The organism is Bacteroides sp. AM54-2NS (genome assembly GCF_003602935.1).
Classification (GTDB): domain Bacteria; phylum Bacteroidota; class Bacteroidia; order Bacteroidales; family Bacteroidaceae; genus Bacteroides; species Bacteroides xylanisolvens.
The window spans coordinates 1-115,343 of sequence record NZ_QTMZ01000015.1; the positions used below are offsets into that span (position 1 = coordinate 1).

At 49.7% G+C, this 115,343-nt stretch carries 105 protein-coding genes and 20 pseudogenes (1 of these 125 running past the window's edge); 73 read left to right on the forward strand and 52 right to left on the reverse strand.

All coding sequences use genetic code 11. The features are described from left to right. Nucleotides 1-186 precede the first annotated feature (186 nt). From DXA05_RS11010 to recJ, 4 genes and pseudogenes are all read right to left on the reverse strand, one after another. Nucleotides 187-633 (reverse strand): transposase, encoded by a 447-nt coding sequence (locus DXA05_RS11010; RefSeq protein WP_004307855.1) that lies wholly within the window; start codon nt 631-633, stop codon nt 187-189. A 233-nt stretch (nt 634-866) separates the two neighbouring features. Further along, on the reverse strand, nt 867-1,829 hold the full coding sequence (locus DXA05_RS11015; RefSeq protein ID WP_004314619.1) for a tetratricopeptide repeat protein: 963 nt from the start codon (nt 1,827-1,829) through the stop codon (nt 867-869). Nucleotides 1,830-1,868: 39 nt separating this feature from the next. Next, on the reverse strand, nt 1,869-3,773 hold the full coding sequence (locus tag DXA05_RS11020; protein ID WP_004314618.1) for an ATP-dependent DNA helicase RecQ: 1,905 nt from the start codon (nt 3,771-3,773) through the stop codon (nt 1,869-1,871). Continuing rightward, nucleotides 3,766-5,483, reverse strand: a pseudogene (gene recJ, locus DXA05_RS11025) (single-stranded-DNA-specific exonuclease RecJ). Before recJ ends, DXA05_RS11020 begins: the two are co-directional and overlap by 8 nt. Nucleotides 5,484-5,763: 280 nt before the next feature. Between recJ and DXA05_RS11030 the strand changes: the two are divergent. The 9 genes from DXA05_RS11030 to DXA05_RS11085 all read left to right on the forward strand — a co-directional run bounded on the left by DXA05_RS11030 (nt 5,764) and on the right by DXA05_RS11085 (nt 11,036). After that, nucleotides 5,764-6,327, forward strand: a complete 564-nt coding sequence (locus DXA05_RS11030) for an RNA polymerase sigma-70 factor (RefSeq protein WP_004314616.1) — start codon at nt 5,764-5,766, stop codon at nt 6,325-6,327. A gap of 178 nt (nt 6,328-6,505) precedes the next feature. After that, complete coding sequence (locus DXA05_RS11035; RefSeq protein ID WP_004314615.1) at nt 6,506-7,441, forward strand: FecR family protein; 936 nt, start codon at nt 6,506-6,508, stop codon at nt 7,439-7,441. A gap of 1,173 nt (nt 7,442-8,614) precedes the next feature. Further along, entirely contained in the window at nt 8,615-8,911 is a 297-nt protein-coding gene (locus DXA05_RS11050) for a hypothetical protein (RefSeq protein ID WP_007571905.1), read from the forward strand. 18 nt (nt 8,912-8,929) lie between these two features. Beyond that, entirely contained in the window at nt 8,930-9,106 is a 177-nt protein-coding gene (locus DXA05_RS11055; RefSeq protein WP_007571908.1) for a hypothetical protein, read from the forward strand. A gap of 14 nt (nt 9,107-9,120) precedes the next feature. Further along, complete coding sequence (locus DXA05_RS11060) at nt 9,121-9,453, forward strand: hypothetical protein (RefSeq protein ID WP_007571909.1); 333 nt, start codon at nt 9,121-9,123, stop codon at nt 9,451-9,453. A gap of 12 nt (nt 9,454-9,465) precedes the next feature. Next, nucleotides 9,466-9,762, forward strand: coding sequence for a hypothetical protein (locus tag DXA05_RS11065; RefSeq protein WP_007571910.1), 297 nt, complete (start codon nt 9,466-9,468; stop codon nt 9,760-9,762). A 4-nt stretch (nt 9,763-9,766) separates the two neighbouring features. Next, the gene (locus DXA05_RS11070; RefSeq protein ID WP_007571911.1) at nt 9,767-10,024 is read left to right on the forward strand and encodes a hypothetical protein; all 258 of its coding nucleotides are present in this window, start codon (nt 9,767-9,769) and stop codon (nt 10,022-10,024) included. Nucleotides 10,025-10,496: 472 nt separating this feature from the next. Then, nucleotides 10,497-10,784: an LPD11 domain-containing protein gene (locus tag DXA05_RS11080; protein ID WP_007571918.1), complete on the forward strand. Its 288-nt coding sequence runs from the start codon at nt 10,497-10,499 to the stop codon at nt 10,782-10,784. Between the two features lie 36 nt (nt 10,785-10,820). Next, the gene (locus DXA05_RS11085) at nt 10,821-11,036 is read left to right on the forward strand and encodes a hypothetical protein (RefSeq protein WP_007571920.1); all 216 of its coding nucleotides are present in this window, start codon (nt 10,821-10,823) and stop codon (nt 11,034-11,036) included. Between the two features lie 349 nt (nt 11,037-11,385). Here the strand turns inward: DXA05_RS11085 and DXA05_RS11090 are convergent, their stop codons facing one another. Next, the gene (locus tag DXA05_RS11090) at nt 11,386-11,580 is read right to left on the reverse strand and encodes a hypothetical protein (protein ID WP_080715528.1); all 195 of its coding nucleotides are present in this window, start codon (nt 11,578-11,580) and stop codon (nt 11,386-11,388) included. A gap of 213 nt (nt 11,581-11,793) precedes the next feature. Between DXA05_RS11090 and DXA05_RS11095 the strand changes: the two genes are divergently transcribed. From DXA05_RS11095 to DXA05_RS11115, 4 genes are all read left to right on the forward strand, one after another. Further along, complete coding sequence (locus tag DXA05_RS11095; protein ID WP_007571923.1) at nt 11,794-12,177, forward strand: single-stranded DNA-binding protein; 384 nt, start codon at nt 11,794-11,796, stop codon at nt 12,175-12,177. Between the two features lie 379 nt (nt 12,178-12,556). Next, complete coding sequence (locus DXA05_RS11100; protein WP_007571928.1) at nt 12,557-13,084, forward strand: hypothetical protein; 528 nt, start codon at nt 12,557-12,559, stop codon at nt 13,082-13,084. A 426-nt stretch (nt 13,085-13,510) separates the two neighbouring features. Then, nucleotides 13,511-14,200, forward strand: a complete 690-nt coding sequence (locus tag DXA05_RS11105) for a hypothetical protein (protein ID WP_007571930.1) — start codon at nt 13,511-13,513, stop codon at nt 14,198-14,200. A 469-nt stretch (nt 14,201-14,669) separates the two neighbouring features. Further along, on the forward strand, nt 14,670-14,984 hold the full coding sequence (locus DXA05_RS11115) for a hypothetical protein (RefSeq protein WP_007571936.1): 315 nt from the start codon (nt 14,670-14,672) through the stop codon (nt 14,982-14,984). Nucleotides 14,985-15,043: 59 nt separating this feature from the next. Here the strand turns inward: DXA05_RS11115 and DXA05_RS11120 are convergent, their stop codons facing one another. Together DXA05_RS11120 and DXA05_RS11125 are read right to left on the reverse strand one after the other, a co-directional pair. Then, a complete protein-coding gene (locus DXA05_RS11120; RefSeq protein WP_007571940.1) occupies nt 15,044-15,436 on the reverse strand; it encodes a hypothetical protein in 393 nt (130 codons plus the stop codon). 97 nt (nt 15,437-15,533) lie between these two features. Then, nucleotides 15,534-15,815 (reverse strand): HU family DNA-binding protein, encoded by a 282-nt coding sequence (locus DXA05_RS11125; protein ID WP_044301949.1) that lies wholly within the window; start codon nt 15,813-15,815, stop codon nt 15,534-15,536. A 217-nt stretch (nt 15,816-16,032) separates the two neighbouring features. On the opposite strand from DXA05_RS11125, the gene DXA05_RS11130 reads away from it, so the two are divergent. Both DXA05_RS11130 and DXA05_RS11135 read left to right on the forward strand, forming a co-directional pair. Beyond that, nucleotides 16,033-17,412 (forward strand): MATE family efflux transporter, encoded by a 1,380-nt coding sequence (locus DXA05_RS11130; RefSeq protein ID WP_044301948.1) that lies wholly within the window; start codon nt 16,033-16,035, stop codon nt 17,410-17,412. A 195-nt stretch (nt 17,413-17,607) separates the two neighbouring features. Continuing rightward, entirely contained in the window at nt 17,608-17,844 is a 237-nt protein-coding gene (locus tag DXA05_RS11135; RefSeq protein ID WP_007571944.1) for a winged helix-turn-helix domain-containing protein, read from the forward strand. 100 nt (nt 17,845-17,944) lie between these two features. On the opposite strand, the gene DXA05_RS11140 is transcribed toward DXA05_RS11135, so the two are convergent. Next, complete coding sequence (locus DXA05_RS11140) at nt 17,945-18,277, reverse strand: SMR family transporter (RefSeq protein WP_008654963.1); 333 nt, start codon at nt 18,275-18,277, stop codon at nt 17,945-17,947. 334 nt (nt 18,278-18,611) lie between these two features. Next, nucleotides 18,612-19,259, reverse strand: coding sequence for a recombinase family protein (locus tag DXA05_RS11145; protein ID WP_044301947.1), 648 nt, complete (start codon nt 19,257-19,259; stop codon nt 18,612-18,614). Nucleotides 19,260-19,494: 235 nt separating this feature from the next. On the opposite strand from DXA05_RS11145, the gene DXA05_RS11150 reads away from it, so the two are divergent. The 8 genes and pseudogenes from DXA05_RS11150 (at nt 19,495) to DXA05_RS11185 (ending at nt 27,296) form a co-directional block, all read left to right on the forward strand. Next, on the forward strand, nt 19,495-20,544 hold the full coding sequence (locus DXA05_RS11150; protein WP_044301945.1) for a hypothetical protein: 1,050 nt from the start codon (nt 19,495-19,497) through the stop codon (nt 20,542-20,544). A 26-nt stretch (nt 20,545-20,570) separates the two neighbouring features. Next, nucleotides 20,571-21,023, forward strand: coding sequence for a hypothetical protein (locus DXA05_RS11155; protein WP_007571948.1), 453 nt, complete (start codon nt 20,571-20,573; stop codon nt 21,021-21,023). A gap of 10 nt (nt 21,024-21,033) precedes the next feature. Further along, on the forward strand, nt 21,034-21,432 hold the full coding sequence (locus DXA05_RS11160) for a hypothetical protein (RefSeq protein ID WP_171059043.1): 399 nt from the start codon (nt 21,034-21,036) through the stop codon (nt 21,430-21,432). Beyond that, nucleotides 21,429-22,019, forward strand: a complete 591-nt coding sequence (locus tag DXA05_RS11165; RefSeq protein ID WP_007571950.1) for a hypothetical protein — start codon at nt 21,429-21,431, stop codon at nt 22,017-22,019. The genes DXA05_RS11160 and DXA05_RS11165 overlap by 4 nt, the downstream gene beginning before the upstream one ends. Continuing rightward, on the forward strand, nt 22,009-22,851 hold the full coding sequence (locus tag DXA05_RS11170) for a hypothetical protein (RefSeq protein ID WP_008654966.1): 843 nt from the start codon (nt 22,009-22,011) through the stop codon (nt 22,849-22,851). Before DXA05_RS11165 ends, DXA05_RS11170 begins: the two co-directional genes overlap by 11 nt. Before the next feature lie 221 nt (nt 22,852-23,072). Continuing rightward, nucleotides 23,073-24,530: a MobV family relaxase gene (gene mobV, locus DXA05_RS11175; RefSeq protein ID WP_007571955.1), complete on the forward strand. Its 1,458-nt coding sequence runs from the start codon at nt 23,073-23,075 to the stop codon at nt 24,528-24,530. Nucleotides 24,531-24,582: 52 nt separating this feature from the next. Next, nucleotides 24,583-25,988: pseudogene (locus tag DXA05_RS11180) on the forward strand (OmpA family protein). 177 nt (nt 25,989-26,165) lie between these two features. Beyond that, entirely contained in the window at nt 26,166-27,296 is a 1,131-nt protein-coding gene (locus DXA05_RS11185; protein WP_044301941.1) for an acyltransferase, read from the forward strand. A 389-nt stretch (nt 27,297-27,685) separates the two neighbouring features. On the opposite strand, the gene DXA05_RS11195 is transcribed toward DXA05_RS11185, so the two are convergent. From DXA05_RS11195 to DXA05_RS11225, 7 genes are all read right to left on the reverse strand, one after another. After that, a complete protein-coding gene (locus tag DXA05_RS11195) occupies nt 27,686-29,437 on the reverse strand; it encodes a DUF4906 domain-containing protein (RefSeq protein WP_234128301.1) in 1,752 nt (583 codons plus the stop codon). A 628-nt stretch (nt 29,438-30,065) separates the two neighbouring features. Further along, nucleotides 30,066-31,208, reverse strand: coding sequence for a fimbrillin family protein (locus tag DXA05_RS11200; protein WP_226790283.1), 1,143 nt, complete (start codon nt 31,206-31,208; stop codon nt 30,066-30,068). 46 nt (nt 31,209-31,254) lie between these two features. After that, nucleotides 31,255-31,986 carry a fimbrillin family protein gene (locus tag DXA05_RS11205; RefSeq protein ID WP_284515528.1) on the reverse strand — a complete coding sequence of 244 codons (732 nt, stop codon included), beginning with the start codon at nt 31,984-31,986 and terminating at the stop codon, nt 31,255-31,257. 381 nt (nt 31,987-32,367) lie between these two features. After that, nucleotides 32,368-33,396 carry a fimbrillin family protein gene (locus tag DXA05_RS11210; RefSeq protein ID WP_044301937.1) on the reverse strand — a complete coding sequence of 343 codons (1,029 nt, stop codon included), beginning with the start codon at nt 33,394-33,396 and terminating at the stop codon, nt 32,368-32,370. Nucleotides 33,397-33,454: 58 nt separating this feature from the next. Next, nucleotides 33,455-34,483, reverse strand: a complete 1,029-nt coding sequence (locus DXA05_RS11215) for a DUF5119 domain-containing protein (protein ID WP_007571970.1) — start codon at nt 34,481-34,483, stop codon at nt 33,455-33,457. Next, nucleotides 34,480-35,730: a DUF3575 domain-containing protein gene (locus DXA05_RS11220; protein ID WP_044301936.1), complete on the reverse strand. Its 1,251-nt coding sequence runs from the start codon at nt 35,728-35,730 to the stop codon at nt 34,480-34,482. Before DXA05_RS11220 ends, DXA05_RS11215 begins: the two co-directional genes overlap by 4 nt. A 322-nt stretch (nt 35,731-36,052) precedes the next feature. Beyond that, nucleotides 36,053-36,712, reverse strand: a complete 660-nt coding sequence (locus DXA05_RS11225) for a recombinase family protein (RefSeq protein WP_007571976.1) — start codon at nt 36,710-36,712, stop codon at nt 36,053-36,055. Between the two features lie 189 nt (nt 36,713-36,901). Here DXA05_RS11225 and DXA05_RS11230 point away from each other — a divergent pair, with 189 nt between their 5' ends. Further along, the gene (locus DXA05_RS11230; protein ID WP_225719305.1) at nt 36,902-37,171 is read left to right on the forward strand and encodes a hypothetical protein; all 270 of its coding nucleotides are present in this window, start codon (nt 36,902-36,904) and stop codon (nt 37,169-37,171) included. A gap of 11 nt (nt 37,172-37,182) precedes the next feature. Here the strand turns inward: DXA05_RS11230 and DXA05_RS27480 are convergent, their stop codons facing one another. Both DXA05_RS27480 and DXA05_RS27485 read right to left on the reverse strand, forming a co-directional pair. Continuing rightward, nucleotides 37,183-37,416 carry a hypothetical protein gene (locus DXA05_RS27480; RefSeq protein WP_284515537.1) on the reverse strand — a complete coding sequence of 78 codons (234 nt, stop codon included), beginning with the start codon at nt 37,414-37,416 and terminating at the stop codon, nt 37,183-37,185. Then, nucleotides 37,305-37,535, reverse strand: coding sequence for a hypothetical protein (locus DXA05_RS27485; RefSeq protein WP_284515536.1), 231 nt, complete (start codon nt 37,533-37,535; stop codon nt 37,305-37,307). Before DXA05_RS27485 ends, DXA05_RS27480 begins: the two co-directional genes overlap by 112 nt. Here DXA05_RS27485 and DXA05_RS27490 point away from each other — a divergent pair. Then, the gene (locus tag DXA05_RS27490) at nt 37,428-37,679 is read left to right on the forward strand and encodes a hypothetical protein (RefSeq protein WP_229120481.1); all 252 of its coding nucleotides are present in this window, start codon (nt 37,428-37,430) and stop codon (nt 37,677-37,679) included. The two genes, DXA05_RS27485 and DXA05_RS27490, sit on opposite strands and share 108 nt — an antisense overlap. Before the next feature lies 1 nt (nt 37,680). Here the strand turns inward: DXA05_RS27490 and DXA05_RS11240 are convergent, their stop codons facing one another. Together DXA05_RS11240 and DXA05_RS11245 are read right to left on the reverse strand one after the other, a co-directional pair. Further along, nucleotides 37,681-38,235, reverse strand: a complete 555-nt coding sequence (locus DXA05_RS11240) for a Crp/Fnr family transcriptional regulator (protein WP_007571982.1) — start codon at nt 38,233-38,235, stop codon at nt 37,681-37,683. Between the two features lie 56 nt (nt 38,236-38,291). Then, nucleotides 38,292-39,100: pseudogene (locus DXA05_RS11245) on the reverse strand (KilA-N domain-containing protein). Nucleotides 39,101-39,350: 250 nt separating this feature from the next. Between DXA05_RS11245 and DXA05_RS11250 the strand changes: the two are divergent. The 6 genes and pseudogenes from DXA05_RS11250 to DXA05_RS11275 all read left to right on the forward strand — a co-directional run bounded on the left by DXA05_RS11250 (nt 39,351) and on the right by DXA05_RS11275 (nt 45,850). Beyond that, nucleotides 39,351-39,962 (forward strand): TetR/AcrR family transcriptional regulator, encoded by a 612-nt coding sequence (locus DXA05_RS11250; protein WP_007571984.1) that lies wholly within the window; start codon nt 39,351-39,353, stop codon nt 39,960-39,962. Between the two features lie 132 nt (nt 39,963-40,094). After that, nucleotides 40,095-40,949 (forward strand): class I SAM-dependent methyltransferase, encoded by an 855-nt coding sequence (locus DXA05_RS11255; protein WP_007571986.1) that lies wholly within the window; start codon nt 40,095-40,097, stop codon nt 40,947-40,949. Further along, nucleotides 40,946-41,647, forward strand: a complete 702-nt coding sequence (locus DXA05_RS11260; RefSeq protein WP_007571988.1) for an L-2-amino-thiazoline-4-carboxylic acid hydrolase — start codon at nt 40,946-40,948, stop codon at nt 41,645-41,647. The genes DXA05_RS11255 and DXA05_RS11260 overlap by 4 nt, the downstream gene beginning before the upstream one ends. Before the next feature lie 24 nt (nt 41,648-41,671). Beyond that, a pseudogene (locus DXA05_RS11265) lies at nt 41,672-43,476 on the forward strand (ABC transporter ATP-binding protein). A gap of 10 nt (nt 43,477-43,486) precedes the next feature. Beyond that, nucleotides 43,487-44,107 (forward strand): class I SAM-dependent methyltransferase, encoded by a 621-nt coding sequence (locus DXA05_RS11270; RefSeq protein WP_007571993.1) that lies wholly within the window; start codon nt 43,487-43,489, stop codon nt 44,105-44,107. 12 nt (nt 44,108-44,119) lie between these two features. Next, complete coding sequence (locus DXA05_RS11275) at nt 44,120-45,850, forward strand: ABC transporter ATP-binding protein (protein WP_007571994.1); 1,731 nt, start codon at nt 44,120-44,122, stop codon at nt 45,848-45,850. Between the two features lie 297 nt (nt 45,851-46,147). On the opposite strand, the gene DXA05_RS11280 is transcribed toward DXA05_RS11275, so the two are convergent. After that, nucleotides 46,148-46,396, reverse strand: a complete 249-nt coding sequence (locus DXA05_RS11280; protein WP_007571995.1) for a hypothetical protein — start codon at nt 46,394-46,396, stop codon at nt 46,148-46,150. Between the two features lie 81 nt (nt 46,397-46,477). On the opposite strand from DXA05_RS11280, the gene DXA05_RS11285 reads away from it, so the two are divergent. From DXA05_RS11285 to DXA05_RS11355, 11 genes and pseudogenes are all read left to right on the forward strand, one after another. Beyond that, nucleotides 46,478-47,059, forward strand: coding sequence for a hypothetical protein (locus DXA05_RS11285; protein WP_007571996.1), 582 nt, complete (start codon nt 46,478-46,480; stop codon nt 47,057-47,059). Nucleotides 47,060-47,074: 15 nt separating this feature from the next. Next, nucleotides 47,075-47,776: a hypothetical protein gene (locus DXA05_RS11290; RefSeq protein WP_225719306.1), complete on the forward strand. Its 702-nt coding sequence runs from the start codon at nt 47,075-47,077 to the stop codon at nt 47,774-47,776. A gap of 755 nt (nt 47,777-48,531) precedes the next feature. Beyond that, complete coding sequence (locus DXA05_RS11305) at nt 48,532-49,455, forward strand: hypothetical protein (RefSeq protein ID WP_284515529.1); 924 nt, start codon at nt 48,532-48,534, stop codon at nt 49,453-49,455. A 456-nt stretch (nt 49,456-49,911) separates the two neighbouring features. Then, nucleotides 49,912-50,400, forward strand: a complete 489-nt coding sequence (locus DXA05_RS11310) for a GNAT family N-acetyltransferase (protein WP_008654991.1) — start codon at nt 49,912-49,914, stop codon at nt 50,398-50,400. Nucleotides 50,401-50,902: 502 nt separating this feature from the next. After that, nucleotides 50,903-51,387, forward strand: a pseudogene (locus DXA05_RS11320) (hypothetical protein). Between the two features lie 17 nt (nt 51,388-51,404). Next, nucleotides 51,405-51,830 (forward strand): PcfK-like family protein, encoded by a 426-nt coding sequence (locus tag DXA05_RS11325; protein ID WP_008654998.1) that lies wholly within the window; start codon nt 51,405-51,407, stop codon nt 51,828-51,830. A gap of 2 nt (nt 51,831-51,832) precedes the next feature. After that, nucleotides 51,833-53,098: a PcfJ domain-containing protein gene (locus DXA05_RS11330; protein WP_008654999.1), complete on the forward strand. Its 1,266-nt coding sequence runs from the start codon at nt 51,833-51,835 to the stop codon at nt 53,096-53,098. Between the two features lie 516 nt (nt 53,099-53,614). Beyond that, nucleotides 53,615-53,968 (forward strand): hypothetical protein, encoded by a 354-nt coding sequence (locus tag DXA05_RS11340; RefSeq protein WP_008655002.1) that lies wholly within the window; start codon nt 53,615-53,617, stop codon nt 53,966-53,968. Continuing rightward, complete coding sequence (locus tag DXA05_RS11345; RefSeq protein ID WP_008655004.1) at nt 53,965-54,159, forward strand: hypothetical protein; 195 nt, start codon at nt 53,965-53,967, stop codon at nt 54,157-54,159. The genes DXA05_RS11340 and DXA05_RS11345 overlap by 4 nt, the downstream gene beginning before the upstream one ends. A 12-nt stretch (nt 54,160-54,171) precedes the next feature. Next, nucleotides 54,172-54,455, forward strand: a pseudogene (locus tag DXA05_RS11350) (hypothetical protein). Nucleotides 54,456-54,795: 340 nt separating this feature from the next. After that, nucleotides 54,796-55,164 (forward strand): hypothetical protein, encoded by a 369-nt coding sequence (locus DXA05_RS11355; protein ID WP_008655022.1) that lies wholly within the window; start codon nt 54,796-54,798, stop codon nt 55,162-55,164. A gap of 103 nt (nt 55,165-55,267) precedes the next feature. Here DXA05_RS11355 and DXA05_RS11360 read toward each other — a convergent pair whose 3' ends face one another. The 17 genes and pseudogenes from DXA05_RS11360 to DXA05_RS11435 form a co-directional block, all read right to left on the reverse strand. Then, nucleotides 55,268-56,953, reverse strand: a complete 1,686-nt coding sequence (locus DXA05_RS11360) for a zincin-like metallopeptidase domain-containing protein (RefSeq protein ID WP_008655024.1) — start codon at nt 56,951-56,953, stop codon at nt 55,268-55,270. Nucleotides 56,954-56,958: 5 nt separating this feature from the next. Then, complete coding sequence (locus DXA05_RS11365) at nt 56,959-57,567, reverse strand: hypothetical protein (protein ID WP_008655026.1); 609 nt, start codon at nt 57,565-57,567, stop codon at nt 56,959-56,961. A 78-nt stretch (nt 57,568-57,645) separates the two neighbouring features. Then, complete coding sequence (locus DXA05_RS26490) at nt 57,646-57,822, reverse strand: hypothetical protein (RefSeq protein ID WP_008655028.1); 177 nt, start codon at nt 57,820-57,822, stop codon at nt 57,646-57,648. Nucleotides 57,823-57,834: 12 nt separating this feature from the next. Further along, nucleotides 57,835-59,380, reverse strand: a pseudogene (locus DXA05_RS11370) (glucosaminidase domain-containing protein). A gap of 4 nt (nt 59,381-59,384) precedes the next feature. Next, nucleotides 59,385-61,723 (reverse strand): annotated as a pseudogene (locus tag DXA05_RS11375) (ArdC-like ssDNA-binding domain-containing protein). A gap of 27 nt (nt 61,724-61,750) precedes the next feature. Beyond that, a complete protein-coding gene (locus tag DXA05_RS11380; protein ID WP_044301931.1) occupies nt 61,751-63,559 on the reverse strand; it encodes a hypothetical protein in 1,809 nt (602 codons plus the stop codon). A 15-nt stretch (nt 63,560-63,574) separates the two neighbouring features. After that, the gene (locus DXA05_RS11385; protein ID WP_008655032.1) at nt 63,575-63,859 is read right to left on the reverse strand and encodes a hypothetical protein; all 285 of its coding nucleotides are present in this window, start codon (nt 63,857-63,859) and stop codon (nt 63,575-63,577) included. A 23-nt stretch (nt 63,860-63,882) separates the two neighbouring features. Further along, nucleotides 63,883-64,713, reverse strand: coding sequence for a M23 family metallopeptidase (locus DXA05_RS11390; protein WP_008655033.1), 831 nt, complete (start codon nt 64,711-64,713; stop codon nt 63,883-63,885). Between the two features lie 22 nt (nt 64,714-64,735). Beyond that, nucleotides 64,736-65,400: pseudogene (locus DXA05_RS11395) on the reverse strand (hypothetical protein). Between the two features lie 16 nt (nt 65,401-65,416). Beyond that, nucleotides 65,417-66,100, reverse strand: a complete 684-nt coding sequence (locus tag DXA05_RS11400; RefSeq protein ID WP_008655035.1) for a hypothetical protein — start codon at nt 66,098-66,100, stop codon at nt 65,417-65,419. A 27-nt stretch (nt 66,101-66,127) separates the two neighbouring features. Beyond that, a complete protein-coding gene (locus DXA05_RS11405) occupies nt 66,128-66,823 on the reverse strand; it encodes a hypothetical protein (protein WP_007567566.1) in 696 nt (231 codons plus the stop codon). Then, nucleotides 66,804-67,301 (reverse strand): PH domain-containing protein, encoded by a 498-nt coding sequence (locus DXA05_RS11410; RefSeq protein WP_007567564.1) that lies wholly within the window; start codon nt 67,299-67,301, stop codon nt 66,804-66,806. Before DXA05_RS11410 ends, DXA05_RS11405 begins: the two co-directional genes overlap by 20 nt. After that, nucleotides 67,298-68,689: a toprim domain-containing protein gene (locus DXA05_RS11415; RefSeq protein WP_007567560.1), complete on the reverse strand. Its 1,392-nt coding sequence runs from the start codon at nt 68,687-68,689 to the stop codon at nt 67,298-67,300. The genes DXA05_RS11410 and DXA05_RS11415 overlap by 4 nt, the downstream gene beginning before the upstream one ends. Nucleotides 68,690-68,735: 46 nt before the next feature. Beyond that, nucleotides 68,736-70,182 (reverse strand): annotated as a pseudogene (locus DXA05_RS11420) (toprim domain-containing protein). Nucleotides 70,183-70,190: 8 nt separating this feature from the next. Further along, nucleotides 70,191-71,764 (reverse strand): annotated as a pseudogene (locus DXA05_RS11425) (hypothetical protein). A gap of 25 nt (nt 71,765-71,789) precedes the next feature. Then, on the reverse strand, nt 71,790-72,014 hold the full coding sequence (locus tag DXA05_RS11430) for a hypothetical protein (RefSeq protein ID WP_007567552.1): 225 nt from the start codon (nt 72,012-72,014) through the stop codon (nt 71,790-71,792). Nucleotides 72,015-72,034: 20 nt separating this feature from the next. Beyond that, complete coding sequence (locus DXA05_RS11435) at nt 72,035-72,793, reverse strand: DUF4099 domain-containing protein (RefSeq protein WP_007567550.1); 759 nt, start codon at nt 72,791-72,793, stop codon at nt 72,035-72,037. 140 nt (nt 72,794-72,933) lie between these two features. Here DXA05_RS11435 and DXA05_RS11440 point away from each other — a divergent pair, with 140 nt between their 5' ends. The 16 genes and pseudogenes from DXA05_RS11440 to DXA05_RS26495 all read left to right on the forward strand — a co-directional run bounded on the left by DXA05_RS11440 (nt 72,934) and on the right by DXA05_RS26495 (nt 88,181). After that, nucleotides 72,934-73,728 (forward strand): M23 family metallopeptidase, encoded by a 795-nt coding sequence (locus tag DXA05_RS11440; RefSeq protein WP_044301929.1) that lies wholly within the window; start codon nt 72,934-72,936, stop codon nt 73,726-73,728. Nucleotides 73,729-73,851: 123 nt separating this feature from the next. Next, nucleotides 73,852-74,238 carry a hypothetical protein gene (locus DXA05_RS11445; protein ID WP_172681970.1) on the forward strand — a complete coding sequence of 129 codons (387 nt, stop codon included), beginning with the start codon at nt 73,852-73,854 and terminating at the stop codon, nt 74,236-74,238. Between the two features lie 120 nt (nt 74,239-74,358). Further along, entirely contained in the window at nt 74,359-74,898 is a 540-nt protein-coding gene (locus DXA05_RS11450; RefSeq protein WP_007567538.1) for a hypothetical protein, read from the forward strand. Nucleotides 74,899-75,284: 386 nt separating this feature from the next. After that, nucleotides 75,285-78,022 (forward strand): annotated as a pseudogene (locus tag DXA05_RS11460) (outer membrane beta-barrel protein). A gap of 147 nt (nt 78,023-78,169) precedes the next feature. Continuing rightward, nucleotides 78,170-79,612, forward strand: a complete 1,443-nt coding sequence (locus DXA05_RS11465) for a hypothetical protein (RefSeq protein ID WP_007569382.1) — start codon at nt 78,170-78,172, stop codon at nt 79,610-79,612. Nucleotides 79,613-79,652: 40 nt separating this feature from the next. Then, nucleotides 79,653-79,871: a hypothetical protein gene (locus tag DXA05_RS27505; protein WP_284515533.1), complete on the forward strand. Its 219-nt coding sequence runs from the start codon at nt 79,653-79,655 to the stop codon at nt 79,869-79,871. Continuing rightward, on the forward strand, nt 79,868-80,143 hold the full coding sequence (locus tag DXA05_RS27510; protein WP_284515534.1) for a hypothetical protein: 276 nt from the start codon (nt 79,868-79,870) through the stop codon (nt 80,141-80,143). The genes DXA05_RS27505 and DXA05_RS27510 overlap by 4 nt, the downstream gene beginning before the upstream one ends. Nucleotides 80,144-80,555: 412 nt before the next feature. Then, entirely contained in the window at nt 80,556-81,188 is a 633-nt protein-coding gene (locus DXA05_RS11480) for a DUF4903 family protein (RefSeq protein ID WP_044301994.1), read from the forward strand. Nucleotides 81,189-81,322: 134 nt separating this feature from the next. Then, nucleotides 81,323-81,895 (forward strand): annotated as a pseudogene (locus DXA05_RS28365) (TonB-dependent receptor plug domain-containing protein); the annotation flags it as partial. Between the two features lie 845 nt (nt 81,896-82,740). After that, a complete protein-coding gene (locus tag DXA05_RS28370) occupies nt 82,741-83,634 on the forward strand; it encodes a TonB-dependent receptor (protein WP_347812599.1) in 894 nt (297 codons plus the stop codon). Nucleotides 83,635-83,648: 14 nt separating this feature from the next. Further along, nucleotides 83,649-84,362 (forward strand): HmuY family protein, encoded by a 714-nt coding sequence (locus DXA05_RS11490; protein WP_008655044.1) that lies wholly within the window; start codon nt 83,649-83,651, stop codon nt 84,360-84,362. 8 nt (nt 84,363-84,370) lie between these two features. Continuing rightward, the gene (locus tag DXA05_RS11495; protein WP_225719307.1) at nt 84,371-84,625 is read left to right on the forward strand and encodes a hypothetical protein; all 255 of its coding nucleotides are present in this window, start codon (nt 84,371-84,373) and stop codon (nt 84,623-84,625) included. Then, complete coding sequence (locus DXA05_RS11500; protein WP_007569373.1) at nt 84,612-85,541, forward strand: hypothetical protein; 930 nt, start codon at nt 84,612-84,614, stop codon at nt 85,539-85,541. Before DXA05_RS11495 ends, DXA05_RS11500 begins: the two co-directional genes overlap by 14 nt. Before the next feature lie 12 nt (nt 85,542-85,553). Beyond that, on the forward strand, nt 85,554-86,447 hold the full coding sequence (locus DXA05_RS11505) for a hypothetical protein (protein ID WP_044301924.1): 894 nt from the start codon (nt 85,554-85,556) through the stop codon (nt 86,445-86,447). A gap of 10 nt (nt 86,448-86,457) precedes the next feature. Continuing rightward, entirely contained in the window at nt 86,458-87,936 is a 1,479-nt protein-coding gene (locus tag DXA05_RS11510; protein ID WP_044301922.1) for a PepSY domain-containing protein, read from the forward strand. Beyond that, nucleotides 87,936-88,181 carry a hypothetical protein gene (locus DXA05_RS26495; protein WP_044301920.1) on the forward strand — a complete coding sequence of 82 codons (246 nt, stop codon included), beginning with the start codon at nt 87,936-87,938 and terminating at the stop codon, nt 88,179-88,181. The genes DXA05_RS11510 and DXA05_RS26495 overlap by 1 nt, the downstream gene beginning before the upstream one ends. Nucleotides 88,182-88,222: 41 nt before the next feature. Here DXA05_RS26495 and DXA05_RS27515 read toward each other — a convergent pair whose 3' ends face one another. The 9 genes and pseudogenes from DXA05_RS27515 to DXA05_RS11550 form a co-directional block, all read right to left on the reverse strand. Continuing rightward, nucleotides 88,223-88,507, reverse strand: a complete 285-nt coding sequence (locus DXA05_RS27515; RefSeq protein WP_164932424.1) for a hypothetical protein — start codon at nt 88,505-88,507, stop codon at nt 88,223-88,225. A gap of 163 nt (nt 88,508-88,670) precedes the next feature. After that, the gene (locus DXA05_RS11520; RefSeq protein WP_007569366.1) at nt 88,671-89,117 is read right to left on the reverse strand and encodes a GNAT family N-acetyltransferase; all 447 of its coding nucleotides are present in this window, start codon (nt 89,115-89,117) and stop codon (nt 88,671-88,673) included. Between the two features lies 1 nt (nt 89,118). Further along, on the reverse strand, nt 89,119-89,244 hold the full coding sequence (locus DXA05_RS27520; RefSeq protein ID WP_007569364.1) for a hypothetical protein: 126 nt from the start codon (nt 89,242-89,244) through the stop codon (nt 89,119-89,121). Between the two features lie 4 nt (nt 89,245-89,248). Continuing rightward, complete coding sequence (locus tag DXA05_RS11525; protein ID WP_117941288.1) at nt 89,249-90,064, reverse strand: phosphoribosyltransferase family protein; 816 nt, start codon at nt 90,062-90,064, stop codon at nt 89,249-89,251. 185 nt (nt 90,065-90,249) lie between these two features. Further along, nucleotides 90,250-90,561: a helix-turn-helix domain-containing protein gene (locus tag DXA05_RS11530; protein ID WP_007569362.1), complete on the reverse strand. Its 312-nt coding sequence runs from the start codon at nt 90,559-90,561 to the stop codon at nt 90,250-90,252. A gap of 56 nt (nt 90,562-90,617) precedes the next feature. Beyond that, nucleotides 90,618-91,973, reverse strand: a complete 1,356-nt coding sequence (locus tag DXA05_RS11535) for a TolC family protein (RefSeq protein WP_044301917.1) — start codon at nt 91,971-91,973, stop codon at nt 90,618-90,620. Then, a pseudogene (locus DXA05_RS11540) lies at nt 91,974-95,077 on the reverse strand (efflux RND transporter permease subunit). Continuing rightward, a pseudogene (locus DXA05_RS11545) lies at nt 95,074-96,197 on the reverse strand (efflux RND transporter periplasmic adaptor subunit). The pseudogenes DXA05_RS11540 and DXA05_RS11545 overlap by 4 nt, the downstream one beginning before the upstream one ends. Further along, on the reverse strand, nt 96,194-96,733 hold the full coding sequence (locus tag DXA05_RS11550) for a GNAT family N-acetyltransferase (protein ID WP_171059046.1): 540 nt from the start codon (nt 96,731-96,733) through the stop codon (nt 96,194-96,196). Before DXA05_RS11550 ends, DXA05_RS11545 begins: the two are co-directional and overlap by 4 nt. A gap of 388 nt (nt 96,734-97,121) precedes the next feature. Here DXA05_RS11550 and DXA05_RS11555 point away from each other — a divergent pair, with 388 nt between their 5' ends. Both DXA05_RS11555 and DXA05_RS11560 read left to right on the forward strand, forming a co-directional pair. Beyond that, nucleotides 97,122-98,195 carry a sensor histidine kinase gene (locus DXA05_RS11555; protein WP_115483763.1) on the forward strand — a complete coding sequence of 358 codons (1,074 nt, stop codon included), beginning with the start codon at nt 97,122-97,124 and terminating at the stop codon, nt 98,193-98,195. Further along, nucleotides 98,192-98,946 (forward strand): annotated as a pseudogene (locus DXA05_RS11560) (LytTR family DNA-binding domain-containing protein). The gene DXA05_RS11555 and the pseudogene DXA05_RS11560 overlap by 4 nt, the downstream one beginning before the upstream one ends. 66 nt (nt 98,947-99,012) lie before the next feature. Here DXA05_RS11560 and DXA05_RS11565 read toward each other — a convergent pair. Together DXA05_RS11565 and DXA05_RS26500 are read right to left on the reverse strand one after the other, a co-directional pair. Then, nucleotides 99,013-99,651, reverse strand: a pseudogene (locus DXA05_RS11565) (DUF1016 N-terminal domain-containing protein); the annotation flags it as partial. A gap of 45 nt (nt 99,652-99,696) precedes the next feature. Next, nucleotides 99,697-99,951 (reverse strand): hypothetical protein, encoded by a 255-nt coding sequence (locus tag DXA05_RS26500; protein ID WP_032571897.1) that lies wholly within the window; start codon nt 99,949-99,951, stop codon nt 99,697-99,699. A gap of 136 nt (nt 99,952-100,087) precedes the next feature. Between DXA05_RS26500 and DXA05_RS27525 the strand changes: the two are divergent. From DXA05_RS27525 to DXA05_RS26505, 4 genes and pseudogenes are all read left to right on the forward strand, one after another. Beyond that, a pseudogene (locus DXA05_RS27525) lies at nt 100,088-105,062 on the forward strand (N-6 DNA methylase). A gap of 452 nt (nt 105,063-105,514) precedes the next feature. Further along, the gene (locus tag DXA05_RS11580; protein WP_007569350.1) at nt 105,515-106,039 is read left to right on the forward strand and encodes a hypothetical protein; all 525 of its coding nucleotides are present in this window, start codon (nt 105,515-105,517) and stop codon (nt 106,037-106,039) included. A gap of 29 nt (nt 106,040-106,068) precedes the next feature. After that, nucleotides 106,069-106,479, forward strand: coding sequence for a hypothetical protein (locus DXA05_RS11585; RefSeq protein WP_007569349.1), 411 nt, complete (start codon nt 106,069-106,071; stop codon nt 106,477-106,479). A gap of 137 nt (nt 106,480-106,616) precedes the next feature. Then, nucleotides 106,617-106,904 carry a hypothetical protein gene (locus DXA05_RS26505; protein ID WP_165861509.1) on the forward strand — a complete coding sequence of 96 codons (288 nt, stop codon included), beginning with the start codon at nt 106,617-106,619 and terminating at the stop codon, nt 106,902-106,904. A 64-nt stretch (nt 106,905-106,968) separates the two neighbouring features. Here DXA05_RS26505 and DXA05_RS11590 read toward each other — a convergent pair whose 3' ends face one another. Next, nucleotides 106,969-107,277, reverse strand: a complete 309-nt coding sequence (locus tag DXA05_RS11590; RefSeq protein ID WP_172681971.1) for a hypothetical protein — start codon at nt 107,275-107,277, stop codon at nt 106,969-106,971. Nucleotides 107,278-107,294: 17 nt separating this feature from the next. On the opposite strand from DXA05_RS11590, the gene DXA05_RS11595 reads away from it, so the two are divergent. From DXA05_RS11595 to DXA05_RS11630, 8 genes and pseudogenes are all read left to right on the forward strand, one after another. Next, the gene (locus tag DXA05_RS11595) at nt 107,295-107,741 is read left to right on the forward strand and encodes a hypothetical protein (protein ID WP_007569346.1); all 447 of its coding nucleotides are present in this window, start codon (nt 107,295-107,297) and stop codon (nt 107,739-107,741) included. A gap of 467 nt (nt 107,742-108,208) precedes the next feature. Beyond that, a complete protein-coding gene (locus DXA05_RS11600; protein ID WP_007569341.1) occupies nt 108,209-108,622 on the forward strand; it encodes a single-stranded DNA-binding protein in 414 nt (137 codons plus the stop codon). Between the two features lie 246 nt (nt 108,623-108,868). After that, complete coding sequence (locus tag DXA05_RS11605; RefSeq protein ID WP_007569340.1) at nt 108,869-109,624, forward strand: ParA family protein; 756 nt, start codon at nt 108,869-108,871, stop codon at nt 109,622-109,624. Between the two features lie 7 nt (nt 109,625-109,631). Further along, complete coding sequence (locus DXA05_RS11610; RefSeq protein ID WP_007569339.1) at nt 109,632-109,886, forward strand: plasmid partition protein ParG; 255 nt, start codon at nt 109,632-109,634, stop codon at nt 109,884-109,886. A gap of 464 nt (nt 109,887-110,350) precedes the next feature. Beyond that, nucleotides 110,351-110,600 (forward strand): annotated as a pseudogene (locus DXA05_RS11620) (hypothetical protein). Between the two features lie 53 nt (nt 110,601-110,653). Further along, complete coding sequence (locus DXA05_RS11625) at nt 110,654-112,408, forward strand: ParB/RepB/Spo0J family partition protein (protein ID WP_044301913.1); 1,755 nt, start codon at nt 110,654-110,656, stop codon at nt 112,406-112,408. A gap of 60 nt (nt 112,409-112,468) precedes the next feature. Further along, nucleotides 112,469-112,636, forward strand: coding sequence for a hypothetical protein (locus DXA05_RS26510; protein ID WP_007569330.1), 168 nt, complete (start codon nt 112,469-112,471; stop codon nt 112,634-112,636). Nucleotides 112,637-113,049: 413 nt separating this feature from the next. Beyond that, complete coding sequence (locus tag DXA05_RS11630; RefSeq protein ID WP_007569328.1) at nt 113,050-113,565, forward strand: DUF4313 domain-containing protein; 516 nt, start codon at nt 113,050-113,052, stop codon at nt 113,563-113,565. Nucleotides 113,566-113,689: 124 nt separating this feature from the next. Here the strand turns inward: DXA05_RS11630 and DXA05_RS27530 are convergent, their stop codons facing one another. Then, on the reverse strand, nt 113,690-114,025 hold the full coding sequence (locus DXA05_RS27530) for a hypothetical protein (protein ID WP_007569327.1): 336 nt from the start codon (nt 114,023-114,025) through the stop codon (nt 113,690-113,692). Here DXA05_RS27530 and DXA05_RS11645 point away from each other — a divergent pair. After that, a pseudogene (locus tag DXA05_RS11645) lies at nt 114,025-114,500 on the forward strand (hypothetical protein). The gene DXA05_RS27530 and the pseudogene DXA05_RS11645 overlap by 1 nt on opposite strands. Before the next feature lie 69 nt (nt 114,501-114,569). Here DXA05_RS11645 and DXA05_RS11650 read toward each other — a convergent pair. Beyond that, nucleotides 114,570-115,343 carry the 3' portion of a type II toxin-antitoxin system HipA family toxin gene (locus tag DXA05_RS11650; protein WP_044301912.1) on the reverse strand. 507 nt of this gene lie beyond the right edge of the window, so only the last 774 of its 1,281 coding nucleotides appear in the window; its start codon lies beyond the right edge, outside the window — the gene reads right to left on this strand; it ends in the stop codon at nt 114,570-114,572.

Genomic DNA, 115,343 nt, shown 5'->3' on the forward strand with positions numbered 1-115,343 from the left:
CCTCCTGATAGTTTACTTTTTCTTTTGCCATAATCATTCTTGTTAAAGGTTACGGCGCAAAGATATGGCGGCTAACAACTTATGTCAAGGCGGAAAATAGAATGGTTACTACGTAAAAGCATACACCTAACATAAGCCCTGAAAGGGCGGAACTGCTTGGACGTTTACGTCTTTCATGGTATGATTCTATATAAACTCTTCATTATATTCAACCTGATATTCTTTTAGAAACATTTTCAGTTCATCTTGGAAGGTCATTTTTTTGTGATGCTCTTTTTGTCCCAGAATATATCGAGTTACAGTCTCAACTTTTGATTGACTGACTGAGAAAGCTCCATATCCTTCTTGCCAGGAGAAATCATGATATGAGGGTCCTAAACTTTTTATCCATTTTGACGAACTACGTTTTACTTCTTCTACCATTTTGGATAATGCGATGTTTTTGTTGAGAATACATAGGATATGTATATGATTGGTAAATCCGCCTACTATGATAGGTGGGCAGTCTATGTTTTTCAGAATGCCGGAGATGTATTTGGATATTTCTGATAATTTATCCTCGTTTATACTGTCCTTCCTGTATTTAGTGCTGAAAGTCAGATGAATATAGTTCTTTGATAGGGATTGTGGCATATAGTTAGTTCATGTTCCGCCCTTTCAGGGCTTGTATTTGGGTTTTATAAATACGTAGGGCGATGCCCTACGCTATATAATGGAAGGCTTTCAGCCTTATCAATGTTGATGTCAATCCGTCCTGATGGTTTCTACGCTATATAATGGAAGGCTTTCAGCCTTATCAATGTTGATGTCAATCCGTCGTTTCTGATAGTTCCTACACTATATAATGATAGGCTTTCGGTCTTATTTTAAAAGATTCCCGGCAGTGCCTCCGGTTTCGGTCCCAAGTTTTTGAATTCTCCATTCAGACCAGCTTCCTCCTTCGGATTCAGTTCCAAAGATTTCTTCATGTCCTCTACAGAACCATCCTTATCACCATTCAGTAATTTAGCACGTCCGCGTTCTTTGTAGGCCTCTGCAAAGTTCGGATTCAGTTCGATGGCTTCATCAAACAGTCCGATGGCTTCCGTCAGCTTCTTCTGATTGATATAAAGTTGTCCTAAGTAAAGGTAAGCCTGTTCGTTGAACGGGTTTATTTCCGTCACCAGTTTGTAATCCTCTTCCGCTTCTTCGCCCTGACCGTTGGATTCTTTCACTTTTCCACGCAGGAGCATGGCAGTTTCTTCCTCCGGATTTTGAGCAAGTACAGCGTCTATATCCTCCATCATTTCTTTATACTGTTTCAGGTTCAGCAAAGCTTCTGCACGTAGCAGGCGGGCTTCGATGAAATCGTCTTTCAAAGTGATCGCTTTGGTGAGATGGGCAATGGTCATTAGGTCGTCGTTTTGTCCCTTACGGGCTTTTCCTAGCAGATAATGAGCTACGGCATTTCCTTCCTCAATGGCAATTGCTTTATTGGCAGCCTCTTCCATGGCCTGATAATCTTCCTGGATGAAGCATACATTTGCCAGTGTCAGGAAAGTACTCGTGAGATGAGGTTCCATGGCAGCCATTTTTTCCAACAGTTCGCGGGCTTTTGCCGTTTCTCCCATTTGAATGTAGAGTTGGCTAAGATAACCCATTGTTTCAAACTCTTTCTGGATGGCAAGAGCTTCTGTAAAACATTTTACTGCATAATCCGGACGTCCCATGCGTTGCGCACGTAAACCGTCGTATTTGAAAATCTCGAAATTTTTCTGATCGTTTTTCTGTTTTTCACTTTCCGGAGTTTCCGACTTACCGGAGAAGAAAGATTTAAAAAAGTTCGGCATGACTGTGTTATTTTTGAGTTACCTTGCAAAGGTAGTAACTTATTTTGAAATATGTATCATTCCATCCTGCATCTTCCATTCACCTTCCTCCAATAAATACTGGATGACTTCACTGACTCTCTCTTTCTCCGCTTCTATTTTCTCGGCTATTTCTGCCGGCGTATGCGGTTTTTGGGCAAGTAATTCTGTTATTTTCTTTTTCAGCTCTTCAAGAGACTTCCCGGTCAGCGTATCTGTTGCACGGTGACTAAGGCAAACATCACATTGTCCGCAGTTATGCTCGTTTTTCTCTCCGAAGTAGCGGAGCAGCATCCGGCTTCGGCACACATTCTCCGAAATGACATATTCTTCCATCGCCTTGATGCGAGCTTCATACCGAGCTTTACGCTCTTCGTAGACAGCAGGGGGGATGTGCACAAAACGAAGTTCCTGCCGTTCGCGCGTATATATAATATAAGGAGTCTTTTTGTGCGGAATATAATCCACGATGCGACGTTTGGTAAGCGTGACCAATATGTTATAAATCTGTTCACGGGTCAGTCCGGTACGTACGGACAGGGTGGCTTCGCTGATATAGGCATAATCGGTAAACACTCCGGTGTACGAACGGAGAATCATCTGTATCAGAGCTTCCGCTTCCGTTCCCATTTCCCGCAGTTTGTACAGTTCGTCCCGGCGAATCGTAAAAAGGATGCGTGAGGCGTTGTCCTGTTCGTCCGTATATTCCAGATAACCGGCTTGAGTCAGTATCTTCAGCGCACTGTCTACCGGAACCGGGAAGTATTTGAACTTCCGGCAAAACTCTTCCAGGTTAAATTCACGTACACATTGGAAACCGTCGCCCATTGCCATCTGATAGTAATATTGCAGATGCTCGTACACATTGAGGATATATTCTTTATCGGGAAAAGTATCCACTACACGCCTGTGTAACGTTGTTCTGTCCGTTTTAGTATATAAGATTACGGCATACGCTTTTTCACCGTCTCTTCCTGCACGTCCGGCTTCTTGGAAGTAGGCCTCGAGAGAATCGGGGAGGTCAAGATGTAATACGATACGCACATCGGGCTTATCGATCCCCATGCCAAAGGCATTGGTAGCTACCATCACGCGAACTTCTCCGCTTTGCCAACGTTTTTGACGGAGGTCCTTTACGGCATTATCCAGTCCGGCGTGATAAAAGTCGGCGGTGATATCTTCATTTACCAGTAATTCGGTGATTTCTTTGGTCCGTCGTCTGTTGCGGACATAGATAATGGCGCTGCCCGGTACCTTTCGTAAGATATGCAACAGTTCTTGAGTCTTGTTATCTGTTTGCCGTACCATATACGCCAAGTTTTTCCGCTCGAAACTCATGCGGAAAACATTCTCTTCACGGAAATCCAAGCGGGCTTGAATATCTTTCACCACTTCCGGAGTGGCGGTGGCGGTCAGTGCCAGTACCGGAATTCCCGGTAACAGCGCCCGTATCTCGGCAATTTTCAGGTAAGCGGGGCGGAAGTCATATCCCCATTGTGAGATACAGTGACTTTCGTCAACCGTAATCATAGAGACTTTCATTGACCGCAGTTTGGTGCGGAATATGTCCGTGTCCAGACGTTCCGGAGAAATATAAAGGAATTTGTAATCACCGAAGATGCAGTTTTCAAGTGCAGTGAGAATTTCCTGCCGCGTCATGCCGGAATATACGGCAAGGGCTTTGATACCGCGTTTGCGGAGGTTCTGCACCTGGTCTTTCATCAGGGCGATGAGCGGAGTAATGACAATGCAAATTCCTTCCTGGGCGAGAGCAGGCACTTGAAAGGTGATGGACTTACCGCCTCCGGTAGGCATGAGCCCCAGTGTATCTTTGCCTTCGCCGATACTGGTGATGATCTCCTCCTGCAAGTCGCGGAAGGAGTCATATCCCCAATATTGTTTTAATATCTCCTGATACTTATTCAATCGGCTTTATATCCTCGATTTGAAGTTGAACTTCGCCACGCTTATGCGTGTTTTCTTCAATGGTGTAACAGATGTCGAACGAACGTTTCGTTTTGATATAGCGCACGTGCGAACTCTGTCCGAACGCAATACCGTTCATTACATTATTCGATTTATTATCAACCAGTTCGAGCTTGATATGTTCCTGGTCGCGTCCCACCACTTTGCTTGTTCCATAATCATAGACGTGATGAGTGCAGAAAATGGGTTTCGTGTTGTCGGGACCGAAAGGATTAAACTTTTTCAGGTCGTTGAAGAATTTGGAAGAAATATCCCTGAAGTCGATTTCAGCATCAATTTCGATGACGGCACTGGTTTGTTCCGGCAGGATATGCCGTGAAACGTAGTCTTCGAACCGTTTGGTAAAAGCATCCACATTCTCCACTTTCATTGATAGTCCGGCGGCGTATGTATGTCCTCCGAAGTTTTCCAGCAGGTCGCGGCAATGCTCGATTGCTTTATATACGTCGAAGCCGGAAACAGAACGTGCGGAACCTGTCGCCATGTCATCCGTCCGTGTCAGTACCACGGCAGGGCGGTAATACACTTCCGTCAGACGGGAAGCTACGATACCGATCACTCCTTTGTGCCATTCTTCGTTGTAGAGCACAATAGAGCGGCGGTCGGCTAATCCTTCCAGATTGGCAACGATGTTGTTTGCTTCCTCCGTCATACTTTTGTCGAGGTCTTTCCGGGTTTCGTTGTACTGGTTGATTTGTCCGGCTTTCTCAAGTGCCGCCGAGAAGTCTTTTTCCGTCAGCAGGTCTACTGCTTCTTTCCCATTCTGAATACGTCCCGATGCATTGATGCGCGGTCCGATTTTAAACACAATATCGCTGACAGTAATTTCTTTTTCAGAAAGTCCGCATACATCGATAATGGCCTTCATGCCGATACTCGGGTTACTGTTCAGTTGTTTCAGACCGTGGTAGGCGAGAATACGGTTTTCACCCATAATCGGAACGATGTCCGATGCGATACTCACGGCTACGATGTCGAGCAACGGAATCAGGTGATGGAATTCGATACCGTTACTAATGGCGAACGCTGCATAAACTTGAAACCGACTCCACAACCGGAAAGGTGGGTGTACGGGTACGTGTTGTCCAGGCGTTTGGCATTTAGAATGGCTACGGCAGGCGGGAGAATATCATCCGGCACGTGATGGTCGCAGATGATAAAGTCAATCCCTTTTTCTTTGGCATACGTGATTTCCTCTACTGCTTTTATTCCGCAATCGAGTACAATAATCAGTCCCACACCGGTTTCAGCGGCGTAGTCCACTCCTTTTTTAGAAATACCATACCCTTCGTTGTATCGGTCGGGTATGTAGTAATCAAGGTTCGAATAGAACTGTTGAATAAACTTGTAGACCAATGCCACAGCAGTAGTACCGTCTACGTCATAATCTCCATAAATTAGAATACGTTCTTTCTTTCCCATCGCCCTGTTCAGACGTTCTACTGCAATATCCATGTCCTTCATCAGGAACGGATCGTGCAGGTCGGGCAACTGCGGGCGGAAAAACTTCTTGGCGTCTGCTGCCTTCGTAATTCCCCGCTGTACCAAAAGTTGTCCAAGAATCGGGCTAATCCCTAATTCCTGGGCCAATGTCTGGCTTGTCTCTGCCTGTTCGGGTGTAATGGGTCGATAATTCCATTTGTGATTCATTTTATATATTGTTTTTTCTTTTTCTGTTCTCAAGGGTTGGAAAGGAACTTCTTCCCAACAAGGGGTAAAAGTACGAAAAAAAGCGGAAGTGAAAGGCAGATATTACGAAAATATTTCAGTGAAGTATGGATGAGGACTTTTTTGCAATAGAAATGTAGTGGCATCCGGACTTTTTTTTCTTTATGGTTTTACTTTTCTATACTGCTTTTTGGCAGCTAACTTCTTTTGGTTATCTTTGCTTCACCAACCAATATAAAAACTAGGAGAGAAATCCACAAAAATGGGAAGACTGGATGATACTATAAACACTGGAATGACATTTGATAATATCTATATGGAGTATTATCAACGCTGCTTCTTATTTGCTAAGTCTTATCTTCATGACGAAATGTTATCCAAAGATATAGCTTCCGAAGCCATGATAACTTTATGGACTACGATGAAAACCGAAGATGTGAAAAATATCCATGCTTTCCTGATGACCGTAGTAAAGAACCAGGCATTGAATCATATGCGAAATGAACATCTGCGAATGGAAGCCCGTGAAAGTATATTGGCTGATGAACTCTACGAACTTGATTTTCGCATCGCTTCTTTGGACTCTTCCGACCCGAACCGACTTTTCTCTGAAGAAATAACCGATATTGTGAACCGTACTTTGAACGGATTACCGGAAAAGACAAGAAAAGCATTTATGATGAGCCGGTATGAGAACAAATCGGTGAAGGAGATTGCCGAAGCGCTGAATGTCACAGTGAAAGGAGCCGATTATCATATCAGTAAAGCGCTGCAACAATTGAGAAAGAACCTGAAAGATTATCTTTATACCTTATTATTTTTCTAATAAAGTTATCCACCGGTGAAGCACTCCTTCGGCACCGAGGAACACACCTTCCGGTACCGGGGAACAAATAAACGGTTAATAACGCACTTTTTTTATTTTTTCCACTAGTGAACTTTGCAAGTGGCGTGTCTTATATATGTAAGCCCACAAAGAGTTTATATATAACCTAAGAAAAGGTATGGACGCGAAACTATTGAATAAATATATTGCAGGTGACGCACTTCCCGAAGAAAAAAAGGAAGTGATACGCTGGATGAAGGAGAGCGAAGAAAATCGGGAACAGTTGATGCAGTTGCACCGTGTTTACAATGCCACTATATGGAATGGAAACTTACAGGCAGAAAAAACAGAGAACAAGAAACCTGTGATGCGTTACCTTTGGGCGTCTATAAAGATAGCGGCGGTCGTTGCCATGGTTGCTTTTATTATCCATAAGGAATATCAGGAATACCGGATAGAACATTCTGCCGAAATGCAAATTATGACCGTCCCGGCAGGACAAAGGGCTAGTCTGGTCTTGGCTGACGGAACAATTGTTTGGCTGAACTCCAACTCTACCTTGAAATATCCGGCAACCGGATTTCATTCCAAAGAGAGGAAAGTGATTCTGGAAGGAGAGGGATATTTCGAAGTGGCACATAACGAGAAGCATCCTTTCATTGTAGAAACGGAGAAATACGATATCAGAGTATTGGGAACCACCTTCAATGTCTCTGCCTACCCAAACTCCGGTTTATTCGAGACATCTTTGATTGAAGGTAAAGTTACCGTGTATCAGCCCGATACACAACATGAAATGACCTTGAAACCTCATGAAAAGGTAGAAGTTAAAGATGGCAAACTCTATAAGGAGACTTTCTCATCGGACAATGATTTCTTGTGGAGAATGGGTATCTATTCTTTCAAGGATGAACCGCTGGAAACTGTCTTCAGGAAATTGGAGCAATATTATGAAGTGAAGATTATTAATAAGAACGAGGAAATCGCTTCCCGCCCGTGTACCGGTAAGTTCCGTCAGAAAGAAGGAATCGAGCACGTGATGAAGGTATTGCAGAAGTACGTCAAATTCAACTATATACAGGACGATGAGAAAAATCAGATAATTATCTATTAAATCAACCCTAGTATTTAATCTAAAAAAGAAACACCCGGAATGAGAGCAAGAGAACCAGCCCTTTCAAAACAGAAATATCGGTAAATGCTGCAACACTTACCGATATGTGAGAAGTCAATAAAAAAGACTCGACATCTGTTACAAATCTTTATGTATTAACTTAATAACTCTAGGCAAAGATATGAAAAATAATCTTTGGTGTGGGCGTATTGTCCATAGAAAAACACACTGTACTCAAATTTTAAGAATTATGAGGTTAACTGTCTTTTTCCTGTTATTCATTATTCTTGAGACATATGCCCTGAACGGCTATTCGCAAAATCAGAAAGTTTCGATGAATAAAGGAACCGCAACATTGGCTGAAATCATCAGGCAGATTGAAAAGCAAACAGACTATTTGTTTATTTACAATAAATTCAATCTCTCAAAAATAGTTTATATAATGATTTGAAAATCAGATTGTTGAAAATTTCACGATTTTAATTAAGGAACAAACAAGAAACAAAATCGTTAATTAAAGGTATTTCCCAATTTTTTGTTTTCACTCTGTTTCTTTCTTTGCACTTGCTTATAATCGGGACTTCTTGAACAGCTTCCCACCAGATTTTTTTCGTCCGATGGTTGCATGTGAGCTTCCAAGAACCACTGCAGCCAAAAGAAAAAAGCAAGTATTCTTTAGTTCATACAAAGATAAGGAAAAACTTATAGGCAGGCAAATTTGGCTGCCTAAATATAGTTTACTTTGATTTAGCATATATATAGGCTAATGGACTAAACTAAACCTTTTCCCGAACTTCGTAAAACACTCCGGTCCCATTGTACAGCCAAAAGAAAAAAACATTCCACGTCATATTTTTCTTTTCGCTGCAACCCCCTTTTTATAAACCATCAACCTTTTACACGAGATCTTCTCTTCCCTGTGTTCGCACATCCGCTTTCGGGCTGCCTGATATGAATTGTGTCGCAAAGGTACTTGTCATGTCTTTCTTGTATGCAAGGTCAAAGCCTAACGGTTCACGACAAAATCTCCACCCTCCGTTCCGCACGGGTAGTATTTAATCGTGAAACCTTGCATAAAGAGCCATGACACCTTTTGAAGCGACATAATTAAATCAAGCCCGAAAGTAGCTGGATGCTACAAGAGGGAAAAAAGAAAACTTAAAATTCAAAGTTATGGCAAACTACGCAACAAACATTTTCCACGCAAGTACGGAAAACAAACAAGACCTCAATAAGATAGAGGCATTTCTGGACGATAATTTCAACGGCTTTGTCAACCGGTATGGCGACACGGTAGATGCCGAATTTGATTCCCGCTGGGAATACCCGGAAAAAGCAATCAACGAATTAATAGCCTTATTGGCAGCCAAAGACAAAATCTATATCCGCATACTGACATACGAGTTAGAGGACGAATACGTGAGCTTTCGGATATTCTCGCAAGGTAAATGGAACATTAAGTTATCCTAAACCTAAACACAATTCACTATGTACGAATACGAAGAAGATAGCGATATTATCGGTTTGTCCTGCACGTTGCTCAATCCATATAAAGGTTACATGGAAGGCACAATCGTGGGCGACTATGGCAATACCATAGTTGTCCGCCTTGAAAGCGGCAAGGAAATTTCAGAATACCGTGATGAAGTGATTATCCATGATTAAACGATAGCAAACGTATGACACAGATAGCAACAAAATTCGTCAAATGGGACATTCCCGAACTGGCGACATTGCAGGACAGCAAGGTTTACAAATTGCGGGTACACCTGAACAACGGAGGCAAGTTAAACCGGGAAGAAAAGAACTGGATTACCCGTAACGTATGGGAAAGTATCTATTTCAAACGTGGAATTGCCTTGAGCGGTTATCACTTTGACTTTTCCGACATCCTCAAACGGTATTTCGTCAAACAGCACGGAAGTATTCACGAGTATTATGCGATTGACAAAACAGCGTTACGCTCGATACTGTACGGCAGAATAGAGGATATTGTAGAAGTAAGCGGTTAAAACAACAAGGATATGGGAGAATACAAATTTTATCAAGACCGTAAGGTTACAAGTTGGGAACGGGATTATTTCAGTGTGAAAGCGGACAGTTATGAAGAAGCCGAGGCAATCGTCCGCTCATGGAACTGTGAGGACGTGTCGAACATCATTGACAACCGTCTTTGCTATGAAGAGTGGCAAGCATTGACCGATACATCGGAATCTATGCTCCCCGAAGAAAACGACGGCAACCCGACAATAGAAATTTTCAATCAAGACGGAGAATCAATAATGACTAATGTACCCGAAACACCTCAATCAAACCAATAGAACCATGAACGTAACAATCGAACACGTCTTTTGCCGCTATAGCGATGAAGCGGAAGAAATCTATTTCCGAATCATGAACACGATTCTTTTTGCAACTGACGAAACCGAACTTCGGGCAAGTATGGAACGCTTGAAGAACGAAACCACGCTCGACGACTATTTCATATTCGGATACGGAGCACACCATATCTGGATAAAGCAACGGCGACCGAGCGATAAAAACAGGATTTTCAAACATCGGATTATGGTAGCCCATTTCTGACAGGAACAGGCAAAAGACCTCCAATGCGCTTTGCGGGCTGAACCGGAACTACCAGCTTCAGCCCGTTCCTCTTTCTCGCAATAGACATGCTGGCACAATCCCCCTTTTATCCTCACGATCAATTTTTATACTGCCCCGGAATACCCGTTTATATTTCTCTTTTCGCTGCAAACCCTTTTTATCGCCCATCAACCTTTTACACGAGACCTTCTCTTCCCTGTGTTCGCACATCGCTTTCGGGCTGCCTGATATAAATTGTGTCGCAAAGGTACTTGTCATGCCGTTCTTGTATGCAAGGTCAAAGCCTGACGGTTCACGACAAAATCTCCACCCTCCGCTTCGCACGGGTAGTATTTAATCGTGAAACCTTGCATAAAGAGCTATGACACCTTTCGAGGCGACATAATTAAATCAGGCCCGAAAGTAGCAGGTGCTACAAGAGGGAAAAAGAAAACTCAAAATTTTATAGGTTATGACAAACGATGTAACAAATTCAAATGGAAGAGTAACGGTAGACGAAGTAATACACAGGGATTCGGTTTTCAGATACCAACTGTTAGACCGCTTACGGTCAGACTGCGAGTATTACCTCAATTACGGTAACAGACACCCCAAAACCTTATGGGCTGGCGACGAAAAATTGCAAATTGAGTTTATGATAAAACTGCATGATAGCTTCAAGGAGGGAGAAAAACCGGAGTGGCTTACGATGGATAAAATTTTGGAATACAGTAAGAGAATGATAGCTCAAGAAGAATAAAATTACTACTAAGGAACAGACTAAAAATGTGATATTATGGCATGGTTGGCAGTAAATAAAGACGGAACAGAATGGATTATGCCCGAAAAGCCCGTTCGGGGCCGGTGTGGGCATTGGGAGTATTTGGAAGAAGTGTACAATGTACCAATCGAGATAGAACTCCCCAAAGGGACTGTTTACAAACTTCTCGGCAAAGAACTGACATGGGATGACGAGCCGGTAGAATTACAGACCAAAACAGAAAAAAGGTAAATGTAGTACGGGCTGGAGTACCAGTTTCAGCCCGGTTACACCGGCTAAAATCTAAAACAGATACGCGGGTGCGATACCCTCTTTTATTTCCGAACAGACACTCATACCGTTTCCTTCGGAAATACCCCTTTATACATTTCGGCTGCGCCATATCCTTTTATATCGAACGGCCACTCATGCAAAGGCGGCTTCTCCGCTTTGTTTCAAGGCAGACTTCGGCCATTTTTCCTTTACCTCTTCTTTCCCTCATTTCTCTTGCCGGATAGAGACAGCGATATCGATACGTCGCACACGCCTTTTGCCGGATCTTCGTCCGATAGTATTTTCCACGATGCAGCGTATATGGTTGTTAAACGGTATATCGTTCTTGCCGCTTCAACCCCAAACAGCCGATACACTTTCTCGCCTGATGTTCTTCCCGCCCACCTGCCGGAACGGGAGCGGTCTTGTGTCGGTGGACGGACAGGTCTTTCATGTTTCCGAGTCCGCTGCGGATTGTTTCGCCTCGACTTTTTCGCGACCGCTTTCTATTTGAAGTCGCCATATCGTTTTTCGTTGCAAAGTTAGTATGCAGACGGGCGCGACCCGATGGTCTTGACCAATGGCGTATCGCACAAATCTTCCTTTATCGGGCCTGCGGTTTGGGGCTTCGCCTCCAAAATAAAGAGTATTTATGCGCTATCCTTGGTGCAGCCCTTTACTGCACCTACTTTTATGCACCGTAAAACTGATTTATTAACTTCAAAAAGCAATCGCAATGAAAAAGATCGAGAACAATTTCGCAGTAACCGGATTCGTGGCAAAAGATGCCGAAGTCCGTCAGTTCACCACCACAAGTGTCGCACGTTTCCCGCTGGCAGTGGCCCGTCAGGAGAAGAACGGCGAAGATACCAAGCGTATATCCGCTTTCATGAACATTGAAGCGTGGCGCAAGAACGAGAATACCGGGTCGTTCGACCAGCTCACCAAGGGCACGCTGCTTACCGTGGAGGGCTATTTTAAACCCGAAGAATGGACCGACAAAGACGGCGTGCTGCACAACCGCATCGTGACGGTTGCAGTCAAATTTTATCCGGCTGTCGATAAAGAGGAGGAAGTTCCTGCGGAACCGGCAAAGAAACCGAAGAAGGGCAAGAAGTAATTCCTGCCTTTTTGAGACAAAGCGGCCCGAAGGCCGCTTTTGTTTTGCTCGTTACCGTTCCGGAACGTCTATACTTTTATACTCCTTCATACTCCACACGAAGAGTCCGCCGTCGTCCATTGATTTTCCCGTGCAAAGTTAAGGCGGTCGGGAACCGGCAAGGCGCGGCTTCATTTGAGGTTAACAACCATCAACTCGCAAGCTCGTCAATACTTGTTCAACACAAATGAAATCGTCCATAGGACTATCCGCTTCCTCCTTGCCTTGTTTCCCTTCTGTCCGCCTTGTGGTCCGCACGTAAAATCAAATCCCGCCGGACGAGGGAAACCCTCCGAGGCAGGGATAAAAAAACAAAAGTCAAACTTAAAATTCAAGACGTATGAAACAGATGATTTGGTCAAGCTATGACCTGTTGGACGAAACGGCAAAAGAATACTATCAAAATTCACAACGGGAAATATTGGACGATGACTGTTACGAGGTCAGCGATGAAGAATGGGCAGAAGAAGTATATCGCTGGCTGGACGACGAACGGAGCAATCTGAATAAAGAAGTGGACGGCATTATTGTCGTGTTCGGCAACTTGGGATTATGGAACGGCCGGAGACAAGGCTATCAAATATTGGGCAGCACCATTGCCGATATTTTGAAATCCCAGTGCGACGATGCAGAATGGTACGGCGACGGCTATAACATTCGCGGACGGATGGGCCATCATGACGGTACGAACTACACCTTGTATCGTATCGCCAAAGACCGTGATGAAGCGGAGCGTATCGCCGATAAGATTTACAACCGTGAAATCGACGAAGAAGGTTTCCGCCGGAGAACACGTTCCCTCTATCCGTATGTAGCCGCCGTGTACGGCTGGAAAACAAGGCAGCGCAAGCCGGACAAGGCCGCATAAAATGCTGTCCACAAAATACCGCAACGCATCCGCCAGAGATGGTTGCGGTATCCTTTATCGAATGGGCGAAACACAGAACCGTCTCCTTTTATAATCAGCTCCATTCCTTTTTATCACTACTCACGGAGCAATATCCGCCTTTTATACCGACCCCGGTCTTTCGTATATCTCCCGTCTTTTCTTCTTTCCATCACCGGTTTGGTTTTACCAGATGCAAAGGTAGGCCGTCGCACTTGATCCGGTGGCTTGAAGTGCATTTCTTGCAAAATTCTTCCTTACCGGGGTAAGAGTAATTTTCCAAGGAAAGCCACCGTATGAAGTTTTCCCGACAGCCGTGTACCGCATCCGTAAAACCCCAAAGCGGTTCAGGAAGAAAGAACCGACAAAAGGGAAAATAAGTATTAACAATTTCAAAAAACTAAGATTATGCCTAATCATGTGACAAACCGTTTAGAAATAAACGCAGACCGGGAAACAGTACAAAAAGTAATGAATTTCTTAAAAGGTAAAACCGATGATGACAATACGCCTTGTTACATCGACTTCAACAACATCATTCCTATGCCTGAAGAACTGTTGATAGAAAAAAGCAGCAGTGGAGATTTGGGTATGAAATACCTTGAAGCAATGCAGTTGAAGCCATTCTATTTTTTATTGGACGATGATGCTTTGAGAACCATTCAATGGATAGAAGGATTGGCGGAAAAGGACAGAAAAGAAGCGCTGCAACTTGGAGCATCGTATTTGGAAAATCGGAAAAAGTACGGTTATCCCACTTGGTACGAGTGGTCTACCGCCACATGGGGTACAAAATGGAATGCCTATCACCAAGACTTTGAAGAGCCGAACATACTTTGGTTCGATACGGCATGGAATGGAGTGCCACTGCTTATCCAAAAACTTTCCGAGATATTTCCGGATGTGGAATTCCATTACGCCTATGCGGACGAAGACTTAGGTTTCAATACGGGAAGAGGAACAGCCCGCAATGGAGAAATCAACATGACGATACCCGAAGGTAGAAGCAACGAAGCCTTTGAAATCATGTTTTTTGTGAAACCGGGAATGGACGAATATTTTGAACTGACGGACGAAGGTTACAAATGGGTTTCCTAAACATTCGGTACAGATAATGACCGGTGCAGGTTCGGGATACATTGACAATGGATGTGTCCTGAATCCTTTTGCCGGAATTCCCCCTTTATATCTTCATGGCTCTTTCCCTTTTATCGAAACGCGGTCCGTTCCCCTTTGTACCGTGACTATCCAGCCGGAAAGTAATCCTTTTATAACATTTTAGCTTCCCCCGTTTTATCCTCCTTACAGCCGTTTCCCAACACTCCATGCCGAAAGCCCGCTTATTTTTTCTGCAAAGTTCGATTGCCGCTTGTCTGTCCTGTCAAGAACCGCTTACGCTTGCTGTCGAAAAATCTTCCTCCCCGACTTTGTTGGAGAGTGTATTTTTCGCAGCCTTCTTGCCTGGACCGACCGTCAATCCTATAGGCAGAAAAATAATCAACCTTTCGGTACAGGATTGTACCAAAGGGAAAAACAAAAAATAGTTCAAACTTAAAATTTAGAGCGTATGACATTTAAAGAATTTATGCAAGAGAACGGTTATGAGTTACAAACAACCTTTTGGGAAGACTTCTCAATAGCGGACAGATTTGGGTTGGCGGCTGTTTTGGACACTTTCAACCGGGCTTTCAGGGAGTGGAAAGGGGACTATAAGTTCTTGACGGAACTGACATTGGTACTTAACCATAAGATATGGCAATACTATGAAAACAGACCGGATATGGCGGTACTTTACAATACTCTTTGGGAACAAGCCGACCAATACGCCAAAGAGAATCTGAAAGGGAACGAGTTAAGCTATTACTGGGAGGTGACGGATTAAATATATAATACCCTCGCATGATATAAAGAAAAAGAGGCAGTTCTAAAAGCCTCTTTTCTTTATAGGTTAACTTCTAATTCTTTTCCACCAGATAAACAAAAATACGCATTCTGGAGCTGGTGTAAGTATTCTATGCGGTGTCCGCTTACCGTATATTCATTAGCATGAGTGGTAATGTAATATACAGTTTGATCATCCCAGTCTTGTGTAATCTCCATTTCATCATTGTCAAATGTATAATCGTCAAGCTGATTAAAACCGCATTGCAAAACCAATTTTTCAGTAAGTAATATTGGCTGAATGTCTCCATTTGTTTTATACGGAGGTTCTCCCCATTTATAAACAACGGATATATTCTCTTTTCTCAACTTAGGATCATAATCCAATGCACAAACCAAAGATGGTTTACCTTTATAAGCAACGTAATTGCCAACTCTCAATTCTTTAATCATAACAATTCTGTATTATCTTTTAGACTAAAAACTTAATCCCTCTTAAATCGCTAATAGATACAAATCTACAAAATAAAATGAAACTTTTACACGTCCTTTATTTTCCCTCTTTTACGGCACTCAGGAATACTTTTGCCGGTTTGAAGGCGGGGATGGAATGAGCTGGAATCACAATAGTTGTGTTCTTTGATATGTTACGGGCCACCTTCTCTGCCCTTTGCTTGATAATGAAGCTACCGAAACCCCGCAGGAACACTTCGTTCCCGGCAATCATCGCATCTTTTACATTCTCCATGAATGCCTCGACCACGGTCATTACGACCTCTTTCTCTATTCCGGTCTGCTGTGCAATCCGGCTAACAATTTCTGCTTTTGTCATATATAAGAATTAAATAGCAATGTACAAAAATGCAACTTTTTTTGGATAAGTCAAATCTTTGGCCCACCTTTGCGGCGAAATAACGCAAAGGACATTTTATAATCCTCATCGGAGGGCTATGGAAGCCGGATAAGATGACTGGGTAAAACCATCGTCTTATCCGGCTTCCGTCGTTTTCTGCCGGAAGTAAACCATATAATATAAAATACAAAGACGTATGAAAGAAAAAGTGATTGATTTTGGGAATGAGAGAGTTTCCGTTCTGTTTAAGAAACTGTTTTTCCCCACTCTGTTGGGAATGTTGAGTATGTCGGCGGTAACGACTATCGACGGGATTTTCGTGGGACACGGCGTGGGCAGCGACGGGATTGCAGCTGTAAATATCTGCGTCCCTCTACTGATGTCACTCATGGGTGTTGGACTGATGATGGGGGCAGGTTGTTCCGTAATCGCTTCCATTTACTTGTCGAAAGGAAAAACCGTTTTGGCACGTGCGACCATCACCCAAGCCATGCTTTTCGTGACGCTCATATCCGTAACCGTCGGAGGATTCATTCTGGCGTTTCCCGAAGAAACCGCCCGTATGCTTGGCTCGTCGGAGCATTTGCTGCCGCTGGTTGTCGATTATCTGGTCTGGTTTTCCCCGTCTCTGCTGTTCGAGTTGTGGATTGCCGTCGCCTTGTTTGCCATGCGCCTGGACGGCGCTCCGAAACTCGCCATGTGGTGCAGCATCATAGCCGCAGCGGTGAATGTCGTTCTCGACTGGCTGTTCATCTTCCCGCTGGGCTGGGGAGTGATGGGGGCGGCATTTGCTACCTCCCTGAGTTGTTTGGCCGGGGCAACGGTGACGATGGGTTACTTGTTGTTCTATGCCCGTGACACTCGTTTGCATTCTCTCCGTCCGGGTAGAAAAAGGATTTTATTCTTCTTCCATGATATAGGAATGCAGTGCAAGATAGGCTCATCCGCCTTGTTAGGCGAATTGACAATGGCGATATTGCTGTTCATCGGCAACCAGGTATTCATGCGCCATTTGGGAGATGACGGAGTAGGTGCTTTCGGAGTAAGCTGTTATTATCTCCCGTTCGTCTTCATGATAGGTAACGCCATTGCCCAATCTGCCCAGCCTATTATCAGTTACAATTTCGGCACAGGAAGCACGGAAAGAGTTCGTTCCGCCTTACGCGTTTCCGTGTTTGCGGCATTAGTTTGCGGAGTCATTTCTACTGCCGCCTTTATCCTGTTTCCTGAATTGCTTGTCGGACTATTCTTGCGCATTGACAATACTGCCGCACGCATAGCGATAGAAGGATTCCCTTATTATGGCACGGGATTCATCTTCTTTATTTTGAATCTCTCCATTATTGGATATTATCAGAGCATGGAACGGATAAAGCCGGCCATAACATTTGCAGTCTTACGTGGATTTGTTTTTCTGGTTCCGTGCTTCATGGTATTACCTGCCATAATGGGAGTAAAAGGAATTTGGCTCGCCTTACCGTTGTCTGAAATTCTGACGACTTTAGTGATTGTCGTTACATTTTGGATATATTCCCGGCAACGTGCCATAATTTGCAGGCAATTTTTTCGGATTTAGGTTCCATGTAAAATGCCGCTGTTAAAAAAGTTTAAAGATTGGTAGCGGCATTCTGAGCAGTTATCTGGAATAAAAATTCCGCCAAATGCATGATGTATTAATAAACATTAATGGAACATAAACGATAATTCGTTATCAAAACTGTACATTTGTATAACATATTATATACATATAACAATAAATATATTATAATTTATGGATAAATACATCATTGGCGAGAACGCTGGTAAAGTTTGGCGTTTATTGAATAGTGACCATCTCCGTAAATGGGAATTTTCAGAGATAAAGAAAATTACAGGGATGGATGATGCCGAGTTGGGTAGTGCTATTGGCTGGTTGGCCCGTGAAGATAAGGTACAATTCGAACTTGAACATCATAACAGTAAGGACGAAAAGGCATACTTGTATCTTATGTTGAATGTATATATTTGACTCCTTCCTATAATGCTGAAAAAAGAAAGAAACCATGCTGATGAAAAACATGATTTCTTTCTTTTCGTTTGGTATAGAACACAATGACGGGACACTTCCATCAATGAGAGACCGAGTTGGAGAAGACATTGATGACGACCACTCCGGCAATAATCAGGACCAGCCCGATGATGGCAGCCAGGTCGAGGTGCTGTTTGAAAACGAAAAAGCCGATAAGCGCGATAAGAATGATACCCACTCCCGACCAAATGGCGTAAGCTATGCCTACCGGAATGCTCTTCAGTACGACACTCAAGCAATAGAAAGCCGCCGCGTACCCCAGAACGGTCAATACGGACGGAACGAGTTTGGTAAACTGTTCGCTCTGTTTCAAGAAAGAAGTGGCTACAGTTTCAAAAACGATAGCCAAAAACAAGATAAGGTAAGTTTTCATTTATCTACATTCATCTTTTGATTTATACGAATCATATTCCGACTCCTGGCACGAAAGAACCGGCGAGACAATGCCGTCGTTGTCTCATACGTGTTACTGGTCGCGCCGGTAGTCGCTCTTGCTAAAACCGCCGAACACCGCTTTCAGAAGTTTACCCACTACCCAGAACACAACGATTATCAATATTACTTCCATACTACGTTTTTATTTAATCTGTATTAATAAATTAAACATCTGCTGTTTGTTACCAAGAGTGCGAATCCGTTTCACCTCGTTTTCCGACAGTTAAACCGTTTATAAGCGGTAGTTGCCGCCACCCTTTTCGTTTTACGGGTTATTCTTCCGCCGGACTGTCGTCCTTTTTCTTTTTCCGGGTTCCCAAGGGGCCGCTGAATTTCCCCCTGTTGAGTTTTACCCCATGCCTGTGGAGCACGCTGAACACCGAACTTCGGCTGCTGTACCCGCTTACCGCCATGATGTCCTCAAACGAATGGCCGTTGACATACATGTCAACGATAGTATTTTCCTTGTCGGCCTTGTCCATAGCCTTCATCGTTTTCTTCGGAATCTTCGCTTTCTGTTGCAGGTTCAAGACACGTGCGGACGAATATCGCAGTATCGCCACCTCTTCGGGAAGCGCCCCGAACATCTCCAGCACATCGGCAACCGTCGTTTCGGGAAACAGTTTACCCCGTGAGTCGATCCGGTCATGGATGGATATGATGCGTACCACCTTGATACGGCACAACTCAATGAAGGCCGACAGTTCGCGCGACCCTCGGAGGGCATTGCTGAATTTGGCCACCACTACCTCGTCGCCCCTTTCGAGGCCCGCCACAAGCTGTTTCCATTTAGGCCGTAGCGCCTCGCTTTCGACCGGTTCCTCTATCACTTGTACACAGCCGTACTCCTGCATCCATTCTTTGTCAGCCTCGAACCCGTCGTAACGATCCGCCTTAAATATGTAACCTACTTTTGCCATCTAATTGTACACTTCTATGATAACAAGTACAAATATAACAGTTTTATTTTAAACTAAACCATACTTTGAGTGGAAAATCGAAGAAAGCACTTGGATTTTCCCGTTTTCTTCACTTGTTTTCATTGAAAATCAAACTATTAAGTACAATGTTAAAAATAGCTTATAAAACAAATTTCAACACTTGCCATCTTGAAAATAATACTTAGATTTGCGCTGTAAAATTCAAAATTGAACAATGAATAATAGAAAATCATACTTAAAAATCATACTTTCCATTGCTGGACTTTCTGCCGCTTCAATTGCCGTTTTCACATTCCCGTCATGCGACGGTCCGAACGGCAAATCACTGGCGGAACCCCAAGACACGCCTGCCGGTCTGTACAGAGAGTACCTCTCCGAGATACGCAAGTCCCAAGAACTTTCCTTTGAAGAGCTGACCGTATGTATCGGGGAATGGCAAACCTTGAAAGATTCCGTGGCTGCAGCCATTCGGCGGGACACGGCCCGTCAGACCCATTCCGGCACACGGGAAGAATGTCGTCTGTTACACGATTCCATTTGCTCGGAACTTTCCCGGTTGACCCTGTCGAAACCGCGCACCTACAAGGAAGTGTTGAGCCTGAAAGAGCGGTTCTCTCCCTATGCCGGAGACGTGGAACTGCACCGTTCCGCCGAGGAGATCCGTCCGTTTTTCGCAGCACTGGATAAACGGCCTGCCTACCGTGGCAACAAGGAGCAAACGCTGTCGGCATATCGTAAGTTGCTTGCCGGAACCCTGAACGACGGCATACACGACAGTCGTGACCTCAAGAGATTCATCGAGAAAGAAGACGCCGTTTTTCGCGCTTTTCTGTCCGGTCTGCACGATTCCGGCAGTGCAAACATGGCCGACATTACCTGCGACACGGAGAAGTGCTGTTCCGAGGTGTTTCTCGCCGCCGGACGCAAAGAGATTACCTACAAGGAGGCCCTGATATACATGGCCCTGCGTGCCGACCGCCGACTGATACAGAACGTGCGTACCTGTCTCGACGACATACATCGGGGCGAAGTCGCAACACCCGAACAGGCACACGCCTACATTTGGATGATACTCCAGCCCTACGCTTCCTTGGACGGCCTCTGTATGACGCTTCTCTCTCCGGAGGATAAGAAAGCCCTCGACCGGATTGCGACCGAGACACCCGGCGCTTTCGAGACACTGCGTAAAATCCTGCCGTCGGAAAGAAACCGGTTGGACGAGCTGCCCGGTATGCTCATGGAGATATTCATCGCCTCTTTGTAAAAGCCTGTTCACAAAATAAACGATATATGATTATGTTACGACACTTTTTGGATGACTTTATGTCGTTCGTACCCCTGCAAATGCCGCAGCTTCTCAATGTGGCGACAATGGAGGAACCGCAGTTTTACGGCGACTACGTTCTGCTCACGTTCCCGTTGCGGGACCCCTATGATTTGGAGGAGGTCATGGACATATTCGAGGACGACATGGAGCTGATCACGCTCTACCACCATGTGCCGGTCGGATTGGAAAAATCCGGTCATAGCACCTGTGCCTACTCCAATCCCGCTTTCGGACAAATGTTCAAGATGAACGCCCGGACAGACGCAGACGGTAAGGTAAACCGCGTCATCGCGACCGTTTACGATTCGTTGGAACTGATGTACGGCGACCTGTCTCTCGACTTGAAACTCCACACCGGAAACGGCAGCTTCAAGTACAAGAAGGAGCTGGAAGACGTGCTGTTGGATTTCATGTAAAACAGTTCCTATGCGAAACACGATATATCGCCAGATGATTTTCTGCATCGACACATACCGCACATGGATAGAGGTGGCCGATGACAACCTCTACAAGGAGCACGTCATTCCGAGGAACAACCGGACCGATTTCCTGGTTTCCCGCACGCTGGTACTGCGTGCTTGCAAACCGCATGGCACATACGACCGGGGCATGACGTGGACGATTCCGGAGCATGATCTGGACGCGGCACTGGCTACATACCGCAAGCAGAACGGCATATTCAAGTCCCGGATGAAGAAAGGCGCATCGTCCCTGACAGCTGAAGACACCGAGAACATTATCCGCTTGGCCACCCACGGGATTGTCCGCTTGGAACTCGTGGTACGGCCCGTTCACATACCTTCAAAACCCTATTACCTGTTATGACTTGGATTATATTACAGTTTGTGTTTCTTGCAATGCCTGTCGTCCTTCCGGCACTGTTGTACAGGAGCAGACGTTACTTCATGGCAAAATTCTACGATAAAATGATATGGAGCGAAAAGGCCCGCAGGTTGTACACCCATGTGCTGCTTATCGTATTGCTCCTCTTCCATTATGTCTATACGAGCGGACACCCCGGCGAGTTCGGTGTTGTGCCATCCACCATTGTGTGTGCCGCATGGGCCTCTTTCCGGCGGGCGGACCGATGGATGCGCTGTTTGCTCGACCGGCCGAAACGTTTCGTCTGGTTTGCGCTCTTGGCATTGGTCATCGGCTTCGTGCCGCATCTGTACACGATGTCCGTAACCATCGCCTTTATTCTTTTGGCTGCCCTGTTCTACCCGTCGGCAAGGGTCATGTCCGAAAGGACAGACATGCGCAAATTCCTCGAATGGCTGGAATATCCCGGAGCATTAGCCGACAGTTATCATAGTATCATCACGCAAGACTGCCATGATAATGCGGATAATGGCAGTCCATACAATCCGCACGATATGAATCATCAAAAACAGAACGAAAATGAGAAATAGAAATGAAGCACCCGCCACCATACTGGCCAACACGGAAGTGTTCGACTATCTGAAAGAAAAAGTCGGCGAGCGGAAAACAAGAACAGAAGCCTACTGCGACCTGTTGGATAAATCGCTGGCAGGTTTCGTCTCCCCGTTTTTAAGGAAACAAGACTACGACCTCGGTCCCTGCCAGTGCCATGTGACCGTTTCCGACCTTGCATCCGAGTGGCATTGGCACCGCGCCACCGTCCGCTCGTTTCTGGACACGCTCGAAGCATTCGGGCAGTTGGAACGTATCCGGCTGGCGAAAAGCGTCATCATTACCATGCACCTGCGAATCGGCACGCCTGACATGCCGGACAGTGGGCAGAAAGAAACGGACTTTGCCACAAGAATACAAGGAATATTGTACGATTGGGTGATTGGCAAAGCAACTTCTTTCGATGTCGGCAAATCATGCGGACAAATCATGCGTCAGACCTTGGCGGAGATAACCGGACAGGACAGCCGGGCCTATCCGGACAACCATTCCGGCACGACATCCGTGCATACCCTCCGATCAGAAGAACAATTGCGTGAGACCGTTTTGGAGTGTATCGCCCATGCCGCCCTATGGCGGGTTCTGCGCAAGTCGAGATTCGACGACGGCTCACCGCTCGTGCAGTTCTTCCGGTCCGATCTCGGTGGGGAATGGGCGGCGTTCATCGAAGCCTCGAAAGAGCTTGCAGAGCTTGTTATCGACGGAAAGCCGGATGGAACGGATTTCGGTATGGACGAAGAGACGGAACGCCTCGAATCGCTTCGTAAACCCTTTCTATCGCTTTTAGCGAAGGCGCAGGAAGAAAGTTGAACAGGGATTCGCAGACAAAGATTGTATAACCACGGGTAATTTGCCCCGGTTCCGGTCCAAATATCCTTCCAGTTATAGCAGGCATCCGGGCTTGCCCGTCTGCCACTGAACAAAGGGAAGGGGGAGCCTAATACCCCGACCGACATTCGTCGGTGGGAAGGGTGTCCGTACAAGCAGCAAGCTGGGACACGGGGGATTGTCCGAAATAACACGGAAGCAGTATGGCAAATGCAAAACAGGTTCTTGACGTTCAAGTGTCGAAAGGAATCACCGCCGCCCAAGGCAACGAACATCTGCGCAATCGCAGCAAAGAGGCAGAGAAGTACGCCATGAGTAAGGGCAACTACGATCCCACTCGCAAACATCTGAACTTCGAGATTGCGTCCGGAGGCAAGATACGCCCTATTGACACGAGCCGTAATATCCCGGAACGGATGGCGGACATATTGGGCCGTCGCGGAATAAAGGACCCCAACGAGGGACTGATCGAACCGAAATACCGCACGGTGGTAAACATCATCTTTGGAGGTTCGCGGGAGCGGATGCACGAACTCGCATTCGGTACGCAGAAGGTGGATTTTGAAAAAGGTGCGGACAATACCAGCATCAAAAGGAAGAGCGACATCGAACGTTGGGCAAAGGATGTCTATTCATTCGTTTGTGGCAGATACGGAGAGCAGAATGTTGCCGCCTTCATTGTACACCTCGACGAGTTGAATCCGCACGTGCATTGCACGCTTCTGCCAATCAAAGACGGGAAGTTTGCGTACAAGGAGATATTCGCCGGAAAGGACAAGTTCGAATATAGTGCGAGAATGAAACAGCTCCATACGGACTTTTTCGCCGAGGTCAACACGAAATGGGGAATGGCGAGAGGCCGGAGCGTCGCCGAGACCGGCGCACGGCACAGGACGACGGAAGAATACCGCCGTATGCTCTCGGAAGAGTGTACAACTATCGAGGAGAATATTGACCGCCACCAAAAAGTGCTTTCCGATCTTCATTCGGATATACGGCTGGCAGAGCGCAGGGTAAAGGGTCTCACTTCAATGGTGGAAAACCTGCGACGAGAGAAATCCGAAAAGGAGGCCCAACTGGCAGCACTCGAAAATGACATGAACTCCCGAAAAGACGATGCCTTGGCCATATCCGCCGAGAAAGAGAAACTCGAAAAAGAACTGGTCGCTATCCAAGGGAAACTGGCAGACAAACAGGAGAAGTTACAGACTGCCGACCGACAGCTTTCCGACCTCAAAGAGAATATGGATGCCATTCAGGAACGCACGGAACAGCTTAAGGAAGAAGCCTACGAATACACCCGTGATGTACATTCCAAAGTGGACAGCCTGCTCAAGGATGCCATGCTGGAAAACATGGTCGATGAGTGGCGGGAACTGTCGGCACGTATGAAGCCCTCCGAACGGCAACTGTTCGATGGCACCCTCGTGCGCTCCGTGGCAGAACAAGGCACGGAAGTCATGCACTGCGCCACACTGTTGTTCCTCGGCATGGTCGATGATGCCACTACATTTGCCGAAACACGTGGCGGAGGTGGTGGCGGCAGTGACCTCAAATGGGGACGCGATGACGACGAGGACAACCGGGCATGGGCGCTCCGCTGCATGAGAATGGCGAGCCGCATGATGCGTCCGGCCATCGGCAAAAAGCCCAAACGATAAATGGCAAAGATTGCCTGAAAACTGAATAGATTACAATTAAAAAATTGGAATTATGACAAAGAATATCATCTTTATCTTTGCGGCGTTCTGTACGCTGCAAGCCCGTGCGGATGTACAACCCACGGAGAAGGATACTGTACGCTGCATGTTCCGTTACGATGACACTGAACTGCTGCAGCCGTTACAGCCCTCATATCTTGACGGAGTGGTCGTCCCGGCACGGGGAAACGGCAACTGGTTCGTCAGTATCGCCGGAGGCACGACGGCCTTTCTCGGCACCCCGCTTGGCTGCGAAGACCTGTTCGGGAGGTTGAAACCCTCGTATAGCCTTGCCATTGGCAAGTGGTTCACCCCGTGGGTAGGCGCACGCATAAATTATAGCGGCTTGCAGTTCAAGGACGGTACGCTGGCCGTGCAGGAATACCACCACCTCCATGCGGATCTGCTATGGAATGTGCTCGGCGGCAGTTATTCCCGTCAGGAACAGGTACGCTGGCATCTGGCTCCCTTTGCCGGTATCGGGCTGCTGCATCATGCGACCAACGGGCATAACCCGTTTGCAGTCTCTTATGGTATACAGGGGCAGTACCGGATTTCCAAAAGGGTAAGCGCCCTCGTGGAACTCTCCGGCGCAACCACTTTCCAAGATTTCGACGGGTATGGTAAGGAGAACCGTTTTGGTGACCACATGTTATCGCTTACCGCCGGATTTTCTTTTCATATCGGCAGGGTCGGTTGGAAACGCGCCATAGACCCAAGTCCTTATATCCGCCGCGATCAGTGGCTTGTCGAGCGCGTAAATGCTTTGTCGGAAGAGAACCGTCTTTATGCAGGGCAGCATGACAGAGACCGACGGGCACTCGCTGAGCTGAAAAAGATTCTGGAAATCGAAGGATTGCTCGACAAGTACAGCCATCTTTTTGATGACGACGATGCATTCGACGGCAACCGTTATCCCAAAAACAATTACAGCGGTCTGAACTCGCTTCAAGCGAGACTTAAGAACCGGAAGTGGGACGGGAAATCTCCCTTGGATGGGAAGGGTACACAATCTGCCGACACAATTCCCCTTTGTGCGGGTCAAGACACACTCTGTATGCAATATTTGGCTCGTATGCAGAACGGAAAAGAGTGTATCGGCTCACCCGTGTATTTCTTCTTCCAACTCAATACGGCGCGTCTCACGGATACCTCCCAGACGCTTAATCTCGACGAGTTGGCAAGAGTAGCGAAGAAGTACGGGTTATCGGTAAGCGTCATTGGTGCAGCTGACAGTATGACCGGAACAGCATCCGTAAACAATGTCTTGAGTGCATCAAGAGCCGATTATATCGCTGAAGAATTAATCAAACGTGGGGTGTCGGGCGACAAGATAACCAAAACTCACCAAGCGGCATTTCCGATTATGCGCCCAATGAGGCCAACCGCCATACAAAGGTTGTGCTGCATCTCAAATAATACTTTTTGTTCATACGATATAAAAACATTTTTTTTCGTTTATGGAGAGCCTGTCTGTGAAGATCGGCTCTCTTTTTAAACGGAAATCTGACTGTTTGATATTTTCTAATCGGTAACGAACATCGTAATTATTTATTATATACTATCTTTGCATTCAGTCTTTTACCGGTATAATTCATGAACATGCAAAACTCTTATTTGACCTCGAAGCCGCACTACGAGATTCTGGACGGACTGCGCGGCGTGGCGGCTGCTATGGTAGTGGCCTTTCATCTGCTGGAAGCGCACTCCGGCGGCAACCATCTGAACCAGATTATCAATCATGGCTATCTGGCAGTAGATTTCTTCTTCATGCTTTCGGGCTTCGTCATCGGCTACGCATACGATGACCGTTGGAACCGGATGAGCACGGGAACCTTCTTCAAGCGTCGTCTTATCCGGCTACAGCCTATGGTGGTCATGGGGAGTATCGTGGGAGCCGCGCTCTTTTGGTTTCAGGATGCCCCCTGTTATCCGGCAATGGAGGGCGTGTCCGCCGGTGCGGTGCTGCTGGTCATGCTGCTGGGTTGTACGTTGCTGCCTCTGCCGCTGAAGTGGGACGTCCGGGGATGGATGGAAATGCACCCGCTGAACGGGCCGGCATGGTCGCTTTACTACGAATACATCGGCAACATATTGTACGCCTTGTTCATCCGCAAGTTCAGCAAGACGGCATTGACTGTCCTCGTGGCGATAGCGGCGTGCTTCACGGTACACCGCTGCCTTACCGCACCTGCCGGCGACATCGTGGGCGGATGGGCTTTGAACTGGGAACAGCAGTACGTGGGACTGGTCCGGCTGATGTACCCCTTCTTCGGCGGACTGCTCCTGTCCCGGCTTGGCTGGCTGATACGCACCCGCAAGAATGCTTTTGGGTGGTGCAGCCTGATGATAATCGCCGTGCTTTCCGCGCCCCGTATCGGTGGGGAGGACGGGTATTGGATGAACGGGCTTTACGAGGCTTTCTGCATCATCTGCATTTTCCCGGTTATCGTCTCGATGGGAGCGGGAGGCAGGATAACGGGCAAACGCTCCGCTGCCGTATGCAAGTTTCTGGGCGACATATCCTATCCCGTCTATATCACCCACTATCCGCTGGTCTATATTTATACGGCATGGGCGTTCAACCGTCAGGCGACACTTGCCGAAGGCCTTCCTTACATGCTGCTCACGTTCGTCGGGGCGTTCGCGCTTGCCTATGCCTGCCTGAAGTGCTATGATCTCCCGGTGCGCAAATGGCTCACGGAACGTTTCTTGAAGAAGAAATAAAAAGCGGTAAAGAAATCCTATATTTATTATCGTATTTCTGTCGGATGACAGATAAAGTTCCGACGCCGAAGGTGTTTTGCGGACGACACAATCAGATAACGCGAACCCAAATGTCTATTACTGTTTCGCTGATAGAAGAAAAGCCCCTTGATGCCTTTGCCATAGGTTTGAGGGGCTTTTGGGGAGGCTACAAACCTCTTTTTGTTGAATAGGTTCTTTTGATATTGTCACACCTTTTTCTATCCCGACCGACGTATAAAACGTGCGTGTGCATGTCGGTTGTACAGGCCAAAGACATACCGGGAGAATAAAAACAGCACTGCCCGCCTGTAGAGGGGTTTCCTACAGACGGGCAGTGAGTAAGACACGGAATTAAAGTTTGGCGGTTGTCACTGGATAGTTACGCCACTGGGCGGTACGTAGGCTGCACGGATGCGGAGAGGTCTATTGATGCGGGGTGCTTTACCGGTAGTGCCGTTATCATTCGTGTATATATCGTCCCAATCACTTTCTGCATAACCACCGTCTGGCAGGGCCTTGGTGGCACGGGCATAGCTGGTGCTCTCTGGATAGATATACGCAGGCCATATTCCTGTTCTATCTTTTGCTGCCGCCGATGACCAGTAGAAATTGTTCTGGAACTCCGTGTATGTATTGTAATAAGAGGTAAGAATACTTTCCAGTTGGGAGATACCGGGCAGGAACCAACCGGAAGAATTGCTCATGCCCTGTACGGCTCCATTGGCATTGCGCTTGTTCTTGTTATAGCAATATTCCGCCGCTGAGCGGGGTTTTTCGTTCAGGTTCATTTCTGATTGTCCAGCTTGGGTAATAATGCGCCGGGTAGCTGCCGCCCCATGTTTGTTTCCTTCCGTCCATTCGTTATTTAGCGGACCTCCGATGTATTCACCATTACAACCCCATTCCAAACCGTCATAGATATAATCCCCTTCAAACTCGTTCAGGGGGTCGTAATGGGATATATATTCCTCATAGGCTTCCACGTAGATAGTGCCTTGAAGTCTGCCTTCATAATACCACTGTACCGGCAACAGACCGTGCTGTACGATTTCAATGGTACGGGTACGTGGCGTCTGCGTGTTGTTGTCGGTGTACGAGATGTTGACGGTGGCGGTGCGGTCTTTCGTGCTTAGGTTTTCGTCCAAGTAGAAATAGATGCGGTCACGGCTCCTGCTGATGGTGTATTCGGTGTTTTGGGCAAGGGTGTTGGTCACCAAGTCCGTGGTGAAGTATTTGCGTTTGCCGTTTCCCGCAGTCCATTTCTGTCCGGTCGCCAAATGGGTATCTGTACTCATGTCGGCAGAGAGTGTTCCATTCTCCATATTTTCGGCTGGCACACGTTCCATGCGTATCCAAGTGTGACTTTCCGGGTCGGCTATGCTGACTTTCATCTTTGGATTCTCATCTTCCTCGAAGAGGTACACGTCCAAAGGTGTGATACAGAAGTGGGCGTCGTGGTCACGCTCGCGCAGCATGGACAGGTAGAACGGGTTGTTCTGCTCGGTGATGTTGACGCGGGCATCGAAGGTGATGTGGTCCGGGTTGTTGCCCACATGGGTCAGTCCGCTGATGACGATGTTGTTGGCGTAGTGCCTGTTGCGTATCACCTTGAAGTCATTCACCGGGTTGCCTCCGAGATAGAAGGTATATTCGGCCTCGATGGTGGTGTTATCCTGATTTGCGGGCAGGGAGGGGTCGCCGTTATAGGTAGTGTAGTAGGCTCTCATCTTGAAATAGGTAGCCTTGCTGTTTTCGCCTACAAGTCTCGGCTTCCACCGCTGCTTGTCAACATCGTCCTCTACTCCAGCCGGATACTGATAGTTTTCCGGATCTTCGTCCGGTTCAATCATGTTCTCGAACATGTAGAAGGTCAGGGAGGCGGCCCCGCCGTGGTTGTAAACGACGGCATCGCTCTGTATGTTTTCTACATTGCGGTATGGCTCATCGGTAGTCAGGCTGGTCTGGCCATCGGCAGGCTCGGTCAGGGGTACGGCGGTAGGCATGTTGTACACGCCCCATTCCGCAATGGAAAGGCGGGGCAGTTGTCCGCTCTCGTCCGAGTGGTCGGAATCGATACTGATGTTGATGTCGATGCGGGCCATCAGTGCTTTGAGCTGCATCGTGAGGCTTCCCTTCTCGGTGAGGTTCACGGTCGCGCTCTTGCCCGCCATCGGCATTCCCGTGCTGGGCAGGGTCGTGATGTCATCGCGGGTGTTAGGAGTATAATTGGCAGGATCGTACACGAACGCTTCGAGCAGCTCCTTGGGCTTTTTCCCGTCTTTGCTATATTGGGGGAAATTATCGGGATAACCGTCGCCGTTGGCATCAGTTACCACCTCCGGAGTCACGTTGGCCAAAGCGTAGATGGTAGTTTTTTTTGCGAATGCCGGATCTTTAAACACGTCCGTAGGAATGCTGACATTGGTCGTATTCGCCGACGGAGCCATATACGGCGAGAATACTTTCGTGTTGCTCGATTCCAGATAGTCGCCGTTTTCGTCGAAGAAGAACAGGTAGAGCTGGTTGATGCGCTTCTCCTTGTCGTCCTTGGCGATGGCCGAGCGGGTGACGACTTGCTGCGGCAGCATGTTCTGGCAGACGGCCTCGATGGTGAATCCGTCGCCGGGCGGAACGGTACCGCCGCCAAAGTCCTCCTCCGTGGTGCAGGCTGCCGGCAAGAGCATGGAGGCCACCGGCAGGAAATAATAAAGTATCTTTTTCATCTTTATGCTGTTTTCGGTTGTTGTTTTATTGGATAGAGACGTCGCTGTCGCCCCCGTCTTCCCAGAACTCGTTATCGGCGGCAATAAAGTTCAGCGCGAAGGTTTCGCCCACGAAGTTGAGCTGCGCCGTATAGCGGACACCCGCACGGGGCTGGAACTGTGTCGGACGTTCGGCTGTAGCGGTCTTATCCGCCCCTTTGTAGGTATATTCGACGGAAACCTCCACGTCCTTGCCGAAATAAGTGCCGTCCGTGGCGTTGCTCAACAGAAGCAGGTGCTTGTCGCCTATCGGGCTGACGGAACTGTTGGGAGCTACTGCAAGCCCTGTCTCGTTGTTATATATCTCGTATGTGCCGGGATAGGTGCCGCTGTAGGTGTAGAATCCCTCTTCGTTGGTATTCTTGCTGAAATCGATGGTAATCGAGCGGGTGAAGTGGCCCGACAAGGTAACACGCTTGACGGTAACAGTTTCCTTCTTTTCATCTCCGTAATTGTAGTTGTTCACGGCGAAGCCCAAGCCCGTCATGATGTGGCTGAAATTGAAGCCCACGTTCCCCGTGGTACGCAGGTGGTTATAGACGACGGAAACCATCGCGTCGGGTGTCTGCATGTCGTTCAACGTGGTAGTCGCTACATCGCCCGTCTCGCCTAACGGCATGGTGAACGTCAGTTTCGGCACGCCCCGTGTGGTGGCGCTGGCGGGACTTTCCACTGTAAAACCGTCCTTCGGGTAATAGGCGAAAAAGGTGTACCGATAGCTGTCGGGGGAGGTCGCCGCCGGATTTTCCGTCGTGTTGTACCATTTTCGCGGGCCGCCACTGTTATTATAGTCATAAGTGCAGGCCGAGCCGTTGTAGGTGACGGCTTGATTGAAGAACACGTCGGGGAAGGCGTTGCCGCTCTTGTTACCCCAGTTCGCGCTGCCCGATGCCCAGTCCTTTTCGGTGTTACTGCCACGCTGATAAGGCACGCAGTAGCCCAGTACGCCGAACGTGCCGCCGGTGGGGAATGCGTCGTGGAACGTGCTCCGGGTGAGTTTCTCCACGGTAATGGCCGGGGCGGCAAAGTGGATGGCGTCGGGACTGTCGGCTTCGGGCTGCGCCCATTCCTCCTGCTGGCAGGCGGAGCAGAGAAGCAGGAGAGCCGGAAGTATGTATCGTTGCTTCATTTGGATGTTCATTTTATCGTCAAGTTACAGATAGCTTATAATTGGGTTATTGGGTCACGTCGATGGTTACGTTCCCGCCTATGGCGTCGCTCCATGCGTTGACCGTGGGCGAGTCGAACACGATATAGCCTCCGCCGGTGAGGGTGAACGAGTAACGGTAATGGTTCGCCGCCTCCCACATGCTCACGGTGGTGGCAGGCAAGGTGTAGGAAGCGGTCTTTCCCCTCTCGGCATCGGTATCGTAGGTGACAGTCAGTTTCACCCCGTCCGTGAGCGATTGCGGAATGAGTAGCAGGTCGCCCGACACGTCCGCATTTCCGGCTGGGGTTACGGAAGTCTCTTTCTCCACGCTGACGGTTCCCTCTGCCGTGTTGCTCCACAGGGGTTCCTTGCCGCTGTCGTAATCTCCCTTGACATCCAGCCCCTCAAGGGAGATGGAATGTACCGTGGCGTTGCCACCCTCACTGCGTGCCGCAAAGGTGATGCGTGCCAGCAAATGTTGGAATTTGAGGGCTACCGGACCGGGAGGCTCTGTCTGGCCTGCCATGACGGAGATACCCGTCTTTTTCGCCGTCATCAGGTCGTGTCCTTTCGTGGCGTCGAAGCCCTTGACGGTAAATGTGCCGTCCGTGCAGGTGGCGGAGGACACGGCATCGCCCAGCGTTTCCACAGACGGATAAAGGGCGTAGAAGTCGTAGGTATTACCGGGGAGCCAGTATCTCGTGCCCTCGTAACCCCACATGCCGGAAACGTATGTCACTTTTTCGGCGTTAAACACGCTCGTGGCCGTACCGCCCGTTCCGTCGGTGTAGTTCCCCCATACGCTGAACGAGTTCCATCGGTCAACATTCCGTCCGCGTCGTCGATGGCGGCCCGTGTCACGGCGGGACCGGCAAAACGGATCGCCCCGCTGTTGCCGCTTGTTTCCATGTCCGGGCCCGTGCTTTCCGTACAGGCTCCCAGCAGGCAGGCGACAGCCGGTATGAACAAGGTTTTGAATAGGTTGTTATTCATAATCATACATTGTTTCTTTATATCCGGTTATTTCTGACGCTACCGGTAGCGTAAATAAGGAGCAACACTCCCGTTAGTGGCTATGAGGGGACATTCAACCCCTCATAGCCTGATGTGATGTCTTTTCGGCTATTGATGCAAGCGATTACTCTCCGGCGTTTTCCGGGGTTACATCACTATTTGATGCGTCAGCCCATTCATCTACATCAATAACTTTGAACTCAATTACCTGCTCCTTCAACTCCGGATCAATCGTGCTACCGTTGATTTCTACTGTATAGTTATATTTGAAACCTTCAGTCCATTGGTTCTGTACTGTGCCGCTAACATCGCCTTTATATGCCAATTTTCCTTTGAACTGATTTTCACTTAATTGTTTATTTGCTGCATCATAGAAAGTTGCGGTAAAGGTTACTTCCAGATTTTCGTTGCTTTGTGGAATGACAAAGCAGGTCGTAGTGTGGGTAGCGTCCTTAAAGTCTTCGGCAATATCCCCTAATGTTCCGAAATCATAGTCCTCTGTTGAAACACTTTGAGTAGTCCAATTGATATCTGGTTTCCCGCTTTCGGCATAAGTCGCTGTAACATTAGTTGTTTTTACTGCATTCACCTTGATGTCGGAGATTTTCATGGTGTAGTCATAAGCGTCCGTGTTCTTGAACGTGAACTTCACCTGCGACAACATATGGTAGAAAGATAAGTTTACTGGACCATTATTAGCTTCTTTTGCAGTCACCTCTTGGGGTATAGCCACAATCAAATCTTTCGTATTGTCTACCGAGTAATTTGGGAATGTCAACACTCGAGAGGTTGCATTAAACTCTGCATTCTCAATTTTATTACCACCATTGGAGTAAGCGCCAAAACGGTACTTCTTGCCATTTATCCAATAAGCAGTCTGTGTGGGATTCCAAACCGTCCCCTCCGCTCCTACAGTGCCTCCGTCTACCTGAACATTGGTATATACGGAAGTCCATGAATCATCATAGTTTCCGAATACGAAGAACTTCTGAAGATTCTGCTCCGTTGTTTCAGTCACACTACTTCTCGTTGAATGGTTCACGAAAGTTCCGAACTGGATCGCCCGGCTCTGCGGCATATCCACAACTTCTTCGTTCGTACAGCTTGCCAGTGCTGCTACAGCCACTCCAAGCACAAAAAAACTTTTCTTCATAAGATGTAAAAAATTAAATTAAAAATTTGGTTATTTAGTACCTGTTGTTTTATTCGTTTCAGTCAATGGGCAGCGGTATGTCCACCCATTCTCCCCAGCCGTCCACATCTACGTCAAAGCTGCCTCCGCCTTCCAGCCCCTCGTCGTTGGAAATCGACAGCCCGCTCACGACGATAACGCCACCCCGTGGTTGTCCTTTCACTTGGTCTGTGACATCGAACTCGAAGGTCTTGAACTTGCCGTTCACCATTCTCACCTCCAAGTTCAGGCTGTACCTTCGCCCGTCCGTACCGTTTCGTCCGTAATGTTCACCCGGATAGTCGGGTACGCCGAACGACTGTACCAGCGCTTCCGCTCCGTAATCTTCCAGCGTACAGTCGAACATTACCGTGGCTGCGGTTTCTCCGGTATGCCCATCGTTCAGATAGACCGTTTCGGCCATGCCTGCCAAGGCTCCGCGTGCCAAGGCCACGTATTGTTGTCCGCTTTCGAACTCGTAACGTATCATATAGGTGTAAACCAATGGACGCAAGGTAACCGGCAGCTCCGTCGGGGCAAGTGTTTTTTCTGCCGTGTATTCTTCCATGTATGCCCCGTAAAGCATGTCGGGCTGGTTCACGGTACGTTCCCCCGCGTGCAATTCATGGAAAGAACTCCGGGTCACGCCGCGTGTGGTGGCTGTGGCGGATTCCGAAGCGGCCACGCCATCGAACACGATATATTCCGTATCATTGTTGTAGAACAACAGTTCGTGCGTGCCTTCCGGCATGGCGATCCGTCCTCCTTCATCGGGCAGATTGCTCTCTATACGCTGTCCGTCGCTGGTATAGACTTGGACACGTATTCCGTCGGCCGGAGCAGGACACAAATCTTCATAGTCGTACTTCCAGTCCTCTTCCCACAATTTTTCCCAGTCATAGGCGTAAGTACGTTCCCATTCCTGTTCCCAGTCGGAAGAGAGATTCACCTTCACGGAAAGACCATGCTCGTCGTGGTCGTAACACAGGTCTTTCCGGCAGCTCGTGGAAAGGAATGTCAATCCTGCAAACGTAAGCCCCATGAGGGTATATCGTAGCGTTGCTTTCATCGTGCGCCTCCTTTCTTTTTATCGGTATCCCACAACCGCCACACAAGGGCAAACTTCAGTTTCAACGGACCGAAGTAATTCATTCGGTTTGTCTGCTGGTACACGTAGTGCCCGTCGATGGGAAGATATTCTTCGTACTTGCTGTGCATGTACCCCAGACCGATACCGGCTTCCAGCGAGAGCCGCCGTCCGATGGGGAACATGTAGCCGTAGCTGACACCCACCATTTCGGCCTCGCCCTGATAGCCCTCTTTGCCGTTTTCAAGGTCGTACCACGTGAAGCCGCCGAACACGCCGAGGTAGTGGCCGTGCCACGGGCTGCCTTGCTTCTGTCCGAACCACCAGCGTCCCTCCGGGCTGATTGTAGCTACTTGGTAACATTTGTGCTTGCCGTCATTATTCCACCATGCCATGTCGCCTTCGAGGTTCACCGTCCAACGGTCGGCGATACGGTACTCCACTTCGAGCGAAGGCATCAGTATCGCATCGTAGAGCAGGTTGGTCTTAACGGCCAACCGCTGTACTGTCGGTCTATGCGGTTGCACGGTCGCTTCCTTCCGCACCGTTGCCGGCTCGGAGGCCGGTTCCGCCACGCTATCGGGTTGCAGGGCCGGTTCCGGCTCTTTCACTTTCGTCTCTTTTTGGGAAATGACTTTTACGGGCGGTTCGGGTTTCCGGTAGCAGGCCACCGAGAGGCTGGAGCGCAGTTCGGGAAAGAAATTCTCCAGCATGTAGGTGTACGGCATACCGCCCCGCAGGTCCATGAGCTGTTTCTTGCGTCCGTCCACTACGCGACCTGCCTTGTCGAACACCCATACGGGCGTATGGTCAAGGATATGCAGCACCTCTTCCTTGTATAATATGTCCGAGGCGGCGACCATCTGGCGCAGCATGTCCCACGCAATACCTTCTCCATGTATGCAGATCAAACTGTCGGGGATTCCGGCGTGGCGCACGAGATAGGATTTCAGGGAGTCGGCCCTGCGCTCTGACAGCACCCCGTTGAGACGGTTCACACCTTCGGGCGATGCCCACGAGCGTATCACGACGCTTTCAAGGCGGTCCGCACCGTGTTCTTCACGCAGGGTGCGGATAAAACGCTCCAGTTCCGCGCGGTTGTCCCGGAAGAGCACGTCCACTTCCCTGTGGCCCTGCCGGTAATGGATACGGGCCGAGTCCAACTCTTGCGCATGAACATACCCGCCGCAGAATAAAAGAAATAATAACAGTATTCGTTTCATTGTCATAATTCTGTCTATGCCAATTTATTTATATCAGCTATTTATTCAATCTCTGTACGTTTGTCCGTGCCGTGCTTCTTTCTTTAGAGGTAAAAAAGCACCGAACCAACAAATAATCAGCCGGATAACTGTCAGTTATGCCGATTTATTTGTTGGTTTAATCGTTCGTTAAAAAGACTATCGGAAAAAAGGTCGTATTATTCGGACACTCCGGGAAAATTTGTCCTACTCAAAGAACTGAAACGCAATTTTTTGCAGATTTTTTTTGTGGATAATTCGTGTTTTTGTAATTTTGTGGCTGAAAACGAACGATTTAACCAACGTAAAATCATACCCTCCGTTTTTGCAACTCCCCTTTCCGTCTTATCTCTTTCTCTTTCATGGCCTTATCTATTTCCTTATAGCGGCTACGGAATTTCATGAATGTATCCCGCGAAATGTCGAAACGCCTGCATATATCGGCAATCGTACAGTTCCGCTTCAACATGCCAACGATGACCTTTCGGTTTTCGATCAGCACGTTCATTTTCGTGTAGCTGCCTTTTTTCCGACCAAGGACGACACCCTCGGCTTTCCGGAGGGCGAGAGCCTCCTTCGTGCGCATCGAAATCAGGTTGCGTTCAATTTCCGCTACCAGACCGAACGCGAAACAAAGTACCTTGCTGTTGATGGAGTTGTCGAACGAATACCCCTCCTTGGTTGTGTAAAGGTTGATTCCCTTCTCCAGACACTTGCCCATGATGGCCATGAGGTCCGTCAGCGTGCGGCTTAGCCGCGAAACTTCCGTGACAATCAGCGTGTCGCCCCGTTTCATGCGCCGTATCAGTCCCCCTAATTTGCGGTCGCACCCCTTCTTCTTGCCGCTGGCGACCTCCGTCACCCACTGGCTGACGGAAAGATTTCTACTGTCGGCGAAACGCCGGATCTCGTCTTGTTGGTTAGCCGGGTTCTGTTTGCCCGTGCTGACCCTTAAATAACCTATTATCATAATCCTTAATTATTTTACGGGAGCGACATTGCCCCCGTCCGGTATAAATAAGGCATGATGGTTCGAAATGAAAGGATTCTGTACATAATTGTATGCGTAACATTTTATTCTTCAACTATTTTAATGTCTTTTCGGAATCTCGTCGGGAAAAACTGGCACGTATGTTTTCTCCGGACAGGCCGTAAGCTCGTGAAAAACATAAACCGTTACGGAGGAAATGCCTCATTCGTGGAACTGCATGAAGTCGGTGCCTATGACAACAGCCATTCTCTGATGCCGGATTTGAAGGGGCAACGAATGGACCGGATGCCCCAAATGGTTGGACGAGCAATGCTGAAATCGAATGATATGCCGAAAAATAAAGAAAAATGCGGTCTTCTCGACAGTAAGCAAGAAGCCGCATTTGTAATAAGTACCCCGATTTCTGTAAGAACGCTTTGTCCGGAAGTTGTCCGTTGAATAGGTTGTGCTTATTTCAATGATTTGCGTAGCAACGGAAGGCGTTTCAGTATATGGCCGATAGAAAGGACAGTTGTAACGATTCCTGCCCAAAAATGACATTGCCCGACCGGGGAACCTGCTCCTTCTATGCCTAACAGGCAAATCCGGTCAGAACCACGGACAGGAACAGGACCGACAGTACCGCCGTGACCTTGCTTTTCCGGCCTATTCCGTTCTTGGCAGTTCCCTTGTACCAGCCCCAATGCGTCGCTATATGAAATATGGAGGCCATGAGGAACAGCAGGCTCGTCAGGACATGGAAAACTGCCCAATTATGCCATACCTCGTGATTGCCTTCATAGTCGGCCACATGCAATTCGATTCCGGAGTATGCGGACAGGACAAACACGGGAATCAGGCTCCAGTCTATTATAAAAATCTTTTTCATCTGTCTTTCGGTTTTAATAGATGCGGCAAAGTTCGCATCTTCGACTGGAACCGGACGATAACAAATGTAAAGAAATGAACTATCGCCTGTTTCTGATCCTCGACAGGGAAACAGAAGTAATCCCCAAATAGGAGGCAATATAATGCTGGGGAATCCGCTGTATGATAGAGGGGTGTTCTTTCAGCAGTTCTTCATACCGTTGTTGGGGGGTGTTCTTTATGCGGGAAAGGAAGAGCCGCTGATAAACATGGAAGCGTTCGATGATTTTTTCCTCGTATATCTGCCGTAGCGCGGGCTTCTGTCCGAGGTTTCTGAAAAAATCTTCCCGCTTCATAACCGACAGTTCTGCCGGCTCTATGCTTTCCAGGGAAAAAAGGCTCGGTGTCCGTTGATACAGGCTGTCGAATGACGCGACGAAATCCCCTTCGAAAAAGAACTGGAAAGTGATGTCCCGTCCTTCGTTGTTGAAAAACAGGCGCAGGCAACCTTTCCGGATCAGGTACATTCTGTCGGCTACCTTGCCTTCTTCCAACAATATCGTTTTAGGAGGAACGGATAATTCGGTTATCTCCGGAAGCGATAGAAAATAGGCGTTTTTATCAGAGTTCATTGTCATTTCATCTTTATTCGTCATGGTTTGATAGTGTATTGTTCATCACGTACTCGGCACAAATTCTGATAGAGACTCATCTACTTTAATAACTTGCGTTCGCTGCCGCCAGTTCCCAATATTCTCATCTGTTGAATGGCTATCTGATTGAGTTTAATCAACCGCTCACCCTGCGGAATACCTTGGTCTATAAATACTGCATTGAGGTTTTCCATATTTGAGAGGCAAATAAGCTCATTGATTGTGGCATAGTCCCGGATATTCCCTTTCAGTTCGGGGTGTTGCTCACGCCACATCTTGGCGGTCATACCGAACATCGCCACATTCAGCATATCGGCTTCATCGGCATAGATAATACTGGCTTGTTTGGCGGTTACCTCTGCCGGGATAAGGTTCTGTTTTATGGCATCGGTATGTATGCGGTAGTTGATTTTCGACAGTTCCCGTTTGGCTGACCAACCGAGTTGCTGTTGTTCCTCGGTCTTTAATCGTTGGAACTCCTTTATAATATACAGTTCAAATTCAACGGAAATCCAGCTTGCAAACTTAAATGCTATATCCTTGTGAGCGTAAGTGCCGCCGTAGCGTCCCGATTTGGAGAGTATGCCTATTGCGTTTGTCGTACTTATCCATTTTGTCGGTGATAAGGTAAAGGCGTTCAGCCCGGCTTCCTTTTTAAACCCCTCGATTCGAGGGGTTTAAAACTCGGGTTGTACAAACTCTCCCAAATACCCAGATATTCTATTGTATTCCGGTTACGCAGCCAGTTCCCGATAACCGCAGTCGGGTCATCGCTTTTGTATCTTGCTATGTCTGTCAGGCTGATATAATCATTCTCGTTGACTGATATAATTGTGACACTTGTGTCTTTTACTGTAATCTTTGCCATTTTATATTTGATTCTTTGGGTTTTATGTACAAAAGTAATTATAATCTATGAGACTTTCTCCTTTTCAATGAACAATATGACTTTTCCTTTCGGATATAGACAAGGATATAGACAAGGTATTTCGCTACCTCCGGTAATACCTGCTTTTCCCTTATTTCAATCATGTAAAATCACCATAAATAGGTATTGTCCAGTAAATTCAAACCCCGTACTTTTGCAAAAATATAAACGGAAACATCGTTCATTATTTATGCAGGTACTCAAAGAAGACATACGCGGCCGCATATTGGCAGTCGCCGAACAGCGATTCGGGCAGCAGGGGTATTCCAAGACCTCCATGCGCGAGATTGCCGGAGCCGTCGGTGTCGGTGTGGGGAACATATATAATTATTTCCGGAACAAGGACGAATTGTTCTGTGAAGTGGTCCGTCCCGTCCTGCACGCTATGGAAGCCATGTTGCAGGAGCATCACGGCATACGCGGCGAGGACGTGATGACGATGCGTTCCGAAAAATACCTGAAAGCCTGTATCGACGAATACGTTTCGCTCATCGAAACGCATCGCAGCCTGCTGGAGATCCTGTTGTTCCGTGCCCAAGGCTCTTCGCTGGAACATTTTCGCGAAAGCTACACCGACCGTTCGACCGGGCTGGTCAAGGCATGGTTCGCCGCCATGAAGAAGAAGTACCCGAATATAAATACGGCTGTGTCCGATTTTATCATTCACCTGCATACGGTGTGGATGTTCACGCTGTTCGAGGAGCTGTTGATGCACGCGGTGCCCAAACAGGAAATGGAATCCATTCTGCATGACTATATTCTGTTTGAAATTCAAGGTTGGAGGGCCATTATCAAGGTATGACAGATAGAAAAGACACATACGGACAAGCTGCCGTAACGGGGCAGCGGGAAAAGAGGAAATCTTCACAAAGGTTTCCTCTTTTTTTATTCGTGAACAAATCTGAATATCGTTCATTAATAAATATCATAACAAATGAAACAGAGACATAAATTCGAGAGCATTGTCGCCGAGACATTGCTCATTCCGCTCTATTACAGGGCGAAAGAGAGCCGCCGAAAGAACCCGATTCTGAACGACAAGGTTGCGGAGGGGCTGGTGGACAGTCTGGAATACGACTACTCCCGTTTCGACGGGGCGAAGTTGAGCGAGGTCGGCTGCGTCGTGCGCGGGTGGTTTTTCGACCGTGCCGTGCGCCGCTTCATAGGGAAGCACGCCGATGCGGTGGTGGTGAATGTGGGCTGTGGTCTGGACACCCGTTTCCAGCGTATCGGCGACGGGAAGGCCGTATTCTACGACATGGACCTGCCGGAAGTCATCGCGCTGCGCCGCGAGCTGATTCCGGAGCAGCCGGGCAACCCCTACATTGCGGCCTCCCTGCTGGATGCCGGCTGGCTGGACGACCTGCGTCGCCGGCATCCCGATGCGCATTTCATCTTCGTGGTCGAAGGCGTGCTGATGTATTTCTATGAAAAGCAGGTAAAAACATTTCTGCACCATGTGGCCGAGCGTTTCGGGGGCGGCGAACTGTGGTTCGACGTCTGCGGTACGATGATGAGCCGTCACGGAGTGAAACCCGATTCGCTCCGTGAACACGAGGCGCAAATCCGCTCCGGTCTGAGCGACGGGCGTCTGGTAGAACAATGGGAACCCCGCCTACGCCTTTTGGAACAGGCCAATTACATGAAGTTTTTCCGTCCGCGCTGGGGCTTCTTCTTCGGGCAAATATTGGGACGGATGACGCGGCTGTGCTACAAGTTCAGTTCGATGTTGGGATATGAAATCGTATCGAATTCCCGTGACACGGCGGCAATTCTCCATGAAAGATGAAAGAGACGACGATTGAACCTTATCTCCCAATGTTGGAACGGTTCGAAGAATTTTTCAGGGAAGAACTGGCATCCCGTTTGTCGGTCGAATCCGTTGATTCCGTGATGGAAGCGGCTGTCGAGAATTTTCATCGTATCTCCGCAATCATTCCGGATGTCCCGCCGACATCACCATGGGTGAAAAACATTATCGGTATAGCCTATGAGATCGGTCTGTGGCAAGAACTGTCGGCCAGAGGATGGAGTCCGGCAGAACTTTCCATTGTTACGCAGAAAGCATTGAAAAAGCTCACGTTGTCGAGTATCCCTTCTGAAAAAATTTCGGAAATACGCGAAATGTTGTGTTCGCCCGACTATGTGCGTCGCATCGCTTCCGCTTCGCATGTTTCCACAGAGGACGATTGGCTGTTCGATTGCGTGTTGCCGAATGCGGACGATACGTTCGATGTCGGTATGGACATTGCCCGGTGCCCGGTCGCCGAACTCTGTTCCCGTATTGGCGTCGAGTGCTTTTTCCCCTATTTCTGCGTGAATGATTATATCACACACGATGTACTCGGTATCCGGCTGACACGGACCCGCACATTGGCACACGGTGCTTCGTGCTGCGATTTCCGGCTGACAAAAGAGCGGGGAGCGGCTGACGGGGCTGTTGTAATCCGGCCGGAAGATTTACAGGAATTTACCAACAACGGATAGAGAGAATCGGATAAAATTCAATATATGGAAACAAAAGAAAAGAAGAAAGAAGGTCTGTCCCGCCTGTTCGAGATCGCGGGGCAGAAGAAAGGGCTGCTTTTTCTGGCGGGTCTGCTGTCGGCAGGCAGCGCCGTGTGTATGCTCGTACCCTATTGGGCGGTGTACGAGGTGTTGAAAGAGCTGCTGACGCACGGTACAAGCCCGGCTTCGGTGGACGAAGCCGGCATGATTCGTTGGGGCTGGATCGCCTTCTGCGGGCTTATCGGCGGACTGGTGCTGCTGTACGCCGCCCTGATGTCCTCGCACGTGGCTGCATTCCGCATTCTGTACGGATTGCGTGTCCGGCTGTCCGAGCATATCGGCAAACTGTCGCTGGGTTATCTCAACAACACCTCTACCGGAGCCATCAAGAAGACGATGGAGCAGAACATCGAGAAAATCGAGGGATTCATCGCCCACACGATTCCCGATTTGGTGAACGTAGTGGCGACGGTCGTGGTGATGCTCGTCATCTTTTTCTCGCTGGATACATGGCTGACGGCGGTCTGTCTGGCCGTGGTGCTGTTGAGCTTCGCCCTGCAATTCTCCAATTTCATGGGGAAGAAGGCACGGGAGTTCATGAGTATTTACTATGATGCGCAGGAAAAGATGAGCGCCTCCGCCGTGCAGTACGTCAGGGGAATGCCCGTGGTGAAGATATTCGGACAGAGCGTCCGCTCGTTCCGGCAGTTCAACGCCGAGATACAGGCTTACAAGACATTCGCCCTGAAATGCTGCGACACCTACCAGAACGGGATGATCGCGTTCACCGTCCTGCTGGGTTCGATGGTGACGTTCATTCTTCCCGTGGGTATCCTGCTGATACAAGGGAATCCGCAGTCGCTCGCATTGGCCGCCGTATGGCTGTTTTTCATCATCATGGGACCGGGTGTGGCTTCGCCCATCTACAAACTGACGTTCCTGGGCGGAAACACCAAGGAGATCGACGAAGGCGTGGCGCGTATCGACCGCATTCTGGAGAAAAAGCCCGTTCCCGAACCGGAACACCCCGAAGTGCCGCAGTCGTATGAGGTGGAGTTCCGCCACGTGTCATTCTCCTACGAAAATACGGAACAGGGCACACGTACCGAGGCGCTGCGCGATGTTTGCTTCACGGCGCCGCAAGGCCGGATTACGGCGCTCGTGGGGCCTCGGGAAGCGGCAAGTCCACCGTCGCGAACCTGATTCCCCGTTTCTGGGACGTGGAGCAGGGCGAGATTCTCATCGGTGGCGTGAACATCAAGAACATCGCTACGACGCAGTTGATGGATACCGTTTCATTCGTCTTTCAGGATACGTTCCTGTTCTACGACACGCTGTACGAGAACATCGCCGTCGGTTCCCCCGCCGCAACGAAAGAAACGGTCGTGGCGGCGGCCAAAGCCGCCCAGTGCCACGAGTTCATCGAGCGGCTGCCGCAAGGCTACGAGACGAGAATAGGCGACGAGGGCGTGTATCTGTCGGGCGGCGAGGCGCAGCGGGTATGCGTGGCCCGCGCCATTCTGAAGAATGCGCCGATACTGGTACTGGACGAAGCCACGGCCTTCGCCGATCCGGAGAACGAATACAAGATGCAGCAGGCCCTTCAATCCCTGATAAAAGGCAAGACCGTGATTATTATCGCCCACCGGCTGTCGTCCATCGTCTCGGCGGACAACATCGTGGTCTTGCAGCAGGGACGGATCGTACAGCAGGGCCAGCACGACGACTTATCCGTCGCCGAGGGGCTCTACAAGAACATGTGGGATGCCTATACGAGCGCTTATCATTGGAAGTTGAACAAAAATTGAATACGGAGATATGAAAAAGAATAGTTTCTTGAACGATATTTTACAGAATACGAGTTGTCCGCAGGGATTCTGGGGACGGATGATTTTGCGGGGAATGAACTGTTTCCACGCTTCGCTGGCCCATCGCGGCATGAAACAGGTGGACTGGCGGCCGGAATGGAATGTGCTGGACATCGGATGCGGGGGCGGCGCCAACGTGAAGCGTCTGCTGAAGCTGTGTCCGCAGGGAAAAGTTTACGGCATGGACCTGTCGGAGGAGAGCGTCGCCTTCGCCCGCAGGCACAATGCGGGAGAACTGGACCGCCGATGTTTCATACAGCAGGGCGATGTCTGCTCCCTGCCTTACGGGGACGGGGCCTTCGATGCCGTTACGGCCTTCGAGACCGTCTATTTCTGGTCTTCCGTCAGCAAGGCGCTGGCCGAAGTCTTCCGCGTGATCCGGAAAGGGGGCTGCTTTCTCATCAGTCTGGAAGCGAGCGACCCCGAACTCGGAAAGGCGTGGACGGAGCGGATAAAGGGAATGACGGTGTACGGAGCCGAAGAACTGAAACAGTTGCTGTCCCAAGCCGGCTTTTCCGACATCCGGGTAATTCAGAAAAAAGAAGAACTGCATATCGTCGCACATAAATGAAAGGAGTGGAACATGAATGCGATTAAAAACATTACGATAGGCCATACGGAACGTCTTTACAAGCCCGTGGGCTATACCATGCTCGCCAATCTGGTCAACATCATACCTTTCTGCCTCTCCATCGAGGCGGTGCGCATCATCTTCGCCGCGTTCGACGGCAGCGGACGACCGCTCGACACGGCAAGACTGTGGTGCATTTTCGGCATATTGGCTGTCTATATGCTGGTGATGGCTTTGGCCGAACGGGCCTCCTACCGGGCCAATTTCAGAGGAGCCTACGAAATGAGTGCGTCGGGGCGCATTGCACTGGCGGAACATCTGCGGAAACTCTCTCTCGGATTTCTTTCCCGGCGCGACCCCGGCGATCTTTCGTCCATGCTCGTTACCGATTTCACGATGGCCGAGACGGGCATTTCCCACCATTTGCCCCAACTGATGGGAGCCGTCGTCATGCCCGTGCTGGCATTCCTCTCGCTGGTATGGATCGACTGGCGGATGGCCGTTGCCATGTTCGCCGCACTGCCGGTCGCCTTGCTTGTCCTATGGATGAGCACGAGTGTGCAGAAAAAGTTGAGCGGCAGGCAGATACAAGCCAAAATCAATGCCGGGAACCGCTTGGAGGAATACTTGCAGGGCATTCGCGTGATGAAAGCCTACAACCTGCTGGGCGACCGCTTTGTCCGCCTGCGCGATGCTTTTGCGGAACTGCGCCGTGCCTGTATCCGTCAGGAAGCCATGCTGGGGCCTTTCGTGCTGCTGAGCATTACATTGGTGCGGGCCGGACTGACCCTGATGGTGCTGTGCGGAACCTACCTGCTGTTGGGAGGCGAACTCTCGCTGCTCGTCTTCGTGCTGTTCCTCGTGGTCGGCTCGCGCGTGTTCGACCCGCTGACTTCGGCGCTGACCAACTTTGCGGAGTTCCGCTACTTCTCCATTGCCGGAGGGCGTATTCTCACGCTGATGAACGAGCCGGAGATGGAAGGCGAACGGCAGGCGCCGGCCACCGGCGACATCCGGTTCGAGCATGTGTCGTTCGCCTATCAGGACAAGAAGGTGCTTCAGGACGTTTCCATCGCGTTTCCGAGAAACACGCTGACGGCTCTCGTCGGTCCTTCGGGGAGCGGGAAAAGTACGGTGATGAAACTTTGCGCCCGATTCTACGACCCGCAGCAGGGGCGTGTCCTTTTCGATGGCGTTCCGATGAAAGATATAGAACCTGAAAGTCTGATGAGCCGCATCTCGATGGTGTTCCAGGACGTCTATCTGTTTCAGGACACGATACGCGACAATATCCGTTTCGGAAAGCCCGGTGCGACGGACGAGGAGATCATCGCGGCAGCCGAGAAAGCCTGCTGCCACGATTTCATCATGCGCCTGCCGCAGGGATACGACACGATGGTGGGTGAGGGCGGTTGCACGCTGTCCGGCGGCGAGAAACAGCGCATATCCATCGCCCGCGCCATCTTGAAGGATGCGCCGATTATCCTGCTGGACGAGGCGACCGCATCGCTCGACCCGGAAAACGAGGTGGAGGTGCAGAAAGCCATCGACACGCTTATCAAGGGACGCACCGTCATCGTCATCGCCCACAAGCTTAAGACGATCATGAATGCGGACCGGATCGTCGTTCTGGAAGACGGACGGGTAAAAGAACAAGGCACGCACGACGAACTGATGCGGCACGAGGGGCTTTATGCCCGTCTGTGGACGATTCAAGAGAAGTCCGCAGGCTGGACCGTATAGAATAACGGGAAGCCCGGATAATAGGACTTTCACGAAAAGCCGGAAAGAAGGCAAGCCCCTCTTTTCGGCTTTTCCTTATTTTATCGGCATTGTCGTAAATCAGTACGACGGCATAGTTACTGTTTCTGACTGCTGAACGATGCTGCGTTATTCATTGTTCGCTGGACCTTTCGGTTATGGCAGAGACAAGACGGCTACCCGGCCTCGTGTCCGGAAACACCTTATTATAATTATACCGAAAAATTTCCTTTTCAAGTCCATATTCTATACCCGTTATATCCCGTTCACCTCTCCTTTTTATTTATTCTCGTTCTTATCGCTCCCTGCCGCACTCCCTTGTCGGTGTGATTTTCCCATGCGAAGGTACAGCGTCATTCGGTCGTCAAGTACCGCTCCGCTAACCGGCTCGCGGATTTGCCCGGCAGCCTTCCCAAATCGAAGATGACCTTTCGGTCCCCGCCGTGCTGCGCTGTCGGGTTGGGTATTCCGTTCAATCCCCGGCGGTTTCCTTGCCTTTTCCTCATTTTCCCGCTGTCTGGCCTGCATGTAAAATCTATCCCGATAAGGAAGCCGGAACAGCTTCCGAAAAAAGGGAAGAAAAAGTTTAACGAATAAAAATTAACGATTATGCCAAACTGGTGTTCAACAGCGTATGTGATAGAGGGCGACGCGCAGGAAATCAAAAGCCTCTATGAGTTGATGAAAGATTTGCAGGACAGAAAAACGCCTGCCGTGAAAAACGGCTTCGGGACATCATGGCTGGGGTGTCTTGTGGATGCCTTGGGCAAGGACTGGGACAAGGTGAGTTGTCGGGGAGATTGGGCAAACCTCGAAATGGTAGGCGAAACCCTCCGCTTTACGACGGAGACGGCATGGGGGCCATGCAACGAGACATTCGACCTCGTGTGCGAGAAATTCCCATCGCTCCGTTATTATTACCAGACCGAAGAGCCGGGAATGGGCTTCTACGAGACCAACGACAGCGAAGGCAAGTATTTTACCGACAAATACATAGTCGATTTATGTACTGCCAAAGGCAAATACTTCTGCGAATATTTTGCCGACAGGGAGAGCCTGTTTGCGTGGCTTGGCGAGGTCGCAGGAAAAACCGTCCGCTCGGAACAGGATGCCAAGGCTCTGTTTGAAGAATGGGCGCAGGAAAACCCCGATTCTTGCTGCAGTATCAATGAATATGTGGTCGTGGATTAAATCGGACAGACAGCCATGAGAACCTATCATTGGAAAGAGTACGGCTTTATCGGGACTGTACCCGACTTCGCCCGGCATTTCGGGATATGCAAAAGCCCGACTTTCGTCAATGCGGTGCGGAGAGTGTCCCGACACGTTTATAACTGCATGAACGCACGGGAACAGGCGGAATATGAAGAGAAGCGGGAGCGGGTGAAACCCGCTTACCGCCTCTATCTGGACGAGGAACGCACACGTTTCATCGAAATGACGAAAGAGGAGTACGAAGCTGTCGGCCTGCCCGTGGTGCAGGAAGAGGTCGGCATGTTCAAACTGTCTTACAGGAACAGAAGCCTGCCCGCATCGTTTGTCGGAAACGGTCGGGACGAAAGCCCCGTGGCTTCGGCCATGAAAAAATATCGGGCAGAAGCCATGCGTTTCGCCGGACAGGTCATGCTGGCTACGGGTTATTTCAATACCCGTCTGCCGACCGAACAGCCCAAAACCGAGATAAACTATACGGAATTGCGATTGTCGTACAGCAACGGTATCGTGTTCTATTTTGTCGCTGACCGTAGCCGTGACGGAGTATGCGGCTGTTACCTGCAACGGATAACGCTCGACGGCAAGCAGATATATAACGGCTGTTTTAGCCGATATTCCAGCGTCGATGACGTTTTGCAAAAGACACAATCGAACGGAGAATGCCAAAATGCCCATTACCATTTTATAGAGTAGACGATAAGCCCTCTCGGACAGTAAAAGTTCGAGAGGACTTTCTCTGTACGCCGTTTCCACGGAACGACCTCCTTTTTTAGCCAATGTTCCGGCTTTTTTATACAGTCCGGCTTCTTCCCCTTTTACTCCACTATCGTATCTCCTTCTTTCCCTTATCTCGTTTCCGCCACTTTCTCGCCGGTTGGATTTTCCCATGCAAAGGTACAGCGGTCGTCCGGTGTCAAGTACCGCCATGCTAACCGCTCGTGGATTTGCCCGGCAGCCTTCCCAAATCGAAGATGTCCTTTCAGTTCCCTCCTTGCTGCGCCTGTCGGGTTGGGTATTCCGTGAAATCCCCGGCTGTTTGCTTGCCTTCCCGTCCTTTCCCCGCTGTCTGATCTGCATGTAAAATCTCTCCCGGCAAGGAAAGCTGAAAAGCTTCCGAGAGGAGGGAAATAAATAACTCGGAGTTTAATTTAACTTTTATGTATTATGCACGCAAATGGTAATCAAATTATGGAAGGGAAAGTTCTGGACGAACAGGTTAAGATAAGAATTTTTGAGGCATTCCGGCAGTCATGTTTTTTGTTTGATGAAACAAGCGGTCAATGCGCCTATATGGGGTCGGTTCGTAAATGCGATGGGAAGTGTCGCCTAATGCTACGCTTTAAGCAGAATCTGGATAAATTGTTTTGTTGAAAAGGAATTGCAGCCATTGGCTGAACCTTATCGACAAGTTCAATATAGCGGATAGAAAGATATATTAATTTTTAATCTTGACAAGATATGAGTATAATATGTACACGATGTGGCGGTACGCAGGTAGTATGCGAAGCCACAGTAAACCCCAACACCAAAGTGATAACGGAAATTTCGACGATTCTTTGCAATTCGGCCGGTGCGAAACCTGTAAGGCACGAAGCGTCCTGACGGATGTAGAGAAGACAAAGGCCGCCATCAAGAGCGGATTTGCCGGATTTGTCGAGGCGAACGGCAGGAAGCCCCATTATGCAAGTTGTCGGATAGTATGGAAGTACACCAACGATTCCGAAGACGTAAAAATCCGGCTGCTGGAAAGCGGTGAAAGTATTGGAAACGACATGTTCTTCTCCTGCAACAGCCTCCATGCCCTCGAATCTCTGGCGGAGTTCGGAAAAGAACCGTTCATCGTAACGGAATGTTACGGGTTCAAGACCTTAACAGAAGAGGAAATCTCCGATGAAAAAGCGTATGAATACGAGTTCGGAGACGAGAAAATCGTTGTTACAGGTAAAGAAGTACGTGCATTTTACTCGGAAGTATACAGGCAGACGGCACAGGACATCGAACAGTTTGCAGCCTATAATACGGCAAAACGCATGTATTACCGGAAAAATGATTGCCAGCTTACCCCGGAGCTTGTCCGACGGTTGCTCGATGAAGAACATTTGATGAAAGCAGGTGAATCCGACAGTTTCACGATTCAGTTGTTCTTCCTGTGGCATGTGCGGATTCGGAAAGAACCTGAAAATTTTGCACCGTTCAAATACGCTTTGGAAGCCTGTTGCTTGGATAACGTACAGACTTTCAGCCGCCGATACATCACGCTCGAAAAAGCATTGCTTCATTGCCTGAACGGTTTCAATGAAAACGCTAATATTCAAAACCGCTACCAATCCCTGCAAGACTATCTTCTGGGACAGGCGCACGGCAAACGCTGATAAATAGCCTCATGCGGCACAAGCCTCCGAACCTGCAAAGCCGGTTTCGGGGGCTTTATTCCGCAAGGTCGTCTCTCCAGTTATATGCCATACCCGGCATGTCACAAGAAATTCCTTTTTAAGCGGACGTCCACCTGTTATAACCCTTATACCCCATTTCCATTCCTTTCTACCTCCCGATAGCGTTTCCCGTTTTTGCTCCTGACGTTACCCGACAAATCAAGGCAAGACACACGACACCCTATGCAGCTGCAAAGGAACGTCGGAGGAGTTAAACTCTTTTATATCACATTCCTGTGAATCTTAATAAAAAAAGTCGTTCATGGCACCTTGTGGAATTGATTTTTATATATTTGCTTCTGAAAAAAACATACTGGAAACAGTGCCGGATAGTATGTGAAGAACAGAAACTTTTGGGAAAATAATATGTAAATACAAAATTATAAAAACAAAAAAATGATTAGAGTTGCCACGATAAAGGATGCTTCAAGACTTGCGGAAATACAGATTTTCTCTAAAAGAAAAGCCTTTCGCCCTATTTTTCAAAACGATGATGTTTCCTTTAATGAAATGTCGGTATTGCGTCTTGCATTATATTATCAGGATGTTATAGGAGCTTTGGACGATATATATGTTTTTGATGACGGGATTGTAAAGGGGATGATGAAACTGGATTGTAAAAACAGTATATGGGAATTGAAAGAGTTGTATGTAGATCCGTTCTTTCAAGGAGAAGGTGTTGGGACAAAACTTATGCGCCATTTCCTTACAACAGCAAAAAGTCACGATGTAAAAGAGGTTTACCTGTGGGTGTTGGAAGAAAATTTTGCAGCAAGAAAATTTTATGAGAGCCACGGGTATGTCTATACAGGAAATAAAAAAGAGTTTTCCGATTCAGGAAAATATCTGTTGAATTATGCATTACGATTAAAAGCCACCTTATAATCCGGCTCGCGTTCCGAAAATTCCGCTTTGCCGGGCACGTGAAGTCCCTTGGACGGTCAAAAGGTTCAGGGGCTTTTTTTGTCAATCGCCCTCACAGGCAGATTTTCTTTTTTAGCCGTTATTCCCACTTCTATATACAATCGGGCTTCTTCCTCTTTTATTCCGGTTATCCCATTCTTTCCCTGATCTCGCCCCCGTTGCCTCCTCGCCGGTTGGATTTTCTCATGCAAAGGTACAGCGGTCGTCCGGCGTCAAGCACCACTATGCTAACGGCTCGCGGATTTGCCCGGCAGCCTTCCGCAAATCGAAGATGGCCTTTCAGCCCCCGCCTCGTACCTCGACGGGTTGGGTATTCCGTGAAATTCTCCGGCCGTTTGCTTGCCTTTCCGTCCTTTCCCCGCTGTCTGGCTTGCATGTAAAATCTCTCCCGCCAAGGAAGCCGAAAGGCTCCGAAAGCAGGGAGAAGAAAAAAGCAAGTTCAACAAATTAAAAATTTAAAGTTATGCACAGCAAGATTTTTCAAATTACCGAAACACGGGTGAGCAAGGACAACTACCTGAACGAGGACACCCTCACGCAGGGCGACGATAGTTTCTTTGACTATTGTGCGGAGATTGACGATGAGGAACGCCAGTTCCATATCGACAACTTGGTAAACAACATTCTGCCCAAAGGCATGTTCGAGCTTGTTTCCGACGATACCATACGCTACAAAGGCGGTGCGGAACGATGGAGAGAAGATTTCATCGCAGACATTCGAAGCAGGGCGGAAGCCTTACCCCCGAAAGCGTGCAGGACTGGATTGGCCCGGTCTATCAACTCGAAAAGTTCCTGAAAAACCCGCTCGATACCGCTTACTGGTTCTACATGGACGAGGAGGGGCTGCAATCCAACGCCGAGCAATCCTACGAGTTCCTGCGGCAGGCATGTGAATTTAAACCCGGTACGCTGCTTTACATCGGCGGTGTCATCGACTATCATTTTTAACCTCAAAACGCTGAACGATGAAAGGTACGGAACATTTCAAACGGACTATCAAGGAATACTTGGACGGCAAGGCACGGACGGACGAACTTTTCGCCGTCTCCTATGCCAAAGAAAACAAAAACTTGGACGATTGTATCACATTCATTCTCAATCAAGTCAAGGCAAGCGGCTGTTGCGGAATGACCGACGACGAGGTGTGGTCGCTCGCCATTCATTACTATGATGAGGACAACATCGACGTGGGCAAACCTATCAGTTGTGGCGTCGTGGTCAATCACAAGGTGGAGCTGACCGAAGAAGAAAAGGCGCAAGCCCGAAAAGACGCGCTGAAAGCCTATCAGGAGGAAGAAATGCGCAAGATACAGCAACGCCACAGCAGGCCGAAGCCGACCGCCAAAGCTGTACAGAATACCCAAACGGAACTCTCACTCTTCGATTTCTGACCATGAAAGCACGGACAAAATTTCAGCATCAGGTAGTAGCCGCCAACGGGCGGTTGCTGCCTATCACGGAGAAACAGGCAGAATGGGCGTTCCGGCATACCGTCGGACATTACGCTTTTCGTACACCGAGCGGACAAACGACCTGCCTCGATTGCGGTCATAGGTGGAACGAGACAAAGGCGAAGCGTTGCCATTGCCCGAACTGCCACGCCAAACTGACGCTCAAAGACACGCTTTGCCGCAAGACAGATGAGAAAAGCTATTTTTCTGTCATCACCACGCAGGACGGATTTCAGGTGCAGCGGATTTTCAGAATGAATGTCTGTTACCGCAAAGGCAAGAACGCATGGACAGACGTGTGCGAAGTGGCGAGATACTGGTTGGACGAGAACGGGAAAACCGCTTTGACAGCCTTGCAACGGACAATGGGGTGTTATTTGGACAGCTTTCTGTACGGGTCGGGATTGGAACTGCGGAACGACAATTACGTGTACCAACGCATAGCCGACTGTTATGTCTGTCCGGGCTACACGGTTATCCCGAAGTTACGGCGCAACGGGCTGAAAGGGTCGTTTGCCGACATCGCCCCGCAAAAGCTGATGAAAGCCCTGCTATCGGACAGCCGAGTGGAGACAATACTTAAAAGTGGACGCAAACGAGACCTCAAGCACTTCATCGACCACCCGCAGGATTTGGATTTCTGTTGGCCGTCCTACAAAATCGTGTTACGCCAGAAGTATCGGATAACGGACATTGGAATATGGGTGGATTATCTCCGTATGCTCGACAGATGCGGCAAGGACTTGCACAACGCCCACTATGTTTGCCCCGCCGATTTGAAAGCCGAGCATGACAAGTATCAGAACAAGGTGCGTATTCTCCAAGAGCAGGAAAAACGCAAGGAGCAGATGAAACGGGCGAGGGAAAACGAGGCACGTTTTAGGGAGTTGAAAGGCAAGTTCTTCGGTCTGGAGTTCACGGACGGAACGATAGTCGTCCGTGTACTGGATAGCGTGGAAGCCTACTACGACGAGGGTAATGCGTTGCACCACTGCGTGGGACAGTGCGAATATTACCTCAAACCGGATACGCTGGTATTCTCCGCACGGATAGAGGACAAGAGGGTCGAGACCGTAGAATTGAGCCTCGAAACATTCAAGGTGCTGCAGTCGAGAGGACTGTGTAATAAAAATACGAAATATCACAAGCGGATTATGAACCTCGTGCATAAGAACATCGCCCTTATCCGAAAGCGCATGGCCGCCTGATACCGGCTGCGGAAGTTATATCGGGCAACCACCTGCCAATCGGGACAGGTGGTTGTTCATATTCCCGATAAAGGCCATGTCGAACATTCTGTTATACAGACAATTCTTTTTCCATTCCCTTACATTTTGTCCGATGGACAATCGTTCGACGTTTTTTTTGCCCTTTATACCCCAGACACATACTGCCGTCGTTTCCTGTTGTAACGGCCGGAGATCTTTGCCTCCATTCCCTTTGTATGCTTGGGCGTATCATTTCATGGAATCTCCACTATCGCCACGGCCTGTTTTTACGCAGCAAAGGTACGGCGAACGAACAGCGTGTCAAGTACCGCTTCGCTACTCCGGATAAAATTTGACGCAAACTTTCCGCAATCGCAGATTGCGGCATTTCATAAAATTTTAACCTCCGTTCCTTGCCTGCTGTTCTTGCTTTCGCCGTTGGGAATTGCACGTAAAAATCAACCCTTTGGGCGAAGTCGGAAGGCTTCAAGAAAAGGGAAATAAAAAAACAGAACAATGACAGCAATAGAACAGATTATCGCCATAGCTGAACAATTAGGCTGGCAAGTTAAAACCGATACCGACAAACCGAACCTCGTGGTGTTCGATTTTCAGCAATACACACCTCACGGGCAGGATTTCAGTTTCTCGGTTGAGATGAAAGGCAATGACACCGACAGCTTGTTACAGGAAGTTGAAACATATTACGAAGACTTCGACCCCGACTATGAAGCCTACCTGTGGATTGGTACGGACGGGCATGGCAAGAACGGCGCACCTTACCGAATCAAAGACATCGTGAGCGATATGGAGCAGGCGGAAGCCATGATAGAAAAACTTTATGAAACATTAAAAACAACCATGCAATGAGAACGAAAACCCTCTACACACGAGACGCCGAAAAGGCAGGAATAAGCCGTTTCCCAAACTTTCACCGCACGGGGAACATAACCGGCATGAAGCAGCTTTACTACGGAAAAAACGCCCTATTGGTACGTTGCGGGAGTCAGATTTACAACGTATCGAGCGAACCCGAAATTTACTACAACATGGCTCATTAAATGGTATTCATTATGAAAAGAGCAAGTTACAAGAAAGATTTTCAGAGTTGGAAAGGCATAATGGCTCTAAAACTGCTCTGCTGCAATATAGTTGCAGGCCGTTTTGATTGGAAGAAATACTGTACGCCACAGTCTTATTGCGGTCAGGAAATTTGCGTTGTACCGCTGCATTGCTCCTACGGCAGATAGGCTATACCGTGCACTTCCCTTATTCCGATATACCGGAAGTGGAATACGATTGGGAAATGAACAAATTAACTATCGACAAAGAGAATTGGGAAAGCTATTTAACGTGAGTATAATTCAAAATATAGCCAGTTGCCCGTCTTTGAAAAACATACATCAATGGCGGGCTTCTTTCAAAAACAGTATGCTGTTATGGTAGAAAGGGAGTTGGAAATAAAGTTATATTAAAGGAAGTGGGGCATGGAATATTCAATATCTTTATCTTCAACCATATATTTTTCCTGAAATTGAGCAATTTCTTTGCAAAAATCATCTGTCATACAATAAATCTCCGTAATTTTGGTCTCTGAAAACATCATGGTAATTGCTTAAATGTTAATTGAATACTATAAATTCAATACTTTTATTGCTATGTGCCTAATTTATTTACAGAATTAGAATTGAAAGAATATGACACAGACTTTTTATACCCAATGGCAATCTTCTGTCCTTGCAGACGCAGAAACTTATGTTTCAAAGGAATACAGTAATTTCCAAACGGCATTGCTACGTGAAATATCCAAATATGCAGAAGCCGTGGATGCGGCGGTCGTATCCGAGAATAAGGGGCATTATTATACAAGTTGCTTTATTGAACGTAATGGTAAGTTTGTATACATAAACCATTCTGCGGATGTGCGGATGGATGATGGGATAAAGATAGAACTCGGTTCGTTCATGATACGGACTGCCCGGCACGCAAAGGATTATACCGGCGGAAACAATCAATATTGCGATATGCTGCAGTTACAGTCAATGATTGACAAACTGCTGTCGTAATGATAACATATAGTCTGTAGCGGAATGAAAACCGGTAGGGACTATAAGGATGTGGAGCGCCTTCAGTATGAAATCGCTCCACATTCTTCATATTACGCTGCCGTTACCGACGCAGACCGCCGCCATATTCCGCCTCTTGTAGCTCCTCCCTGTATTCTTCAAGCTCGTTCAGCTTCTCGTTCACGGCTTGCAGGTTGGCCTCCAGCGTCATGTTGTGGTCATAAGGGTAATGATGTTGTACGGCCATCCCTGCATTGGTGGCCGTACCCACGTCCAGCGTATCCTTGTCCCTGTTGTACCTTGCATACAGAATATCTCCGTTTGGCATTTCGAATACCGGCATTCTCTGATGTGTCAGTTCAGCAAACTGTTCCGCCGCCATATCTTTGGCCACCTCTTTCACATCATCGCTGGCACGGTCTGTGCCGTAACGTGTGATATGGTCCCGCACCTCCTGTTCCGTGTATTTCAGCATGATGTCGTATGTGCCTCCGACACTTCCGTTGTACACCACGGCAAAGTCCTTATCTTCAATCAGCAGGTCATCGCCCCGGTTCTGGAGGGGAGAAGCGTATGTATGCTGCTCGTCCATGCCGTTGCCGTCGTAATACTCCTTGGCGAGCGCAAGCAGACCCTTGTAGTCGCCTTTGTCCTTCAATTCGTCCAGTTGCTTCGTGTCGTCAGCGGTTTGGAGATAGGCCACCGAAGCATAAAAAATACGTTCCTTGGCAGAGCGTTTGTCCTCTTGCTCTTCGGTAACATTTTGTTCCAACTCCTGCGCAATCTTATCCACCTTTTGAGTAACGATTGACGAAGCTCTTTTCACGTCCAGAAGCGTTGTCTTGATAAACTGTGGGGATTCTTTCAACTCATCGAGCCACCCTTTGAGGTATGCGCAACTGTCTTCCTTTATATGCTTGGTCATGCCGTAGCGTTGTGCGACCAACGCGCTGCCCAGTTCGGCCACCAGTTCCTCGCGGGCATACTCTTTCGAACCGAAAGAGGTAGGTTGGAGTCGGTCAAGCACACCTTCGGCACCCGTGGAATGGACCATCTCATGGAACAGCGTTCCGTAGAAAGATTCCCCGTCTCTGAACTGCTCCTTTTCGGGTACGACAATCTCGTTCTTTGTGATTGAGTAGTATGCTTCGTTTTGGTGCGTCGGTTTGATGGGACAAATCCAAAGGTTGTCCTTTATCATCGCATCGACAGGCCCAAAACTGAAATGTTCGCCGTTTTCGACCCTTTTCCCGTTCTCTCTTTCCAACTGCTCCCATAACTCCGGTCGAGCCTCCTGCAGGTTGGTCTGGGCGACATTGAACACCCGGAACACCTGCATTTTCGGATAGACATTGTATTGCGCCTTCTCTTCGTCGGAGAGTTTCTTGTAGTCGTCGTACTTGATTTTCTCCTTTGTTTCCTTATGTATGCAGGTGAATGTGGTCAGCATGACGGGAAACGATTTCTCGCCGCGCAGTACAGATACACGGGGTAATTCCTGCCCGTCCTTGCCGGGCTTGTTGAGCCGCTGCACGCAGTCAAAGGTGCAGAAGCGCGGAATCTTGTACCCCTCATTCTCACAATGCAACAGTAACATAAGGGCGTTCATACCGTTGTACTCCCGCCCGGAAAGGTTACGCGGCCATTGCAGTGCCCCCTCGGTAAACCACGGCTTATGCCAGTCCTTGTGGATGCTTTCGATTTTCTCGATCATCATCTCGGCAAAGAGGTCCAGCGCCTTGTCCTCGCTGCTCGGCCCCTCCGTATTTCGCTTTCTATAACCGGCCATGACTGCTACTGATTGAAGTTATCCGATTCGGGAATATATTGCGCCAGTTCTTCCACCCGGCAGGAGATGTCCGGCTTCCCGTTATGTACCGAGACCGTCATTTCGCCCTTGGCTTCTACCTTGACGCCCGGTTGCAGCCACTCTTCACGTTGCCTGTCGAAGCAGAAGAAACGCACCCATTGGTACTCGAAATTCTCATCGACCTTTTCGGTGCTGAATGCAGAGAACATCGTGTAGGACTTATCCTTTTTGTCCTTCCGTTCCTCGATGTTCTTGCCCACCTTGCCCCGGAACGACAGTTCGCCCTTGATGGAATCCGCGATGTCCGCCGCCGGGCCGATACGGTCGGCAAAGAGGTTGAAATAGAGCTTTTCGCCCCGGCGTTTCAGGAACAGCGTCCCCGCAACCTCGACACGCAATCCGTTTCGATAGCCGGATACCTTCTTCTGACCGCCCTCCTTGCTGACACTGATCTCGACCGTTTCGTTCCGACCGTCCTTGCCTTGGAGCACGACGCGGAGCGGAAAGGTCAGGAATGTTTTCTCTTCTTTGGTCGTGCGCATCGAAGCGTCGCGGCCGATGGTGCCGCACGCCGTAATATTGCATTTAATCATTTTATTTTGTCTTTTAGTGATACATAGTCCACCGGACAAAGCGGGGTGTCTTGAAGTTGAACAGGTTGAAAGCGTTTCCTAATCGGGAGCACGTATTCTCATGTAGACAATCCAGCCGGCAATACCCAGTTGGACGCCCACGATAACGAGTGTTGCTACCCAACCGAATAGCCGGGAACAGAACAGGATATGCAGGGCGCAGACGGACACCCCGGACAAGTACCCGCAAAGTCGTATCATCACGCGTTTTATCATGACTTTTTGGGATTATCTTTTCAGGTTTTCCGATTGTGCCCGTTGTTCGGACATTCCCCGTTCAAAGTTCTGCGACGCCGCCTCCGAGAGGATGACCGTGTTCAGCACGCCGGTCACACGCAGCCGTTTGGCTTCCTCCGAAAGAGAACTGTCGTTCAGCGTCACCGACAGGCGGCTTAACTCGGCAGAGGCCAGTTCCCGTGATACCTGAACGCTGCCGTTGTCCGCCTGCAGGACAGCTCGCCCGTTTTCCCCGACTGTGAGGTCACAGGTTTTCATGCCCGGCAGCAACGCTTGAGGTCGATACGCCGGCTGTCCATCGCCTCGGAAATGGCTGCCTTTTGTTCCTCCTTGTTCTTGCTGTCGATTTGCGTCGCCAGTAACATCAGGGAGGTAAAGGCGGTCATGGCCATTTCCACGACAGGATCACTGCACCCCGACAATCCCACGCCGCTATCCTCCGAGGAGAGCAGTTTTTTCATCCACGCATCGGGCGAAAGGCTTTTGCCGGTGGCATTCTCTTCTGTTCCCTTATATCGGGCGAGCAGGTCGTTGCCGTTATGTAGTACCTGCTGTTTGATGTGGCCCTTTTGTGCGATTTCAGCCAGATACGCTGCCGGATCGACGTCCCGCTGCGTGCCGTCCGCATAAATCTGCCGGACACCGAAGTGCAGGTGCTCCCCGGTCGTCCGTGTCCCCGTGTTACCGGAACGGCCGAGCTTCTGGCCTGCCTGTACCGTATCGCCTGCCTTTACGGAAACTTCGCCGAGGTGCATGTAGGTACACTGTACCTTGCTGCCGTCCGGACGGGTGTATTCCACGGTCAGCGATTTGTTACCGGGTGCATGGCCTTTGTCTTTGACAGCGACGACCTTGCCGTCTTTTTCCGTGGCCAGGACCGTATCGCCGTCGCACCGGATGTCGATACCCGTGTGCATACGTTCCTTGCCGTCTGCCGGATCTTGCCGCATACCGAATGGCGAGGTGACGAAAAGAAACTCTTTCCGCTCCACCGGAAACGAATAGTCCACTGTATTTCCGACCTCACGGAGCGGGTTCTCTTCCACGCCGAACCGCTTTCCCTGCGTCTCCATTTCCTGCATGACCTGCCGGTCGTACTTTTGCAGCCCGTTCTGTTCGATGATACGTTGCAGGCTGTCGGCATAATGCCCGCCCGTGGCATAGCCCGCCTTTTCGAGGCCCTGTGTCCAGCCCTTGTAGTCATCGGGCGAGAGCGAGAAACAGCGGGCATAGCGGCTGTTCTCTTTCAGGAAGCGTGAGTGGTGCTCATACGAATCGCCCACGCTGTCGTAGCTGCAAAACTTCTCGTTCGGCTTGTCATCGGAATACAGACCGTACCGGCCACCTTCGGCAATCCATTCGGGCGTGGCTTGATGCCGAAATGGTTGTTCTCATTCACGGCCAAACGGCTCTGCCCGTTGGAACTTTCCAGTATGCCCTGTGCCAGCGTCACGGAGGCCGGAATGCCGTACCTCCGCATCTGTGCCATCGCATAATCTGCGTATTGTTCCGTATATTCTTGATTCTTGTTTGCCATATCTTTACCTCCTCATGGTTGGACGTTGTTCGTTCTCGTTCTGTTCGTCAGTTGCCTCTGCAGGCTCGTTTTGCTGCGCCTTGGACATACCGTCACAATCCATCACGTATGCCCGCAGCGCATGGATTTGCTGCCTTGTTTCCTCATTGCTGTGTTCAAATACCAATATGATTTTGTCCGCATCATACGGAATGCGTTCTTTGGCCGGAGGCATGTCCAGCTCGTTCGCTATGGTCTCCGCATCATACATGGAAGCGTAATACTTGTTCTCATGTTTGAAAAGGACGACCGCTTCCGGTTGTTCCTCTTTGATTTTCTTGTATTTGTCATACAGTTGTTCCGGTATATCTTTTATGGGCAACTCTTTCAAGGATGAAGCAGTTTTGGGGGATTCCTCATTGGCTTGCTTGGGGTGCTTGTCCTTATCCTGCTGTAGGGTATCCTCTTCTCCTTGTTTCTTTCCGGCAGTCTCTTCCTGCGTCTGTCCTTTACGCAGCACATCGGCAAAAAGCGTGGCCGCCAGATGGCGTTTATATTCTGCACGGTCCTCGGCCAGCCACATGCGCTGCCACTGTTGCCGCGTGACGCTCCGGGGCTGCAGTTTCTTCCCGTCGATGGTCGCCACGCACAGAGTTCCTTCTTGTTTGGTCTTGAATACGGACACACGCTGAATCCGGTTCAGGTCGATGTCCTGCGCCCCGCTGCTGAACAGGTCCACTTTCAGGTCTGGCTGTGTTTCCGCCAGTACATAATACTTGTGCGCCAGTTCCATGCGTACCTTGTCGATGTTGTCCATCGCCTGTTTGAGCGTGGAGAAAAAACGGTTCACGTCCTCCTTGTCTGGATAGATACTGTACCCGTTCTGATGTTCGGGCTTCAGATACAGCGCCCAGCGGTTCTTGTCGTCCTGGATCATCTGTATCTGGTCGAAACCGATTTCGTCCGCCCGTTTGACCGCAGGCGTCACGTCCAGTGTGGAAAGCATCTCCAGTGCCCAGTTCTTCAGTCGGGCCAGTGATACCTGTTTCTTGGCGAAATAGGCATCATCGGGCCTGTACCCCCATGCGCCGTCGGGATTGAAGAAACGCACGTTTTCAATACCTTCCCTTCGCAAAGCCCTGCCGATACGGGCCTTGTTCATGCCCGGCACTTCGTTGTCCACCTCCGGCGACGCACCGGCAGGGAGTATCACATCCGCCGATTTCGAGGACGGATCGATGACGATGACAATGGTCTTGTCCTCCTTGTTCGGGTGTTTCCGGATTTCATCGGCCACGTAGAAATGCTTGGGTAACTGCTCCTGCATATCCGAAGTCTGCCGGCGGTTACGCATCGTGGCATATTCGATTTTCTCGCCCCGTTCCGCCTTGTGGATTACTTCGAGGGCGTTGTTCACGTCGCTTTCGAGGGCATCCATCAGGTTGGGGTTCTCTTTAAGTTCCCGGTTCCAGTAGTCTACCAATTCAAGGCTTTTGTCGGACAGACGGGCAGGCAGTCCCAGTTCCAGCATTTTGACTGCCCGAAGCCACCTCCACGATCAGCCGTTCCTGTTTGAGGGCATCTTCCGAGGCCCATGCCGTTTTTCATCACCATGCCTTCACGGGCCAGCCGTTGTTGGTGCCCCGTGGCGCTCACGATTTGCCGCAAGGCTTCCTGAACGTAGTCGTTATAATGCTCGAAGTTCCGTTGGCGCGGCATATAGACCGCATCGCGGTCCGTCTCGTAATGGGGCATTCCGCTGCCGTCCGAACGCACGGGCACGAGATTGTCCCGCATTTTCAGCAGGAAGTCGTTGAAGCGGATATGCAGTCTCCGTTCATCGGTTTCGGAGTAGCCACGCTCCACGGCACTACCGTCTTTCTGCAATACCGCATCGTAAGTCTCCTTATCCACGTAGGGCAGTGTCGTCTGGTCGATGTTGAAAAGTGTGCGGATCTCCCTGTTATGTATGCCCTTGTACTGTTTCTGCACCTCCTCGTCCAGTTTCAGATAAGCGTCCCGGCTGATGATGTCCTCCGGATTGTTGCGGTGGACGTACTTGTTCCAGTTGTAGAACAGGAACGGAACGCCTTGCTCGTGCTCGCGTACCGATGTGCCGCGTGCCTTGGCATCGCTGTAAAGGGTGAACAGGTTGGTCTTGCACCCGTTCCGGTCCGAATGCAAGGCCATGAACAGGCCGTTGAACGGGCTGACGGCAACACCTTTCGGATAAAATTTCGGAAAGCCCTTGCCCGTAGCGTTGAGCCAGTGTCCCCCGGCATTCGACGCTTCGTTCAAAGCCGTGGAGAGCAGCTCTATCTGACGCTCCTCGGCATTCTTTTCTATTTGCGATTTTTCTTTCATATTCCCATATTTTTATCGGTTACAGGATTATTGAATGCCCCGTGTCCGCACGATGGTTTCCTGCTGTCCGTTGTCATAGTTCTGCGAAGCCATCTGGCGGAGCTTGTCGCTTTGGGCGAGCACGGCATTGGCCAGCGTGTTCAGCGGCAAGGCTCCTGCACGGTAAGCGTCGGCCATAGCGGGGGTGAGCTGCACCGTACAGGGCACACGGTCTATCGTGGCAACCAGCGTGCAGCCTTGTAGTGCCGGGTTCACGATACGCGGATTCAGCGGCTCGTCGGGATAGCGTCTGTACTGTACCTCTCTACCGGTCGTGGCTGCATTTCTGTTTCCCTCCGTCCGTTCTTTTCCCAGCACCTCGTGTCCCGCCTTGTTCAGCAGGTTCGCGCCACCCAAGCCGATAAGCAGCATCTTCAACATCGGATTCTTGACGAACATACCTGCCACTATACTCGCTATCGGCAGCAGGTTGTCTTTCAGGCCCAGCGATTGTGTCCTACCTGTAAACACGCCCAGCAGGATGTCGGGCAGCATGGCCAGTATATAGCCCAGATTACCCGCGACATCGCCTATGCCGTCCAGTCCGAGCGAGCGGACCAGCTCGTCCCAGCCGTTCTCGTTGGTCTGTATGGTCTGTGTTCCCTGACCTGCCTGTTCCTGCCGCATCCCTTCCCCCGCAGAGACGGCGGAAGTCGACACTTCCTTTTCCTCTTTTTCCCTTTGTTTGGGTTTCGATTCCGTCTGTTCCTCCGTTTCGGCTTTCCGTCTTTCCATATCTTGCAGGTAGGCTTCCTCTTGTCCGGGAGCGACAACCATCGGCACGTCTTTATACCGTTCCACCCGTTTCCGTTCCTCCTCGGCGGTTTCTTCCCGCCACGGCATATTTCTATTGTCTGTTTTCCACCAGTCCATAAAATCGAATGTTACAATCGGTATCTTCTTTTGCAACTTTCCGTTGGCTGCGGCAAGAGCCGTGTTTTCTTTGCCCGGTATGCTTGCCGCCTCTTTGCGGAAGCTGTCGAACACGTTGCTGTCGCTGCCGAACACGCCCTTGCTGATACACTCCTCTGCAGAGAGCGGCTGCGTTTCCTCCTTCCCGAAATGGTCGGCAACGGCTGAGATTGCCGTATCCGCACCGATGAACCGTGCAACGGCCGTCCACGAACCCGTACCGCCCAACATGACCGTATCGGCCGAAGCCCCCAACACCCAGCCCGCACCTTTCTCCAACTTGCTCGGCCGGTAGGCAACCTCTCCGCGTTTTTCTATCTCTTCGGCCAGCGGCGAGCGCCCCAAAGCCTGTGGCAATCCCAGCAGGCTCGATTCTGCCGCCTTACGGATGATGTAGTCCGCCGAGGATTTGGGCATACGTTCCTTGACCAGTTGGTCTATCATCAGTTGCTCTACACGATAGTCCACGAAGGCATAGGCGAGGTCGCAGCCCAATTCCTGCGACAGTTTATCGTAACGCTCGCGTCCGACTTCCTTCACAACGACATCGCGCCACTGTCCGGCCATGTAGGCGAGGTCGTGCTGCATCTCCTCCGACGAGAGAATCCTGTCCTTGCACATCCCGATGTAGTCCTCGGTCGTCTTGGAGTTCCACTCTCCCGTAACCTTGAGAGTCTGGTACGGGTCGGCGAGCGGTTGCCCCGCTGACGCCATCATGCCGAGTATGCCGCCCAGGGAGGTCGAATACGCTTTCATTTCCTCGCCCTGTTTTTCGGTCAGGTAGGATTGCGTCTGCGTCATGACGGGGACAAGATGATGGCGGAAATAACTGCTCATCAGGGCCTCCAACTCCGCAAACCTTCTGCTATGTTTGATTCCGTCCATATAATCAATGTCTTTCTATATCATGTTTATTTGTTTCAACAGTTGTTCCTTCGTCTGCTCGATAGCGTTATGGTACACCTCCATTTGCTTGGGGAAAAACTCTTCGAGCCACGTGTCCTTTTCGATATTGTCGTGAATGAAACGTATCGCCTGTTCCCGCTCGATTTCTACCGAGGCTTCCCCTTCCTCCCGGTTGTTGAACCATGCCTTCGTCCACCAGCGGACTCCGGCACGGTCGGGATAGACGGAGACGATTCTCGGTATGTCGAAGCTCTGGATGTCGATGTCCAGTTCCGCCAACGGATCAATGAGTCCGCTGCCCGCTACGGCTTCGTCATGAAGTTTTTTTTTACCTCGCCGCCTGTTGCGGAAAGGTACACATCATGCCGCAGGGCAAGGTAGTTCAGGAAATCCGCTATCAGCAGGTTCTGTACCTTGCAGGCCAGCGGCATGGCTTTGCGCCCCAGTCCCAGCGGGTTGTACATGCTCGGCATCTTCTCATAGAAATACTCCTTCGCAGCTCCCATTGTAAAGATGTGGCGCAGCGACTGCTCCGTATGTGCGGGCACCGTGTACGCTCCCCGCTGTAAATCCTCCATGTAAAGTGGCAGAAAGCGGAGCATCAGCTCTTCTATTTCCCTTTGATCCTTCTCGTAGTCGTTTTTTACTCTTGTTTCCGCATCGTAAAAAGACGCCGCACCATTGCCGTCGGCTTCCTGCAAAGCCTTGATGTTGCCGTACAACATGGTCAGGAACTCTATTGGGTTCAGTTCCTCGCCCTTGAATTTGACTTCTATATGCAGCAGTTCGCCGCTCAAAGCCACCGTTTGTCCGGCTTTCACCCGCTGTCCGAATTGGGCGAATACATTCGACAGATGACCGTATGTCACCTCGTACCCGCCGTAACGGACCGTCTGGCAAATGCCATGTACCGGGTCGTTGCCCACACCTGACACGATGCCGCTGGCCACGGCTGACAGCATGTAACACCTCACGTTGAAGTCTATTCCGTGATGAAAGAACTTTTCTCCCGTTGCCGGGTGTACCTGTTCGCCGTAGCCGAGCGACATCTCCACATCTTTCCCCTGCGGCTCCTCGAACGGCATACAATAGCCGCTGTCGGAGTGCAGAATCATTTCTTCCGTATATTTCATTGTGATATATATTTTCGTGTTTCTATCTTCTCATTCCTCCGCTTTGCGTTTGTTCCTCCGGAGAGAGTGTCGGCGTCTGTGTCCTCGATACCGTTTCCGAGGGAACCGTGCGGACAACGCCCGCATTGTTGCCGATAAGCATCATGCCCAGAAACAGACCGGCGATTTTACCCAGCCAGCCGAAACGTCCGAACACGAGGTACGCTGCTGCGATAAGTCCTGCAATGTTCAATCCCGACACATTGCCCCCTCCGAGGTTTCGCAAAAAGCCGCTGAGCATGTTGAACAACCCACCGCCGGAGGCTTCCCGCAGGAAGTTCGATACCCCGTTCAGTTTCGAGTCCGCGCCTCCCACAGCCTCACCTATGGCAGAGACCGTCTCTCCGGCTTTGTCTTTCAGTTCCTTCATGTCTTCGGTCGTACCTGCAAGGGCATCCGTGCGGATTTGCCGACTACGGCCTCACTGACGATCCGTGCGACACTTTTGTCGGTGGTCAGTTTTTCCCAACCCACATAACCGACGGCAGCTCCGGCGGTAGCCGTTTTGACCGCCTGCCCGGCTCCCCGAAGGGTCTGCGAGGGATGCAGTACCGCATGACCGGCACTTTTCCCCGTCGCATTGGCGGCCTTGCCCATGCCTTTCATGGCCTTTCCGCCGTATTTCAATATCGTATCCCAAGCTCCCATATTTTTATTCTTTTTTTTAGGGTCTTACATTTCTTCCAATTTGCCGCCAGCGTCTTTGGGCGGCTTTCACGATGTCGTACTTGTCCGCGACAGGGCGTGCGCCCTCGTCGATTTCCCGCCAGATGTCGCCCATCGTGGTGTATTTCACTGCCTTGGTCAGTCGCTGCAGCGTCCGGTTCATCGACCGGAGTTTCGGACGTATGCCGAACACGATCTCCATACGTTCCCTTTCCGTCATCTTGTTGTCCGAGAGGCAGGCCGTGCGTATATCGTTCACGATTTCCACGCTGTTCAATATCATCTCCCGGTAAATCTGGTTGCGCCGCGTGGAGAGGGCGACGGCCAATGCACCCGTCGAATGTCTGCTCAATTGTTTGGTGAAGTCGCCCATGTTGTCTGTAAGCTGCGATATTTCATGGTAAAAACCGTAAATCTGAGCCGCATAGCAGACAATCGAGCGGAACGAGTTCAGGTAATTGTTGAACTCCCGTTGCAAGTCCGTCGTGCCTTCCACTTCTTCCTTCGTCCACACATGCCCTGTAGTTTGCATCAGCATGACCTTCTCTTGGTTTTTCAGTTCCTTCTCGGCCTTGTTGGTATAAACCAGAATCATTCCCGCAAGGGTCGCATCGTTCTGCGCCTGTACCTTCGAGATACCGGCGCACAGCAACAGAATCCATATCGAGATTATCCGCTTCATCGTTCTTCGTTTTTTATTATCCTTTTTTCAACGGGCGATGGCTGCCGCCCTGCGCCAGCGGGACATGGCCAGACGGGCCACCTCGCCGTTGCTGCGGTCTATCATACCCGCCGTTATGTTGTTCCACACGTCGTTCAGGGTATAATAGCGCAGGCTCAAATAGAGCAGATGCAGTTTCCGGCTGAATGCCGCGAGCTGGTCGTTCAAAGCCCACAGGGTTTTGCTCCGTTCCGCCCCCGTGAGCATGTTTTCCGTGCCGCCTTTGGCCACGGCGTCGTTCAGCAACGTGAACACGGAAACCAGCTCCGTCGCCGTCTCGATATAGAGGTTGTTCATGTTCATGCTGGCGACGATGCCCTGCGGGTTGTCCCCGATGGCTTTGCCCAGTTTTCCCAGCGTGAGGAAAATCCGCACGCCGTCGTTATAGAGGTGGGTACAGGCTTTCAGCGACGAAGCATAACCGTTCGCCGTCTTGAGGTAACTGTTGTACTGCTTTTCCCACTCATGTATGCGGTTGAACTCCGCTGCGATACTGTTCTGCATCAGGGCGGTCTGTGTCTGCCCCTTGATTTGTTTGTCTATCTGGCCGTTTATCAGTTCGTTTCCCTCGGCCAAGGCTGCCCATTCCAACGGGTTCGAAGCGGCAACCTGCGCCTTGGCCAATTGCGGAAGCAGACCGGCAAGCACAAAGACCACCCATATGCTAATGATTCGTAATCTCATAGATTCCCTTTTTTCGTTTATTGATTTCCACACGTTCACGGATAATCGCCACGATGTCGTTTCCGCGCCGGATACCGATAAGGTCGAGCTTCGGGCTGTTCCGGTCCGTCGAAAGGATAACGACCGTTTTCAGACCGCAAAGCTGTTGCAGGAGGCTCTGGTGTTCCTGAAAGTCCACGATACGGTACAGTTCCATGTAGTCCACCCTGCGGCAGAAAAGTCCCCGCTCGCAGACAAGCTGTTCGTTGCCGACCCGGTAACATATCCGGCGCAGGCAAATGAAACGATACAGCAGCACGAGGAACAGAAACAAGGCAATGACCGTCGCCATACCGCCAAGCGGCATACCTTCCATGCCGCCGTACACCAGTCCCGCCATGCACATGAATATCAATGGCAGTTCGTCGATGACGAATTGCCCGGCGTGCGGGCGCAGGATAATGTTCCGGACATCTTGTATGGTATATGGCATGGTCATCGGCGAAAGTGTATCTGTCGTTCCTGCCCGGCGTTTTCTTCTTTTTCCGACTCCTGCCCGACAGTCTCTTCACGTTTCTGTTCAGCCAAAAGCTGTTCGTTCCAGCTCGTATGGCGATAATCCGGACTTTCCCAGGTAATGGAGACATCATGCTCCCTGTCAATACCAAGGAACTCCCGTAGTTTCTCTCGATATTCCCGGTAGCACTTGTTCGTGGTATCTATCTGGTCCTGCACGTCTTCCGGGGCACACAACCCGCTCGAACGCATCGACTCCGCTTCTTCCGATTCGGCGTCGAACCGTATGCAGATTTCTTGCAAACCACCCTTGGGCAATAGGTAAAATTCTCCGTCTGTCAAATCCCCGCCGTCCGGTATGGAATCGAGATAGGGTTTCCTCTCCGGCGTTTCCTCTATGGCAAAACGTACTGAGCGGCATATCTCCTTTTGCAAATCCCATGTGAGATTCGACCCTTTCCGGGTATTATCGAAACAGATATGTTGCCGGGCAGGGATGGTAAGATCAAGTATCTCTCTCATCTGTTTCCCGATAGGCTTGCCGCCCGTTGAGATAAAGACCGCCTTTCTCAAATCCTTGTTCTTCGCCTGATGGAGTTGGTAATAGGCCATCGCGTCATAGGTACTCCCGAACCAGTAGATATGTTTGGCCTCGGCAAGAGGTGTTCCGGCAGGACTTGCAATCCACAACCCTTCGCTCTCATTGCTTTCCTCGCTCTTGCCTTTATAGCTATCGCATCCGTCCATTCTCATACGTTCCCGTTCCTCGAAACCCACGACCGTACCGCCCTCTTTGGGCAAGGTCAGTGGAAAAGCGAGACAGGTGTATGCCGCACCGTCTGCGCCGTGTTTTGTTGCCAGGCAGAAATGACGGTGGAAAGCATTCTGCGTGCTGAGGTCGATACCCCGGTTCTTGAAATAGGGATAGAATATCTCCTGCATCTCATGGTCTTGAGGGTTGAATCTGTGCAGGTCGTAGTCTGTTATATCGAATGGTCGTAGGTCTTGCTTGACCGGTACGGTTTGCACCTCGTATTCTTCGAAGGGGATGTTCAGCAGGCGGCTGCACACGAGGTTTACCAGCCGGTTCAGGTCTATTCCCTCATAATATTCCGCGAATAACGCCGGGTGCTCCTTGATGAACGAAACGACGTTGTATTCCTTCTGCCGGGGTGGTTGGCAACAGCATTTTCCCTGTTGCGTTATGACGAACTTGTCACCCCGGATACGCTTTTCCTCACTGTCCGTGCGGATAAACGAGGAGAGGCGTAGTCCGAAGCGTCGGTTCTGGCGATACCCGGCATCAAGCAGTACATCCCGGATATCGAGTCTTTGCAAAAAATCATTATGTGTCAATTTCTTGTCATTCATTGTCTTCTCTTTTCTTTTGTTGTTTCATGTAGGGGGTACTGCGTTGTCATCGGTGGAAACGTGCTTGCCGTTCCTGTTCGGGTTCTTCTCTTCTGGCCGGCTCTTCGTGACTGATTCTTGCAGCCTGATCTTTGCCAAGAGCTGTTCGTTCCAGTCCTTATAGCCTTTTTCAGCGGGCTCGTACACAATAAGGTCGGTGCTGTCCTCGCCGGGAGCGGGAAGATTACGGATCGCATCCTCTATGGCCATGATATTTTGTCTCATGCCCTCCAGTGTTTCCTCACTGGCCGAACCCTCGGCAAGGGCTATCTCGTACTCGTCTTGGCACACCATGCTCATCTCCTGCAAATATCCGTCGCCGATTGTCCGATAGTCGAGCGTACCATCTTCCCGATAGATTTCTTTGGGACGTAAAAGCGTGCCGATTATCCTGTGAAAGTCGAAGGGTTCGAGTTTTATTTCGTAGTTCTGGTTCTCCTCGCCACTGATACGGACCAGCAGTTTGTCGTCTTTCGTCACGTTGCTGGTGAATGTCTTGCCCGCCTGGGTGAGCGCGAAGTTGATGGCGAAGATCTGTCCGGCACGGTCCTGGTCGAAGCAGAGATGGTGGTAAGCGCGTGGAGTGGCCTTTATCATGGCTTTGAACTGCTGTTGGCTCGGTGCCCCGCCGGTAGAAACGAACACTCCCTTTCGCAGTTCCTTGTCCCATTTCTGGTTAAGCTGGTAATAAGCCATCGCGTCGTAGGCACTCTCGAACCAATAGATACGCTTAGCTTCCGCAAGTGGGGTTTGGGCAGGCTGGCAATCCACAGCCCCTCGCTCGAATTGCTGCCCTCGGCCTTGCCTTTGTAGCTGCCGCTTCCGTCCATTCTTGCACGTCCCCGTTCCTCGAAGCCCACGACCGTGCCGTCGCCTTTGGGCAAGGTCAGCGGAAAAGCGAGATTGGTGTATGCCGCACCGTCCTCACGGTGTTTCGTCGCCAGACAGAAGTGGCGGTGGAAGGCGTACTGGGTGTAGAGGTCGATACCCCGGCTCTTGAAATAAGGATAGAACTTCTTCTGTGTCTCCCGGTCCTGCGGGTTGAACTTGTACAGGTCGTAGTTCGCGATGTCGAACGGGCGGATGTCCCGCTTGGGCTGTATAATCCGCGTTGTCCGGTCCTCGATGGGATGGTTCAGCAGCCGGTTGCACACGAGGTTCACCAGTCGGTCGGGAGACATGCCCGCACGGTATTCAGCGAAAAACTGCGGGTGCGCCTTGATGAACGAGATGATGTTATAGACTTTCTGCTGCTGTGCTTGGAAGCAGCACTTTCCCTGTTGCGTCACGATGAACTTGTCGCCACGGATACGCCGTCCCTCGCTGTCCAGACGGACATACGAGGGATAGCGCAGGCCGTCGCGCCGGTTCAGGTGGTAGCCCGCGTCAATCAGCACGTCCTGAATGTTCAGCCTTTGCAGGAAGTCGTCGTAGGTAAGGTCTCCTTCTCTCATAATTGTCTTTATCTCCCTCTTCTCATATCGTTAATATCCTGATTCATCTGTGCCTCGAAATTGCGTATAGCCACGTCCCTCGGCGTATCGACACCGGGCTTGAAATACGGACGCGGCTCGCCTCCGAAACGCTCACCGTAGAACTCCGGACCGTGATGATGATGCCGCAGGCCGTGGACGACACCCGCCGTGACGACCGTTCCTGCCGCAAGGGCGGCGAAAATCTTCACGCCGAGACTGCGCTGTGCTTCCGGCCGCATCTTCATGTCCACCTCGCTGAATATTTTCGAAAAGATTTTCATGCGGTGGTAGTCATCGACCGCAAGGAATTTGTCGTAATCCTTCTGGCTGATCTCGTGGCTGATGACCTGCCCGTCGATGACGGCCGTCATCTTGTACTTGCCCTCTATGGGGGACGGGTGTACGGCTATCTCGCCGACCTCGACCTCCCTGCCGTGCCGTTCTTCTCGGTACCAGCCCTTGCGCTCGTCAAGGACGGAAATATCCCGTCCATCGACGGAAGCAGCCGCACCATACGGCATCTCCTGCCGGAGCTGGTTTTCCAGTGGGGAGAGGATTTCCTGCTCCTGTTGCTGACGCTGCGTCAGTTCCTCCTGTACTTCGGGGTGCAGACCAAGGGCGATACGTTGTTTGCTGTCGAGGTCCGCCATCGTTACCTTGTCGGCAAAATCCGCCCCGATAACCCCGTTCAGGACTTCCAGCCGCTTCTCGACCGGTTGTTCCTCGATGGAGTTGGAGGTCAGGACGGCCGTTTCTTCTTCCGTCAGGTCATAGACCAGATCGGCGGTCACCTTTTCGGACTGTACGGTCAGTGTCCGTGCCTCCTTATCGACGATAAGGCCGTGGGAGGCAAGACATTCCTGCCATTTCTCGTTGGAAAAATAGACAGGAGAGCTTATCAGTTCCTTGTAGGTACGGGCCGGTTCCGTGCTGCGCGGACGGCTGACCAGCGGCGTGATGACCGTCTGCAGGTTTTGCAGGACGTCGGCCTGTTGTGCCGGTTGCACCGGTTGTCCGGCCTTGTATTTGTAATAGAAGCCGTAGCCGCCCGACTGCAATTCGCCCGGCTTCATGCGTCCGTCCCACCGTTCAGGGACAATGGGCGGTCCCGGATAGAACAGTTGGCCGCCGACCCGCCGCAGATGGAAGCCCCACTGGTGGCGTGGCGTCCAGCGAGAAACGGGGGCGGCATACCCAACCGTCCCACATGCCCGTATTCGCCGATACCGATACGGTAGCCGTGCAGCCCCATAGCGACACGGCCGTTGGCATTGCGGGCATGGACGAAGTTCTTGGGCATATAAAAGTCTTTCCCTACAATGCTCGTGAACACGTTGTAGGCTTTCTTGTTGGCCGAGTTTGTTCCCCAGTCCGTCAGGGCCAACATCTGACGCTCGGTAAGGTCGTAGGTCAGCAGCGGCGAATCGTGGCCCTGCACCACGAGCCGGTAGCCCGTGCCGTCGCTGACCACGTGGGCCTGCATACCGTTACGCCTCAATATGTCCTGCATTTCGGGTTGCAGGTCCATCATTCGGGGGTTGGTATTCTTTCGTATCGCCATAATCCGTTGTTAAAAAGGGTTTCCGTTATGCATCTCCGTTCTCCATCGCCGCCTCCAGTTGCTCGTCCTTGTAGTGGACGAACTCGGCGGCGGATTCGTTGCCCGCCATAAGGCTGTGCTCCTTGCAATAGCGGGCATATTCCTCCTGCCATTCGGGCGAGAAATGATTCACATAGTCGAGCCAGCCGTATTCGCCGCGCTCCATCTTCTCGATAAGTACCTCTTCGGAATAATATTGGTGTTCTGCCATATTCGCTGGATGTTAAGATATTATTTGTGAACTCCCGCCGCACGGTTACGCTCGGCGCTTTTCTTCTGTTCGTTCCACAGTTCTTCGGTATATTCCTCTTCGGGAACATAGTCGAGGTTGCCGTCATCGTCCATCACCCAGCAGCCGTACACGCCGAAAGTGTACTTGTCCCACTCGCGTTTGGGCTGTTCTTTCCATTTCTGGCTGTCGCCCGAACAGAAGCGGATGCCGGTCTTGTCATGCAGGTCGATGCCCACCGTGACGGGTTCATCGTCCACGACCAGTGTCAGCGGTTCGCCGTTCTGCATACTGTTTACCTCCATTGTACCGAGGTGCATTATGTCGGCCAGCACTTGCAGGTTGCGCCCGATAATCGGCGTGGGGATATACATCACCTGCTTCGTTTCCTCGTCTATCTGCACGAATGCCTTGCTGTGCCGTCCGTCTGCCGTCTCCACATCGGCAAGAATCGCCTTGCCTGCGAGCAGTTGTTTCTGTTGCGCCTCGTCGTAGCGTTCCAGTGGCGAGGATTCCAGGACGGGATAAAATACCACGTCCGACAGACCGTCATCTCTACGGACAAGGGCGAAGCGGCTGCGGCTTTCGATTAGTTCTCCCTTCTCGTCACGGACACGGACCGGAAGCACGGGAGAGTGTCTGCCGTCGCAAATCTCATCGAGGACACGCATCGGCAAGTCCTCGATCATCTCCTGTGTAAGCCCGAATCGGGCCAGTGTCGGATAGGGCAATTCAATTAGTTCAAATCGTACTACATTCATATTTAATTTTGTATTTTGAATTACACTTTGCAAAGATAGATTCTTTTCATTCCCTTGTATATAATAGAATAATATTAGTGTATTAAGAGAGTTTATTTTTATGTTCAGAGTATGATTTTGCGCATAAATTCATACTCTGAATGCTTTTTTTGTTGTACTTTGGTCGAAAAAGGCCGTGGAAACGGGACATCTTGGGCAGGGCTGGTTATATTTGCCGCATGAGAAAGAAACTACTGGTTTTGATGGCGGGTGCTGCAAGTATCGCAGGCCCCGTTCAAGCACAATTCAATACGGTCTCGACCGTGCCGTCCCGATACAGGGTTGAAGTCGTTTCTGCCGGTAGGGATAATGTGGCGACCTTGCCCGGAAACATGCTTTCCGTCCAAGACTCCTTACCGTCGGCAGGAGACGCCGCCCCGGCATTGCCCGCCGACACCTGCAAACACGTATGGATAGAGCGTTACCTTAGCGTAAGCTATCCGCTGCACCGGATGAAAATCAACTCGCTTTATGGGTATCGGAAAGATCCTTTTACCGGAAAAAAGAAGTTTCACAACGGAATCGACCTCCACGCACGGGGCGACGAGGTGATGGCCATGATGGCGGGAGTGGTAGTGAAAGTCGGGCAGGACAAATCCTCCGGCAAGTATGTGACCTTACGGCATGGAGACTACACGGTCAGCTATTGCCACCTGTCGCGTATCCTTACCCGGAAAGGGGCTGCTATCGGGCCGAGGGATGTCGTCGGTATTACCGGTTCTACAGGACGCAGCACCGGCGAACACCTGCATATTTCCTGCAAGCTCGATGGAAAAAGTGTCGATCCGTTAATGGTACTGGATTACATCAAGTCCATACGCGAAGAGTGCGTGGCGGCACTGGCCGAATCCAGAGAGGCCCCCGCATTAAGTCCTGCGGGTGGAAAACACAGATGATTCCGTTTATTTTTGTTAATCATTTCACGGGAATGGTAAAAAAATGCCTTTATGCTTACCTTTGCAAGGCAAAATTAAGGTATGAAAGGATTCGTTGCTGTTCTATCGTTGGTGCTGCTGGCCTTGGTATGCAATTCCGGGGCGCTGCATGTTCCGGCGGCCGGTGTGGCGGCTGCGCAGGAATGTTGTGTCCGAAATACGGACAACGCCTCTTTTCAGCAATTCCATGACAGAGACTCTATCCGGCAAAAAAAGGACAGCGACATAACAGGCATAATCGGGGAAATCCCCGATGTGGCTTGCCGTGCCGGCGCATCGGTAAAGGGGATGCATCTTCGGTACATATCTGTGGAAACGGCCCATTTTCTCCGAATTTTACAGCGGTATCTCATTTGCCGCATGAACAACCTGACCTATTGTTGTACCCTCGTGCATGACTCTTCCCGTAGCCCGAACTGGGATAATGCCTGCGAGCATTATATCTTCGGGATGAGACGGATTCTGATTTAGCGGTTTGTTTTTTTATCGTTTATACTGACGGTTACACTTGGCTGAAAAGCGGGGTGTGGCTGTTCGTCGTGAGTATATCTTATTATTGAACAATCAGCAAAAATAAAATTTTCAATCCGTATGAATCAAAACATTTCTGCTGCCGAAACCCTGTTTTCCGCAGCGCATCCCGATATAAAGAAGATTACCAATATTTCGGCTCTTATTCTTTCCCTCCTTTTTTGTGCGGTGGGACTGTGCCTTCTGTTTTTCTCGTCGAAAGTGGAAGATTCCTCTTCCGCGTCAGGTCCTGTCCTGCTGGTCGGCGGAATCGCCTTTCTGGTGGCCGGAGGTATTCGCCTGATGATAAGAAAAAGGAGTCTGATATACGTTCCGACCGGCAGTTTGGTGAAAAAAGGTTCTTGTTTCTTCGATGCGGGCGACCTCTCTGTATTGGGGCGGTTGCTGGAGGAGAAGACTTTTGACGGCAAGGCAGAGGTACTGCCGAAGAAGGACGGCGGTGTGCGGATGGACTACATGGTTTCGCAGGACGGTAACTTCGCTGCCGTCCAGTTGCTGAAGTATGTTCCTTACGCTTACGAACCGGCATCTTCCGTACTCCATTATACGGGAGAAGAGGCCAGCGCTTTCGTGAATGCTTTGCGGGTCGGCCGATTCTGATTCTGGAAGGGAAACGGTAACAGTTTCCGCAATTTGGCTCGTCCGGCAGCCGGTTCTATAAAAGAACGGTTGCCGGATTTGTTTTTATTGTGGACTGGGGTTTGTTTCTTTGGAAGGCTTTCATTTGCACGACAAATGTCCGGTTCATACATGACGCCATGCTCTGGAAAAGACCCGGTTGTACGGCAGGTTTTCTTGTACTCTGTATCGTTCCGACCATTTTTTATATGTTGAAGGTTAAAGTAATGAGTTATTATATATACCGATTGTTTGGTATTGGCACGGCTGGTAAAAGCTTGTAATTTTGTACCCGTTTTTCATTTCTTTTAAAAACTATAAAAAAATAACGGGTAATTGTGCGTATATCTGTTCTCGGACTGATACTTATGTTCCTGTTTCCGATAACTCTATTTGCCCAACAGAGGGTGGATGTGACCGGAAAGACCCTTGTCGTTTCCAACAATGGAGAAGGACAAGAGGTGTTGCCCTATACCAATATCTTGGTACTCGAAGCCGGGGATTCCACCCTTGTAAAAGGGGTGATGAGTGATGCCGGCGGGAATTTCCGTCTTAGCTTCCATGCAAAGAAAGAATCGCCTTACCTGCTGAAAGTTTCTTATATAGGTATGAAGCCGGAGTTTCGTGCATTAAATACAGGCAAGACGAAAATCCATGTCGGAAACATTGTCTTGACAGAAGGTCTTGAACTGTCCGAAGTGGTGGTCACGGCTCCCATAAAGGAGGTGGAACTGGTGGGCGACACTACCGTCATCAATGCCGATGCCTACCGGATTCCCGAAGGCTCGAACTTGGAAGAGCTGGTAAAAAAGATACCGGGCTTGGAATATGACAGGCAAAACAAAACCTTGGTTTATAATGGGCTTCCCATTGCGGAAATCAATGTTAACGGGGAAGCGTTCTTTGCAGGAAACCATGCGCTGGCTTTGGAAAATCTGCCCGCCGATTTGGTAAGCAGGATAAAAGTGTATGACAAGCGTAGCGAAATGGAGAAATTCATGGGGATAAAAACAGGGGAAGAAAACTATGTGCTCGACCTGCAAACCAAGAAGGAGTTCAACGGTACACTGATGACTTCCGTAGCCGCAGGCAAGGGTAACAACAAGAAAAAAGAAGCGGAACTAATCAGCAATTTCTTCAAAACCGGCGGGGAAAACCTGTCGGTAATCGCCAAAAGCGGCAACCGCAACATGACATCCGCAAACAAAGACAACCGCCAAGACAATGTAGCGGTGAACTTCCTGAAAAAGTTCGGAAAGAAGATACACCTTAACGGGAATGTCATGTACAGCAATGCTATCAATGGGAACGAGGGGACATCTTACTACGAGCAATACCTGAAAACGGGGAACCGCTACCGCTATGCGACCAGCGACCGCCACAACACCAACCGCATGGCAAGCACCATGCTAAGCATGAAATGGAATATCGATAAGATGACCTTGCTGAACCTTTCAGGCAGCTTTAGTGCGATGAAAGGGACAAACGGGAGTGACAGCCGGCAGGCGACCTACAATGAAAATCCAGAATTGGATATCACAGCACCGTTCAATGGGGAAGAAAACGGCCAAACGGAAAACGATATCCGGGTGAATGGCATCCGCATGAACTCCCGTTCAACAAGCGCCAACCGGCAGTATTTCCTGAACGCCGACCTCACCCGACGGCTGAACGAGAAAGGCAGCAGTTTGGGGCTAACCATGCAATACTCGGAGGGAGAGGAAAGAACGAGGCGTTTTCCGTGTCCTCCACCACCTATTACCAATTGCAGGATGAGTGGGGTAACGATTCCGTCCTCTACCGTAATCAATATTATGACAGCCCAAACAGAAACCGCAAATTCAGCTTGGGACTGATACTGACACAGCCACTACACAAGAGCCTGCGGGCACAACTTTCGTATAAATTCAGACGGGAAAACCAAAACAACGACCGCAATACCTACGACCTGTCCCGCTTTTTCGACGGTACGGACGATGAACCCTTGTACACCCTGCCGGAAGGCTACGAGGCAGCCTATACCGACAGCCTGAGCAACAGAAGCCGAAGCCACACGACAGCGCATGAAGTGGCCCTCCACCTTAACTATACGGACAGAACTTGGGAAATCAACGCTGGCCTGTCCGTCGTTCCCGAACGGCAGAGTCTCGACCAGAAGACCGGGCGGATGCAAGCCGACACGCTGAGAACCTCCGTGAACTACTACCCGGCTGTTACCGTCTTGTGGCACAAAAAGAAAACACGGGTGCAACTAAGTTACGAGGGAGACACGAAACAGCCGGGACTGACCGAACTGCTGACACTGACCGACAACAGCGATCCGCTGAACATTACACGGGGAAATCCCAGCCTGCGCCCTTCGTACAACCAAAGGGTGCGCTTAGAAGCACGAGACACGAAGATAGGTTTGAACGGAGACATGACTTGGGCGAACACGGTGAACAGTGTGACACGGGCTGTGACGTACAATACCCAAACAGGCGGTATAGAAAGCTATCCCGTGAATGTGAACGGGAATTGGAACGCAAGAGCCACCGTGCGATACCAGAAGCGCATCAAACGCCGATTTTCCGTTACCGCACGTACCGGCGCTTCGTTCAGCCAGAACGTAAGCCTTATCAACGAGGGACAGCAGGAGATGCCGGAGCGCAGTACGACCCACAACACGACACTGAATGCCAACCTGCGTTTTGGCTACCAGCCCCAATGGGGAGGTTTCGACCTGACGGGTGACTGGCGTTTCCGCCACTCCACCAACCTTTTGCGCGAAACCGGCGATTACACCCGCGACTACCGCTTGGGGGTGAACGCCTACGCCGACCTGCCCGGCGGCATTCAGTTGCGGAGCGATGTCGATTATTCTTTCCGCAACGGGACGAACATCACCCCCGGCGAAGATGACCAGGTAGTGTGGAACGCCTCCCTTTCTTGGCGTTTCCTCAAACAGAAGAAGGCGGAACTGTCATTCTACTGGGCGGACATCCTTAGCCAGAAAAAGAACTTTACCCGCAGCGTCTCTTCCTCCGGATTGTCGGAGAGACACACGCAGCAGATAGGTAGTTGGTTCATGCTCTCCTTCAAGTACCGTTTTAACAAACAATTATAAAGCAGGAGCGAAGTTTATATTTTTTTAGTTAATGAGTGGTGATTTGCTTCTAATTATATACCAATTTTTAGGTATTGTGCTCTGAGTAAACTCGTTATAATTTTGCACCCCGAAATAATAATAACGAAATAATAAAATCACAGAAAGATGAAAAGAAACAATTTGCATGTCGGTTTGATGGCATTCGCAATGCTGCTGATAGGGGCATCGTGCAGCGATGACGACAACACCCTCTCATACAGCACGGGTGCCGTGCAGAATACCGAATTGAAAACCATTCTTGTTCAAAGAGGCTACACATTCAACGAGGACGGCAATCTGTTGCTTGATGATTTGGCTAACAATACGACGACGCTTGACCTCTCCGGAACGCAGATTTCCACAGACGCACTGGCAGAACTTTCCATGTTCCCTAACTTGACTGATGTGGATCTGTCGGACAATGGTTACGGCCCGGCGTTCGACTTTGCCAAATTGCCGGAACAAATCACCGGAATAGACCTGACGGGTAATGAAATCTACGACTATGATAATCTTGTGAGTGTCGTAGTGGAAGAAAACGGTGATGAAACTGTGACTAACCTGCACGAAATTACCAAACTTTACCTTCCGGAAACCGCTAAAGAGAATATCGAAGATCTCGTGCGTTTCTACCGCCAAAACAAGGAAGCCATCACCGCCGGCACCATTGATATGAAGATGACTGATGTCGACGGCAATCTGCAAACTTATACCACCCTGCGCGACGTGCCCGACGCAAACCTGCTCACTTATTTGCAGACAAATTTTGCCGATCTGTTTAACGGCGACCAAATAGACCTTAGCAAACATTTGGGACTCGACCAGAAAACAAAGGAACTGCTTGTTGCTCCTGCTGATAATGTTACCAACTTTGAGGGTATTCAGTTTCTGGTGGAGAATCCTTATTGGGAAGGTGCTAAAATCAGCCTTTATTCTGCCGGAGAAGAAAGTATAGCTTCTATGCCCAATATAAAAGTAGGGAAATTCATAACCCAAGTCATCCTGCAAAATATAGAAGTGGAAGATATCGACTTATCCAATGCTACAGATTTGCGAAGTGCTTGGGTCCAAAATAACCCGGCATTGCAGAAGTTAGATTTGAGTTATTCCACTATTTGGGGTCAAGGAGATAAAGAAACGGAAGGCAATGGTACGTATGGCAGTAGTCTGATGGTTCTGGGATGTCCTATACTGAAAGAAATCAAATTGCCCGAAAAAAATGAATTGAAAGCCTACAGAATTGATATTGAATGCTTGGACGCATTGGAAACATTTGACATGTCGAATGTCAAGATGGTAGCAGAACTCAGTATAGGTGATTTGAATAAAGACTTTAATCTGGTTTATCCGGAACTGACCATTTTCTATAGTGAAGATGGATATGCCGGTACTTATTTCGCTTGTTCAGAGAACACTTTCTATAGAGAATCAACCCAAGCATTCCTGAAAGCAAATTATACAGACATTGACCCAGACGATACGGTCAGAAGGTTAGGTTATACTTCTTCTTTATCGTATGATAAAAACAAAGGATGCCGTTGGAGGACTTTATTGAACAAACAAAAATAAAGTGTAATTATTTTTTTATTAAACTTTAATTATAAAAACGATGCGAAAATTTTTCTTAGGAGCTGCCCTTGTTGCAGCAAGTTTCGGAATGGCACAGTCTGCTGACGCTGCCACAGTGATGGATGTAGATGGTGTAAGTACCGTATTGGCAATCAGCGATTACGAAGGTACTTATAACGGTACAATGGATCAAATCAAAATGAGAGGAGAAGATTATGAGCACGTGCTGCATCTTATACTCTTGAAAATGGTATTTTGAGTTGCGATTTTCCGCAGATCGGAAGTATGCCGGGGAATATCACTATCGAGTTGGAAGTAGAAGTAGATGAAGAAACCGGTGAAATTACAGCTTTCAAAGGTGATAAAGCAGGAACTTTGACCATTTTAGGCATGGATTTAGTAACATTGAAGTTAGATTCTTTGACTGATGCCAAAGTTACAGGCAACACTATCGAGTTTACTCTGGCAGTATCCGGTAAGTTCTTAGGTGCAGATTTCCCTGCATCCGTACACTTTGTTGGAACAAAATAATTCGTCATTATTTTGTCAAGCAACGAAATTAAATTCAGAAAGAGTAAGGAGAAAGCTGTCAAACGGCTTTCTCTTAGCTCTTTTTTTGTGTGTTACTAAGAAAAAATTATCACAATATATTCACCTCACCCAATGGGGAAGACACCATTATCCTGTCAGCAAGGCTGCTATGCCGCTAAAAACACTTCCGGTATGCAACCGACGGCGAGGAAACAAAATTATCCAAACCGCCTGAACCGCTTCTGAAGCCTACATGCGGTACACATCAAAGACAGACTTTGCCATCGGAAAAAGCCTGCCTTTAATCATGTAAAAACCATGACTTTACATACCCTTTGCGGAATACACGCAGGCAAGGGTAATGAACAGGAAACAATTATGGATTACAAAACAAGTAAATTATATAAGCAAAATGAAAAAGTTATACTTTTTATTCAGCCTTCTTATGGCAACAGTAATCGGATTAAGTTCGTGTGAAAGTGACGATTCACTTACCAATGAGCCACCTGCACAGGAATATATTGATAAGGCGAAGGAAATCCTTGTAGGAGACCTCGTGCTCTCAACCCGTGCTACAATGAGCGGTGTGGACAAGACGCTGTTGGAAAGCGGTTGCCCCACCAAATTCAACTTTTCTTGGCGGGAAGACGGCACGATGGTGCTCGACCTGAGCGACTTCACCGTGGGCGCCATGCCCTTCGCCATCACCTTCCGCTGTGCAACGAAGTTTATGCAACTCAACAGTTGGGAAAAGGATGAATACCCCGGCAGCGGTTGGGTGAAGTTCGTGGGAACGGACGGAAATGTCACCACGAGCGGCGATGACGCTGCGGACAACCAGGAAGGGAGCGGCGCCCGTGTAGATGGTTTCCTGAACGTGGACACCAAGCAAGTGGAGTTCATCGTGGACTACAACATGATGAACGTGCGCACCGAAACCTTCCTGCAAGAAATCGACAAGAGCCGTATCGACCGCTTTGAAGAAGAATTTGCCCAGTACGAAAAAGACTTGGAAGAAGCCAAGAAAGAACAGGGCAAGGCTTGACCTTTCGATTGCAGGAAAGAAGGAAAGACCGTAAGACACACGGCTTTCCCTCTTTTTTGTGTAGAATAACATGTTTTGATGATAGACAGATGAAAAGAATAACAGCCATCTTATTTTGTGTCTTACTGGCATGTATGAATGCCCAGGCACAACGTAAAGTAAAGCTCAAAGTTCTGGAGAAAGGGACGGAACAGCCGGTCATCGCGGCCACTGTGGTCTATGCCGATAACGAAGCGTTGCAAAACCTGCAGGGGAGCGTCACGAATGTGGACGGGCTGGCGGAACTGAAAATCCCCTCCAAGAAAACGTATTATTACAAAATATCCTATGTCGGTTTTGTTCCGGCAACAGGAAAGATAGAAGCGACCGAAACCGAGAAGACCGTCTATCTGGAAGAGGATCATTTGGGACTGAACGAGGTAGTCGTCACCGGTTCGCGTACAGCGCGACCCATCAAGATGTCGCCCGTTACGACGCAAGTCTTGGGCGGCAAGCAGTTGGTCGAAGCCGGATACAGCAACCTGCAACAGGCATTGCAGCAGGAAACTCCCGGTCTGAATATCCAGAAGGTGGGCTTCGGAAACGAAATCTCCATGCAGGGGCTCGACGCCCGCCACGTGCTGTTCCTGATGGACGGCGAGCGCATGACGGGCGACATGGCCGGGAATCTCGACTACGAGCGTTTCAACCTGCACGCCATCGACCGTATCGAGATTGTAAAAGGAGCCAGCAGTACGCTGTACGGCTCGCGTGCCGCCGGTGCGGTAATCAACCTTATCACGAAGAAAACGACCAAACCGCTTTCCATCGACGCAGGTGTGCGCTACGGACAGATGAACGAGCGCAATTACAAGAATCCGCAACCGAAGGATTTTTTGTATATGTTCGAGAAGAATGCCGACCGCCCCAACCTGCAAGGCTGGGTATCTGCCGGATTCAAGGCGGGGAAAGTAACCTCGCAGACCGACGCATGGTACAGTTCCTCGGATGCGTTCTACATGTATCAGGCGGAGAATGACAAGAAGGTCTACACGCAAGAGGCCAATCCCTTCCTTCCGCACGACATCACCGTGGTCAACTCGTCCTCACGTCCGCCGATGGGCATCGAGGGCAAGGAGCATATCACGGTTTCCCAAAAACTGTATTACGACCCGACCGATGACCTCTCGGTCTTGGTTTACGGGAGCACCTTCTTCATGAACACGTATGACCTGATACAGGACATGACTTTCAGCCAGGCGCGTGACTGGACGGCGGGAGCCAAGCTGACCTACCACGTGAAGGACTGGTTCAGCGTTACGGGTAGCCTTCATGCCGACTTTTACGACCGCTTCAAGCGGCACGAGCGCATCGACACGCGCAACAAGGACTACGAGAGTAGCATCTGGCAGCCGCGCCTGACCATCACGAGCAACTACTTCGACGGGCACAGCCTGATCTTCGGTGTGGAACATACGTCGGACGAACTGACCTCCGACCGTTTCTCCGGCAATGCCAACCACGATCTGAAAACCCGCGCCTTGAAAGAAACGGAGTATTTCTTGCAGGACGAGTGGACCATCAACCCAAGTGGATGGTATCTGCCGGACTGCGTACCAACTTCTCGAAGGCGTTCGGTTTCATGGGGATGCCCAAGATTGCCGCCAAGTATTCGCCCAACGAACGGTGGAGCATCCGCGCCAACTATTCGATGGGATACCGTTCTCCGAGTATCAAGGAACTCTTCTTCAACTGGGACCATTTGGGCATGTTCATGATCCGCGGAAACGAGAACATGCAACCGGAAAAGAACAATTATTTCTCGCTGGGAGCCGAGTACAGCAACGACCGCCTGTTCCTGTCCGGTACGGCCTACGGCAACTATTTCCGTGATAAAATCGAGGGCGTATGGCGCATCTACGACATGCAGTACAACTTCGAGTACACCAATTTGAGCAAGCAACGCCTTCTGGGGCTGGAAGCCTTGCTGCGCTGGCACGTGCTGGACTGCCTGACGCTGAACGGGACGTACAGCTTCGTGAACGTGAGCAAGAACGAGGGCATACAGGTGAACACCACCTCTCCCCATGCCGCCACGGCCAGTCTGGACTACAAGTTCACGAAGAAGAACTACCGGTTGAACGCCGTGTTCAGCGCCTCGTACATGGGACGCAAGAAGTTCGACGTGCAGGACCGCGTGTTCGTGGAAGAGGACAACAAGAGCTATGACGCCTACTTCCGTTGCGACCTGCCGCAATACGTGCTGTGCAACCTGTCGGTGTCGCAGACCTTCTACAATAAGGTAAAACTGACGCTCGGTGTGGACAACATCTTCAACTACGTGCCGAAAACCCTCGGTTCGGGCATCACGATGTTCAACGTGCCCGCCACGCCGGGAACACGCGGATGGGTGCAGTTGGAATTTATGCTGGACGATGTGATTAACTCTTTAAGGAAAAAGAAATGATTAAATATACGACAATGAAACGTATGGGATTATTCAAAACGGTAAGCCTCCTGCTGGGCTGTCTCACGATGTTCTCCTGCGTGGACTATGACGACATACAGCCCTTTACGGGCAAGACGCTGCCCCGCAAGTCGGGCTATTCCACAGGGGTGACGAACGACTGGATATACTTCAACCTCCGCACGGGAGAGTCATTCAACACTTACACCGTGAACAAGGACATCAAGGAAGGCGAACAAATCAACCGCACGGACTGGGATCTGGCTTTCTGCGGCTATACCATGCGTACCAATTCGGGTACGAGCGGCATCGGTCAGGGCGGTGCCGCCGACTTGGGCTATGGCGGTTACGATGACTGGACGAGCGTTTCACAACTGCCTTCCGACTTGGAATGGGTCGTTGACACGGACGACGTGCGCGTCACCATGTCGCAGAACGACTGGAACCATTACCTTGTGGAAAACAATCTGGACTTCGATGCCAACCCGTGGTTCGACCCCAACAACGGTCCTGCCACGACCGAGACCAATGCCAACCCGCTGCTGTCGCAGGCCATGAGCTTCTCCGGGCCTCCCCCCACATACACCCCTTCGTTCCACACGTATGTGGTGCGTACCGCCGACGGAGAGAGGTACTTCAAGATACAGATTATCAGTTGGTACGATGCCAACGTGGAAATCGGTGATGAAGGCGGGAGAATCAGTTACTATTGCGACGAATTGAAATGACGGAAAGTATGATGGGACAATTCGTGCGCTTTATGCGCTTCTGCAACCGGCGGTGGGTGAAATGGCCGACAGTTATCGTCTTCCTGACGGCGATAACGGTCGCCCACTTCGTCATGGCAGACAAGTACGGGGACAGCCCCAATGCTCCCACTTGGGAGTTTACAATTACGCTGCACGCCGCCATGCTGGTTGCTGCGGCAATTATTATAGTATTCTACAAGAAACGTATCAAACGTAAATTAATGGAATATGGAAAAGACTAACGTAACGACCACTGAAACAACAAATGTAACACCTCCTGCCGCCAAACGGCGCTATTGGTGGAAAGCCATCGCTTCTTTCCTCATGGTATTGTTTACCATGCCTTTGGGGCACGGGCTGATGATTATCATGGAGCATCTGATGAGCGAGACCGTTCTGCACTATTCGGCCTTTGTCATGGGCGCGGTAGGTATGGCGATGGTGATTGTCGGCGTATTCGCCAAAGGAGATACGCGCCAAACACTCTGGGGATTCTTCGGCGGTCTGCTCTTCTGGACAGGCTGGGTGGAATTTCTCTTCATGTATTTTGCCAACCGTTTCGGCACGCAGCCGGAACTCGACCCTGTGACGGGTGAAATCGTAACCCGTCCCGAATATCTCATACTGCCCGCCTCGTTCGGTTTTTGGATGATGATTATGGTAATGTACCTGTTCAGTACAAAGAACGGATGCAACTTCATCAACTGGTGGCAACGGTTGCTCTTCCGTGGTAAGAAGAACGACATCGCCGCCCGCCCCATGACGCGCCACACGAGTATCGTCACATTCATGGAACTGATGATGTTGCTGTGGACTTCCTACCTGTTGCTGATGTTCTGCTACGATGATGTATTCCTGGGCGAGAATCATCCGGTGACACTGTTGGTGGGGGTCGGATGCTTTATCGGCTCGTTCTTTATCTTCGCCAAACAGTTGCGCCTTTCTGCGTGGGGGGCCAACATCCGTATGGCAATCGCTACCGTTATCGTGTTCTGGACACCGATTGAGATCCTTGGCCGTATGGATTTGTTGAGCGAGATATGGGTAGACCCTATGGGGCATAAGACGGAAATGATTATCATACTGGCAGCGTTCCTTGTACTGGCTGTTTACCTGTGGTATATGGGTGCGAAGAAAAAGAATGCCGTTTCCCAATAAAGAAAACCGGATATGGCAGCAACAAAAGAGAGAAAAAGGCACTGGCTTAAAGCGTTTGTCTCCATCGCTGTGACATTGGTTGCCATGCCGCTGACACACATCCTGGCACGTGCGCTGAAAGACGGTACGGCGGGGGTGGAACAGTTCTATGCCGGTATGGGAATGGGGCTGTTCGGTTTGCTGATGGTCATTATCGGTGTATTCATAAAAGGCGACGTCAAACAAGCGCTGTTGGGTTTGTTCGGCGGTATGTTTTACTGGATGGGCGCCATCGACTTCCTGTTTATGTACTATGCCAACCGTTTCGGCACGCAGGCGCAGCTCGACCCGGTAACGGGCGAGATTGTCAGCCGGCCGGAATACCTGATACTTCCGTCCACATTCGGGTTCTGGGCCATGACGATGATGCTGTACCTGTTCTGCACTGCCAACGGCTGCAATTTCCTGAACTGGTGGCAGCGCTTGTTCTTCGGCAAGCACAAGAAGGAAATCGCCGCACGCCCCATGACACGCCATACCAGCATTGTCGCTTTTATGGAAGTCATTACCATGCTGTGGACGTGCTACTTGGTGCTGATGTTCTGCTACGATGAGCGTTTTTTTGGCGACCATCATCCGGTGACATTGCTTGTCGGGATGCTGGGCTTCATCGGTTCGCTGTTCATGTTCGCCAAGCTGTTGCGTTATGCTTCGTGGGGCATGAGCCTGCGTTTCGGTTTCGCCACCGTAATTATCTTCTGGATCGCGGTAGAGGTCTTCGACCGGATTCACCTGCTGAACGGGCTATGGGCAAATCCACAAGGACATGTGCAGGAAATCGCGTTGATTCTGGTTTCGTTTGCAGTAACCGGGCTTTATCTCGCTTGTGACAGACGAAAGAAAACTGCGGATGTAAAACGACAATAAAAGATAAATCATGAAACGGATAACTTGGAGGAAACATCATAAATGGTTCGGGTTGCTGTTCTGCTTCTTCATGCTCATGTTCTGTTGGAGCGGTATTGTGCTGAATCATCGTGAAGCGGTGGCCGACATCAACGTCAGCCGGAAGTGGCTGCCTGCGGGTTATCGTTTCGAAGCATGGAACGGCGGGCTGCTGAGGGGAACGCTGCGCTATACGGACAAGGATTCCGTGGCTCATATACTGGCCTATGGTGCAGCCGGGGTATGGCGCACGGACACTGCCGCCTCGGCTTTTGCGGACTTCAACGAAGGACTTTCCCAAGGGGCGGACTACCGTAGCATGAAAGGCATAGTGCAAACACCCGACGGTACGCTGTATGCCGCCGGCCAGTTCGGCCTGTACCGCCACGACGGAACGGCTTGGATAGAAATCCCCCTGCCTTTGGACGAGGGAGAACGTCTTTCGGACATCACCGTCCGGGGCGACACGCTGGTAGTTGCCGGACGTTCGTACCTCTATCTCTCCACGTCTTCTCACGCCGGATTTCGGAAAATACAGGTGAAAGTTCCCGACGGTTACGAGCCGAAGGTGACGCTTTTCCGCACGGTGTGGATGTTGCATAGCGGGGAGTTGTTCGGCACGGCAGGCAAGCTGGTTGTGGATGCGGTGGCTGTTGTGCTGGTTCTCCTGTGCCTCACGGGGCTTGCCTACTGGCTGCTGCCCAAGGACATGCGCCGCCGCCACCGCCACGGGCGGCACACGGAAGGCGAAGCCCGATGGACACGCCTCTCCCTGCTGTGGCACGACAAGCTGGGACGCACCACTATCATACTGACCCTCTTGGTGGCCGTTACGGGCTGGTGTCTCCGTCCACCCGTCATGATACCGTTGGCTCTGACTAAGACACCCGCTCTGCCCGGCACATCCTTAGACAGCCCTAATCCTTGGCACGACAAGCTGCGCATGGTGCGCTATGACGATATGTGCGGTGACTGGCTGCTCTCCACTTCCGAAGGTTTTTATTCGCTGGCTTCACCGGATGCCGTTCCCGTGAAGGTGGAGGAAGCTCCCCCGGTCAGTGTCATGGGGCTGAATGTCTGGCAAAAGGATAAGCAGGGGAACTGGCTGGCCGGTTCGTTCAGCGGCCTGTTCGTTTGGGACAGACAGCAGGGCTGGGTAACGGACTACTTCACGGGAGAAGAAGCCGAAGATACAGCCGGTCCTCCTTTCGGCAAGTTTGCCGTTTCGGGTTACAGTGCGGATTTCAAGGGAAAGGAATGCGTGGTGGAATATTACGAGGGAACGGATGCACTTGCCCAGCCCGGCGAACTCTCCACACAACCCATGTCGCTTTGGAACTTCGCTTTGGAAGTACACAGCGGACGGGTGTTCATAGGCAGCGTGGCTACTTACGTGTTTGTCTTCCTCGTGGGAGGAGGATGCGTATGGTGTCTGTGGACAGGATATAGGGTGAGAAAAGGAAACAAGTAATGAAACTTGTTTTTAAGAAAGTCTCTTGGAGATTGAGCACACCCGGTTCTACACAAAATGCGATGGCATACGGCAGAACGCCCTGTTTATTTTCATGCAGGACCGGAGAGATAAAACGGCATTTGAAAGAAACGGATTGCCAGTTGAAAATTTGGGAGGCTTTGTTCAAGATTCCATTGGTTGGAATGACCGCATACGGAGACATCGCCTCTTTGCGCATAAAAAGTGAGGTTGTGCCGGTTTGAAGTGAACAACCTCACTTTTTATAATTTGGGGCAGCGATTGTTTAACATCCTCCGCAACATCCGCCTCTTCTGTGTTTCTTGTGATGACGATGATAATCGCAGCAACGACCTTCATGATCACAATCTACGCAACTTCTGCATTCTTCATTCTTGCGACAACCTCTGCATTCCGAGCAGTCCGTATCGCATTTACACTTGCGGCAGGTACAGTCCTCGCAACAACATTCTATTTTCACTGTTTCCTTTTCTTTTTTGTCCTTTTGTGCAAACAGGGTCACACAGCAGGCTGAAAAAACGAGGACACAAGTCAATACGATTTTCTTCATAAATTATAATGTTTTAATGTAATGACTAAAAATACTTGTCCCTATTATTCTTGGTTTTTCGGGAAAATTAAAATTACGTTTCCAAAAATAGAGATATAATTCAATAATCACAAATCACTTATAATAAATGATGTGAAAAATGAGATTCCATTCAAAATATGAATTAAGAGAAATCTTTCCGCAAGTACACCATGTCGGTAAGCAGCTTTCCATCCTCATAAATCGGATGATCGTAATTATCCGTGAAGAAATTTTTCAGTCGGTGTGAGATACGAAAGCCGCAATGTTCGTAGAAAGAGAGTGTAGATGGCGTATCTCCCGTACCGACAAGCATGACGGAACATCTGCCCTGATAGTATCCAAAGAGATAATCAACCAGCCGTTTTCCGTATCCTTTGCGTTGGGAGGAGGGACAAACGGCTATGTTTTTTATTTCGTAAATACCCTCTCCTTCACACGTCACTACAGAGATAGCCTTCAGACCGTCATCATAGAGGGCAAACATCTCACCTCGTTCCAGATATTTGTCTATCATGCTTTCTTGTTCATCTGCCAACAACAGCAAATCCAAGAATTGTTTCTTGTTAGAAGTAATAAGTTTTATTTCCATGTCATATATTCTTTTTCCAATGTTCCAAAACCGTTTCCAAGTGTTCAAGTCCCCTTTCTACCACCCCTTGATAAAAAGGATAAGGCTTTTTCCCGATGATGTTCAAACGAATTTCAACAATAGTCATTCTTTCATTTCGTCAGTTCCTTGATTTTGTTCACGATGCAGCCACCCCACACGTGCGCCTTTATCAGAAGCAGAGGCGGCCGGGTAACGGTTTTTCCATAGAAGATGGCCGCCACCACCTTGCCGCCGCACCTTTCTATCTCCTCCTTGTAGTCGGCCATACTCTGTCCGCTTGTCAGCACGTCGTCCACGATGATAATCTGTTTCCCTTCGATATTCCCCGTGATACGGTAGTTCCTTTCGAGGATACGGTTTTCGCCGCCTTTCGCCTCGTGCAAGCTGTCGCGTGACTCGAACACATCGACATCATATAAGCCCGAACTTAGGTCCGGCCGGTGGGTTGTGATGTACCAGTCGAGCCGTTTGAATCGCCGGGCATACTTGAACTCGTCGCTGCACGGCATAAACAGGATGTGGTAAGGGGCATCGGCCAAATTCAAGACGGACATGCACGCCTTAAAAAACTCGATACCGTGATTTTCGCCCTCTTTGAACTGGTAGAGGGAACAGCAGAACGCCCGCTGTTCATCGTCGATCAGGTCGGCGTACCGTGAAGGATAGTAATACCCATAGAAAGCGACTTTTATTCCGTGCGATTTGAACGGCTTGAGCGGCTGATGGTCCTCGAAAAAGTCCGAACGGGCGAAACAGAACATGAGGCAGGCTTCCCGATGGCCCGCCAGTACCGCCAGACGGCAATAACGGTCGCGCTCTTTGGCGGTAGCGGCTGCTCGTGCTGCTGCGAACGCAGCAGCTGCAGTCTTCCGTCGCCAGAAACCGGCAAGATACGACAGCAGGACTGCAAGGCCGCACAAAACCATGAACCAGAGCTTTGCTCCATATTCATTGGGATAAGGTTATTCCGACATACCTGTACAACCGGCAGTTTTCTCTGCCACGGGAGCTTTGCACCTGCCGTTCACCTGTTTCAATGTCTTCTCGAAATATCTTGTTTTCATGTATTTATGCAATTTATTACTGTGTAATATATAAGCAAAGGAATGAATTACATTTTGTCTGCTGACATTCCTAATATTTTTTCCATATTGGGACGAAAGAAATTGCCCCACTCTTCCAGTTTCTCAATGATAGGCAAAAGGGTTTCACCTATCGGAGTAATCGAGTATTCGGAATGTGGGGGAAGTTCCGCAAATATTTTCTTCTCTATGATTCCATACATTTCCAATTTCTTTAATTGCTGATTTATAACACGAGCATTGGCTTCAGGAAACAATTTGTGTAATTTGCTCGGACATTTAGCCCCATCGCTTAGCTCAAAAATGATACAACTTTTCCATGTCCCACTAATAACTTCCATTGCAATTCTGATTCCGTAATCAATGTCAAAAGGTATTTTCGATACCCGATTCTAATTTATATTCCACCTCCCAGTGCATGATAAAGTTTGATAATACTCTGTATGCGGTCAAAGCTGGTTTGCAACCGGTTTGTCTCTGCTTCAAGGAGTGACTGTTGGGTAGTTAATATTTCCAGATAGGTGGTACCGGAATGGCGCATCAACAGTTCCGTCTTTCGCACAGCTTCACGCAAGGTTTCAACCTGATGGGTGTTTATTTCAAATTGCGATTTTGCCGTCTGCCATGCGGTTAAGGCATCATTCACCTCTTTCCCCGCGTTCAGTAATGACTGTTGGTATAACAATCTGGCTTCTTCCTGACGGGTTTGAGCAATTTTCAAATTAGCGATATTTGTTCCACGGTTGAATAACGGCTGTGTCAGCGAAGCGATTGCATTGAACAGCCACTGTCCGGGATTGGTGATTACCCCGCCTCCATTGTTGGTCCAGCCCAATGTACCCGAAAGAGTGATATTGGGGTAGAAGGCCGAGCGGGCTACATTGGTGGCGTAGAACGCTTGAGCCAGTTCCATTTCAGCCCGACGAACATCAGGACGATTGGATAATAACAGCAAAGGAACTCCGACAGAGATTGTATCGGGGAAAGACGCTTCTGCCAAATCGCTCCGCTCAATCGAGTGCGACGGCATGGCAAGTATCGCCGACAAGGCGTTTTCTGTCTCAGAGATACTTTTGCATATAGCCTGTTGCGATGATTCCAGCTGCATCACGTTTGCCCTTGCCTGCAACACACCGGCATCATTCGCCTTGCCCACCTTTTTCAACGCTTCAAGTGTGCGCACGGTAGCCTGCCAGTTTTCCAAAGTCCGATGATTTATCACCTTTTGCGCATCAAGCAGGGCGAGGGTATAGTAACTGTCCGCTATCGTAGCGACAAGCTGTGTCTGTACGGCCTGCCGGTAGTCACGACTTCCTTGCAATGCGGCAACCGCACCACGCTTTGCTGCCGTAAGTTTGCCGAATAATTCAAGCTCCCAACTTGCGGACGCTCCCACATTGTACGCCTTTGCCGTAGCTCCGTCATATTTGTTTCCACTGCCTTCCGCACTGATTCCCAATGAAGGGAGGTACGACAGTCTGGCTGTCATCAGGGCGGCTTCTGCCGCTTCCACTCGCAGGCGTGCCACATTGAGGTCGGTATTCTGCCGGAGTCCTGTCTCAATCAAAAACTGAAGTTTACGGTCGGTAAACATCTCCCGCCATGACATGGATGCAAGCGTTGTTGTATCAATGCCAGCCGGGATGTTCCGGTACAGCTTCTCTGTCGGAATGTCAGCCCGATGATACCGGCTGTATGTGCCACAGCCGGTAAGCATCAAGGTTGATATGGTAAATAAGATGATCTTCTTCATTTAATTACGTTTAATCCGTTCTTGAATATATTGAAATGTGATGAACAGTGACGGTACGAGGAACAGCAGTGCCAGCGTACCTACTATCATACCTCCGATTACGCCCGTGGCGAGCGAGCGGCTGCCGTTGGCACCCACACCATGAGCCATCATCAGCGGAACGAGTCCGAACACCATAGACAATACGGTCATCAGGATGGGGCGCAGGCGAACCTTTGCCGCACTGTATGCCGCCTGCGCGAGGGTCATGCCTTCCGACCGCCGCTTGCCGGCATATTCGGTCAGCAGAATGGCTGTCTTGGCAAGCAGCCCGATAATCATAATCAGTCCGGTCTGCATGTAGATGTTGTTCTCCAGCCCGAACAGTCCCGCGAACAGGAAGCTGCCCATCAAACCGCAAGGCACGGACAGCAACACGGCAAACGGGATGAACACGCTTTCATAGAGGGCACACAGTATGAGGTATATCAAGACCATGCACAGCACGAATATCCACACGGCATTGTTCGTCGTATTGCTTTCTTCGCGCGACAACCCTCCCAACTCGTAGGTGTAACCTGACGGGAGAACGTGGTCGGCAGTTTCCCTTATGGCCTTCAATACCTGTCCCGAACTGTATCCTGTTGCCGGCGACCGCTGATGGAAATGGCATTGAACATATTGAAGCGGGTCAGGTCCGACGGACCGTTGGTCTTGGTAAGACGGACAAAATGGCTCAACGGCGACATGGAGCCGTCGGAAGTACGGACATACATGCCGTCCAACGATTCGGTGTCCATGCGATATTCGGCAGGAGCCTGCATGGTGACATGGTACAGTTTTGAGAAGCGGTTGAAATTCGATACATATTCTCCCGAAAAATATCCCGAGAGTGTTGACAGGACATCGGAAGGAGACACACCGGACTGTTCGCATTTGGCAGCATCTATATCCACCCAGTATTGCGGATAATCAGCCGCGAACGATGAATAGACCTCACCGATCTCCGGTCTGCCCGACAACGCTTCCACAAACCGGTCGGTCACTTGGCTGAAGGCGGTTATGTCTCCGGCGTTTTTGTCCTGCAAGTACAGTTCAAAACCGTTGCCCATCCCATATCCGGCAATCATCGGGGGCGACATGGCGAATACGGTGGCATCGGGAATATCGGCGGTGGCGGCATAAATACGGCCTATTACATCGTCACGTCCTCCTTTGCGCTCGTCCCAATCCGTGAGAGTGAGAAAAGACATGGCCTGCGAAGGTCCCGAGCCACTGAAAGAAAAGCCTGCCACAGTACCGTTGTATTCAATCTCTGCGATACTGTCAAGACGGCTGTTTATACGTTTTAGGGTTTTGCCGGTCTGCGCCATGGATGTACCGGGTTTCGTGTTCATGCTGACCATGACCGTGCCTGTATCTTCTTCAGGAATAAGTCCGGTCTTGGTCGTATTGACAAAAAGCACCAACAGCCCGAACGATACCGCGATAGTGCCCCACAGCAGCCACCTGCGATGAATGACATATAGCACACCGCGCACATAACGACGGCTCAAACGGTCAAAAACCGCATTGAATGCCTTGCGGAAGCGTGCCGCGAAGTTGTTCTTCGTGTTCCCGTGCTCGTCAATGTAAGGCTTCAGCAGCAGGGCGCACAATGCCGGAGAAAGGGTGAAGGCATTGATGGCCGAAATGCCCACGGCAACCGCCATCGTGATACCGAACTGCGTATAGAACGCCCCTGAAGTACCGCCCATCATGCCCACAGGGAAGAACACCGCCATGAAAATAAGGGTGGAGGTCAGAATGGCCGACGACACGCCCTTCATGGCATCATCGGCGGCAAGCACCGGAGACTGATACCCCTCGTCGAACTTCGCCTGCACGGCTTCCACCACCACGATGGCATCGTCCACCACCGTGCCTATGGCAAGCACAAGGGCGAAAAGCGTAAGCAGGTTGATGGAAAAGCCTATCAGTGACATTACGGCAAACGTTCCGATGATGGACACGAAGATAGAAATCGTGGGAATCAGCGTGGACTTGATGTCCTGTAAGAACACATACACCACCACGATGACTAAAAGTATCGCCTCGATAAGCGTCCTGATGACAGAATGGATGGAGGCATTCAGGAACTTGTTGGTGTCGGTAAGCACCACAAACTCTGCCCCTTCGGGCAAATCGCGGCTGAGGTCATCGAGTACCTCGTGTATCTCATTGATGGTGCTTGATGCGTTCGAACCGGATTTCTGGTTTATCATCATCATGGCTGCCGGATGTCCGTTCACTTCGGATGAATAATTGTAATACTCATCGCCCAGCTCTATATCCGCGACCTCTTTCAATCGCAATACATCGCCGCCGGGCAGGGACTTGACCACCAGTTCGCCGAACTCTTCCGCAGTCGAGAGCCTGCCCCGGTATTTCATCGTGTACTCGTTTGCCCCGTCGGAGTTCTGTCCGAAAGAACCGGTGGCGGCCTCAATGTTCTGCCGTGCCAATACCGCCGAAATATCATCCGGGATAAGCCCGTACCCCGCCATCTTGTCCGGTTTGAGCCACAAACGCATACTGTAGTTCGAGCCGAACAGCTGTGCCTTTCCGACACCGCCTATACGTTTCACCCGTGGCTCGACATTGATTTTCATGTAATTGTTCAGGAAAGTCTGGTCGAAACGGTCGTCGGGTGAGTAAAGCGCGAAAGTCATCAGCTCGGCATTCTGCTGTTTCTCTGTCGTGACGCCGCTTTTGGTGGCTTCCGCCGGAAGCTGGCTTAACGCGCCATTCACACGGTTCTGCACGTTCACCGCCGCCATGTCCGCGTTGGCACCCTGCTTGAAATAGATGTTGATGGAAGCATCGCCCGTGTTGGATGCGGTAGAGGTCATGTAGATCATGTCCTCCACTCCGTTAATGGCTTCCTCAAGCGGGACGATTACCGCTTTCTGCACGGTTTCGGCATTCGCACCGGGATAGGTACAGAACACGTTGACAGTAGGCGGTGCAATGTCGGGATATTGCTCCACCGGGAGCACTTTGATGGCGATGAGTCCCATCAAGACAATCACCACGGAAATAACGCCCGAGAATACCGGGCGGTCTATGAAAAATCGTAGATTCATGGGGTTACGTTTTTAGGTGTAACAATCATTCCTTCCTTTACAAGTCCTACCCCTTCGGTGATGATGGTGTCGCCCACGGACACACCTTGCTTCACCACGAAGTGGTTACCATCGTTCAGACGGTCCACGGTCAGGTAGGCTGCTTCGGCCTTTCCGTTTCTGAGGCGGTAGGCGATAATCTTGTCCTGCAATTCCACGGTGGCGGTCTTGGGCAGCAGGATGGCATCCGCATCCACTCCTTGCAGGACGATATTGCCGATGGTGCCGCTCAGCAGCTCACGGTCGGGGTTGGGGAAGCGGGCTTTGATTTGCACCGCCCCGGTGGTGGCATTGACCACGCCACTGACAGTCTCTATGCGTCCCTTCCGTCCGTAGAACGTGCCGTCATTCAGTTGCAGGCCGACTTCCGGCATTTGGGAAATCATCTTGTCTATGGAACCGTATTGTGTCCTGAACTGACGCAGCTTGTTTTCGGAGACGGAGAAATAGGCGTACATTTCCGCATTGTCGGAAACTACCGTGAAGGCTGCGTCATGCCGGGACTGACAAGTGCGCCGATGCGGAAAGGAAGCGTGCCTACCACTCCGTTGCTGGGACTTTTTATCTCGGTATAGGAGAGATTGTTGCGGGCATCCGTTTCCTGAGCCTTTGCCTGTTCGAGTTCGGCAAGTGCTACCGCCAGCCCGTTGCGGGCAAGAGAGAGTTCGTAATCGGATATGACTTTCTCATCAAACAAGGCTTGCTTGCCTTGCAGCTCGATCCGTGCCGTTTCCACTTTTGCCTGTGCTGCGCTGACGTTTGCCTGTGCGGTGCGCAAGGCTGCCTGATAGGGCACTTGGTCGATGACGGCAAGCACTTGTCCCGTCTTAACCTGCTCCCCTTCTTTCACACACAGGCGGGTGATACGGCCCGACACTTGGGGTACTATGTCCACATCCTGCCGCCCACGGATGGAGGCGGAATAACTTTCTTGAAATTCAACTGCCCGGGAAGAAACCACCATGACGGGCAATGTCTGTCTCATTTCCTGTTCCCTCTGTTCTTGTTTGCAGGCTGTCAATAATGCAGCCAGCAGGCTTGTTACCGTGATGCCGGCTATCCATGTTCTTCTATTCATCATCTGTTCTTATTGTTTTTCCATTCCTTATTCAATACCGCATAAATGCAGGTGTCCTCATACCGTGGTGTTCCATCGGGATGGCACACAAACGATATGAATTCCTTCATGCATCCTTCATATCTCATTCCGAGACGTTCGCACAATCTTTTCGACCGCAGGTTGTCATCCTCCACAAAGCCGTAGATGCGACGTGCGCCTGCTTCACGGAAAAGGTAATCCAGAAATTCCGTTGCCGCTTCATGCGCCAATCCCTTGCCCTCGAAGCGTTGGTTGAAATGCCAGCCCACGTTGAATGTGTCGGCTTCTTCACGCAATGCAAAAACATCACCGATTATGAAATCGTCTTCCTTCAGGCACACGGCATAGCGCAGCAACTCCTTTGGAGTATTGGATATATAAGCCAGTGCAGACTCTTCAGAGCACAAGCGTTCGCTCACGAAGCAGTTGACACGCGGATGGGAGAGGTATTCCAGCAAACCAACGGCATCCTTCTCCTGAAAATCTCTGATGATAAGGTGTTCTGTTTCAATAATCATAAGTCGCCAATTTTGGCTGCAAAGATATTCCATACCCAATTTGCCGACAACCGGCATGCAGTCGAAACGGAAAAAAACATTTATAAAACAGCTAAAATGGCTTCTGAAATGTCATTGTAAATGCTCTTTTCAAAGATGCACATCTTTGGGCAGTTAAGCCATGCTTCTTGATGCGTCACCTTCCTACAGATTACCAAAATCATACCCTGTTTTGGCAATCTACGTTCATTATGCAAGCATCGAATACAGTATAAATGATAGAACCATCTGTCTCGACACTCCTTTTATCTGTTTCAACTGCTGTTTTGTCTGTTTCATCCGGTTTCGACCTATCAAATGAAAAAGCAAAGTCGTACCTTTGCAACATGAAGTAACTTTGCAACCAAATATGATCAAAGAAAATGTAAAAATAATGAACTGGCGGAACGGCTTCCTGCTATCGCTCGTTTCCTATATCCTCTACCTTATTATATGGTTAATTCTTGATGACGAAACCGCCAACCAATTACCGGGAATGGCGACAGTCGATTATGTCGTCGATTTTTTGTTGTGTATGCTCTTTACCTACATATCCTTGGGGTTCTCTTACCTTGTTTTTAAGATTTTGCCGTTCAGAACATCTTATGTGTGGGTGATTGTCTATGCTTCCTGTCTTTTGACGCTGAATAACCTCGTTACGTTCGGCATGACATCTCTGTTCAATCTTTTGTGGGATGAAACCGGCAACGGGCTTCTTGACGAACTGATCAACATGAAGGGGGCTTACACTTTTGCCATGATAGCCACTTTCATATCAAGCGTTTATGCCAACACATTCTACCTCCAGTCATACATCAGGGCGCGCGATGAGAAGCAGGCTCTTGAAATGGCACTGATGAAGGAGAAGGAGATTGCCTTACAGTCGCAACTCAACTCGCTGAAGCTGCAAATTAATCCGCACTTCATGTTCAACAACTTCAACAACCTGCTGGAATTGATAGAGGAAGATACCAAACTTGCCGGCAAGTTCCTGAGTAACCTGTCGAAAGTGTACCGGTACATCATCACCAATCTGGACCGGAATCTGATTCCCGTCAGAGATGAGATAAAGTTCCTTGAATCATACTTGTATCTGATGCAGGTGCGCCACGTCGGAGGGGTCGTCACGAACATCAGCCTCGAACTGAAAGAATGCAAAGGATACCTTCCCCCGGCCGTGTTGCAACTTCTTGTGGAGAATGCAATAAAGCATAACGGTTTTTCGATGGAAAATCCGTTGTTTATTGACATCACGTTGTCTGACGACTATATCACAGTGCGCAACCTTAAATCTCCCTTGCTCTCAAAAATGGAATCGACCGGCTTGGGTCATAAAAACATAATAGAGCGTTATTCGTTGCTCTGCGATAAAAAAGTCAAGATAGAAAATGCCGAGAACTTCTATTCGGTGAGTTTGCCCATCATAAAAAAACAGTCCCTATGAAGATACTGATTCTTGAAGACGAACAGCGCAATGCCATGCGTCTCATTAGATTGCTGAACGACATTGATACGACGTTTATAATTGAGGACCACTTACAAATATCAAAGAGGCGGTCGATTTTTTCCAATCAGGCAAAACAACAGACCTCATCCTTGCGGATATCCGCCTTACTGACGGCCTGAGTTTTGAAGCGCTTAAATATGCTCCGGCAACCGTTCCAATCATATTCACCACCGCATACGATGAATATGCGGTACAGGCTTTCAAGTTCAATAGCTTTGACTATCTTCTGAAGCCTTTGGATGCCGATGAACTTGAAGCTGCCATAGATAAAGCTACCAAAGCTGGCAAGAATTATGCTGACGAAAATCTCCGGCAGCTTTTCGATTCGTTGCAGAAGAACCAGTTCCGCTATCGGGAACGTTTCCTGTTGCCCTATCGTGACGGGTATAAGACCGTACGTGTTTCGGACATCAACCATATCGAAACCGAAAACAAGACGGTATACCTTCGTCTTAATAATGGAACTTCAGAAGTTGTCAATATGTCAATGGACGAACTCGAACAGCAACTCAATCCTGATTGCTTCTTCCGTGCCAACCGCCAATACATAATTAACATAGAATACGTATTGTTTCTTTCTAATTATTTCGGAGGGAAACTTATTGTCCGCTTAAAAGGGTATCCGAACACAAAAATAACCGTTAGTAAAGAGAAGGCTCAACGGCTAAAAGAGTGGATTGACAAATAGTCTCTGCCATGCTATGATAACATTTCTGTACTCACTTTCAGTTAGAAAAAACTGAATATCTCGCTACTCCATGAGGAACGCGCGGATATTCTTTATAATCGCTTGTTCCAGTTCGTATTCGGAATGTTCTTTCGAAAGGCCCACAAGGTCGAATGTATATTCGTCTTTCAGGGCAAGTATGGCCTGGTTCTTTATCTTCTCCGGCAAGGTCATGTCGAAGTTGCTCTGACCGAGCAGATAATTTTCGTAGGTCTTTGCTTCTATCTTGTTGATAAGTACATCTTTCGTCCAGCCGTATTTCTTGGTTGACAAGATGTAGAATTGCCGTTGTTGCATCTCTTTGCACTTGGTCAGAATGACGATGTGCTTCGACCAGCTAATTTCTCCAACTAACGGTTGGAGAATTTCATTCGACCGGTATTCGGTATAAAAACGGGCCATGTCCCACATGTTGGAAACACCGAATCCCTTTATACCCAGAAACTCCTTTTGTATGTACCGCGAAAGGTTCTCCATGACGGATTTTCCCCAGCCCAAGGCCGCTTGTTGTTCGGTAATCCGCCTGCCGATTTCCCAATACAGGGCGATCATCTCTTTGTTTACGGCCTTCAATGCCTCGTATTGGGGCGACCGGATGCGGGAGGTTATCTCGTTTCTGAAATCGAGATATTCGGGAGATAAGATGGGAGTATTCTTTTCAGTCATAGGTTATTCATTATAATCGGTTACAGGGGTAAGTTTTTCTTTTGATTATGCACAGGATTCCCTTGTCTTATCCCATCTTCTCCGGATTTCCGGTCTGTCGGCAGCATTCCCCGTTGTACGACGCTTTCTCCCTTTTCTATACCCGTTCCGTCCTTTCTCCCTTGTACGCATTTTCCTCCCTCTTTTAGCTGTCGGTTTCCGTGCCCAGCCTTGCAGCGACCTGCGGGGTATTATTTTTCCGCGAAGGTAACGGGCCGTTCCAATCTTGCCAATGCCGGCTGCGCCGCGAGTGAGGCGCAAAAATCTTCCTCTCCGTTGTCGAGCGTATTTTTTCGCTTCAGCCTTGTCCGATTGTCCCTGCCACCTTCAAGAGGCAGAAAAATAATCCCGGAGGCCGCAAACAGGCCGAATAAAGGGAAACAAACAAGGTTAAATTATGAGTTACAGCAAATTAAAATCACTGGTGGCAAACGTGGAAGCCATTGCAACGGCAATGAAAGTCCGTATCGACGACCGACAAGCCACTGACGAAGAGAAAGAGGTATTATCCCGATATTCCGGTTTCGGGGGGATTAAAGATGTATTGAATATAGGAACGGAGCATACCGTCAGCGATGATGTGGCCGAGCCTATCCGCAAGCTGCAGGACTTGATAGGCGCATATCCCTATTATGACGACGCCATGCGGCAAGCCGTCATCAACAGTATAAAATCCTCCGTCCTGACTGCTTTTTACACACCGAAATTCCTCGTGGACGCAGTAACCCGGCAGATACACGCTACATTCAAGGATAACTGCCTGCAAATGAGTACCTTTCTTGAACCCAGTGCGGGAATTGGCGGCTTTCTGCCCGTCTCCATGCCCGGCACTCGCAGCTACGCTTTTGAAAAAGATTGTCTTACGGGGCTTATCCTGTCGCTTCTGTATGACGAGGCGACCACGGTAACGGCAGGCTTCGAGACGATAGCCGACCAGCATCTGGAGCATGAGAGCTTCGATGTTATCGCCTCGAATATCCCGTTCGGCAATTTCCGGGTGTTCGATGCGGAAATGTGGAAGAAAGGCGGCATGTACGAACAGTCAGCCAAGACCATACACAACTACTTTTTTGTCAAGGCAATGGAACTGTTGAACGAGGGCGGACTGCTGGCGTTCGTTGCGCCGAGAGGAATTGCCGACACGCCGGGCAACAAGTTCGTGCGCGAGTACCTCGTCAATCATGCCGACCTCATAACGGCCTTACGGCTACCCGATACCCTTTTCATGCAGACGAGCGGCATAGAGGTAGGGAGCGACCTTTTGATATTCCAAAAGCACAGCCGCAAGGCGACGCTCTCGTTACGGGAGAAGATGTTTTTGCAGGTCTCCAAGGAAAAGGTCGACACGGCAGGAACGATGACCGACTATGCGAACAAAATCTTTACCCTCCCAAGACCGCCCTTGCCACGGACAGTCGCATTGCGCTGAACCAGTTCGGTAAGTACGTCCGCAAATACCAGTGGTTAGGCGATGGAAACGCCATGTCCCAATACCTTTCCGCACTGCTCAAATACGATTTCGACCGCTATTTTCGCAAGGCTCTTTTTGCCAATCACGGCCAGGACAACACCCCCGTGCAGATGTCTCTTTTCGGCGAGCCGCAGACGGTCAAAGGCATACGTGCCTACACGGAGGACATGGAAACATGGATGAAGAACGGCGCAATGGTCGTTTTCGAGGGGCAGGTAGGTACGCTTCGGTTTCGTAAGTCGAGCCGTTACACGGAGACAGCCGTTGATTTCGTACCCGTGGACGAGGGCAAGGTAAATACGGACAGGGCCGCCGACTATTTCCCCATACGCAAGGTGTATTTCGAGCTGTCCGGCAGGGAACGGGAAGAACAAAAGGAGTGCTCGGAACTGCGTAAACAACTCAACACCCTATACGACGCTTTTATTGCCAAATGGGGATTTTTCCACGACAACGACAACAAGGAGTTTATCTTGCTCGACAGCCTCGGTACGGAGGTGTTCACGATAGAAATGCAGGTCGGCAGGGACATCTTCAAAGCCGACGTTATGCGTGAACCTGTAGCTTTCAAGAAGATAGACACCGCCGTAACGCTGTCCCCCGTGGAAGCCTTGGCAAGCAGCCTGAACTTTTACGGCAAGGTCGATATGGGCTACATGGCACAAGCCACGAACAAGGAGGAAGAAGAAATCATCGAAGCCCTGCAAGGGGAAATTTTCTACAATCCGGCCAATGGGGAATGGGAGCACAAAGGAAAGTTCCTCTCCGGAAACATCATCGCCAAGCAGGAAGAGACGCTTTCCTTTCTCCCGAATCTCGCAGGCAAGGAGAAAGAATGGGCCGAAGCGTCCGCAAAGGCACTGGAGAACACCATACCCGAACCGATACCCTATGAAGAACTCGACATCAACATGGGCGAGCGGTGGATAGATACGAAGCTGTACGCCGATTTCGCCTCCGACCTATTCGGAGTGGGTGCGGACGTGATGTATTTCGACGTGAACGATACCTACTTGATTCGGCTGCAGGGATATTCGCCCGTGGCATACAATACCTATTCCGTGCGCAATTACAACGGCGAGGACTTGTTTGTACACGCCCTGCACGATACCGTACCTGAGATAACGAAAGAGGAATACCGGAACGGCAGCAAAATACGTGTGCCGGACGAGGAAGCCATGCAGGAGGCCGCCGCCAAGATACAGGAAATTAGAGACCGTTTCAACCGGTGGCTTGACGATGAGCCTTTGGAAGTCCGGGACGAACTGGTAAGGACATACAACGAGCGCTTCAATTGTTACGTGCGTCCGCACTACGACGGCTCGGCGCAGACGTTCCCCGGCCTCTCTTTCGAGCTGTTCCCGTACAAAGAACTTTATCCCTCACAGAAAGACGCTATCTGGATGATTAAGCAGAACGGCGGCGGTATCTGCTGGCACGAGGTCGGCACGGGCAAGACGATGATTATGTGCGTGGCCGCATACGAAATGAAACGTCTCGGACTGGTGCAGAAACCCCTCATTATCGGGCTGAAAGCCAATGTACACGAGATTGCCGATACATTCCGAAAGGCATACCCCACGGCCAAGGTGCTCTATCCGGGCAAGGAAGATTTCACCCCCGCCAACCGCAAGGAAGTGTTTTCAAAAATCAAGAACAACAACTGGGATTGCATTATCCTGACACACGACCAGTTTAGCAAGATTCCGCAATCCGAAGAAACCATGTACGACATATTCTCGGAAGAACTGGCCGATGTGGAGCGCAGCCTCGAAGTGCTGGAGCAATCCACTATGCGTTACCGGAGCGGCAGGATGCAGAAAGGACTGGAAACCCGGAAACAGAACCTTGAAGCCAAGCTCGCCGAACTGCAGATGAAGATAGACCTCCGGAAAGACGATACCATCGATTTCCGTTCGATGGGCATAGACCACATTTTTGTAGACGAATGCCACTGCTATAAAAATTTGATGTTCCAGACACGCCACACGAGAGTAGCGGGCATCGGCAATGCGCAAGGCTCGCAAAGGGCGATGAACCTTTTGTTTGCCATTCGGGACATTCAACGCCGCACGGGAAAGGACTTGGGGGCTACGTTCCTGTCGGGTACGGTGGTCGTCAATGCGCTGACCGAACTGTACGTGATGTTCAAATATCTGCGTCCAAGGGAACTCAAACGGCAACAAGTAAGCTGTTTCGACGCTTGGGCGGCTATCTTCACGAAAAAGGCCGCCGACTACGAGCTGAACGTAACGGGTACGATAAAGCGCAAAGAGCGTTTCCGCACTTACATCAAAGTGCCGGAACTGGCGATGTTCCTGCGGGAGATTACCGACTATCGTACAGCCGATATGATAAACCTCGATGTGCCGGACAAAAACGTGCGTTTCCTTTCCCATGCACCCACTATCCAACAGGAGGAAATGATCGGGCGGCTCGTCGCCTTTGCGCACAGCGGACAATGGGAAGATTTGGGGTTGGATATTCCGCAGCCGGACAATCTCGACAAGGCAAAAATGCTTGTTGCTACCAACGTGGCCCGTAAGATGTCTCTTGATATGCGTCTGTTGGGCGATAAGTTTACTGATGACCCGAACAACAAGGCTTCGATTTGCGCAAGAACTATTTATGATTATTATGTAAGTTCAAATGCCAATCGTGGTACACAGTTCGTCTTCAGCGACCTTGCCACTTACAAGCCGAACGAGTGGAACATCTATAGCGACATCAAGGACAAGCTGGTGGCAATGGGGATTCCTGCCGATGAAATCCAGTTTATCCAGTACGCCAAGACCGAACGGGCGAGAAAGAAACTTTTTGCGGACATGAACAGTGGCAGGGTACGGGTGTTGTTCGGCTCTACCTCGATGTTGGGAACGGGAGTAAACGCCCAAGAAAGGGCCGTTGCGGTGCATCATCTGGAGATACCTTGGCGCCCCGCCGACATGGAGCAGCGCAACGGTCGTGCGGTACGCAAAGGCAACACCGTTAAGCTCTGGGGAAACAATACCGTGGACGTGGTGATTTACGGAACGGAAAAGACGCTCGACGCTTACAAATTTAACCTGTTGAAAACCAAGCAAATGTTCATCAACCAAATTAACAACGGTACGATTGCTGTGCGCCGTATCGACGAGGACGCTATGGACGAGGATAACGGCATGAATTTCGCCGAGTTCGTGGCTCTCCTGTCGGGAAATACCGACCTGTTGGAGAAAACGAAGCTCGACAATAAGATTATGCAGCTCGAAAAGGAACAGGCCATTTTCAAGAAAGACCGTATCAGGCCGAGCGTAAGATTGCGGCCAACCGGGAAGACATGACAAAGGCCGAGAGTGCGGCGGCACGCATGACGCAGGACTGGGAATATATCACCTCTTACACCGGAGACCGGACGACCCGGCTGTTGAACCTCGCACAAGCCACGGCGGAAGAGACCGGACGGGAGCTGCACCGCATTTCCAAGACCTACCGCAACGGGGCAATCGGTACGATAGGCACGTATGCCGGATTGAACCTGTCGGTGTACAGCGAGTATGACATGGGCGGTACATTCTACCGCAACACGTTCCTCGTCGAGGGCGTAAGCGGACTGAAATACCGTTGTGGCATATCGGGAGCATTGCCTCTGGGCTTCGTGGAATCCTCCCGATACCCGCAAGCCGCCCTCGCCAAGCTGCCCGGCATGATTGAGGAACAACGGCAGAAGATAGCCAAGCTGGAGAGCGAGATACCCGCTTTGCAGGGAATCATCGCCCGCAAGTGGAGCAAGGCGGACGAGTTGGCAAGGCTCAAACAGGAGTGCAACGCTTTACAGCATCGGATCGACGAAAGCATGAAAGAGGCGGAACGCACGCAGTCCGCCCTTTCCGAACACGAGGCCACCGACAAAGCGGCATGACCATAATTCATAGATTTAACCTTTTCCCTCTGTTCGGTTACAACACCGGACAGGGGATTTTTTCACCTTCCGGTCTGCCACGGCCATACCCGGTTGTAACGGAATCTTCCCCTTGTACCTCCAGCCACTCCTTTTATACCACACACCTTGTCTTTTATAGGCAGGCTTTCGCTTCCCCCCCCTTTGTAGATTGAGATGCTATCACGAACCGACGACCGTAAAGCCCGACACTTTTTTCCGCAAAGTTGATTGCATCTCAAAACTTTGCCTCAAGGCCCATCTTCGATTTTCCTGATGAAAAATCTTCCTTCTCATTCCATTCCAAGAGTATTTTTCATGGAATCCTTGCTGCAAACCCCGTGATGCAAAGACGAGGCAGAAAAAAGAATCGAACTTTCCGGTAATCGCTCGAACCGGAGGGAAATAAAAAAAACTTAAAAACAAATTGAAACATGAAAAAAAATTCGCTTTTTGACAACTGGTTCGTTTACAACTATCAGAGATTGCGTAACATATTCGGACGTTACCTGCACGAGGACGCCTTTCACGACGCCTATTTGGCGATGAAACGGGAAGTCGTGATTTCGGAAATACCTGTCGAGAGCTTCGAGCCTTATTTTTTCGGCGTGTACAAAAAGTGCAGACTGAAATGTATTCACAAGGATAGTTGTTACTGTTTCCCCGACAACGAACATTTCTTTTTGCTCATGCAGGAAGAAGAAACACCGTCCGTCGAGGTGCTGGCAGCTTCCGACAAGCTGGTGTATGACATACTGCTGTTTGTGAAGAAGAAATATCCCCAAACGGACTACGAGCTTTTCAGACTGAAAGAGTACGAGGCGAAATGTTCATACAGACACCTTTCCGCCTATGCAGGCATTTCCGCAAGTGCGATACACCGGAGAATAAGCGATATAACCGACACTATCCGCAATCACGAAGGATTTTCCAAAAGGTACGCCCACGTAAGCATGTAATTTGTATAACCCGTAAATAATTCAAGAAAATGAAATTTGTAATTTACAACGTCGAGAATTGCCGGACAAGAGAAAACCGTGTAGGTAAAAGAAGCATAAGGTTCAACAGCGTTACCGGCAACATGTATCTATCCACCAAATTGGCAAAAGAAATGAATATCACAATGAACGACCGACTGGAGTTTGGCTGTGATGAAAACAACCCGAAAGAGTGGTTTCTGCACAAAACCACTGACAAGCGAGGTTTTCCGCTGCAGTTCAACAGGGGAGGAACACGTTTGAGGAATAAGTACATCTGTAAGACCATTTTGGATATAGCGAAGGTCAAGGAGAGCGCAACATTCTTGGTATCGAAAGACCCGGTAAAGACCGAGCTGGGGCCATTTTACAGAATAATACTTTCTTGCCCCATTCTCCCGAAGAACAAGCCCAAACTATAAGCCGATAACCTCTGTGGTCTGTCCGATGGGCGAAAGCCTCCGGACGGATTGCGGGGCAACCGATACCTTTTATAGTACGATTACTCCTTTTTTACCTTCAGGCTGTTTCCCTATTATACGCCGGCTTTCCCAACCCCGTGAACCAGTGGAAAGTCTGTGCCGTAACAAGTCGTCAGGGAAAGGTACGGGAGGCCGTTCAAAACCGGCGGCAGCCGGATCGTGCCGTTCCATGCCGGAGCTTCGACCTGTCGAAACAACACGGTATTCCACAGCCCGACCGGTCTTTATGCCGCTGGTTTCGGACTTTCCGCCTCTGTTCCGTATCTTTCCCTTGTGACCTGCCACGTCAAGGGCAAACGGTGATACTTCTTATTCGCTCCGCGCTTTCATTCCGCCCGGTCGAAATTCAGGCGTGGAGCGGATAAGGAGAATCCCTTTCATGTTTGCCCCGGCAGACCCTTGCCGGACCCGCCCAAGCCGGACCCTTTTCTACTTCGCTTCCCCTGCATTTATACAGGCAAAGCCGTACTCCCTTTTTACCATCATATTTACCGGTCTGTTCCGGTCTCCTCTCTGCCGGTGTCGTCCGGTTTGCCAGATGCAAAGGTCGGCTGCCATGCTTGATCCGGCGGCTTGAAGTGCATTCCCCGCAAATTCTTCCTTTCCATGAAAGCGTAATTGGCCGGGAAACCCGCCGTATGAAGCCCTGTCGGCAGCCGTGTTCCGCATCTGTAAAATCCCGGAACGGTTCAGACAGAGAGAAGAATCGAAAAAAGGGTAAAAAAGCAGATGTTTCACGGCATAAAAGACAAGTGATGGACAAGAAAAATTGTAAAACAGGCAAACGCATGAAAAGGCAGGTTGAAAAAATCCTGATGGTTATCAATGTCAAATGGGAAATCATAGATATTCTTCAAATAACCAATCGGCGTTTTATGTACAATCCGCAAACGGGAACTTTAATTTTAGGAGACGAAATCTACGGTAAAACCATTTGCAGTTCCCATTCACAAGAGTTCCATGCGTCAAGAGCAGAAGGCTGTTTCGATGATTATTTGCGCGGGTGGATTGGCACATCGAAAAGCTACCCTCACGGGATTATCCATTTTGCCCCCGCCGTCATCATGGAACAGTTCGACAGAGGGTTTGACGCATTACAAATGTTCGCCGGACTTGAAGGCGTAAACGGAGATACTATCGTCAGAGGGTTTTGTACTTTGCCAGAACAAAGGATGGGCGATTTGCTGCATTCCTCCCTTTGAGATACCGGTTCTGACAAAATAAGCTATGATAAGGTATCGTGCCTATGACAACATCGTCGGTGAAGGGCACGATACCCGTTTGTAAATTACCGCAACTCCGTTGGCGGTTTCCTTTATACCTCTCTCTTTCCTTCTGCTCTTATACTTGGGCGAAGCCCTCTTCCCTTTATATCAATTATATGTATAACCTCTACGGTCTCCTCTCTGCCGTCACCGTCCGATTTTTCAGATGCAAAGGTAGGCTGCCGCGCTTGATCCGGCGGCTTGAAGTGTATTTCTTGCAAATTCTTCCTTCTACGAAGAGTAATTGGCAAGAAAAGCCGTCGTATGAAGCTGTACCGGCAGCCGGGTACCGCATCTATAAAATCCCGGAACGGTTCAGGCAGAGAAAGGAACCGAAAAGAGGGAAAAAATAAACAGTTAGGTAACGGCAGGACCAACCACCTTGCCACAAACAATTTTCTATTATGTTACATGTTCACACTATCGGACGCATCGGCAAAGATTGCCAAGTAATTTCAGGAGCACACGGCTCATTCATGGCTATGGACATAGCCGTTGACGATTATTCAAAGGGGCAAAACATCACCACTTGGATAAGGGTACGCAGCAACAAGGACAACCATATCCGCTTGTCCGAATATCTGACGAAAGGGAGACTCATACTTGTTGACGGCACGCTGTCATCTTCCCTGTGGAAAGACAAGAACGGCGAGAGCCAGATACAGCTCTCCATCACGGCAGAGAGTATTGCCTTTATCAATACCGGAAGGCGGGAAGGCGCGGCAGCCGGAGAGGACAATGCAGTAAGCGGAGCAGACGGCGCACCCGTTCCTCCTGCAGATTTCCCGCAGGACGAAAAGGAGGATTTGCCTTTCTGATAAGAGAGTAAACCTTTGAAAATAAGCGAATACTAAATGTAGTATATCCTATATGTAGTAGATTAGTAAGCCACTCGTCTGCGAATGTAGGATATACTACTCTTAGTCAAACTTTATTTTAGTATAGTAGTAAATACTAAAATACTACACTGCTAAAACAATAGTTTTTAGTGAATTAGTATATACTAATTTTAGTATTTACGAAAAATAGTATTAACTTTGCAAGTGGAATAAAAGAGTGAAACGATGACAAAAATAATTGCGGTCTTGAACCATAAGGGAGGGGTCGGAAAGACGACCACCACCATCAATCTGGCTGCGGCCCTGCAGCAAAAGAAAAAGCGCGTGCTGGCTATCGACATGGACGGTCAGGCGAACCTTACGGAATCCTTCGGCCTCTCCATTGAGGAAGAACAGACGGTGTACGGGGCGATGAAAGGCAAATACCCCTTGCCATTAGTTGAAACGGCAGGAGGTGTAACCGTCGTACCGTCCTGCCTCGACCTCTCGGCTGCCGAGGCAGAACTCATCAACGAGCCGGGACGGGAACTGATATTGAACGGCCTGATTGGCAAGTTGCTCGAAAACCGGAAATTCGATTATATCCTTATCGACTGTCCGCCCTCGTTGGGGTTGCTGACGCTGAACGCCCTTACCGCCGCAGACTACCTGATTATCCCGGTACAGGCACAATTCCTCGCCATGCGCGGCATGGCCAAGATCATGAATGTGATTGCCACCGTCCAGGAACGCCTGAATCCGAAACTCGCTATTGGTGGCATTGTAATTACCCAGTTCGACAAACGCAAGACACTGAACAAAAGTGTGGCCGAACTCGTCAAGGATTCATTCTGCGAAAAGGTGTTCAAGACCGTTATACGGGATAACGTATCTTTGGCCGAAGCTCCCATAAAGGGCAAGAACATCTTCGAGTATAGCAGGAACAGCAACGGAGCCAAGGACTACATGGCACTGGCGCAAGAGGTACTGAAATTAAAATAATCCCGATATGAGCAAGAGCGATTTACTGAAAGACAGCATGAAAGGCGGACTGGACGGGTTGCTGTCACCTACGAAAAAGACTACCGGCGGAAAACAGCCGGTAGCAGCCCCCACGGAAAAAGAAACGGCGGTTCATTGCAACTTCGTCATCAACAAAAGCATTCATACCCGTATGAAATTCCTCGCCATCAAGAAGAACATGTCGCTGAAAGACATCGTGAACGAGGCAATGAAAGAGTATCTGGAGAAGAACGAACAATAAACACAGGCATGGCTACCGCGTCTGCCCACCCCGGAGACGGCAGCCATGCGTCCTTTTTTATCCGCCCGCTGTTTCCATAGGGCGCATTCCTCCTTTATAGTCTTACCATCTTTCTCTTTTTTACCTGCCCGCAAGTACAGGCACATGGCCCGTTTTATCCCTATTCTAACCCTGACGGGCATATCCCTTTTCTACCGATTCCCTTACCGCTTTCCCGGCTTCATTCTCTGCCGTCACCGTTGTGTTTTATCAGATGCAAAGGTCCGCTGTCGCGCTTGATACGGCGGCTTGAAGTGTATTTCCTGCAAATTCTTCCTTCTGCGAAAGAGTAATTGGCAGGAAAAGCCGTCGTATGAAGCTGTACCGACAGCCGTGTACCGCATCCGTAAAACCTCAAAGCGGTTCAGGCAGAGAAAGGAACCGAAAGGAGGGAAAGAAAAAAACAACGTAAAATTGACAGCGATATGGATAAAATCAAATTGGTAGTTTACAACGAGTACGCACTGGGTTATATCATGCCCGAACAACCCGGCAAAGTTTGTACGTTGGTGGATAGGATAACGCTCGGCGCACCGTTTCGGACAATGAATGAACTATTTCATCGGGAAAAGAGATACCGTCAGACTGGCGGGCAGAAAGGACTTTGACACGTTTCGGATAGTGTTCGACGGGTACGACAATCCGGAAATATACGAGTATGACACCGCACAATAAAGACAATAGTAATCAAACAATCTAATGTAATAACAAATTAAAATTTATGAATTATGGAAACAGCGAACATTCAATCAGTAGTAGAGAACAACATCGTATCAGTTGCATTGATGAATATTCAACCGAGCAACTATAACCCACGCAAGCACTTTGACGAGGCGAGCCTTGCCGAACTGGCCGAGAGTATTCGTCAGCAGGGAGTATTGCAACCTATCGGCGTGCGCCCCATTGTGGACACCGACCGCTTCGAGATTATTTTCGGAGAGCGCAGGTATCGTGCCGCCCTTATGGCAGAACTGACCGAAATTCCGGCTGTCATCTTGCATGTTTCGGACGAGACCGCCGCCGAAATGGCCGTGACGGAGAACCTGCAACGCAAGGACGTTACCCCCATAGAGGAAGCCAACGCCTACCAAAAGCTCATGGAAAGCGGTCGCTACGATGTGCAGTCATTGGCCGTGCAGTTCGGCAAAAACGAGAACTATATCCGTACCCGTCTGAAATTCGTATCATTGATACCCGAAATCGCCGAACTTCTGGAAAAGGACGAAATCACAATCAGTGTAGCGAGTGAGATTTGCCGATACGGTACGGACATTCAGAAAGAGGTGTACTATAAACACTTGAAAGACAGCGACAGCATGTTGTACGACTGTTGGCGAGGACTGAAAGCCGCCGATGTGGCAAAGTTTATCGAACGGGATTTCACGACAGACCTTAGCCGTTACGCATTCGACAAGACCCTATGCGCCTCATGCCCCCACAATACCAACAACATGATGTTGTTCTGCGAGGGTGGTTGCGGAAATTGCGCCAATCGGAGTTGTCTGGCCGAAATGAACGCTTCCTATCTCGTGGAGAAAGCCTTGCAGTTTGTGGAACAATACCCCTCCGTATCATTGGGCTACCAAGATTTCAACAATAACATGCTTGCGGTGGAACGCCTTACCGCTATGGGGTACGAGGTCGAGCACCTCAATACCTATGCCACGGCATACCCCGAAACGCCGGTAGCACCCGAAAAGGAAGAATACGACACTACCGAGGAATACGAGGCGGCATACAAGGAGTACGAGCAGGATTTCAGCAACTATATGGAAAAATGCAAGTCAATTCATGAACGAATCGATACGGGCGAACTCACGTTTTATATCTGCATCGGGCAGAAAGAAATTACGCTGTGTTACATGGCAAGTGCTGCCGCCAATGCGGACATGGCTACCGAAAAACAACTTTCCCCGGTGGAAAAATTGGAACAGCAGGACAAACGTAACAAGGAAATAGCCGTCGAGAAAACCGTTGCAGACGCTAAGAAACAGATTTTGGACGTTGATACGTCTGAAAGCAAATTCACGCAGGACGAGGAAAAGATGATATATTTCTTCCTGCTGTCGTCTCTCCGCAGGGAACACTTCGGGGTATTCGGTATCGGGGAGAAAAAAGCCTACCAACACCTTGAGGACGAAGAAAAAATGAACATCATCGCCAACCTCACGGCCAAGCAGAAAGCCGTTATCCGCAGGGATTTCTTGATAGACAACTTCAAAGGCGCATACGGCAATAACGCTGCTGCGACCCTCTTGCTCGATTTTGCCCGTAAGCACATGCCCGACACGCTCGCCGAAATTGAAAGTGGATATAATGAGGTGTATGAGAAACGCCATAAACGTATCGAGGAACGCAAAGCCGCCTTGTTGGCAAAGGAACGGCAGACAAAGCCCGAAGAAGCCGCCGAGGCAGAAAATACACAACCCACGGCAGAGGTACAACCCGAAGAACATACGCAACCCGAAGAGGTCGCAGCTTGACCATAATTCAATAGTAGGACGGAGAAATCCGTCCTACTGTCTAACCAATCAAAAGAGGTAATGATGAAATGTAAGGACTGCAAACATTACAACGGTGCGACAATGCCCGGAGCGGGATTGTGCAATGCCACGCAGGCACGTACTTTTGCCACGACGGTCTGTTTCAATGGACTGTTCACCCCGAAAAAACGGCAAGACGAACCGGATAGCAAGACCGGGAAGAAATAGCGCAACGCTACAGAGAGAGAGCCGCAGGAGCGGCTGTCTTTTTTAGCACTGCCGTTGGCAGATCTCCCTTTTTATCCCTTCGTTTTCCTTTTGTACGGAAATCCCTTCGCCAACGGCTCTGCCCGTCGGGACATGCTTTTTCCGGTGCAAAGGTATTGCCTTGGAGGAACATTCAAGTACCGCTACGCTATTTGAACACAATTTTTCAGCAGCTTTCCCGATTTTCAATCGTCCATATTTCGCGGACGCTCAATACCGCAACTATAAAATTCTGCCCAAATTCCTTGCCTGTTTCTCCCTGAAAGGCAATCTTTAATGCACGTAAAAATCAAATCCCGACAGGAGAAGCCTGAAGGCTTCCGAAAGGAGGGAAAAAATAAACAGATTGTTCAACTGATTAATGTTAAGATTTTATGGAAATTCAATTTGCTATCGTGCGTTCCGAAAACAGAGAGTATTTGTGCTACAAAGCAGGTGAAGCGTATGTAGATGCCAGCAACCCTATGATTGCTTTTACCGCAGGTGAAGATGAATTTGAAATCGTAGAGCCGGACAGCTCTTTCAGACAGAAAGAATACGAGTTCAGAGGCGAACGGTATTACCTCGTACCACGGTTTTATCGCAATGGCTGGTTGGCTCTTATCTTGGTAATGGTGGAAGATGAAGACGAATATATCGTACTTTCCGTCAATTTGGAGGAAATGGATGCGCTCGGTTTGCCGGACCGTACCTTTATCGACGTGAACAATTACCCGGATGCGTTGGACTTTTTGGTAGAAAACAGATTGGCGACCGATTCCGGCTACAAACGCAGGAGCGGCTTCGTGGAATACCCTATGGCTATGTTGAACCTGCCGCTTCTTTATCAGCATAACCCGCAAATTTTCCAAAAAGCGAACATCGAGCCATTCGGAGAAGAATGCTTTTGAAAAGGATTGTTCCCAAAAATGAAAGTGTCGGGTTCCGAAGATTGAATGTACAAGATGGCGTACTGATAACACAGTCAGTGCGCTATCTCCTTTGTCTTTATCGCCCGCCTTCGTCCTTTTATAGTCAGCCTCCCGGATACCCCGCCACCGCCCGTTTCCTCTTATAATTGCATTCTTTCCCTTTTGTAGCGGCACGAGCCGCCTGTTTCTCCCGTCCGGCTTTCCCGTCCCTCACCGCACGGGTTTTATCCGATGCGAAAGTCGGTCGTCGCGCTTGATTCTCCGGCTTGAAGTGCACTTCTTGCAAATTCTTCCTTCCCAAGCGAAGCGTAATTGGCAAGAAGAGCCGTCGTATGAAGCTGTGCCGACGACCGTGTACTGCATCAGTAAAACCCCGAAGCGGTTCCAAAGGAAAAGGATCGAAAAAAGGGAAATAAATAATCAATAATTCACAAGACAATGGGAAAATACGATTTTATCAAGACAGGGAATCTGCTTTATTGGCATGACCCGGACAACGGTTTGTCCGATGGGGCTTACCGAGTGATTTCTGCACCGGAAAACATGGAAGACGACAGCATTATTCTGATTTCGTCCGGTACTTCGGAAGCGGAGGTTTTGCCTTCGGAATTATCGCCGATAAACACGGGCAGAAGTCATAAAGAGGATTTTTTGCGCTGGAAAGCGGAACGTGAAGCCGAAGGCATGGAGTTTTATAATCGCCTTTCCGAAGTCATGGAAACGGAGGACGATTTGGCCGTAGGCGACATGGTAGCATTTACAAACGATTATGGAGTAGTATTCGGCCCTCAAGAGGTATTAGCTTTCAGGAAGCCTTGGAATGGTGACAGATGCGTATATCTTGACAGCGACGCTATTGGTTTCCCGACCGTCCCGACCAGTTGACCCTCCTAAGCAAGAAAGGGGCGGAATGACAACGACAAACCCACCCGCCACAAAAACGGGTGGGTTCATTTCCCCTGCATGAAATCCCATGCTCTATTTTAATCGGCTCGCACGCACTCCACTCGTGCAGCGATTTCCTTTTCTATCGTTCCTATCCATTCCTCTCCGACACCGGCCTCCCGGCCGTATTCCGGGTAACGCGAAACGATGCCTATGGTCTTTTCTATGAACGGCTCTGCGGCCTTTATACCGTACCGGCGGGCTACTTCCAGCAGGTCTGCCGCAGTAATACCCTCTGTCCGGTTGTTGATAGTCATGCTGTGGCGGTTGACGTAATACGGTGCGTCCGGATCGACCGAGAACGTGTAGTCGTAGGCCGGAGCAACGTGCCAACGCCCGTCATCGCCCATCAGGAAGCTGAAATTCTTGTTATGGTCATCGACGTTCCCGCCCAGCACGTTCAGCACCATCAAGCGAAACAGTTGCCGGAGTTCCCCCGGCGGCACGCCGATACGGCAGGCCGCCTCGAATAGTGCTTCGTAAGAATCTGCCGAGGGGTTCATGGCAGCCAATGTCTGGATATGCACCTTCTTGCCGTTCCGGCGGTCGAAACGCTCGGTCAGGAAGTGCGCTGTCTGCTCACCTTCCAACAGGCGGCTCGGCATCATCTGAAGCCCGGCGTCTACGGCCATCAGGTAATAACTGTATTCTATCCGTGTCGTCGGCATCTTCTGGTGTTCGTCGAACTTGACGATCATCGGCGTGTAGCCCGGATAAGGGGTCGCCACCTGTCCGGAGTAACATTGTCCTTCCCCGAAATTGACGTTGACCACCGCTTTGGGCCGTCGTCCTCCTGCGGACGTTCCTACCTT

Coding starts and splice junctions, on each gene's coding strand:
- DXA05_RS11085 (WP_007571920.1), top strand. CDS start 10,821: ATGGCATGGTTGGCAGTAAATAAAGACGGAACAGAATGGATTATGCCC.
- DXA05_RS11095 (WP_007571923.1), top strand. CDS start 11,794: ATGAAAAAGATCGAGAACAATTTCGCAGTAACCGGATTCGTGGCAAAA.
- DXA05_RS11535 (WP_044301917.1), bottom strand. CDS start 91,973: ATGAAGAAGATCATCTTATTTACCATATCAACCTTGATGCTTACCGGC.
- DXA05_RS11150 (WP_044301945.1), top strand. CDS start 19,495: ATGAATAATAGAAAATCATACTTAAAAATCATACTTTCCATTGCTGGA.
- DXA05_RS11100 (WP_007571928.1), top strand. CDS start 12,557: ATGAAACAGATGATTTGGTCAAGCTATGACCTGTTGGACGAAACGGCA.
- mobV (WP_007571955.1), top strand. CDS start 23,073: ATGGCAAATGCAAAACAGGTTCTTGACGTTCAAGTGTCGAAAGGAATC.
- DXA05_RS11550 (WP_171059046.1), bottom strand. CDS start 96,733: ATGATTATTGAAACAGAACACCTTATCATCAGAGATTTTCAGGAGAAG.
- DXA05_RS11260 (WP_007571988.1), top strand. CDS start 40,946: ATGAAAGAGACGACGATTGAACCTTATCTCCCAATGTTGGAACGGTTC.
- DXA05_RS11340 (WP_008655002.1), top strand. CDS start 53,615: ATGACAGCAATAGAACAGATTATCGCCATAGCTGAACAATTAGGCTGG.
- DXA05_RS11080 (WP_007571918.1), top strand. CDS start 10,497: ATGACAAACGATGTAACAAATTCAAATGGAAGAGTAACGGTAGACGAA.
- DXA05_RS11325 (WP_008654998.1), top strand. CDS start 51,405: ATGAAAGGTACGGAACATTTCAAACGGACTATCAAGGAATACTTGGAC.
- DXA05_RS11255 (WP_007571986.1), top strand. CDS start 40,095: ATGAAACAGAGACATAAATTCGAGAGCATTGTCGCCGAGACATTGCTC.
- DXA05_RS11440 (WP_044301929.1), top strand. CDS start 72,934: ATGCTTTTTTTGTTGTACTTTGGTCGAAAAAGGCCGTGGAAACGGGAC.
- DXA05_RS11090 (WP_080715528.1), bottom strand. CDS start 11,580: ATGGCGACTTCAAATAGAAAGCGGTCGCGAAAAAGTCGAGGCGAAACA.
- DXA05_RS11015 (WP_004314619.1), bottom strand. CDS start 1,829: ATGCCGAACTTTTTTAAATCTTTCTTCTCCGGTAAGTCGGAAACTCCG.
- DXA05_RS11055 (WP_007571908.1), top strand. CDS start 8,930: ATGTACGAATACGAAGAAGATAGCGATATTATCGGTTTGTCCTGCACG.
- DXA05_RS11225 (WP_007571976.1), bottom strand. CDS start 36,712: ATGATAATAGGTTATTTAAGGGTCAGCACGGGCAAACAGAACCCGGCT.
- DXA05_RS11250 (WP_007571984.1), top strand. CDS start 39,351: ATGCAGGTACTCAAAGAAGACATACGCGGCCGCATATTGGCAGTCGCC.
- DXA05_RS26495 (WP_044301920.1), top strand. CDS start 87,936: ATGAAACTTGTTTTTAAGAAAGTCTCTTGGAGATTGAGCACACCCGGT.
- DXA05_RS11625 (WP_044301913.1), top strand. CDS start 110,654: ATGGAAACAGCGAACATTCAATCAGTAGTAGAGAACAACATCGTATCA.
- DXA05_RS11530 (WP_007569362.1), bottom strand. CDS start 90,561: ATGGAAGTTATTAGTGGGACATGGAAAAGTTGTATCATTTTTGAGCTA.
- DXA05_RS11220 (WP_044301936.1), bottom strand. CDS start 35,730: ATGACAATGAAACGAATACTGTTATTATTTCTTTTATTCTGCGGCGGG.
- DXA05_RS11010 (WP_004307855.1), bottom strand. CDS start 633: ATGCCACAATCCCTATCAAAGAACTATATTCATCTGACTTTCAGCACT.
- DXA05_RS11215 (WP_007571970.1), bottom strand. CDS start 34,483: ATGAAAGCAACGCTACGATATACCCTCATGGGGCTTACGTTTGCAGGA.
- DXA05_RS11125 (WP_044301949.1), bottom strand. CDS start 15,815: ATGACAAAAGCAGAAATTGTTAGCCGGATTGCACAGCAGACCGGAATA.
- DXA05_RS11600 (WP_007569341.1), top strand. CDS start 108,209: ATGTTACATGTTCACACTATCGGACGCATCGGCAAAGATTGCCAAGTA.
- DXA05_RS11415 (WP_007567560.1), bottom strand. CDS start 68,689: ATGAATGACAAGAAATTGACACATAATGATTTTTTGCAAAGACTCGAT.
- DXA05_RS11280 (WP_007571995.1), bottom strand. CDS start 46,396: ATGCAGGCCAGACAGCGGGAAAATGAGGAAAAGGCAAGGAAACCGCCG.
- DXA05_RS11170 (WP_008654966.1), top strand. CDS start 22,009: ATGAGAAATAGAAATGAAGCACCCGCCACCATACTGGCCAACACGGAA.
- DXA05_RS11285 (WP_007571996.1), top strand. CDS start 46,478: ATGCCAAACTGGTGTTCAACAGCGTATGTGATAGAGGGCGACGCGCAG.
- DXA05_RS11270 (WP_007571993.1), top strand. CDS start 43,487: ATGAAAAAGAATAGTTTCTTGAACGATATTTTACAGAATACGAGTTGT.
- DXA05_RS11135 (WP_007571944.1), top strand. CDS start 17,608: ATGGATAAATACATCATTGGCGAGAACGCTGGTAAAGTTTGGCGTTTA.
- DXA05_RS26510 (WP_007569330.1), top strand. CDS start 112,469: ATGATGAAATGTAAGGACTGCAAACATTACAACGGTGCGACAATGCCC.
- DXA05_RS27520 (WP_007569364.1), bottom strand. CDS start 89,244: ATGACTATTGTTGAAATTCGTTTGAACATCATCGGGAAAAAGCCTTAT.
- DXA05_RS11330 (WP_008654999.1), top strand. CDS start 51,833: ATGAAAGCACGGACAAAATTTCAGCATCAGGTAGTAGCCGCCAACGGG.
- DXA05_RS11030 (WP_004314616.1), top strand. CDS start 5,764: ATGGGAAGACTGGATGATACTATAAACACTGGAATGACATTTGATAAT.
- DXA05_RS11165 (WP_007571950.1), top strand. CDS start 21,429: ATGACTTGGATTATATTACAGTTTGTGTTTCTTGCAATGCCTGTCGTC.
- DXA05_RS11035 (WP_004314615.1), top strand. CDS start 6,506: ATGGACGCGAAACTATTGAATAAATATATTGCAGGTGACGCACTTCCC.
- DXA05_RS11585 (WP_007569349.1), top strand. CDS start 106,069: ATGAAATTTGTAATTTACAACGTCGAGAATTGCCGGACAAGAGAAAAC.
- DXA05_RS11200 (WP_226790283.1), bottom strand. CDS start 31,208: ATGAAGCAACGATACATACTTCCGGCTCTCCTGCTTCTCTGCTCCGCC.
- DXA05_RS11355 (WP_008655022.1), top strand. CDS start 54,796: ATGACACAGACTTTTTATACCCAATGGCAATCTTCTGTCCTTGCAGAC.
- DXA05_RS11430 (WP_007567552.1), bottom strand. CDS start 72,014: ATGGCAGAACACCAATATTATTCCGAAGAGGTACTTATCGAGAAGATG.
- DXA05_RS11435 (WP_007567550.1), bottom strand. CDS start 72,793: ATGAATGTAGTACGATTTGAACTAATTGAATTGCCCTATCCGACACTG.
- DXA05_RS11480 (WP_044301994.1), top strand. CDS start 80,556: ATGAAAAAGTTATACTTTTTATTCAGCCTTCTTATGGCAACAGTAATC.
- DXA05_RS27490 (WP_229120481.1), top strand. CDS start 37,428: ATGAAATATGGAGGCCATGAGGAACAGCAGGCTCGTCAGGACATGGAA.
- DXA05_RS11065 (WP_007571910.1), top strand. CDS start 9,466: ATGGGAGAATACAAATTTTATCAAGACCGTAAGGTTACAAGTTGGGAA.
- DXA05_RS11605 (WP_007569340.1), top strand. CDS start 108,869: ATGACAAAAATAATTGCGGTCTTGAACCATAAGGGAGGGGTCGGAAAG.
- DXA05_RS11130 (WP_044301948.1), top strand. CDS start 16,033: ATGAAAGAAAAAGTGATTGATTTTGGGAATGAGAGAGTTTCCGTTCTG.
- DXA05_RS11525 (WP_117941288.1), bottom strand. CDS start 90,064: ATGGTTTTGTGCGGCCTTGCAGTCCTGCTGTCGTATCTTGCCGGTTTC.
- DXA05_RS11050 (WP_007571905.1), top strand. CDS start 8,615: ATGGCAAACTACGCAACAAACATTTTCCACGCAAGTACGGAAAACAAA.
- DXA05_RS11500 (WP_007569373.1), top strand. CDS start 84,612: ATGGAAAAGACTAACGTAACGACCACTGAAACAACAAATGTAACACCT.
- DXA05_RS11275 (WP_007571994.1), top strand. CDS start 44,120: ATGAATGCGATTAAAAACATTACGATAGGCCATACGGAACGTCTTTAC.
- DXA05_RS11360 (WP_008655024.1), bottom strand. CDS start 56,953: ATGGCCGGTTATAGAAAGCGAAATACGGAGGGGCCGAGCAGCGAGGAC.
- DXA05_RS11495 (WP_225719307.1), top strand. CDS start 84,371: ATGATGGGACAATTCGTGCGCTTTATGCGCTTCTGCAACCGGCGGTGG.
- DXA05_RS11115 (WP_007571936.1), top strand. CDS start 14,670: ATGACATTTAAAGAATTTATGCAAGAGAACGGTTATGAGTTACAAACA.
- DXA05_RS11145 (WP_044301947.1), bottom strand. CDS start 19,259: ATGGCAAAAGTAGGTTACATATTTAAGGCGGATCGTTACGACGGGTTC.
- DXA05_RS11310 (WP_008654991.1), top strand. CDS start 49,912: ATGATTAGAGTTGCCACGATAAAGGATGCTTCAAGACTTGCGGAAATA.
- DXA05_RS11195 (WP_234128301.1), bottom strand. CDS start 29,437: ATGCAGCTCAAAGCACTGATGGCCCGCATCGACATCAACATCAGTATC.
- DXA05_RS27515 (WP_164932424.1), bottom strand. CDS start 88,507: ATGAAGAAAATCGTATTGACTTGTGTCCTCGTTTTTTCAGCCTGCTGT.
- DXA05_RS11450 (WP_007567538.1), top strand. CDS start 74,359: ATGAATCAAAACATTTCTGCTGCCGAAACCCTGTTTTCCGCAGCGCAT.
- DXA05_RS11400 (WP_008655035.1), bottom strand. CDS start 66,100: ATGAAGCGGATAATCTCGATATGGATTCTGTTGCTGTGCGCCGGTATC.
- DXA05_RS11490 (WP_008655044.1), top strand. CDS start 83,649: ATGAAACGTATGGGATTATTCAAAACGGTAAGCCTCCTGCTGGGCTGT.
- DXA05_RS11290 (WP_225719306.1), top strand. CDS start 47,075: ATGAGAACCTATCATTGGAAAGAGTACGGCTTTATCGGGACTGTACCC.
- DXA05_RS11140 (WP_008654963.1), bottom strand. CDS start 18,277: ATGAAAACTTACCTTATCTTGTTTTTGGCTATCGTTTTTGAAACTGTA.
- DXA05_RS27505 (WP_284515533.1), top strand. CDS start 79,653: ATGCGAAAATTTTTCTTAGGAGCTGCCCTTGTTGCAGCAAGTTTCGGA.
- DXA05_RS11120 (WP_007571940.1), bottom strand. CDS start 15,436: ATGATTAAAGAATTGAGAGTTGGCAATTACGTTGCTTATAAAGGTAAA.
- DXA05_RS11630 (WP_007569328.1), top strand. CDS start 113,050: ATGGAAATTCAATTTGCTATCGTGCGTTCCGAAAACAGAGAGTATTTG.
- DXA05_RS11060 (WP_007571909.1), top strand. CDS start 9,121: ATGACACAGATAGCAACAAAATTCGTCAAATGGGACATTCCCGAACTG.
- DXA05_RS11510 (WP_044301922.1), top strand. CDS start 86,458: ATGAAACGGATAACTTGGAGGAAACATCATAAATGGTTCGGGTTGCTG.
- DXA05_RS11410 (WP_007567564.1), bottom strand. CDS start 67,301: ATGACCATGCCATATACCATACAAGATGTCCGGAACATTATCCTGCGC.
- DXA05_RS11380 (WP_044301931.1), bottom strand. CDS start 63,559: ATGGACGGAATCAAACATAGCAGAAGGTTTGCGGAGTTGGAGGCCCTG.
- DXA05_RS11105 (WP_007571930.1), top strand. CDS start 13,511: ATGCCTAATCATGTGACAAACCGTTTAGAAATAAACGCAGACCGGGAA.
- DXA05_RS11185 (WP_044301941.1), top strand. CDS start 26,166: ATGAACATGCAAAACTCTTATTTGACCTCGAAGCCGCACTACGAGATT.
- DXA05_RS11155 (WP_007571948.1), top strand. CDS start 20,571: ATGATTATGTTACGACACTTTTTGGATGACTTTATGTCGTTCGTACCC.
- DXA05_RS11580 (WP_007569350.1), top strand. CDS start 105,515: ATGAAAAAAAATTCGCTTTTTGACAACTGGTTCGTTTACAACTATCAG.
- DXA05_RS11390 (WP_008655033.1), bottom strand. CDS start 64,713: ATGAAATATACGGAAGAAATGATTCTGCACTCCGACAGCGGCTATTGT.
- DXA05_RS11160 (WP_171059043.1), top strand. CDS start 21,034: ATGCGAAACACGATATATCGCCAGATGATTTTCTGCATCGACACATAC.
- DXA05_RS11520 (WP_007569366.1), bottom strand. CDS start 89,117: ATGGAAATAAAACTTATTACTTCTAACAAGAAACAATTCTTGGATTTG.
- DXA05_RS11555 (WP_115483763.1), top strand. CDS start 97,122: ATGATCAAAGAAAATGTAAAAATAATGAACTGGCGGAACGGCTTCCTG.
- DXA05_RS11610 (WP_007569339.1), top strand. CDS start 109,632: ATGAGCAAGAGCGATTTACTGAAAGACAGCATGAAAGGCGGACTGGAC.
- DXA05_RS11345 (WP_008655004.1), top strand. CDS start 53,965: ATGAGAACGAAAACCCTCTACACACGAGACGCCGAAAAGGCAGGAATA.
- DXA05_RS11465 (WP_007569382.1), top strand. CDS start 78,170: ATGAAAAGAAACAATTTGCATGTCGGTTTGATGGCATTCGCAATGCTG.
- DXA05_RS11070 (WP_007571911.1), top strand. CDS start 9,767: ATGAACGTAACAATCGAACACGTCTTTTGCCGCTATAGCGATGAAGCG.
- DXA05_RS11240 (WP_007571982.1), bottom strand. CDS start 38,235: ATGACGAATAAAGATGAAATGACAATGAACTCTGATAAAAACGCCTAT.
- DXA05_RS11505 (WP_044301924.1), top strand. CDS start 85,554: ATGGCAGCAACAAAAGAGAGAAAAAGGCACTGGCTTAAAGCGTTTGTC.
- DXA05_RS11595 (WP_007569346.1), top strand. CDS start 107,295: ATGGACAAGAAAAATTGTAAAACAGGCAAACGCATGAAAAGGCAGGTT.
- DXA05_RS11365 (WP_008655026.1), bottom strand. CDS start 57,567: ATGATTAAATGCAATATTACGGCGTGCGGCACCATCGGCCGCGACGCT.
- DXA05_RS11405 (WP_007567566.1), bottom strand. CDS start 66,823: ATGAGATTACGAATCATTAGCATATGGGTGGTCTTTGTGCTTGCCGGT.
- DXA05_RS11210 (WP_044301937.1), bottom strand. CDS start 33,396: ATGAAGAAAAGTTTTTTTGTGCTTGGAGTGGCTGTAGCAGCACTGGCA.
- DXA05_RS26490 (WP_008655028.1), bottom strand. CDS start 57,822: ATGATAAAACGCGTGATGATACGACTTTGCGGGTACTTGTCCGGGGTG.